Source organism: Dactylosporangium thailandense (genome assembly GCF_059739745.1).
Genome location: NZ_AP029195.1, coordinates 4,504,183 through 4,617,838, shown reverse-complemented (window position 1 = coordinate 4,617,838; position 113,656 = coordinate 4,504,183). Strand labels below are relative to the sequence as shown.

Here is a 113,656-nt window from a genome sequence, read left to right as displayed (position 1 = left end):
TGCACGACGGCGCTCACGTACGACATCGCGGCGCCCTTGGCGTCGGCTTCGGCCAAGTTGGCGAGGAACTTCACCGCATCGTCGGTGTAGTGCAGGACGCCGGCTTCGACCCCGCGAACGAAGTTGATCACATTGGGCTGCGTGAGATCGGCCGCCGTCAGTTCGCGGGACAGGCCGGTCGCCGCGTAGTACGTGGCCACCGTCGCGGCCAGGCCGGACGTGGACGAGTGCGGGTTGTCCTTGCCGAAGGAGAAGCGCCCCCACTCGGGATGGCCGTACCGGCCCCACCCCTGCGGATCGGACGCCAGCGCTAGCACGTCGCTCCACCCGAACTCGCGGTTCGGCCAGCCGAACGCCTCGGCCATCGGCTTCGGCATCGAGATGACCAACGGGCTCTGCGCGATCGACGGCACCTGCGTGCCGGCCGCCGGCAGCACCTGTCTGCCGCCGGCGGTCTCCCGGTGGCGGGCCAACTGGAGCCACAGCGATGCGGTGGGCGTCCACACCTGCGGTGGCGGCCCACCGTCGCGCTGCTCATCCCACCCGGAGACAAGCGCCTCCGCCGCCGCGCCGGACGTGAGCCGGTGCACGGTCACCGACGCGCACCGCTTGCCGCCGTACAGCGTGTCGGAGGCGTTGTACCGGCGCGCCAACTCAATCATCAGGTCGGCCTTCTCGGTCGACGAACTGACCTCGATGGGTTCACAGCCGGCTCGCTTGTCGGCGCCCGCCTCCCCCGGATCGTGACGGAGCACCACGTACGTCACCACGACGGCTATCAGACCGACGATCACCGCAATCACCAGCGGCATTCGCGTGCGTAGCCCCGCGACAACACCCATCGACGATCTCCTGTTCACCGGCAGAGCCCCGCATCGTAACCGACGGCCACAACACCGCCCGCTGGCCCGCCTCGTCGCTCTCGACGTGCTGCACGCCGCGCCGGCCGCCGACTCCGTCGGTGTCGCCGCGCGCCACGATCGAGCACCCAGATCCTCGGCGGCATCGGCTACACGGGAGGCTCCGGCGCACCAGTGCCTCAAGCGGGCGACCGCCAAGAATCTAGTCCGCGTGCTCGAAGCGACAGTGAAGGGCCTATCAGCGTGGCCACCAGCATCCGGCTAGTACCAGCCACACATGTCGAAAGTGCCTTCCGCGGCCGATGAGCGGAAGGCACTTCGCGTCGACCGGACGGTAGCAGGGGCTATCGGGAGGTGCCGCCGCTCGCAGCGGGGAGGGGGAGTTCCACGCGCAGGCTGGTGCCGGCCTGGCGAGGGCTGTGGAGAACGATTCGGCCGCCGAGTGCCTCGACGCGGTCCTTGAGCCCGGCCAGGCCGGAGCCGCCAGCGAAGTCGGCACCGCCGATGCCGTTGTCGCGGACCGCGATGCGCAGGACGGTGTCGGCGGTGTCGGCCTCGACGGTGACCGTGACGGCCGAGGCGCGCGCGTGCTTGGCGGTGTTGGTCAGTGCCTCGGCGACAACGTAGTACGCGCTGACTTCGGTCTGCTCGGGCAGTCGCCGCTTGGCGCGTATGTCGAGGTCGACCGGGATCGGTGAGCGGCGGGCGAGCACGCGCAGCGCGGCGCCTAGGCCTCCCTGGGTCAGGATGGCCGGGTGGATGCCACGCGCGATTTCGCGCAGCTCGTCCAGCACGCCGGCCGCCGCGGCGATGGCCCCGTCGAGCTGTGCGCCGAGCGCGGACGGCATGGCCTCCTGTGCCGCGCGCAGCTGCAGCATCAGGGCGACCAGCCGCTGCTGGGCGCCGTCGTGCAGGTCCCGCTCAATGCGCCGGCGGGTCTGGTCGGCCGTGGCGACGATCCGCCTGCGCGATGCGGTGAGCTCGGCCCGGCTTTCGGCATTGGCGATGGCTGTGGCGATGAGCTCGGTGAAGTCGGCCAGCTGCTGCTCGGTGCCCTGAGGCAGCCGTGCGCGCCGTGACCCTACTCGCATGGCGCCCCACACTCGGCCCTCGACCACGATTGGGCTCGCGACTGCCGAGCGGAGCCCGGCGGTGATGTCCTCGGGCGGGCCCGCCGATGTCGGATCGTTCGACAAGTCGTCAGCGTCGCGGCGAGCCGCGCGGCCGGTGGCCTGGACCAACCCCATGGCCGAATTGGGGTCGGGCCTGCCGCGTGAGCCTGGCTGGCGGCGGCCGAGGCCATGGCGTCCCATCACGGTCGTGTCCCCGTCCGGCTCGAACCGGACTATCGCTGTGCTGTCGGCGGCAAAGAGTGCGCCGACCTCGTCGGCGACCGCGGCGAAGACGAGGCCGGGCGCGGCTCCGCGAGCAACGAGTGTCGCCACGCGCCGCAGGGCGGTCTGTTCATTGGCGATCTGACGGTACTCGGCGTAGAGGTGGGCGTTGTCGAGGGAAACGGCGAGCTGGCCGGCGATGAGCTTGACGCCGTCAAGCCGTTCGGTGGTGAAGGCGCCACGGATGAGGCGGTTCTCGAGCAGCAGCACCGCCTGCAGCGTGCCGCGACTGAGGATGGGCACGGCGAGCAGCGAGCAGCGGGTGACGTCGGTGAAGTATGGATCACGGGCGAAGCGCTCGTCGCGGGTGGCGTCGCCCACGACGAGTGGCACACGCATCCGCTGGGCGTAGCGCAGCACGGACATCGGGACCGCGCGTTCGTGACCAATGCCGAGGTTCGCGCTGACCGGGATGGCGCCGCTGTCGCCGTCGGGCGCCGGCACCAGCCAGGCCTGCCGGTCGTCGCTCCACAAGAGCAGATGTACATCGGTCGCGCCGGTCATTGCGCTGAGGACGTGGGCGACACGCGAATGGAGCCCTTCAACGCTGGTCTCAGAGCTCAGTGCTTGCGACGCGGACAGGATGCCGAGCAGGTCGATCGTTCCGGTCGTGACAGTGGAGCGACGACGGGAACGATCGCGGCTCTGGCCGCCATATGGCCGCAGGGTGGGGTAGGCCCAGTCGAGTTGGTCGACCTTCGCGGTCGCGCCCCATGCGAGGTACTCCTGGCGGGCCTCGGCGAGCAGGTCGTAGCCTGCCTGCTCGAGGCCGTGGGCGAGGCAGAAGCGGGCCGCGCGTTCGGTGATCAAGGCCCGATGCCATGGACGCCGACGCCGGGCGACCTCACGCCGCGCGGCGTCGAAGCCGAGGGCGGCGGCGCGGAAGTCGCCGACCGCCCAGGCCCGCTCCGCATCGAGCAGCCGCACCAGGTGCTGGAAGTTCTCCGGCGCGTCCGCGGCGCGTGCGGCCAGCCACTGCGTCACCTCGTCCAGCTCGGACAGCAGACCACCGCGATCGTCACCGTGGCTGGCCCGAGCCTGACCGGCGAGGGCCAGTCCGCGCAGCACGCGTGCCAGGGCGCTCGCGTAAAGGCCTTGGTCAATAGCGGGTAGCAGCATCGCTGCTGTGGTGTGCCGCGTCAGGCTGGCCGGATCGTCGAGGAGGGCGGCGGCCAGCGCACTGGTGATGTGCACTTGGAGTAATGCCTGCGGGCTGCCGGTCGGCCGGTCTAGGGGGACTGCCGCACCGGCTGCGGGGGAATGTTCGCCGCGCAGCTCTCCGGCCAGCCATCGGTACGTCTCGAGCCACTGGACGGTCTGCTCGCTGCCGGTACGCTGCACGAATGCCAGCCCGGCCTCAAGCTGGGTGACGAAGTCTTCGAGTGATGGTGTGCATTCCAGCAGGCCCGACGCAGTTGGGTAGTAGGTGTATCCGGCGTTGGCCAAGTCGCCACCGGCGATCAGCTCTTCGCGGGCCTGCTGAGCTGCTTTGACACTGTTTTCGACCGGTTCGAACCAGCAGCTCAGCATCGCGAACATGGCGCGCGTCTGTGCGGTGTTTGGCTCGTAGCCGCGAGCTTCGCCCAGTGCGAGGAACCGCCGCAGCGTCCGGTACGCGGCGGAGTAGTCGCCGTGTACTGTCACCGGGGCGAAGCTGACGTGGCTCACCGCGCCGAGCAGCGTACGGGCGGCGCCGTGCTCGGACCAGAGCCGCAGCGCTTCCAGGCCCAGCCAGCCGGCCGTGGCGTGGTCGGCGGCAACGTAGGCAGACGGCAGGATTGCGTTGATCAGACGGCTCGCGGCGAGCACCGCCGGGTCGGCAATCTCCGGCCGAGTCAGCTCGTCGGCGTCGTCGGTATGGTCCAGCCACCGGTACAGCTCGCCGAGCCGGCGGTCGAGCTCGATTGGGAGCCGGTCCGCGGCCGGCACAGCAATACCCAGTTCACGCAGCGACTCCAGACCAAGCCCGATCGCTTCCACGAAGCGGTTTCGGTGGGTTAGGCTGCGCGCCTGCACCGCCGTGGCGTTCACACGGTCCAGGGCGGTGGTGCTCAGCCCCTCGATCGTGCGGTACTCGTCGTCCGCCTCGTCCAAGCGGCCCATGCTGTACAGTGCGGCGTGCCGCCCGGTGTGCACCTCGACGAGCGCGGCCGTCTCATCGGGTTCGATCAGCCGTAGTGCGGCGGTCAGCAGCGCGTTCACCAGCGCGTAGTTCCCGATCAGTCGTGCCTGATCGGCGGCGCGTTCCAGCAGCCCCACCACCATTTGCCGCTCCGCGGGGTCGTCTACCACGTCGACCACCGGCAGGTACTGCTCCGCCGCGACCGCGTACAACGCCGGTACCGCCGCCAGCCGCCGCGCCATCTCCAACCGCAGGGCACACAGCCGACGCGGGCCCAGCCCGCGCAGGATCATCTCGCGGATCCGGTCGTGGCGGAATCGCACTGCCGGACGTATGCCGGGCTCCAGCATCAGGACTCCGTCGTCGAGGGCGGGTGCCAGCCGCTGTTCCACCATGCCCGCCGGCTCTGCAGTGGCGGTCTGCAATACGTCCAGCTGGATCCGCCCGCCAAGACACGCCATCGCCTCGACCAGTTGCCGCGACATCGTGGGGACGGCGTCAATACGCGCCGCCGACGGGAGGCCAGTCTGGGTCCGGGCCAGGTGAGCGCGCACGGCCGCCGCTTCCCACCGCCAGCCAGCCGCCGTGGTGGTCAGCAGGCCGTCGTGTCGCAGCGCGTTGAGCAACTCCACGATCTCGTACGGGTTGCCGCACGTGTACGGGTTGATCACGTCGACCAGGCCCTCCGCCGTGGCCCGATCCACGCGGAGCATGTCGGCAACCATCGCGGCCGAGCCGGATTCCGGCAGGCTGAGCAGCCGTACATGGCGAACTCCGGGCTGTCGACGCCACCGGGACAGCGCCCCCGCCAGCGACTTGGCCGCGTCCGCGTCGTCCTCGCGGTACGCGCCCACCAGCAACAGGCCCTCGATCTGCTCCTCGCCGAACACGAGGTCGACAAAGCCGAGTGGCGTGCGCCCAGCCCACTGCAGGTCATCGACCAACATCACCACCGGCCGTTCCCGCGAAACAACCGCGCGCAACATGTCGGCAGCCGTTCGCTGTGCCCGAATCTGTGTGGTCAGCGGATCCCCCTCTTCGGGCGGGACCGCCAGCAGCGCCGCGAACTCCGGCAGCACCGCGCTCGCATGACCCGCGTTCGCGCCGAGCGCCTCCAGGATCCGTTCGCGGACCTTGTCGAGGTCGCCCTCCGGCTCGGCCAGCAACAGCCGACCCAACGCCCGAAACGCCTGATAGACCCCGTCAAACTCCAGATCCCGCCGATACTGGTCGAACTTGCCTGCCACGAACCAGCCGTCACTGTCCGTCACCACCGGCCGCAGCTGGTCAGCCAGCGCCGTCTTGCCCACCCCTGGCGCCCCGCTGACCAGCACCCCGCGGCACCGGCCCGCCCGTGCATCCTCGAACGCCGCACGCAGCGCCGCCACCTCGTCATCGCGGCCCACCAGCCGCGACGGCGGCAACAACCGCAGCGGGACATCATGCTCGCCGATCCGCAATGCAGCCGCCGCACGCGGATCCATGTCACGCAACCGCTCCAGGTCGTAGACCACACCGTCGGCCGTCTGGTACCGGCTGTCCGGCTCCTTCTCCAGCAGATGCATGACGATCTCGGACAATAGGCCCGGCACCGCCGGATTCACCTCGGCCGGTGGTACCGCCACGCGAGCCAGATGGTCATGCGTGAGCCGCAACGGATCCCCGAAACCGAACGGCGGCGCACCCGTCGCCAACTCGTACAGCGTCGCGCCCAGTGCGTACAAGTCGGCGCGCTCGTCCACCAACCGGCCGGTGCGCCCAGTCTGCTCCGGTGCCAGGTACGCCAACGTGCCGACGATCTCGGCGTGGTGCGTGAACTCGGGGCGAAGCTCCGCCGATGACGAGGCCAACGCGAAATCCACCAGGCACGGTGCACCGTCGCGAGAGATCAGGACGTTCGCCGGCGTGATGTCCCGGTGCAGCACCCCCCGCCGGTGCATCTCAGCCATTGCCCGGGCCAGCCCCACCGCGAGCCCGATCAGGTCGTCGACAGCCATGGGCTTAGCCAACGCGTCCAAGCCGGTGCCGCCGATGTCCTCCACCACGACCGCGCCTGGCCACCGCGGCGCCTCCACCAGCTGCGCAACGCCCGCGACACCGCGGAGCCACCCCAGGATCGCCAGCTCGTGCTGTACGCGCTGCTGTGCATCCGGTCCCAGCGGTTCCTTGCGGATGACGGTGTGTCCGGCAAGGAACACCCGAGTAACGCGCGTGCGTTCGCTCTCGTGCAATATTTCGGTCCGAGCGGGTGGAACCTGGCCGTGCGGAACCTCGCCGACGCCCATCCGACACCTCCGCGGACGGTCGGATTTCCTCTCATACCCTATCAAGGCCGACCTACGGGCGAAGGTGACTGTTTACGACGCCGCGCCCCAGCGCTCCGCGCGACACGAGGTCATCTCCAGCGTTTCCTCGCCGGGGTCGGCGCGATGGAGTTACGGTGCGGCGGTGAGCCGCAGGACGGTGCCGGCCAGGACGGTGACGGCCAGCGGCAGGCTCGCCTCGTCGACGTCGAACCGTGGGGTGTGGGTGGTGCCGGGCAGGTGTGAGCCGATGTGCAGGTAGGTGGCTTGGCCGCCGCGTTCCTGCACGCGGCGCATCATGGCGGCCGCGTCGTCGCTGGCTTCGTACGCCATGGTGTCGTGGACGGCGATGCCCGGCTGTTCGGCGGCCACTTCGCCGACGAGCGTGGCGAGTTCCCGGTCGCTGTCGGCGGCGGGGCTGCGGCCGACCATCTCGACGGTCGCGGTCACGTCGAACGCGTGCGCGATGCCTTCCACCAGTCTCTGCATCCCGGCCAGCAGGGCGTCGGCGTCCTCGTTGCGATCTGCCCGTACTTCGGCCAGGAGCAGGGCCTCGCCGGGCACCACGTTGCGGGCCCGGCCGGAGTCGATGCGTCCGATGTTGGTGAGTCCCGATCCGCCTGGGCGGCGTGGGATGGCGTGCGCGAGCAGGGCGATGGCGGAGGCGGCGTCCACGGCGGAGCGCCCGAGGTGCGGTGCCAGGCCGAAGTGGGCTTCGCGGCCGCGGATATGGATGTCGAATTTGGTGGTCGCGAGCAGGCCGTGCACTCCCGGGCAGAGGTGTCCCGTGCCGAACCAGGACCGGGCGGCGTTGTGCAGCCCGAGGAAGTAGTCGGTGTGGTCCAGCCAGCCGGCTTGGACGATGGCGTCGGCGCCGCGGGTGCCTTCTTCGGCCGGCTGAAAGATGAACTGCACGGCACCGCGCTGGGGTGCGCCCAGATCACGCAGCACGCGGGCGACGCCGGCGACGACGGCGGCATGTGCGTCATGGCCGCAGGCGTGCATGATCCCGGCGCGGGTGGACCGGTATCCGTTGGCGTGGGGTGCGTGAGCCGGGTCCGTCGATTCGTCGATGGGCAGTGCGTCGATGTCGGCCCGCACCGTGACGGTGGGGCCGGGCCGGCCGCTGTCCAGGGTGGTGATGAGTCCGGTACCGGCGCGCATCATTGCGAGGTCGGTGTTGCTGACGCCGGCTGCGCCGGCCGCATCTGCCGCGGCGGCGAGGACGCTGGCGTCGGGTACACCCAGGCGGGTCACGCCGCGGTACAGCTCGGCGCCGGCGATGATGTCGGTGATGCCGGCGCCGTGCAACTCGTCGCGCAGCCGGGCGGTGGCGTAGTACTCGCTCCAGCCCAGTTCCGGGTGCCGATGCAGGTCGCGCCGCAGCGCCCGCACGTGGGCAGTGGCGGCCTCGACGGCGGCGCCCAGGTCGTTGGCAGGGTTCATAGCCGGGGGAGTACCTGCTCACCGAAGAGCCGGGTGGCGGACAGTGCCAGGTCGTCGTCCAACCCGGGGAGCTGGATGCGGAGCAGGAGGTTGCTGGCGCCGAGCTTGTCCCGGATGGGCAGGCACTGCTCGTACACCTCGTCCGGGGATCCGACCAGGTATCGGGTGGCGGAGAATTCGCGGAAGTCGGCGTCGGTGCCGTCGGCCGGGAAATCGGCGTAAATGCGCGACGCCTGGTACTTGAGGGCGGCCAGGCCGTCGGTCCACGCGTCGTGGGAGTCGGCGGCGACGTATGCCTCGCGGCGGACGATGATCTCACCGTCGCCGGGGTCGCGCCCGAGGCGGCGAAGCTCGTCATGGTATGCCTCGCGCACGTCGAGCATCTCGGCGAAGCTCAGCGACGGGCCGATGACCAGCGCGTCGGCGAACCGGGCGGCCCGCCGGGCACCGGCCGGACTGATCGCGCCGTACCAGATGGGCGGCGCCGGTTGCCGCACCGGCCGGGGGGTGACGGTGATGCCGGAGAACTGGAAGTACCGGCCCTGGTGGCTCACGGTCGGCGTGGTGAAGACCTTCCGGATCACCTCGAGCGCCTCTTCGGAGCGGCTGACCCGCTGCCGGAACGGGATCTGCAGCGCCTCGAACTCCGCGGCGCTGTGTCCCATGCCGGCGCCGAGCACGGCTCGGCCGCGGGAGAGGTTGTCCAGGGTGAGGACGTCTTCGGCGATTTTGATCGGGTGCTGGAACGGGAGGATCACGATGTCGGTCCCGACGCGTAGGTTGCGGGTCCGTGCGGCGATGGCGCCGCAGAGCACGAACGGTGACGGTATCCAGCCCTCGGCCTTGAAGTGGTGCTCCGACACGACGGCGCTGTCATACCCGAGTTCGTCGGCGACCTCGGCTTGTGTGAGGGCGGCGTCGTAGAGGTCGGGCCAGCTGGACTGGTCCACGGCGGTGCACGAGAAGTGCAGGCCCACCTTCATGTGATCTCCTCGAGCCGGTCAACAGGTCATCTGATGTTCGGATGTCTGTGGTCAGAGGATAGGGCAGCCGCGCGCTAACATCAATCGTCCGGTGACGGTGGCCGGGCCTCCTGAGAAGAGGATCGATGGATATTCGCTCCACGCAGGTCGCCGACCTGGGTACGCGTGTCCGCCCCGCCCGTGAGCGCCTGGCGGACACGGTGGCGGGCGCGCTGACCGAGGACATCGCCACGGGGGTCATCCCGCCGGGGGTCCGGCTGCCGAACGAGCAGGAGCTCGCCAACCACTTCGGTGTGGGCAAGTCGGTCATCCGGGAAGCGATGAAGGTGGTCGCGATCCGCGGTCTCGTCACCGTGCAGCAGGGCACAGGCACCGTGGTGAACCCGCGCGGCCAGTGGAACCTCCACGACCCCGGCGTGGTTCGCGCGATGCGCTACCACCTGCATCCCGGGCAGCTGGTCGAGGTGCGCCGGTTGCTGGAGCCCGAGATGGCCCGGTTGGCCGCGTCCCGGGCGGAGGAGGGCGACCTGGCCCGGCTGCGCGACATCCTCGACCGGCAGGCGGAGATGCAGACCAAGCACGAGGTCGCGCTGTGGAGCCTGGAGTTTCACGAGGCGATCGCCGAGGCGACCCACAACCCGATCTACGGCATCCTGACCAGCGCCCTGCGCGCCTTGATGGTCATGAAGCTGGCCGACGGCAGTGCCCGGCCGGACTCGTCCATGAAGCCCGAGTGGACGGTGGACACCGACCACCGCAAAATCTACGAGGCGATCGAGAGTCGTGATCCACAGCGTGCTCACGACTACGCGCTGGCCCATCTGGACCAGCTGGGACCGCATTGGGAGTGGCTGTCCTCCGAGTCCGGCTGGGATGCCACGCCGGCCGCCGACTGACGGTTACGCCTGGTCCGGCGCTCGCCGCCGGCCGTGATCTCGCTCTTGACTCGCTCGGGGCATCCTCATAGCATCCGGTCATCAGATGACCGTATGACCTGTGGTCGACGGGCGTCAGCGACACTCTGGCGAGAGAGGCGCACCCCAAATGGTGATCAAGAGACGGCTCGCCGGTTACGCGGCCGTGCTGCTCGTGGTGGCCGGCCTAGCGGCCTGCGGTACCAAGGAGAAGGCAGGCTCGGGCGACAGCCGCGCCACCGAGACCATCAAGATCGCGCTGCACTTCAACGTGCCCCAGCCGTCCTGGATCGGTATCTACATGGCCCAGGAGAAGGGCCTCTACGCCGCCCAGGGCATCAAGCTGGATCTGCAGTACCTCAAGGGCTCGACCCTGGCCGTGCAGTCCACCGGCTCCGGGCAGAGCCAGATCGGCCTGGCCGCACCCGACTCGGTACTGGCCGGCAAGGACAAGAACCTGCCCGTCACCGTGGTGGCCAACCACATCCAGAACGACGCCACCGGCGTCATCCTCAAAGGCAAGGATCCGGTGAGCGGGCTCGACGCCTTACGGGGCAAGACCATCGCCACCGCTCAGGCCTCCGCCGAGGCGGGCCTGTTCGCGGCCCAGCTCAAGCAGCGCGGGCTCGCCGACAAGGTGACCGTGCTCAATGTCGATGCTCAGGCCAAGTGCACCTTGATGCTCAGCGGCAAGGCCGACGGCTGCACCGGATTCAGCTACGCGCAGTTCATTCAGATGCGGCTCAAGGGCGAGGACGTCCAGTTCATTCCGTTCAGCTCGCCGGATCGGCCGCTGCCCGGCGCGGTCATCATGGTCAACAACGACTACCTCGCGCAGCACGCGGACGTCGTCAAGCGCTTCCTGCAGGCGACCTTCCAGGGGTACCAGGCGGCGGAGAAGGACCAGGCCGGCTCGATCGCGCTCATCCAGAAGCTCGACACCACCGACCCTGCGGATCAGCTCGCCAAGGCCGTCCCGATCATCTTCCAGCTCAGCCACAGCGACCGTACCCGCGACAACGGCTGGGGTGCGATGACCGACGCGGTATGGCTCAATCTGGTCGAGGAGCTGGTGTCCGGTGGCGTGCTGAAGGCCGCGCCCGACCTCAAGGGGCTCTACACCAACGACTACCTGCCGGCCGACCGCTCATGGACGTGACCGCGGCGGGCGCGGCGCAGCTGTGCGGACGCCATCTCGGCGTGACGTACCAAGGCGTGGACGGCACCACGGTCGAGGCCCTGCACGACGTCTCGTTCACGGTGCCCGCCGACCGGTTCATCTCGTTGGTCGGACCGTCCGGCTGCGGCAAGACCACGCTCCTGAAGATCTTCGGTGACCTGCTGGAGCCGACCTCGGGGGAGCTGACGATCGCCGGTTCACGACCGGCCGAACTGCGTCGGCAGCGGCAGATCGGGCACATGTTCCAGGACGCCACGCTGTTGCCCTGGAAGACGATCGGCAACAACATCCGGCTGCTGAGCGCGGTCGCGGGCCGGCCCATCAACGGCGAACGGGTCGAGGAACTGGCGGAGATGGTGGGGCTGGGCGGGTTTCTCGACCGCTACCCGCACGAGCTCTCCGGCGGCATGCGTCAGCGTGCCGCCCTGGCCCGGGCGTACGCGCTGGACCCGCGCATCCTGCTCATGGACGAGCCGTTCGGGGCGCTGGACGAGATCACCCGGGAGCGGATGAACACCGAGCTGCTGCGCATCTGGGAGCGGCGCCGCCAAACGGTGGTCTTCGTGACGCACAGCATCGGCGAAGCGGTGTACCTGTCCGACACCATCTTCGTGATGGCGCCCCGGCCCGGCCGGGTCATCGCGCAGATCGATGTCGACCTGCCCCGGCCGCGCCGTGCCGACCTGCGCTTCGGCGGCGAGATGACCGAGTACGTGCGGATCGTGCACGAGCACCTGCTCGCCGGCATGACCGCGGCGGAGGGGTGACGGTGACCCGAAAACCATGGCTGCGGCGGCTGCTGCCGATCGCGTCGATCCTCGTCGTCCTCGTGCTCTGGCAGGTGCTCGTCACCGTCATGGACATCGACGAGTTTGTGCTGCCCGCTCCGTCGGCGATCGCCGCCGCGGTGGTCGACAACACCGGTACGCTCGCCGAGAACGCGCTGACCACGCTGGTGGAGCTCGGCATCGGGTACGCGCTCGGGGTGGCCGTCGGGCTGGTGCTCGCGGTCGCCATGACCGTGCTGCCGCTGTTCCGGCTGGCCGTGTACCCGCTGGTTGTGGCCTCCCAGACCATCCCGAAGATCGCCATCGCCCCGCTGCTGATCCTCTGGTTCGGCGTGGGCCTGATGCCCAAGGTGCTCGTCATCGCGCTGCTCGCCTTCTTCCCCGTGCTCATCAACACGGTGAGCGGGCTGGAAAGTGCCGACCGCGGCCAGCTCGAACTGCTGCGGTCGGTCAACGCGAGTGCCCGCCAGGTGTACCTGCACGTACGTCTGCCGGCGGCGGTACCGTTCCTGTTCGCCGGTCTGAAACTCGCCCTGACGGTCAGCGTCATCGGTGCCATCGTCGGCGAGTGGGTGGCCGCCAATGCCGGACTCGGATACCTGCTGATCGCGTTCAATGCCTCCCTGCAGACCCGGGAACTGTTCGCCACCCTGGTCGTGCTCGTCCTGATCAGCTCGGTCACCTTCCTGCTCATCAGCGTCGTCGAACGGCGGCTGTCCTGGGAGGCGCGACTGCGCAGCACCAGCGGCGGCGCGGTCAACGCCAAAGGTTCCGGGCGTGGCCAGCAGCGGACCGCGCCGCCGGACCCGCTGCGCGAGCAGATGTAGCCGAGCCTCCCCACCCGAAAGTCGAGAACCTTCGTGAGCTGCGACCCGACATGCCTGACGAATCAGGCGATGGCCGACGTCATCGTCGACCGCGAACTCGCCGACCTCACCGCCCGGCTGGTGGCGACCCCGAGCCAGTGCGGCATCGACGATGAGGGCCCCTGTGCCGAACTGGTCGCCGATACGCTGCGCGCCGCGGGCATCGAGGTCGACCTGCCCGAGATCGCCCCTGGGCGGCCCAACGTGGTAGCCCGGCTGCGCGGCACCGGCGACGGCCCCGCGTTGATGCTCAACGGCCACCTCGACACCACGCCGATGGATGCCAACTGGCCGAGCGGGCACACGGTACGCCAGGTGGGCGGGGTCATCGAGGGGCACGGCGCCCGCAACATGAAAGGCGGCCTCGCCGCGTTGACCTACGCCGCGGTGGCAGTCAAGCGGCTCGGCGTACCGCTGGCCGGCGACCTGTGGGTCACCGCCGTCATGGGCCATCACGACGGCGGCGTCGGCACCCGGGCCATGCTCGCCGACGGGCTGCGCACCGAGTACGCGATCATCCCCGAACCGACCGACCTGGGCATCCGTACCGTCCAGATCGGAAGCCTGGTGGTCGACGTGACCCTGCGCGGGCGCACCGGCCCGGCCGGCGGCGCCGACCTGTTCCGCCGCTACGCGACGCTCGACGACCTGCCCGTCGACGTGATCGAGGCACTGCCCGACGTGCTCCGCGCGATCGACCGGGTACGGCTCACCCACCGGCCCGACCCCGCCATGCCGGACATGCCACACGTGCAGGTACGGCAGGTCGTCGCCGGATACGGGCCGGCCCGGCTGCCGATGGCGTTCGCCCCCGACTCCGCCCTGCTGCGCCTCGGCGTCTCGACGGTCGCCGGGCAAGAGCCCGGGCAGATCACCGCCGACCTCGACGCCGTCCTCGATCCGGTGCGGCGCGCCCGCCCTGGGCTGGGCGTCACCGTCACCGCCCGCCCCGGCTACCGAGAGCCCCTGAACATCAGCCCACACAACGCGGTGGTGACCGCCCTGGCCGACGCACATCAGACGGTCGCCGGTACGGCGCCGCAGATCGGCGCCATCCTGCCCAACTCCTACTTCGGGTGCGACGGGCTCATCATGGCCGCGGCGGGCTGCGCCGCCGTCAGCTACGGGCCGGCCGGGCACGCATACCGGCGGGCCAACCGGGGCCGGGTGGCAACGGCCGACCTTCGCACCTGCGCGCAGAGCATCGCGCTGGCCGCCGTGCGGTTGTGCGGCGGCCAGGACGCGCGGTGACCCGGTACGACCTCGCCGTGCTCGGCGGCCTGGTGGTCACCCCGGCCGGTTGCCACCCGGGCAGCATCGCGATACGCGACGGCCGGATCGCCGCCCTGACCGCACCGGACGTCGAGCTGGACGCCGCTCGGGTGATCGACGCCACCGGCCACTGGGTACTGCCGGGCATGGTTGACATCCATGTCCACCTACGCGATCCGGGATACCCCGACAAGGAAGACTTCGGCACGGGTACCCGCGCCGCCGCTCACGGCGGCGTCACCACCATCGGGGACATGCCCAACAACCAGCCGCCGACCAGCACCGCCGCCAGGTACCGGCAGAAGCTGGAATCGGTGCGCGGCAAGGCACACGTCGACTTCGGCCTGTGGGCGGCCGGTGTCGACCCAGACGAGTTCGAGGCGTTCGCCGAGCTGGGCGCGCTGGGCCTCAAGGTGTACCTGGCCGGCCCGGCTCAGGGCGCGCAGTACTCCGACGACCTGATGGTCCGCGACGACGGTCACCTGCTTGCCGTGCTGTCCGGCGCGGCCCGCGTCGGCCTGCCGGTGGCGGTACACCTGGCCAATCCCGCGATCGAGAACAGGTGGCGAGCGGCATGGCGCGGCCGGTCCTTCGCCGAATTGGCCGACGCCGTCGCCGCCGAATCCCGCCTGGACAAGGTCGAGTCCGCGCAACGCGTCCTGCTGCTGGCCCGGGAGACCGGCGCGCACGTCCACCTGGTGCACATCTCGGCGGCGGCCCTCCCGCTGGTACGCCGGGCCAAGACGGACGGGGTACAGGTCACCGCCGAATCGTTTCTCCCGTTCATGTCCACCGAACTGATCGCGTCGACCGGTGTCCTAGGCTTCGACCGGTACCGTCGGCCCGACGAGGTCGACGCGCTGTGGCAGGCCATGCGCACCGGCCTGATCGACTCGCTGGCCACCGACCACGCGCCGCACACGCTCGCCGAGAAGCGCCGCGGCGAGCAGGTCCTGCTCGACTCCCCGTCCGGCTACCCCGAACTCGACACCGCCCTGCGGATGCTGCTCACCGAGGTCATCGACGGACGGCTGAGCCTGGCACGGCTGGTCGAGCTGGCCTGCGCGGCCCCCGCACGCATCGCCGGACTGTACGGACGCAAAGGAGTCATCCGGCCAGGCGCCGACGCGGACCTGATCCTCGTCAACCCGGACGCGGACGGGCGGATCACCGAGGAGACATTGCAGACCAAAGCCGGTTGGACCCCGTTCGCGGGCCGGCGGGTGCGCGGTGAACTGGCCGAGGTCATCCTTCGGGGGCACACCATCTGCACCGGCGACCGGGTCACGGCACACCCGGGCCAGGGCGAAGCACTGCGCCGCGGAAACCCACCGGCGTAGCATCCGGGCGCGTCGACCGCGACGTCCGCGAGCGCGGAATGTCCGGCGTTCGCGCGCACATCATCGCGGGGCACGACGGCGTCTCCGCGCCGAGTACTGCTGCCCGGCCTTGAATGAGCATCGACGGCCGCGGCAGTCGCAGCCAAGGCCGCTCGCCGCCGTCCTGTGTCGCAACGTCGCTGCTGAGCCAACTGCCGGCAGTGCGTCTGATCCTGTTCGGCGTCGCAGACCGGACAGGGACGCCCCCGCCGCAACTTCGTCGTTGTCCCCTCTTCCCATGCGCGATGACACATGGTTTCCTGTCATGAAACCTGTGTGTCATGACCATAGGCCCGCGCCGACGACGGTGAGGTACGAGTGTCGAAACAACGTCCTGATGTGACCGCTGAGGGCCCTGACGATGCGGTCGCGATGTTGGGTGCCCGCCTCCGGGAGGTTCGGTTGCGGCGGCGCGAAACACTCGATTCGCTGGCCGGCCGCTGCGGTCTGACCAAGAGCTTCCTGTCCAAGCTCGAGCGCGGGCACGCGTCGGTCTCGATGGGGGCCCTGCTGCGCATCTGCTCCGCGCTCGACGTCCAGTTGGCCGAGATCATGAACGGCCCGGAGGGCCGCCTGGTCCGCGCCGGTGCCCTCACCCAGGTAGCACTCGGTGGCGAAGGGCTGACCGAGTACCAGCTCACGCCGGCCGACGAGCACCGGCTCCAGGTCCTGCTCAGCGAGATCAGGCCCGGCGGGGGATCCGGCCAGGAGTACTACACGTTTCCGGTCGAAGTGGAGTTCGTCCACGTCATCAGGGGTCAGCTGACAGTCTCCCTGGAGGACGAGGTCTACAAGCTCTCGGCCGGTGACTCGCTGACGTTCGTCAGCGTGCCGCATGCCTTCCACAATCCCGGCCCCGACCCGGCGACCGTGCTGTGGGTGGTAACCCCGGCGCTTCCCACCAACCAACCAAGGAAATCCTCATGACCGCAACCGCGCAACGACGCCTGGGCTTTGCCGTCGGCTACGACCCGTCCGCGTCGGTGGCAGCCATGGCCACGCTGATGCAGCGGGCCGAACAACACGGCTTCGACATGGGCTTCTTCTCCGAGACCTTCTACACCAACCGGGACTCCGTCTCCGCCATCGCGTCGTTCGCCGGGGCGACCGGCCGGATGGCGCTCGGCACCACACAGGTGGTACGGCTGCGCAGCCCGCTGGTGATGGCACAGACCGCCGCCACCCTGGACGAGCTCACCGGAGGACGGTTCGTCCTCGTGGTCGGTGCCTGCACGGACAAGCACGCCGCTCGCAACGGCCTGCCGCCGCAGAAGCCGTCGGTGGTCCTGCGTGAGTACGTGGAGTGTGTCAGGCAGCTGCTCACGGGCAAGCCGGCCACCTTTCACGGCCAGTTCGTCAACCTTGACGGCGTCGGCCTGAACTGGACCCCGTCGCGGAGCGACATCCCGATCTGGATCGCCGGCGCCAGCCCGCTGGGCCTGCGCATCTCGGGCGAGATCGGGGACGGGGTCCTGCTCGACGCCGGGACGTCACCGGAGTACAGCGCCAACGCACTGGCCATCGTCCGGGAGGCACGGGCGGCCGCCGGCCGCAGCATGGACGGGTTCAGCGTCGCGCAGCTCATCAACACCTCGATCGAGGAGACGAAGGCCGCGGCGTTGGACGCGGTGCGCTGGGAGATCGCGTCCAAGTTCAAGTATCCGTCCACGGCGCGCGGGAAGGTCCTTGTCGGCGAGCCGAACATCAGCGCCGACGCGCCGGCCGAACTCTCCGCCATCTTCCACGAGCAGGGGTACGACGCGCTGCTGGCGGCGCTTCCGGACTCCTATGTGGACGCGCTGACGGCTTCGGGTCCCGTCGCGGAGGTCAGGCGGCGGCTGGAGCGTTACCGCGCCGCCGGCGTGGACGTGCCACTGGTGCGGGCCGCCTCCACCGCACAGGTGGACAGGCTGTTGGCCGCGGCCGGTGACCTGACCGCGGACACGCATGCCCCGGAGGTCCCAGATGTCCAGTGACGGCAAGCTGTGGGGCGGCCGCTTCGTCGACGGCCCCGCGCCGGAGCTCACCGCCTTGTCTCGCTCCGAACCACGCTACTTCGACCTGCTGCCGTACGACGTCGCGGGATCCCGGGCGCATGTCGAAGGGCTCCGCCGGCTCGGACTGCTCACGGACGACGAGGCCGGGCGGATCGTCGCGGAACTCGACACCATCGTCGCCGATCACCGCGCCGGCACGCTCGCGCCGACGCCGGCGGACGAGGACGTGCACGGATTCGTCGAACGCGTCCTGGCGCAACGGCTGGGTGCGCTGGCGGGCAAGGTCCGGGCGGGACGCTCCCGAAACGACCAGGCGGCCAACAACCTGCGGCTCTACCTCCGCGATCAGGCGCGGGTGGTGCACGGTCACCTGCTGGACGTCGCCGAGACGCTTGTCGACCAGGCGCGCAGGCACCTGCACACCCTGGCCCCCGGCTTCACCCACCTGCAACCGGCGCAGCCGATCGCCTTCGGGCACCTGCTGGCTGCCCATGCCCAGAGCCTGTTCCGCGACGCCGGCCGGATCCGCGACTGGGACGCGCGAGTCGCGTTCTCCCCGCTGGGTGCCGCCGCGCTCGGCGGTTCCCCGATCGTCCCGCACCCGGAGCACGCGGCCCGGCAGCTCGGCTACTCCGGCGTGTGCGCCAACTCCATCGACGCCGTGTCCGCCCGCGACCACGTGGCCGAGTTCCTGTTCGTGGCGTCGATGACCGGTGTCCACCTGTCCCGGTTGGCGGACGAGATCTGCATGTGGGTCTCCGACCAGTTCCGATGGGCGCGGCTGCACGACTCGTACTCCACCGGCAGCTCCATCATGCCGCAGAAGAAGAACCCGGACATCGCCGAACTCACCCGGGGCAAGGCCGGCCGGCTGATGGGCAACCTCACCGGCCTGCTGGGTGCGTTGAAGGGTCTTCCGCTGGCGTACAACAGAGACCTCGCGGAGGACAAGCGCGCCGCGATGGACAGCGTGGACACCCTGTTGCTGACGCTGCCGGCGATGGCCGGGCTGATCCGCACCCTCGAGTTCGACGCCGACCGGATGCGCCGTGACGCGTCGGCCCGGTTCACGCTCGCCACCGAGGTCGCGGACTGGCTGGCGCTGCGCGGCGTCCCGTTCAGCGAAGCGCACGAGATCACGGGCCGCCTGGTGCGGCTGTGTGAGGAGCGGGGGTGCGACCTCCCGGACCTGGATCCGGAGGCCCTGCGAGGCGTCGACTCCCGGCTCGGGCCGGACGTTCTCGCCATCCTCGACATCGAGTCGGCCGTGGCCAGACGCACCGCTCCGGGTGCGACCGCACCGCAGCGGGTCGCTGAGCAACTCGAGGCGCTCGCCGCGGAGGTGTCGCAGGCCCGTGGCTGGGCGACACGGTACACCGGTCCGCGGACATGACCGCGGACACGTGGCCGGGCGGTGCCAGGTCGTGCGTCGCCCTCGCCTTCGACCTCGACGGCCCAACCGGCGTCGGCATGATCGACGGGAGCATCTGGCGGTCGCCGCGACACTTCAGCCTGGGCGGGTACGACGCGTACCGTGCGCTGCCCCGGGTGCTCGATCTGTTGGAGCGCTTCGGGATCCCGGCCACCTTCTTCGTCCCGGCGGCGGTGGTCGAGCTGTGGCCGGACGCCTGCCGCGGCATCGTCGAGCGGGGGCACGAGGTGGCCCACCACGGCTACCAGCACGAGTGCTACTGGGACCTGACGCCGGACGAGCAGCACGAGGTGCTGACCCGCTCGCAGGCGGTGTTCCGCAAGCACTTCGGCGCGGCGGCGGTGGGATTCCGGACCCCGTCGGGTGACTGGCACCCACAGACGCCGCGGCTGCTGCTGGAGCACGGCATCTTCTACTCCAGTTCGATGCGCGACGACGAGCGCCCGTACCGGCACACCGTCGACGGCGAGATCGCGGAGCTGATCGAGATCCCGGCGCGGGTCGACCTCGACGACTACGCCTACTTCGCCTATCACCGGGACCCTGACTTCCCGCGCGGCCAGGACCGCATCGCCAGTTACCGGCTGACGCTGGACAACTGGCGGCGCGAGTTCGACGGGCACCACCGCGCCGGAGCCTGCCTGACGACCATCTGGCATCCGAAGGTGTCGGCCACTGCCGGACGTGCGATCGTCCTGGAACGACTGCTGGAGCACATGACGGCGTGCGGCGACGTCTGGTTCGCGCGTTGCCGCGAGGTGGCTGAGTGGTGCCTTGCCCGGCCCGAAACCGGGCGGCCACCGGTCGCCGGGGGCGTGTCATGAGCGCCGAACGCGCGGCCACCGCGCCCGCGGGCCATGAGGACGGCCGGCCGCGATGGCCCACGGGAATGTCGTGCGCGGCGCTGGTCACGGTGAACTTCGACGCCGAGACCCCGCTGCTGGCGCAGGACCCGGCGATGGCCCACCGGCAGAAGACCCTCTCCGTCATGCGCTACGGAGCGACCCGCGGGTCCCGGCGCATCCTGGACGTGCTCGACGGTGCGGGCATTCCGGCCGCCTGGTTCGTGCCGGCAGCGGCGGCCGCCGGTCATCCGTCGGTCGTGCGGGACGTGGCGCGGGCGGGCCATTCGGTCGGGCTGCGCGGCGACGCCTTCGAGCGGCTCGACCGGTTGGACGCCGAGTCCAGGGTCGGGACGCTCAACCGCGCCGCCGAGACGCTGTCGGCGATCACCGGCACGCCCGCGCGCGGCTTCCGCCTGCCGACGGGCGAGTGGCCGCTGCCGCTCGCCGCCGAACTGGTGAACGCCGGCATCACCTGGTCGTCCTCGTGGTTCGGCGACGACACACCGTTCGTGCTGCCCGCCGGTGACGGCCGGTCGCTGGTCGAGCTTCCGATCAGCCACGCGCTCGACGACCGTGCGGCGTTCTTCTGGAACGTCAACCCGCCCTTCCCCGCCGGGCAGTCGAGGATCGCGCCGTACGGCGAGGTCCTGGACAACTGGCTCCTGGAGTTCGAGGGCTGCCGCCGTGAAGGACTCCTGTTCGTCCTGCAACTGCATCCCGAGATCTGCGGCACCCCAGGGCGGGTCCAGCTCGTCGAGGACGTGCTGTCCGCCCTCGTCAGCTCGGGGGACGTGTGGCTTCCCACCGCCGACCGGATGGCCGCCTGGTGGGCCGATCATCACCCGCGCAACCCGGCCGGACATCCGGCCGACGTCTTCTTCAGCAACGTCGTCACCACCCCCACATCTGAGAAGTACGGATCCCCGAAAGAGGCTTGACATGCCAGTCCGCCACCACGTGCGCCGGTCCCGTCCGCTCGCCTGCGCCGCGCTGCTCGTCACGGCCGCCCTGACGGTCTCGGCCTGCGGCGACGACTCCGCCGGCACCTCCGGTACCTCCGGCGCCCCGAGCGCCGCGGCAACACAGACCATCCAGGTCACCCTGCCCGACGACATCCGCTCCAAGGGCGTGTTGCGCGTCGGCACGAGCTTCAACTTCCCCCCGATGAACTTCAAGAACGACAAGAACGAGTACGACGGCATCGAGCCGGCGCTGATGGACGCCCTCGGCCAGAAGCTCGGCCTGAAGATCGAACGCGTGGAGTCGAACTTCGCCGGACTGCTGCCGGGTCTGAAAGCCGACCGGTTCGACATCGTCACCTCCGGCATGAACGACACCGCCGAACGCCAGAAGGAGGTCGACTTCGTCGACTACCTGGACAGCGGCTTGTCGGTGCTGGTGAAGAAGGGCAACCCGCGCGGCATCGACGGACCGGGCGACCTGTGCGGCGCGACCGTCGGCGAGACCGTCGGCAGCGTGTACATCCAACAGCTCGAAGGCTTCTCCGCCACCTGCAAGTCAGAGGGCAAGCAACCCATCCAGGTCCAGACGCTGCCCACCGGGTCCGAGGTCGCCCAGGCGATCGTGACCGGCCGGATCGACGCGACCTTCGCCAACCACGTCGCCAACCTCTACTTCGCCAAGCAGACCGGCGGGCAGCTGGCGGTGACGGGGGAGCGGCTGAACGCCGCCCCGATGGGCATCGCCGTGTCCAAAGGCGACACCGTGCTGGTCGATGCGCTCCGGGCCGGCCTGACCGCCATGATCCAGGATGGCACGTACGAGCGCATCCTCAAGGAGTGGGGGGTCGCCGACGCCGGCCTGAAGACGATCACCGTGAACGGGAAGGCAGCCTGACCGTGGTGCTGAAAACCCTTCGGTACCGCCGCGCCAGACCTGCCGGACTGGATGAGGTCGTAGTGCCCCAGCGGCACCTGTCGCGGTGGGTCCTGGCCGCCGTCCTCCTGCTGTTCGTCGTGATGATCGGCGAGGGCCTGGTGACCAACCCGGCGATGCGCTGGGACGTGGTCAGGGAGTACCTGTTCTCGGAACCGGTACTGGAAGGCCTGCTGATGACGTTGCGGATCACCGTCGTCGCCATGGCGATCGGCATCGTGCTCGGTGCCTTCCTCGCCATCATGCGGCTGTCGGCCAATCCGGTGCTCGTCGCGGTGAGCATCGGCTACTCGGCGCTCTTCCGCAGCATCCCCGTCCTCGTCCAGTTGCTGTTCTGGTTCTTCCTGTCGGCGATTCTGCCGACCATCGGCGTGGGCATCCCGTTCGGCCCGGTCTTCGCCGAGGCCGAGACCAACTCGCTGATCACCCGATTCGGGGCGGCCCTGCTCGGCCTTGGGCTGGCGGAGGCGGCGTACATGTCGGAGATCATCCGAGCCGGCATCCTCAGCGTCCCTCGTGGACAGTCCGAGGCGGCCGCGGCCCTGGGTATGTCCCGCGGCAAGGCGCTGCGCCGGATCATCCTGCCCCAGGCGATGCGGATCATCGTCCCGCCGACCGGCAACCAGGCGATCTCCATGCTGAAAATGACCTCACTGGTCATCGCGATCTCGCTGCCCGACCTGCTGACCTCGGTGCAGATCATCTACGCCCGGAACTTCCTGCAGATACCGCTGCTCACCGTGGCGTGCATCTGGTACCTGCTGATGACTGGCGTGCTCAGCCTCGGCCAGTTCTATCTCGAACGGCGCTTCGGCAAGGGAGCCACAAGATGACAGGAGAACCGCTGGTCCGCGCCCAAGGGGTCACCAAGTGCTTTGGTTCCGTGCAGGCGCTGCGCGGGGTCGACCTGGAGGTCTTCCGCGGCGAGGTGGTGTGCCTGATCGGCCCGTCGGGCTCGGGCAAGAGCACGCTGCTGCGCTGCGTGAACCATCTGGAGAAGGTCGACGCCGGTCGGTTGACCGTGGATGGCGAACTGGTCGGCTACCGCCGGACGAGAGGCAAGCTCTACGAGCTTCGCGAGAAGGAGATCTGCCGCCGGCGCGCCGACATCGGCATGGTCTTCCAGAACTTCAACCTGTTTCCCCATCTCACCGTCCTGGAGAACCTGATCGAGGCGCCGCTGCGGGTCCGCCGGGAACCCAGGGCACAGGCGGTCGACCGCGCCCGCGCCCTGCTCGCACGGGTGGGCCTGGCCGAAAAGGCGGACGCCCACCCGGCACAGCTCTCCGGCGGGCAGCAGCAGCGGGTCGCGATCGCGCGCGCACTCGCCATGCGACCGGCGCTGATGCTCTTCGACGAACCGACCTCGGCGCTGGACCCCGAACTGGTCGGTGAGGTGCTGGACGTGATGCGCGGGCTGGCCGAGGAGGGCATGACCATGCTCGTGGTCACCCACGAGATGGGCTTCGCCCGGCAGTCCGCCGACCGGGTCGTGTTCATGGCGGACGGTGCCGTGGTCGAGTCCGGCCCGCCCCACGAGCTGTTCGGCTCGCCGAAGCATCCCCGCACACGTGCATTCCTGTCCAAGGTACTGGCGTGAGCCGGTGCCGTTGCCGCTCCGCGGTCCACTGAAAGGCGATGACTTCGTTGCCCCACATCTCGAAGACCGGCCCGGCCGGCACCACCGAAGGCGATCGCGCCGTGCCCACCGGCCCGGTGGACGCGAGTCGGGTGCCCAGGTTCGCCGGGCCGGCCACCTTCGCCCGCCTTCCCCGGCTGGACCAGGTCACCCGCTACGACGTCGCCGTGGTCGGCGTGCCGTTCGACACCGGTGTGTCCTACCGGCCCGGCGCCCGGTTCGGCCCGGCACACGTCCGGGAGAGCTCCCGGCTGCTCCGGCCGTACAACCCGGTGCTCGACATCGAACCGTTCGCGGCCATGCAGGTGGTCGACGCCGGAGACATCGCGTGCAGCCCATTCGTGATCCAGGAGGCGATCACGGACATCGAACGGGGCGCCGACGCCTTGCTCGACACGCACAGCCGGCTGGTGACCATCGGCGGTGACCACACGATCGCGCTGCCGCTGCTGCGGTCGGTGGCCCGCCGGTACGGGCCGGTCGCGGTGGTGCACTTCGACGCCCACCTGGACACGTGGGACACCTACTTCGGCGCGGCGTACACGCACGGCACCCCGTTTCGCCGCGCCTCCGAGGAGGGCCTGATCGACCGGGAAGCCAGCGTGCACGTCGGCGTCCGCGGCCCGCTGTACGGGCCGGACGACCTCACCGACGACCGGCGCCTCGGGTTCGCCGCGGTGACCTGCCCGGACATCGCCACCGACGGTGTGGCCGGTGCGATCGAGCGGATCCACGCCCGGATCGGGGACCGGCCGGTGTACGTCTCGGTGGACATCGACGTGCTGGACCCGGCACACGCTCCGGGCACCGGCACGCCCGAGCCCGGCGGCCTGACGAGTCGTGAGCTGCTCGCCGTCCTGCGGTCGCTGCGGGACGTCAACATTGTCTCGGCGGACGTCGTCGAGGTGGCACCGGCGTACGACCATGCTCAGCTGACCGGGTTCGCCGGTGCCCACGTCGCGTACGAACTGCTGTGCGCGATGGCCTCGGGCGGGTCGGTGCGGGGCCGCGGCTGAGCCCGCGGTCCTACAGGTCGACGCCGGTCAGCACCATGACCCGCTCGTAGGTGTAGTCGGTCATCGCGAAGCGCGCACCTTCGCGTCCGACGCCGGAGTCCTTGACCCCGCCGTAGGGCATCTGATCGGCACGGTAGGACGGCACGTCGCCGATGACGACGCCGCCGACCTCGAGCTCGCGGTGGGCCCGGAACGCCAGCTGGATGTCGTGGGTGAAGACCCCGCCTGGAGGCCGAACCTGGACTCGACTACCGGGGCACCCACCGCGATCGCCGGGGCGACCTTGTGCGCGACCAGGTTCAGCGGAAAGTTGAAGGGGGAGACGGCGAGGACGGGACCTTTGGGGACCCGGCGGACATAGGCGAGCCGGCCCTCGGCGCCGGCGTCCGTGTCGAGCCGCATCACCTCGCCCGACCAGACGCGGGTGGCTTCCGCGGCCGTGCGGAACACCGAGATCGCGCGGCCGACCTCGGCGCGGGCCCAGAACAGTGGCTTGCCGCTCTCTGCCGTGATCAGCCGGGCGAACTCCTCGGCCCGCTCGGCGACGGCTCGGCCGACCTCGGCCAGCGCGTCGGCGCGGGTGTGGATCGGCAGCGCGGCGGCCTCGTGGCGGACGGCGGCGGCACCAGCGACCGCCCGCTCCATTTGGTCGTCGGTGGCGTGGCTCGTCGTCGCGATGAGGTGGTTGTCGTACGGGCTGCGGAGCTCGGACGTCGTCTCGCCGTGGACGGCAGCTCCGGCGACCCACAGCGGCATCAAGTCGGTCATGGCTGCCAAGCTAGGCAGGGCCGCCGCCGTGATCATCGCTGGTCATGGTGGCGGGGAACCGTCCGTCCGTTTGGCCGGAGTGGACAGCCTCCCCTGCCGGACGGTGATGGCCAACCAGAGCTCCATCCGGGCCTCTGCGGTGCCGAGGTCGCGCCCGAGCAGCGCCTCCGCCTTCTGCACCCGGTACCGCAGGGTGTGCCGGTGGATGTGGAGGGCGGCCGCCGCGGGGTCGTACTGACCGTGATGCGCGAGCCAGACGCCCAGGGACGTCACCAGGTCGATCCCGGTGATCCGGCAGTACTCGTCGACCGGGCCCAGCAGGCTGTCCGTGTAGGCCGACAAGACGGACAGGTCCATCAGGTCGACCACGCTCGTGCCGCGGAGCTGCTCGTAGTCGAGGACCGCCGGCACCAGGTGCCGGGCCCCGGCCGCGGCGTCCCGGGCCTGGCGGATCGCTTGCGCCACCTCCGACGTGGCGTGTGCGCGGCTCGTGCCGGCTGCGACGGACCGGTCGCCGGGAACGGTTCGCATCAGGAGGTCCTGGTCGGCGCGGGTGGCCGTCACGGCGATCAGATCACCGTCGAGGACGGCCGCGAGCACGTGGTCGCCGAGCCCGGCCAGCAGCTCGAACAGCAGTTCGTCGACGGCTGCCGGCTCGCCGGTCAGTGCGGTGACCCAGAGCGGCCGGCGGGTCAGCAGTGCTCCGCCGAGCCCCGTGAGCACGTCCTCGGTGAGGTCGACGCCGTCGAGCAGTAGTCGCAGCAGTGCCGCCGACCTGAGCGCGGCCCGCTCGGCCCTCGCCTGCTCCAGATCGAAGGACAGCAGTGCGGTCGCGACGTTGACCAGGGAGCGGTCCGTGGTGCCCGGTGCCCGGTCGAGCGCCACGACGAGGAACTCGCGGCCGCCCGAGGAGAGGGCCAGCGGATGTACGACCACATGCGCTTCACCCTCGACCAGCGCCAGGGCGGCGGGCCGTCGTCCGCGCAGCCTGCTCAGCTCGCCGGTGACCGTGGCGGCCAGCGCCTGCGCGGATGGCGGCGAGCAGTGCCGGGTCTGCCCGTTGCGGTCCAGGAGCGCCACGCGCCCTCGCAGCAGCGCGGCGAGGCGGTTGACGACCCCGGGCGCGCGGCCGGTGACCGCCGCCCGGGTCAACGCCTGCTGCCCGGTGAATCCGCGGGTCACGTCGGCGTAGAGCTCCGCGGCGAGCAGGTCGGAGACCGCCTTGCTGACGGCGATGAACGGCGTCGGCTGGTCGACCTCGATGAGCGGCAGGCCCCGCTCGCGGGCGACCCGGACGAGCGTCGCCGGTACCGCCTCGGTGACGAGTCCGACGCCGTAGCCGAGTCCGACGATGCCGGCGTCGAGGAGCCGGTCGATGTAGGCGGTGATCCGTGCCTTGCCCCGTGGCAGGCGAAGGCCGGTGGTCAGCAGCAGCTCGCCGCCCTGCAGGTATGGCGTGGGGTCGTCGAGCTCGCTGGTCGCCACCCACCGGATCGGCACCGCGAGTGCGGCCGCGTCCGGACCGGCGTCGCTCAGCAGCCGCAGCCCGAGGTGCGGATTCGCCAGCAACGCACCGAGAGTCGCGGGCACTGGCACCTCCACCGGCTCTGGGTACTTGTCCGTACTGTACAGGTGCCCGGACACGTCTTGTACGGATCGGCGAACGCTGCCGATGAGCGGCCGGCCTACGGTGGCATCATGTCAACGTCGATCGCCGGGGGGCCCGAGCTGCCCCAGGTCCGCCGCCTCGTCACCGAGATCCCCGGTCCGGTGTCACGCGAGCGCTTCGCCCGTCGTCAACGGTTCGTCGCTGGTGGTGTCGGTACCACGCTGCCGGTGTTCATCGAGGCGGCCGGCGGCGGCGTGCTGCGCGACGTGGACGGCAACTCGCTGATCGACCTCGCCTCGGGCATCGCCGTCACCGGCGTCGGCAACGCGGCCCCGGCGGTCGCCGCGCGGGTCGCCGACCAGGTGCGGGCGTTCACCCACACCTGCTTCATGGTCACGCCGTACGACGGCTACGTCGATGTCTGCGAAGAGCTTGCCCGGCTGACCCCCGGCGATCATGCGAAGAAGTCCGTCCTGCTCAGCTCGGGGGCGGAGGCGGTCGAGAACGCCGTCAAGATTGCCCGGGCGCACACGGGCCGGCGCGCTGTTGTCGTCTTCGACCACGCCTACCACGGCCGTACCAATCTCACCATGGCGATGACCGCGAAGGACATGCCGTACAAGCAGGGGTTCGGTCCGTTCGCCGGAGAGGTCTACCGGGCGCCGATGTCCTACCCGTTCCGTGAGCTCACCGCCGTGGACGGGGCCGCCGCGGCCGACCGGGCCATCGACGCGATCGGCAAGCAGGTCGGCGCGGCGAACGTCGCGTGTGTCGTGATCGAGCCGATCCTCGGTGAGGGCGGATTCGTCGTGCCGGCCAAGGGATTCCTGCCCCGGCTCGCCGAATGGGCACGGAACAACGGCGTGGTCTTCGTCGCCGACGAGATCCAGACCGGCTTCTGCCGCACCGGCGACTGGTTCGCCAGTGACCACGAGGGTGTCGTTCCGGATCTGCTCACCACGGCGAAGGGCATCGCGGGCGGCCTGCCGCTCGCCGCGGTGACCGGCCGCGCCGAGATCATGGACGCGGTGCACTCCGGCGGGCTGGGCGGGACGTACGGCGGCAACCCGGTCGCCTGCGCCGCCGCGCTCGGCGCCATCGAGCTCATGCGGAGCCTGGATTTGAACGCTGCGGCCCGGCGCGTCGGCGAGCTGATGTTCAACAGGCTGCAAGGGCTGGCCGAGCACCACCCGGCGATCGGCGACATCCGTGGACGGGGCGCGATGGTCGCCGTCGAACTCGTCACCGCGGACGGGCACACGCCCGACCCCGGGCGGGCGGCCGCGGTCTCGGCGTTCTGCCATGCACAAGGCGTGCTCACCCTGACGTGCGGCACCGACGGCAACGTCCTGCGCTTCCTGCCTCCGCTGGTGATCCCGGAGCAGCTGCTCTGCGAAGGGCTGGACGTGCTCGCCGACGCCTTCGTGGCGACGGCGTGACGCTCGACATGGAGGCGAACGCAGTGACGAATCCCGAAATCCGGACGGTCGCCGTCCTCGGTGGCACCGGTCCACAGGGGCGTGGTCTCGCGCGCCGGTTCGCCGCGGCCGGCCTGCGGGTGGTCCTGGGCAGCCGCGACGTTGATCGCGCGCAGGCCGCCGCGGGGGAACTCGAGGCCGCGACGGGCGGACGCGTGGAGGGCACGGGCAATCTCGCGGCGGCGCGCCTCGGCGAGGTCGTCATCGTGGCGGTGCCGTGGGAGGCACATGCGGAGCTCCTCACCGAGCTGGCGCCCGCCCTGGCGGGAAAGCTGGTTGTGGATTGCGTCAACCCGCTCGGATTCGACGGCAAAGGTGCGTTCGCGCTCCGTGTGCCGGAAGGCTCCGCGGCCGAGCAGGCCGCCGCCCTGCTGCCCGAGAGCCGGGTCGTCGCGGCGTTCCACCACGTCAGCGCGGTGTTGCTGGACGACCCTGCGGTCGAGTTCATCGACAGTGACGTGCTGGTGCTCGGTGAGGACCGCGACGCCGTGGAACTCGTCCAGCAACTCGTGGCCACGATCCCCGGCATGCGTGGCGTCTACGGTGGCCGGCTGCGCAATGCGCACCAGGTCGAGGCCTTCACCGCCAATCTCATCAGTATCAACCGTCGCTACAAGGCACACTCCGGCCTGCGCGTGACCGACATCTGAGGCACGGTAGCTCGACACTGCGGAGCACCGGACGTCCCGCTGGTGGACGGCCGGGGCGGACCTGACACCGTTCGCACGGGAGCACTTTTCGTTCATGAACCCGGACTTCAACTCCTTGAAGACTCCCACCCTGGTCGTCGTCGGCGATGATGACCAGTCGGCGCTCTCCACGCGCGGACCGGACTGGTTCACCGCGACCCCGGCCGACGCGCGGTAGGCGCAGTCTCAGCTCGACCGATCTGGATCGAGCCGCAAAGTCGTGGCCACGGCCGCGGCAGTAATCATGGAGCGGGCGCCACCGTGGCCGTACTTGGTGCGGTAGGCGTTGTCGACGTCGGCGGTCAGCTGGGACGACGCGTCGCCGATGTGCTCAACGGCGACGTTGGATTCCAGGCCCGGCACGCGGATGCGGGCCCTACGCGAACGCAGAGCCGCGCCGAACCAGCCGGTGTCGCGTCGGTACCAGGTCCGCACGTACGCCTGCCCACCGGCGCACACGATCCAGATCGGCAGCCACGGCCGCAGGCTCCCGTCTGCGCGCCGGACGGCGATGTGCAGCTCCCGCGCCGCGTCTAGGAAACGCAGACTTTGCGGGTACCACTCGGCGGTCATCGTTGTCCGACCTCCTCGGCAGACACCATCGATACATCGGCGGTAAGCCGGTCACCAGGGGACTTCCCCGCTGTCGTCGAAGAGCCCACCGGTTGGCCCGTCGTCTGGCAGCGTGGCGAGCCGAATGGCGATCTTGGCGCCTTCTGCGGGCGTGCTGGTTCCCTGGAAGCCGTTGAGGTCGGTCGCGACGTAGCCGGGGCAGGCGTTGTTGATTTTGATGTTGGTGTTGCTCAGCTCCTTGGCGTACTGGATAGCGACCGCGTTGAGGAACGTCTTCGACGGTGAGTACGCCCCGCTGATTCCGCCGAGGTCGACGCCCGGCGTGGTCTGCAAGGTCAAAGAAGCGACGTGGCTGGACTGGTTGACGATCCGCGGGTGCTTCGAGCGGCGCAGCAGCGGCAGCATCGCGTTGATGACCCGGATGACGCCGATCACGTTGGTCTCCACCACCGCCCGCATACTCTCCGGCGTAACGGTCGAGGGTTCCTCCGGCCATGCCCCGGCGACGCCGGCGTTGTTGACCAGCACGTCGAGCCGCCCGCCACGCTCCTCGATCAGTTCGGCGGCGGCCACAACGCTCGCGTCGTCGGTCACGTCCAGGGATACCCCGAAGGCGTCGACGCCGGCCGCACGCAGCTTCGCCACAGCGTCCTCCCGGCGCTGCTCGTCCCGGGCCCCGACGCCGACGCTCCAGCCCAGCGCGCCGAGCCCGGCCGCGATCTCGTATCCGATTCCCTTGTTCGCGCCGGTGACCAGCGCAATCGTCTGTTGGCTCATGCCGTTGATCGTGACCGGGCACTGGCGGAGCACCAACACCGTCTGAGTCACGCAACGATACCCAGCTGATATCGGTCGGGCGGTAGTTTGGCTAGGTGGAGACCCGAGAGTTGCGGTACTTCGTTGCGGTCGCCGAGGAGTTGCACTTCGGCCGGGCGGCCCAGCGCCTGGGTATCGCCCAGCCGCCGCTGTCGCGGACGATCACTCAGCTCGAGCAACGACTCGGGGTCCCATTGCTGGAACGCACCAGCCGCAAAGTCACACTCACCGAAGCCGGATCGGTGCTGCTGGCCGAAGGCCGGGCGATCCTCGGCGCGCTGGCCGCGGCCGAGCGGCGCACCCAGCGTGCCGCGACGAGTCAGCCCTCGCTCGTCCTGGCCACCAAGGCCGGCGCCTCCGGCGAACTGCTGGCGAAGTTGCTCGACGCGTACGCCACCGAGCCGGGTGCCGTCGCCGTCGACCTGCTGCTCTGCGAATCCCAGCCCCAGCAAATGCTGCATGCCGGCCAGGCCGACGTGGCACTGCTACATCAACCCTTCGACTCGACAGCCGAACTCGACACCGAAATCCTGAACACCGAGGGACAGGTCGCCATCCTTCCCGCCTCACATCCGCTCGCCGGCAGATCCCACGTCCGGACGGCGGATGTCAGTTCACTGCCGGACCTCCCACTTGCCCGCTGGCCCGGCCCCGACGGCACCTATCCCGAAGGCCCCGGAGCCGAAGTACGCAACCAGACCCAGCTCTTCCAGCTGATCGCGCTTGGCCGCACTACCGTGATCATGCCCGAATCCTGCCGCGCCAATGTGCTCGAAGGCCTGACCGTCGTGCCGGTTCTTGACGCGCCGACCGTGACGACAGTCATCGCCTGGCCGCCACACAGCCGCTCTCGAGCACTCGCCGACCTCGTCCGGGTAGCCACACACCTCTAGTGTCCTGAGTCGTTCATTCGCGCCTATCTGTATCGGGTTCGGATGCCGAGTCCGGTCGCTGGTGCTGTGGTGTTGTCCGATGCTGAGCGCGCGCAGTCGATGGCGTGGGCCCGCGGGTCGCGGACGGCGAATGGGTTGGCGATGCGGTCGCGGATCGTCCTGGCGGCGGCTGACGGGTTGGGCAACACAGCGATCGCGCACGAGCGTGGGGTTGCGCTGTCCAGCGCTCGTACGTGGCGGGGCCGGTTTCTGCGGGACCGCCTCGACGGGCTGCTGGACGAGCCGCGGCCAGGCCGGCCGCGCACGGTGTCCGACGAGGACGTCGAAGCGGTGATCACCCGGACGGTGGAAACAACGCCGCCGGTTGCAACGCACTGCTCGACAACGCCTCGACCCACAAGACCCAGGTCATCGAACGCTGGCTCGCCGCACATCCCCGCTCTACGCTGCACTTCACCCCGACCGGCGCATCATGGCTCGACCTCGTCGAACGCTGGTTCGGGGAACTGACCACCAAGAAACTGCAACGCGGCACCCACCGCAGCGTCCGCGAACTCACACCGACATCCGCGCCTGGATTCAGACGTGGAACGACAACCCCCGTCCCTACGTCCGGACCGAGACCGCGGACCAAATCCTCGAATCAATCGCGCGCTCCTGCAGGCGAATTAACGACTCGGGACACTGCGGTAGCAGATGAGGGCGCAGGCGATGGTGGTGAACGCGGCGAAGTGGGCGGCGTAGCGGTCGTAGCGGCGTACCAGGCGCCGGTAGCGCATCAGCCAGGACAGAGTGCGCTCGATGACCCAGCGGTGGCTGCCGAGGCGTTGTGAGGACTCGATCTTCTTGCGGGCGATCCGTACGGTGATGCCGCGTCGGCGGACCTCAGCCCGCAGCGCTTTGTGGTCGTAGGCTTTGTCGGCGTGCAGCTCGTCGGGTCGGCGGCGAGGGCGGCCGACCCGGCCGGAGACGGCGGGCATGCCGTCCAGCAGTGGCAGCAGCACCGCCGCGTCCGGGGTGTTCGCTGCGGAGATGGCGGTGGTGAGCGGCAGGCCGCCACGTTCGACCATGGCGTGGATCTTGCTGCCGGGCTTGCCGCGGTCGACCGGGCTCGGCCCGGTCAGATCGCCCCTTTTTCAGCCCGGACCTGGATGGAGTCGATCACCGCCCTCGACCAGTCCAGCACCTCCAGGGCCTGCAGCCGCTGCAGCACCGCCAGGTGCAGTGCCGGCCACAGCCCGGCCTTCGTCCACTCGGCGAAGCGGCGGTGCGCCGTAGCGCGGGTGACGCCGAACATCGCCTCCGGCAGCTTCCACCACGAGCACCCGGCCTGGGTCAGATAGCAGATCGCAGCCAGCACCGCCCGATCGTCCACCCGCCCGCCGACCACCACCCTGCGGCCGCACCGGCGGCGGCGGGATCAACGGGGCTGCGATCTCCCACAGAGCATCAGGACACCAACGCTCTACTTCGGACACGCCGAAGATTGAACATCAACGCTGACCGTTTGTCAGCCCCAAATGAGACGCGGTCTAAAGGCGCTGATTGGGTGAGCGTGTTCCGTCGTGCGTCCTTACGGACGTAACTTGCCCGTCAGGTTGTTGATGCTGACCCAGCGTACTCCGGCTTGGTCCAGCGCGGTCCGCACCGACGGGTCTCCGCCCGCGGCGGCTTCGTCGATGATTGCGACGTTGAGGCCTTCTCGCGCGGCGCCGAGTGCGGTCTGTGCGACGCAGCCGTAGCGTGCCAGCCCTGCAAGGTAGAGCCGGTGGATGCCTCTTCCTCGTAGGTAGTCGGCGAGTCCCGTTCGGGTGCTCTGGTCGTTCTCGAAGAAGGCGCCGTAGGAGTCGACGCCGGCACGGTAGCCTTTGCGGAACACGAGTTCCGCCTTGGTGAGGCGTAGACGCGGATCGAGTTCGGCGCCCTCGGTTCCCTGGACGCAGTGGTCTGGCCATACGCGTTGCTCTCCGTACGGGACGGTGATGACGTCGAGTGGCTGAACACCGTGGGTGGAGGCGAACGACACGTGGTTCGCGGGGTGCCAGTCGGTGACGACGACCACGTGTTCCGCGATTTCGGCCACGGCGTTGATCGGGTCGATGATGGCTTCCGCGCCCGGCACGGACATCGAGCCGGAGACGAAGTCGTTCTGGACGTCAACAACGATGAAGGCTGCGTCCGCACCGAACCGTTCGGTAGTCGATGTCATGTCTCTGGGTTGCCTTTCGGGGAGGGGGTGGACGCCGGTGGCCGGCGCCCACCTCAGGTGTGTCATGGGCCGACGGTGACCTTGGTCAGGTCTACGTACCAGGACTTCGGATCGACGAAGCCGTGCACGGTGGGGGCAAGCACCCGCGGGTTGAGGTCGTGGACGATGTACAGCCACTGCGCCTGGTCGGTCAGGATGTGTGCCGCTTGGGCGTAGAGGTCGAAGCGCTTGGTGTCGTCGAACGTCGCCCGGGCCTGGGTGAACAGGGCTTCAGCCTGTGGGTCGTGCAGTCCGGAGAGGTTTTGGGGCGCCGCTCCGAGGAGCATGTTCCAGTAGCCCTCCTGCTGGAAGCCGAGGCTGATGTTGACCAGGTCGGCCCCTTGGGGGAACTTCCCGGCGACGAAGTCGGCGCCCATCGAGGCCCACTCGACTGGGACGAGCTTCACGTTGATACCGAGGGTGGCGAGCTGTTGCTGCAGTGCCTCGTTCATCGGTCCGGGAACCATGTTGCCGCTGCCGCTCGTCGGGTAGACGAGCGTGACGTCCAGCCCGTTGGGGTGGCCCGCTTCCGCGAGCAGTGTTTTCGCCTTCGACGGGTCGTACCGATAGAGGTCGTTGTCCTTGCGGTAGGCGGCGTTGGCTGGGGCGACGCCCTGGGCGGCCGGTTCGGCGGTGCCGTGCAGTACGTTGTCGATGAGCGACTGGCGGTCCACGGCGTACTCGAGCGCCCTGCGGATGCGGACATCGCTGAAGGGTGCCTTGGTTGTGTTGAAGATCCAGGGCCAGTTGTGGTCGTAGCTGTTCATCGCCACCTGGTAGCCCGCGGCCTTGAGGCCGGGCACGTCGTCGGGCAGCGGGGTCTCGATCCAGTTCACCTCGCCGGCGCGTAGTGCGGCGGCGCGTGCTGTCGGGTCGGGGATCGGGCGCAGGATGAGGGTGTCGAGGTTGGGCCGGCCGGCCCAGTACTGGTCGTTCGCGACGAGCGTCAGGCTCTGCCCGGGTTGCAGGGAGGAGAACTTGAACGGGCCGGTGCCGACGGGGTGCGCGGCGAAGCCTTTGTTGCCGTCCTTCTTGATCTCGGCCGGGCTGCCGAACAGGACGCTCACGAGGTCGGAGGTGAGCGACGCCCACGGCCCCTTCGTGACGATTTTGATCGCCATGTTGTCGACCTTGTCGACCCTGTCGATGCCGGCGATGCCGAGGCCGGCTCGTGCGGCGAGTTCCGGGTAGTAGTACTCGAAGGTCTTGTCGGTGTAGCGGCGAAGGTTGAACACCGCCGCGTCCGCGTCGAATGGTGTGCCGTCGTGGAAGGTGACGCCCGTTCGCAGGTGGAAGGTCCAGCTGTGCGCCGCCTCGTCGATCTCCCAGGTGGTGGCGAGGTCGCCCACGATCTTCGGGTTCGTCTCCCCTTGCGAGAGATCGAAGGCGGTGAGGCTGTCGTAGAGTTGGCGTCCGACGAAGCGTGCGCCTTCGTAACCCTGGTTGCTGCTGAGCGTGGTGTCGAGCATGGGGATGTCGCTCGCTGTCATGGCGATGATGAGCGTTCCGCTGCTGTCGGTGGTCTGCGCGGTCGGGGTGCACGCGGTGAGCGTGCCCAGTAACCCGGCGGTCGCGATATAGGTGGTGAGGCGATACAGGGGTTTCATCGGTGCTCCGGAGGTGGCTAGCGGTGGAACGGTTCGGATGCGACTCCTGGCCGTCCGGGGATCGACTCGAGGAGGGTCGTGGTGTACGGGTGCGTCGGGTTGCGGTAGATGTCCGCCGCGGCGCCCCGTTCCACGATCTGGCCGCGATACATCACCAGCAGGTCATCACTCATGTGCTCGACGACGTCGAGGTCATGGGAGATGAACAGGTAGGCCAGACCGAGTTCGGTCTGCAGGCCGGACAGCAGGTTGAGCACCTGGGCCTGTACCGACTTGTCGAGTGCGGACACCGCTTCGTCGCAGACGACCAGACGCGGCTGCGTGACGAGCGCTCGCGCGATGGCCGCCCGCTGCAGCTGGCCGCCCGACAGCTCGTGCGGGTACGCGTCGAATCGCTCGGCGGTGAGCCCCACACGGTCGAGCATTGCGACGATGCGGCGGCGATGCTCCGCGCGCGGCACCTTGTGCACGGCAAGATTGAAGGCGATCGAGCGGCCGATCGTGAGCCGCGGGTTGAACGAGGTCTGGGGGTTCTGCGGCACCAGCTGGAGCCGACGGCGCAGCAGCCGGTGCTGTCGCGCGTCACGGACGACCTGGCCGTCGATGGAGATGGTCCCCGAATCGGCGGACAGCAGTCCGAGTACGATCTTGGCCGTCGTCGATTTGCCGCATCCGGACTCGCCGACGATGCCGAGGGTCTGGCCGGCGCAAACCTGGAAGGAAACGTCGTCGACGGCACGTACACCGTTCCCGTACGTTTTCACGAGCTTGTTCACCTCGACCAGCGCGGTCATGCGACAGCCCGCCGAAGGCGAGGGGATTGCGCGAGAACCGGGCACGCCGTCGCATGGGAACCGCTCACCACGGTAAGCGGCGGTTCCGCGTCCAGGCACGACTCCTGGGCGATTGGGCAGCGCGGGGCGAACGGGCAGCCTGTGATGGGCAAGTCGAGGGGCGGGGGCGCCCCGCCGATCGCCGCGAGACCGCCCTTCGGGATGTCCGGCGTCGGCATGGCGGCCAGCAGCGCGCGTGTGTACGGATGCCGCGGACTGTCCAGCACCTCCTGAGCCGTGCCCTGTTCGATGATCAGGCCCGCGTACATGACGGCCACGTCATCGCCGATCTCGCGGGCAACGCCCACATCATGGGTGACGAAGAGCATGGCCATCCCCAGCCGCTGCCGCAGGTCGCCGAACAGCCGCAGGATCTGAGCCTGGGTCGTCACGTCCAGCGCGGTCGTCGGCTCATCGGCCAGGAGGAGGGCCGGGCCGCAGCTCACCGCGATCGCGATCGCGACGCGCTGCCGCATCCCGCCCGAAAGCTCGTGCGGGAAGCTACGGGCGACGCGCTCGGGCTCGGAGATCCCGACCTGGACGAGCAGCTCCAGCGAGCGGCGCCGGGCCGCGCCACGGTTGGCTACGGCGTCATGCGTGAGGAGTACCTCTTCGATCTGGCGCCCGACCCGGCTCAGCGGATCGAGTGCACCGGCGGGATCCTGCGGTACCAGTGCGACCACGGCTCCTCGCGTGCGGCGCAGCTCGTCCGGCGATGCATCGAGCACCGACTGGCCGAGGATGCTGACCGATCCCCGGTAGCGGGCGGTGCGGCCGGCCAGCGCGTGCAGCGAGCGGAGGGTGACCGACTTGCCACTACCGCTCTCGCCGAGCAGCACCAGCGTGCGACCGCGCCGCGCACGCAGGCTGACGCCGCGGACCGCGTGCGCGACCCGTCCGCCGGACACGAACTCCGTCTTGAGGCGCTCGACGACAAGCACCTCCCGGTCTTCCCCGGTTGAGATCATCGGACGGCTCCCCGCACGTCGAGCAGCTCCCGTAGCGCGTCGCCGAGTACGTTGAACGCAATCGATACGATGAGGATCGCGAGCGCGGGCACCAGCAGCAGTGCCGGTTGCACGAAGAGCAGCGACTGCAGCTCACTCACCATCGCGCCCCATTCGGCCACCGGCGGCGCGACGCCGAGCCCGAGGAAACTCAGACCGGCCGCGAAGACGATCGAGAGACCGACGAGCGCCGTGCAGTAGACGAGCACGGCAGGGAGCACGTTCGGTAGGACATGGACGACGGCGATGCGCACGCGCGATGCTCCGCTTGCCCGTGCCGCCTCCATGAAATCCGCACTTCGCAAGCGTTTGACCTCCGTCTCGGTGACCCGCGCCACTGAAGGGACCAGCACCACCGCGAGCGCGATGACGGCGTTCGCGATGCCCGGCCCGAGCGCGGCCGCGATCGCGATCGCGAGCAGCACGGCGGGGAAGGCATAGAAGACGTCCAGCGCCCTCATGATCACAGCGTTGACATGGGGACCCGCCTGCCCGGCGACCACGCCCAGCACCAACCCCAGCACGCCGGCGACGGCGACCGGCACGACGCCGGCCAGCAGCGAGAGTCTGCCGCCGAAGAGCAGTCGGGTGAGGATGTCGCGCCCCTGGCCGTCGGTGCCGAAGAGGTGCCCGGGCGATCCCAGTGGCAGCAGCCGCTTCGTGATGTCTCCGGCGGTCGGTGAATACGGTGTGAGCCAAGGCGCGAGAACCGCGGCCGCCGCGACGAGCGCGATGATCGTGACCGCCGCGGCACCCGCGATCGACAGGCGACGCCGCCGGCGACGCCGTCCGGTGGGAGTATCGGCTGGGGATTCTGGGAGGGTCAGGTCGGTCATCCGCGCACCCTGGGGTCGACGATGGCCACCGCCGCATCGACGGCGATGTTGATGAGCACAAACGCGAGGGCGGAGATGAGGACCCCGCCCTGGATGACGGAGAGGTCGCGTTTCGCGATCGAGTCGAAAACGAGTCGACCAAGACCGGGCCAGGCGAAGATCGTCTCCACGAACACCACCCCGCCGAGCAGATAGCCGATCTGCAGCCCTGAGATGGTCAGGAACGGGGCGAGCGCGTTGCGCAGCAGGTGGCGTCGGATGCGACGTTCGGAGACCCCGCGCCACCGATAGGCGTCGACCCAGTCGGCCGACCGCAGCTCAATGAGCGAGGCGCGGAACATCCGTGCGATGACCCCGGCCGGTACCAGGGCGGCGGCCACTCCGGGCAGCACCAGGTGCCACAAGAGGTCACCCCAGCCTCCGCCGCGCGGAGAGTACATACCGGACACCGGGAACGCGTGGAGCCCCACGGCGAAGACGATGAGCAGGACAAGGGCGAGCGAATACTGCGGCGCCGACATCCCGAAGATCGAGAATCCCTCCGCGAGCGCCTTTCCTAACCTGCTCCTGCCGAAGGCTCCGTACGCGCCGAGCACGGCACCGGCGCCCACCGCGAGGATCGCCGCGAAGGCCGCCAGCCACAGCGTGTTCACGAACGCCATCGCCACCAGACCGAGCACCGCACCGTGCGTGGCGGTCGACATCCCCAGGTCACCGCGCAACGCGTTCCACAGCCAGGTGAGGTACTGCACGGGTGGCGGGCGGTCGAGTCCCAGCCGCGCTGTGAGCTCGGCCCGCGCCTGCGGCGTGCCGTTGGTACCGAGCAGGCTGGAGACCGGATCGCCCGGAATGAGCTTGACCGTGACGAACACGACGAGCGACACACCAAGCAGCGTTGGGACGGCGAACAGCAGCCGCCGCAGCAGATAACGGGTCACGAGTTTCCTGCCAGGAGCGTTCCGCTGCGGAAGGTGAAGGAGGCGCGTTCGGAGCGGTGACGCGTGAAGCTCAGCTGTGTCGCACGCCCGTCACGGTCATGGCCGACGCGCCGGATGTACAGCAGCGCGTCACCTTCCGGCACGTCGAGTGCCTCGGCTGTGGCGGCGTCGGCCTTGATCGCCTGGATGTGCACTTCAAAGCCGCGGTACTCGATACCCATCTGCCGCAAGTGCGCGCGCAGACCACCGGCGTACAGGCCCGGACGCACGCTCGTGGCCAGAGGACCGAGCAGATAGCTCGTGCCAGCGGTGGTGATCTCGCCGCTCACGTAGATGGCGTACTCGACGCAGACACACTCCGCTCCCGCAGGAGCGTCGAGGACGGAACACACCGTCGGCGGCGCCGTCATCGTCTCGCTCGATACGACATGAAGTCGCGTCAGACCCAGGTTCGGGGAGAGGTACTGGTCGTCGCTCTCGTCCGCGGGCGAGAGGCTGTAGCGCAGTTGCGTCGTCGCGACGAAGGTGCCGACACCTTGTCGACGCTCCACAACACGCTCATTCCGAAGCTGGTTGAGCACTTGCCGGATAACGGTACGGCTCGTGGAATACCGGGCCGCCAGATCCTGGTCCGACGGTAGAAAATTGTTGTCGAACGTGCGCATCGCCACATCTTCGTGCAGAAGATCGTGCACGCGTATTGAACGGCGCGCCGCGCTCAACTTGGCGGACAGATGCCATGCTGTGGAACTCACGGTGACGGACGCTAAGAGCCCTCTGTTTCGCATTTCCACCACGGTGGTTTCTCTGAAGTTACGCGAGCAACCTCCGTAGCCACATGCCCTCTGAACAGGCATTTCTCTCGCCTCAGCAGCAGATACGCGGCTATTCTGCGTCTTGTTCGGGCCACTGGAAGGCGGGCGCGCTTCCGGATTGGACGCATCTTCTGAGACTGGTTAGCCTGCGCGGGATGGAGCGCTTCGTCACGCGTTCCGAGGAGTCTTGTCGTGAATTTTGACCAGTTGCGCATGCGCCGTCGCGTCCGTCCTGTCGTATCCCGTCCGCACCGGGTACCGGCTGATGGGCTGGATCGGCAAAATATTCCATCCGCATCAGAAATAGGCGCAGGGGCAAATCCGGCACCAGGCTCATCGATGCGACGATTCGGGTCGCTCAGATCATCGACGGCACTGCTGATGGTGCTCGTGGCGGTGGTGATGGCGGGCAACGGCCTCGTTGTGCCCGCATTGCCCACCTACGGCGAGAAACTCTCGGCATCATCGACGCTCGTCGGCATGCTCGTGACGGTGTTCGGGGTCGTCCGGCTCGCCGCGAACTTCCCCGCGGGCGTGCTGTACCACCGGCTCGGCTCACGCAGGCTGCTGGTTGCCGGAAGTGCGCTCTTGCTGCTCGGGGCAGCGGGAGCGGCCTTGGCCGAACACGATCTCGTGCTGCTGCTCATCCTCCGCGGCGTCCAAGGGGCCGGGTCGGGCATATTCCTCACCACCGTGGGGGTCGTCGTCGCGCTGCGCACCGAAGCAGGGCGCCGCGGTCGGATGCTCGCCCGCTACCAGACGGCGGTGTTCTTCGGCGCCGGGGTCGGTCCCACGATCGGCGGGATACTCGCCAACGCCTGGGGCCTATCCGCGCCGTTCTGGGCCTACGCGGGGGCCGCGCTCCTCGCACTGGTCGTGGCCGCGATGTTTATCGACGGGGATCCGCCCGGGGACGAACTCGTCGAGACATCACACACGGGCTCCTCGGGCGTACTGCGGCACCCGCAATACGTCGCGAACCTGGCGATGTCGTTCAGCCTCGGCTTCGTGCGCACCGCCGCGTTGTGGCAACTGGTTCCACTCGTCGCCGCCCACCGGTTCGCCATGACGTTGAGTCTCGTCGGATTCGCCGTGACGGTGACGTCGATCGCCAACCTGGTCATGCTGCCCGCGGCCGGACGCGCCATCGACAGTCTCGGCTGGCGAGTCCCGCCCCTGGTGGCCGCCGCGGCACAGGCCGCGGCGTTGGTACTCGTAGCGCTCGGTACGAGCCCAACAGCGTTCTGGACCGGAATCACCGTGCTCGGCCTCGCCGGCGCCTTCATTGGGCCGGCCCTGTCAACGGCCATGGTGGAGACTGTCCCGGCACCCGCGCTGGGCTCGGCGACCGGACTGCAGCGCACCGTCGGAGACGCCGGCTTCGTTCTCGGCCCCATCGTCATCGGCGCCCTCACCGATGCCGGCGGCCTCAGCGAGGCCGGTGGAATGCTGCTCGTCGCGGCAACCGTCATCATCTCAGGCGCATGGTGGCTCCTGGCGGTTCGACATCTCCCAGCCGATCCGTCCAGCAGGTGACCGACCGAAGCGCCCGAGTGACGGGCCTCATGGTCGGGCAAGCGGCTCCAACGCGGTGCGAGCTGCGTTCTGTTGCTGATGCCCAGCTTCGGGAAGATCTTGTACAGATAGATCCCGACCGTGCGGTGCGACAGATGAATCCGGTCGGCGATCTCACGGTTGGTCATGCCGGAGGCGGCCAACCGGGCGATTTGCAGCTCCTGAGCGGTGAGTACCGCTCTGGCGTCCGGCGCGGCCGAGCGCCCCGCGTTCGGCGTGGCTCCCGGCAGGGCGGGAGCCACGCCGACGACGAGGCCCGCCGCCGCATCGAACGCGATCTGCACGACGGCGCGCAGCAACAGCTCATCGCACTCGGACTCCAGCTGTGCATGGTCGAAGCGTCGCTTCTCCCTGGCCTCGACCCGATCCGCCACCAGCTGTCACAGGCGGTGAACCACCTGACCGGCGTCTCCCAGGACCTGCAGGAGATCTCGCGGGGCATCCACCCGGCGATCCTGTCCAAGGGTGGCCTCGGCCCGGCCATCAAAGCCCTCCCCGCCGTAGCCCGACCCCCGTCGAGCTGGTGCATCAGCTGGGCCTGGCACACGATGCCGAAACGACTCCGCCCATGCCGTGACCGGCCCAGCCGAAGAGGCTGTCGCCTCTGATCAGTCCGCCGTTTGCGCGGTCATTAGCATCGATACCTGTCGCCTGATGTCCTCGGTGATCCGCTCTGCTGACGCGTTCGTCGCGAGCGGCGACGCCATGGCCAGGAACATGATGGCGGTGATGATGCGCGCCACGGCAGCGGCTCGGGCCGCGTCCAGCCGGCCGCGCCCGGACAAGCAGGAGACGATGGCCAGTTCGGTGCTGCGGCTGAGCCGCAACGCCTCGGCGTGGTGCGGCTCGGTCGGGTCACCGAACATCATTTCGCGTAGATAGCTCCGTCCGTTGGCTGCGTGCTCACGGTTGCACGCGACGATCTCCTCGACGATCGCCATCACCGCAGCGCAAGCATCCTCGGAGGCCCCAGCGGCCGTCGTACCGAGTTCCAGCGCCCGTGCGTAGCTCGCGTTCTGCGCCAGCAGCAGCAGCTCACCCTTGTTGCGCGCGTAGAGGAAAAGGGTGCCGGTTGCCACATCGGCACGGTCCGCGATCTGCTGCGTGGTGATCTCATGCTCGCCACGTTCGGCGAAAAGCTCCTGGGCCGCTTGCGTGATGCGCCGGAGCTTCTCTTGCTTGTTGCGCTCGCGCCTGCTGACGTCCTCGGCCACGTTCCGCTAACCCCCTCGTCGCACCGCCAACCCTTGATCGATCGCTCACCCAAACTATCCGCCTGTCGACGACGCCGGACTAGGGTTGCACCGCTGGCGTAACTGAGTACAGTCATTATTGAGCGCACTCAGAAAGGATGTCATGCCCCACAAAGACACCGTCGAGCGGTTCTGGAAGCAGGTCTTCCAGGACAGAGATCCGGCCGGCGCGGCCCGCGCCTACCTCGGCGAGCACTACGTGCAGCACAATCCGAACGCAATCGACGGCGAGCAGGGTCTGCTCGAGTTCGTCGGCGCGCTGACCCAACGCGATCCCGACTTCAAGGCCGAGCTGGTCCGTATCGTCGCCGACGGCGACCTCGTCGCGACCCACAGTCGCTTCGACTACTCCACGGCCACCTTGGCGGTCATGGACTTCTGGCGCCTGGACCGTGCCGGAAGGATTGTCGAGCACTGGGACGCCATCCAGCCAGTGCCGGCAGAGTCCCGCAACTCCAACGGAATGTTCTGAGGGCCCGGCCATGCCCTCACTCGCAGGTTCGGTCGTTCTCGTGACCGGCGCCAACGGTGGCCTCGGCACGTCCTTCGTCACTCAGGCCATATCCCGTGGCGCGACCAAGGTGTACGCCACCGCCCGGACGCCACGCGACTGGTCGGACGAGCGGATCGTCCCACTGGTCCTCGACATCACCTCTTCGTCCTCGGTCAAGGATGCGGCAGCAGCTGCACCCGACGTGACGGTGCTCGTCAACAATGCCGGTGCCCTCAACGGGTCGAGCCTGCTGGGCGATCTCGCGGCAGCACGGGAGCTGTTCGAGACGAATTTCTGGGGCGCCCTTCAGGTCACCAACGCCTGGCGCGGGAAGCTCGCGACCTCCGGCGGCACCGTTCTCAACGTGCTGTCCGTGCTCAGCTGGCTGGGTCACGGCGACGCTTACAGCGCGACGAAGGCTGCGTTGTGGTCGGCGACCAATACCCAGCGACTGACCCTCGCCCCCGAGGGAATCCATGTCGCATCTCTCCACCTCGGCTACGCGGACACACAGATGGCGACCGGAGCGCCCGGCCACAAGCTCGACCCCGAGGACGTCGTGCGCGCGGCGTACGACGGGCTCGAGTCCGACGCCTACGAGATCCTCGTCGACGACCTGAGCCGCCGGGTCAAGGCTGCCCTGTCCGAGCCCATCGAGAGCATGTATCCGGCACTCGGAGGCGTCCGCCATGACTGACCAGATGAAGGCCGTCATCCAGGACGTCCTCGGCGGGCCCGAGGTCCTCCACGTCGCCGACGTGCCTCGCCCCACCCCGTCGATCGGCGAAGTCCTCGTCAAGGTGAGCGCCGCAGGCGTGAACCCGGTCGACGCGATGAACCGCCAGTTCGGGCTCTTCGCAGGCCCACCGCCGTTCATCCTCGGCTTTGACGTCTCAGGCGTGGTCCACAGCGTCGGCGCCGGCGTGACGCTCTACCGACCCGGCGACGAGGTGTTCGGACTCCTTCCGTTCCCTAACGGAGCCGGGGCCTACGCCGAGTACGTCCTGGCGCCGACCCGCGCGCTTGTACCCAAGCCGTCGCGCCTGAGCCACGAGGAGGCGGCAGCACTGCCGCTCGCCGGGCTGACCGCCTGGCAAGCACTGGTCGATACCGCGAAGGCGACTGCCGGAAGCAGAGTCTTCATCACCGGCGCCGCCGGCGGCGTCGGCCACCTCGCCGTCCAGATAGCGCACGCCCGCGGCGCGCACGTCACCGCTCTCGCGAAGGCCGACGACGCTTCATACCTCAAGCGCCTGGGCGCCGACGTCGTCGTCGACTACGTCACCACCGACTTCACCGAGACTGTTCGCGACCTCGACATCGTGCTCGACGTGCTCGGCGGCGACGTGCTACGCCGCGCGATCGGTTGCGTCAAGCCCGGGGGCAGGGTCGTCACCACCCTGCCTCAGAGCCTGCCGGAGGCCACCCCGACGGCCGCCGAGGCTGGCGTGCGCCTCAGCGGGCTCTTCGTGGAAGCAGACCAGGTCGGCCTGCACGAGCTCGTCTCCCTGGTGGATGCCGGCCACCTGCGGCCGACCGTCGCCGCCACCCATCCGCTCGCCGACGCCGCCCACGCCCACTCTGAACCCCATCGACACGGAAAGGTCGTGCTGGTCCCGTGAACATTCCGTACCTCCAACTTCAGCACCCCTCGAAGCACATCGCTCGCCTCACCTACAACAACCCGCCCGTGAACCTGGTCGTCGGCGACACAGTCCGCTCCCTCGGCCAGGTCGTCGAGCGCCTGCTCGACGACACCGACCTGAAGGTCGTCATCCTCGACAGCGCCGTCCCCGACTTCTTCTACAACCACTTCGACCTGGCACACCTCGCCGACTTCCCCACCACCGATCTGGCCACCGCTCGCAACCCGTGGACCGACATCGTCGTGAAGCTGGCGAACGCACCGTTCATCACGGTCGGCTTGATCCGCGGACGGACCCGCGGCGGAGGCAACGAGCTCGCCCTCGCCCTGGACCTCAGATACGCCAGCCGCGAGAAAGCCAAGTTCGGACAACCCGAAGTCGGGGTCGGCATCGTCCCCGGAGGCGGCGGCACCGAGCGGCTACCCAGGACCATCGGACGCGACCGCGCCCTCGAGGCGATCCTCACCAGTAAGGACTACGACGCCGACACCGCTGAACGGTGGGGCTGGGTGACCAGGACCCTCGCCGACGACGACCTCGACGCGTTCGTGAACAGCATCGCCGGACGGATCGCCTCGTTCGACGCGCACGCTCTCGCCCAGGCCAAGACCATGATCAACCGCGCCTCCCTGCCGCCAGAGGCTGACCTCGTAGCCGCCTACCGCGAGTTCGAGGACAGCACCCGCCAACCCGGATACCGCGCTCGGGCTGAGGCCCCAACGCCGCCGCCGGAGCAGCAACTGCTCATCGAATATGACCTCGGCGACGTCATCGGCGCCGCCGCACAACGAGCCGCACAGGAGTGACCGCGCCACTGATTCGGTGAGCGACGGCTACACCCGGTGTGGCCGTGCAATGCGGGCCGCGAAAACTTGCGCCGGGCCTCGAGCGCCGCACCGGATCCCTCACCCCGACAAGGAAGCCGACAACGTCCTGCTGGATGCCACCGCCCCGAATGGCACCCCGCTCAACAGCGCGTCCGGGGCCGTGGTGTCGCTCATGGACCGCACGAACGTCGAGACCGTCATCGTCGCCGGCAAGGTCCGCAAACGGCGCGGCAAGCTGCCCGACGCCGACCTCGACAGCCTGCGCCGCGAGCTGGAAAACTCGCGCGATTACCTGTTCCGGGCGACAGGCATCCGCCGGGACCTGTTCGCCTACAGCTGACGGGCCGATCGGCGGCAAAGGACGCCTCCTGCGCCGCCGGCCTCAGCGCCTCCGGTCCACGCCGCCGACGAAGTCGAGCACCGTCGCGGCGAACGTTCGCGGGCCTCCTGGGCGACGAAGTGCCCGACGTCGGGGATCGTGATCGCGGTGACGTCGCGGGCCACCTGACGCATCGTGTGCTCGGTGAAGGGGGCATTGATGCCATCGACAGCGAGCACCGGGACGCTCAGCGGCCGCGACTCGGCGAGCGCCCGGATGTGCGCACAGTCCGCCAGGGCGGAGCGGTAGAGCCCCTCGGTGCTCCGCCAACCGCGGGGACGCGCGTAGGTGCGGGTGAACTCGTCGAGGTCGGTCTCGGTGACGGCCCCGTCACCACGGTCATCAGCGAGACCGCCCAGTCGAGCATGACGCATTCACGGCCTGCCAGAGAACAGCTCCGCAATCCCCGGGGAATCGCCACCCGCTGTGCCCATTGATGGCCGTTGTGGGGGCGTGCGGCCATGCCTGGCCGACGTGAGCCCCTGGTCGCGCGCGGATGCCAAACGTTTGCCCGCTACGAGACGCTGCTCTTTGTCCGCTGCCCGCGGCCGGGCCGGCGGGTCGCCGACGTGGCGCGGGTGCTGGTCGCACCCTCTGCCGCTCGCCGCGGCCGCGGTCGGCGTCGACGCGCTGGCCGAGTTCCTCGACCGCGGCCTCCGCCCTGGCCCGTGTGACCGGCGCGGGTGCACCCTGTTGGTACTACGCCGTACGGGCGGCGGCCGCGGCGACGGTTGCCAGGTCCTCGCCCGAGAAGCCGCCGCGGCTCAGCACCGCTAGCGATTTGTTCGTCGCCAGTGTGCGCAGCGCCAGCTCTGCCGCCTCCCGCTGACCGGCCCCCGCGGCCAGCAACGCCTGCTCCAGCATTGCTCGCAACCCGTTCACCATCGCACGGACCATCGCCTGGCTCTCCGTGTCGAGTGCCGGCAGCTGCGTGACCGATATCGTCAGCAGGCAGCCATCCGGAACCGTTGGATCGGCAATCCGGTTCATGGTGACCTGCAGGAAGGCGGCTACAGCCGCGCTCGGGTTCGGGTGGGGGCCGGACAGGGCCTGCTCGTACAGCGGGTGGTAGGTCTCCGCGTACCGCAGGAGGCTCTTGCGGAAGAGGGCACTCTTGTCGCCGAAGGTGCCGTAGAGCGACCCCCGGCCCAGGCCCGTGCCCTCGGTCAGGCGTTCGATCGAGGCATCCGAATACCCCCAGCGCCAGAAGACGTGCATTGCGCGTCGTAGAACCTCGTCGACGTCGAATTGCTTGCGGCCCGCCATGGTAGCCAGCCTACACGTCTTGTAACGATCGTTCCAAGACGTGTACGGTCGTCGGCATGAGAACTTGTACCGATCGTTCCAGGATGGTGATGGGCGCATGACGGCGTTGCGGTCGCTGCGGTTGCCCGACGGGTTCACCGACGTCTTCACCAGCCGGCTCGTGGACGTCAACGGGCTGCGGCTGCACGCGGTCACCGGCGGGGACGGCCCGCCGCTGCTCCTGGTCGGCGGGTGGCCGCAGACCTGGTACGCCTGGCGGGAGGTGATGCCCGCGCTCGCCCGCGAACACACCGTCGTGGCCGTCGACTCGCGCGGGGCCGGGCTCTCCGACAAGCCCGACCACGGGTACGACGCCGGCACGCTGGCCGCCGATCTGGCCGCGCTGATGACCGTGCTCGGGCACGACCGGTTCGACACGGTCGGCCACGACATCGGCACGTGGACCGCATACGCGCTGGCTGCCGATCATCCCGAACGGGTGGGCCGGCTCGCCGTCGTGGAAGCGATGATCCCCGGTCTCACCCCGTCCCCGCCGGTTTTCAGCCCGTCCGCGCTCAACCAGAAACTCTGGCAGTTCGGCTTCAACCGGCTCACCGGCCTCAACGAGGAACTGGTCCGGGGGCGGGAACGGCTCTTCTTCGGCTGGCAGTTCGCCACCAAGGCCGCCACCCCGACCACGATCCCCGCGTACGCCGTCGACGTCTACCTCGACGCGATCACCACGGATCCTGGCGCGCTGCGCTCTACCTTCGCGTACTACCGGGCCCTGGACGAGACGATCGCGCAGAACGAGCAGCGCAGCAAGACCCGGTTGACCCAGCCGGTGCTCGCCGTCGGCGGTGCGCTGTGGAGCGGCGCGTCTGCCGTCCAGACGATGCGGCTGGCGGCCGACGACGTCACGGGGGTCGTCCTCGACGCCTGCGGGCATTACCCCGCCGAGGAGCAGCCGGCGCGGTTCGCCGAGATCCTGCGGGACTTCCTGCGCGGCGAGGCGGCAGCAGGCGTGCCGCACAGCTGACACACCGCGGTGGGTGCCGATCGGACCTCGCCTGGACGGCCATGGCAGCCGCGGGCTGCCATGGCCGTCCAGCTGTGGCTCAGTGCAGCTCGAGCCGGGCGGTGAGCAGGTTCGGGTCGGTCTGGGAGTTGTATGCGGCACTCGGCACCCAGATCCGCCGGCCGTGCACCGCAACCGCGGTCGGACCCTGAAGACCATCCACAGCGGACAGCACGACGCTCGGCGCCCGGCCCGGCGCCACCAGCACGACGGTGTTCGGCTGATTCAGGGCGGCGAGCACCGTGTCGCCCGGGCCGATGAACGCGAAGTCGTCGATGCCCTCGAGTCCGGTTGCCGCGACGGCTGTGCGGCCCGCGCTGCCGTCGGGCCTCATCGGGATGCGTAGCAGGGTGCCGCGGTCGAGGTTGCTGACCCAGACCGAGCGGCCGTGAACCTTGACCCCGTTCGCGCCGAGGAAGCCGTCTGCCTGCAGGTCGGCTCCGGTGGCCCAGGTGCGGACGGCGCCGTCGGAAAGCCGGATCTCGTACACGACGCCGAGCGCACTGTCAGCGGCGTATGCCTTGGTGCCGCCCGCGTTGAGTGCCAGCCCGTTGGGCAGGCTCGCGGCGGGCAGGGCGGCGATCCGGTGCGGAGTGCGGCCGGGCTCGATGCGCCAGAGGCCGCTCAGCGTGGGGCTGCCCGCGGCGTACAGGGCATACAGGATCCCAGAGTCCGCGCGGGCGAGCCCGGTGGCGAGTGGGAAGTGCAGGACCGGAGTACTCAGGCCCTCGGCCGCGCTCGGGGCGGGCAGCGTGGCCAGCACGCGAATGCGGCCGGCGGTGTCGATGCGGGCGACCTGCCGGCTGGCGGCGAAGGTCACCACGACGTCGCCTCCGGCCTCGGCGATGATGTTCTCTGGCAGTTGGCCTTGCGTGAGGTCGAAGTGCACGCTGATCGCCGGGGCGGACAGCGGCGGCCCGGCGGCGTACACGGCCGCACCCGATCCGACGGAGCTGCCCGTGAACGTCACCGCGGCGGCGAGCACGGCTGACGTGATACGGACGATTCTGCGCATGCGTGAGATCCTTTCGGCAGTCGGTGTATTGCGGTGCGCCGCGTTCATGGCGCGACGGTGCTCGTGAGGACGGGCTCCCACCGGTCGATGGCCGGACGGCCGTCGCGGCGGGTGATTCGGGCCGCGCCGGAGCCGCGGAAATGGGCCGGCAGGATCAGGGACCGGCGCTCGGCCGCGTCGGCGAGCAGGCGTTCACGGCTGACGGCGGCTCGCGCCGGGTCCTCGCAGAAGCAGCTGGCGACGTGTGGCTGGGCGACCTGCAGCGGGCTGTGCAGCAGGTCACCGGCGAAGAGGGCGGACTCGTCCCCGCTGTGCAGGGCCACCACGGCGGAGCCGGGGGTATGCCCCGCGGCGAGGTGCAGGGTGAGCGAGTCGTCGATGCGGTGGCTGTCGCCCTCCCAGAGCCGCAGCTGTCCGGCGGCGGCCAGCGGCGCCACGCTGTCCTCGAAGGCGTTCTGGTTGCCGCGGCCGAAGCCGGGCGTGTGGGGACCCTGCGGGTCCCAGAAGTCGTGTTCGGTGCGGTGCACCAGATAGGTGGCGTTGGGGAACGTCGGCACCCAGGCTCGGCCGTCCAGGCGGGTGTTCCAGCCGACGTGGTCGAGGTGCAGGTGCGTGTTGACGACCACGTCGACGTCCTGCGGCGCGATGCCCAGCGCGGCGAGCCCGCCGAGGTAGTCGGTGTGGTGGCGCGACCAGACCGGCACGTACGGGCGCTCCTTGTCATTGCCCAGCCCGGTGTCGATGAGCACGACCCTGCCCTCGCTGCGCACCACCCACGTCTGCACCGCGGTCCGGACCTGCCCGTCCGGCCCCACGAACTCCGGTGTCAGCCAGTCACTCGCCTCCTGCCACACCGCCGGGTCCGAGCCGGGGAAGAACTCCGCGGTACTCAAGCCGACCGGCGCGGAGAACTCGACCAGCCGGGCCACCCGCGCCTCGCCGAGCTGCAATTCGTCCATCTCTCACTGCCTCCAATGCGGTCGCCGCGGTGCGCGGCGGCGGTACCGAGGCTGCCCGGACCGCCCGGTCGCGGCCACGCCCCGCCGTGGCTATCCCTGGCCGGGGTTGGCTGCCGGCGGCACGGTGCGCCACACTCGGGACGTGCGTGATCCAGGACCTCTCGGTGCCTTCCTGGCCAGCCGGCGAGCACAGGTCCAGCCCGCGGATGTCGGGCTGCCCACCTACGGTGAGCGCCGCCGGGTGCCCGGCTTGCGGCGCGAGGAGGTCGCCCAGCTGGCCGGCGTCGGATTCTCGTACTACTCCCGCCTGGAACAGGGGCAGTCCCTCAACGCCTCGCCCGAGGTCCTGGACGCGATTGCCCGCGCGCTGCGGTTCACCGACGTGGAGCGGCGGCACCTGCACACGCTCGGCCGGCCGCCCCGGCGCGAGGCGCCGCGCGGCCGCACCGCGCCGGAGCGGATCGCGCCCGAGACGCTACACCTGCTCGCCGCCATGGGCAGCGCGCCCGCCCTCGTCCTGGGCCGCCGCAACGACGTGCTGGCCTGGAACCCGTGCGGCCACGCGCTTTTCGCCGGTCACCTACCCGTCGAGGCCCCCGACCGAGCCGACACCCGCCCCAACATGACCCGGCTCGTGTTCCTCGACCCGTTGATGCGCGACCTGTACGCCGACTGGCCTGCCAAGGCCCGGGCGGTCGTCGGCAACCTTCGCCTGCTCGTGGGCAGCGATCCCCACGACCCGGCCCTGCACGAGCTCGTCGGCGCACTGTCCATCGAAAGTGCCGAGTTCGCCCAGCTGTGGGCGGACCACCGGGTCCGCGACTGCGACATCGCCAGCTACACCATGCGCCACCCGCACGTCGGCCCGCTGACCGTCACCCAGCAGTCCCTGCCCGTCCCGCTCGCGCCGAGCCAGCGACTCATCGTGGCGACCGCGCCGACCGGCAGCGACGCCGCCGTGAGCCTGACACTGCTCGCGCACCTGGTATCGACCGAGCCGGGCGCGCCGACCTCCGCGACCTCGACGGCAACACGGTCACCGTCAGCCGCCGAACTGCGCGCGCTGGGCCGCTGACTCGGATCGCTGGAACGTTGGCACGGCTTGGAACACACATGGCCGCCGGCCCGACCGGCTCGGGCTCGGACGCGTGGGGCATCAACCCGGAGCACCGCCGTCGCGGCGGCCGCGTCCTTGATCGCGGCGATGACGGTCGCGACCCCGGCCCGGGCCGGCCTGGTTCTGCCGCCCCGTGACTGGTGCAGTGCGAGCACGGTGGACCAGATCTGGTACGAGATCACCGTCTCGGCACGCAGGCGTTCACGACCTTCGACAGTATCGAGGTGGGCACTGTTCGGTGTGACGAGGACGTGCCCGCGGGCACGCTGCGGTTCAAGGCGCGCCTGCAGCTGGGCTGCTGATCCTCGCGGCCGTCCGGTGATGGTCACGGCCGCCGGGGGAGCCTAGACTGCTAGGTTGTGGAACCGGGCGAAAAGGACGCTGATCTGACCCGCCGCGAGGACCTCGTCACGGCGCGGGAGCGAGTCGCCGACGAACGCGAGGCGCGCGCCGACGAGCGTGACGCCGCCGCGGACCAGCGCGACATCGAGCTCGAAGGCCGGCACACCCAGGCCGCGGTCCACGAGGGCGAGCTGGAACGGCGGGGCGCCCTGGCCGACGAACGCGACCGGCACCTCGACGAGCGGGAGCGGCGGGCCGACCGGCGAGCCGCCCTGGCCGACCTGCGGGAACGGGACGCGAACGAGCGTGACCGGGAGACCGACCAGCGCGCCAACGACGCGGAGGTGCGGCCGGACCCCGGTGGTCGCGGCTAGGCCGGTGGCGCGTCACCGGGGCGGACGAGACCGCTCTGATAGGCGAGCACGACGAGCTGGGCGCGGTCGCGCACGTCGAGCTTGGCCATCGCCCGGTTGACGTGGGTCTTCGCCGTCAGCGGGGAGAGGTAGAGCCGGTCGGCGATCTCGTCGTTCGACAGCCCGTGCGCCACGAGCACCAGCACCTCGCGTTCGCGGTCGGTGAGCACGTCGATGGGCCCGGCGGGTGGCAGCGGCGGAAGGTCGGGGTGGCGCAGGAACCGTGTGATCAGCGACTGCGTGGCGATGGGGGAGAGGAGGGCCTCGCCCGCGGCGACGGTACGCACGGCGCGGACGAGGTCGTCGGGCTCGACGTTCTTGCCGAGGAAGCCGCTGGCGCCGAGCCGGAGCGCGCGCACGACGTTCTCCTCGTTCTCGAACGTGGTGAGGATCAGGATCCGGACGCCGGACAGCTGATGGTCGCCGGCGATGCGCCGGGTGGCCTCGAGCCCGTCCATCTCGGGCATGCGGATGTCCATGAGCACCACGTCGGCCCGGGTGCTCCGGGCGAGATCGACGGCCTCGAGGCCGTTGGTCGCCTCGCCGACGACGTCGATGCCGGGGTCGCCGTCGAGGATGAGCCGGAACCCGCCGCGGATGAGGGCCTGGTCGTCGGCGAGCACCACACGGATCGTCACGGCTGCGGCCTCGTCTTCGCGGCGGGCAGTTCGGCACGCACCCGGAACCGGCCGGTCGGCTCGTGCCGCGCGGTGAGCGTGCCGCCGGCGGCGGAGGCGCGTTCGCGCATGCCGAGCAGCCCGTAGCCACTGCCGGGCCGGTCCGGGCCGGTCGGGTTGTCGACCTCCAGGACGACCTTGTCGGGAGCGTAGGTGACGGTGAGGCACGCCGAGCCGGTGCCGTGCTTGTGGGCGTTGGTGAGGGCCTCCTGCAGGATCCGGTACGCCGCGAGGTCCACGACCGCGGGCAGTTCCCGGGCCTCGCCGTGCTGCCGGTGCTCGATGCGCAGGCCGGCGACGGCGACGGTGTCGAGCAGCGCGGTCAGCCGGGCGAGGCCGCGGGCCGGCTCGGTGCTGCCGGGCGCGTCGCCGGGGTCGCGCAGCACGCCGACGATCGAGGAGAGCTCCCGCATCACCGTGTCGGAGGCGTGCCGGATGTGCTCGAGCGCGCTGTCGGCGGCGCCGGGCTGCCGATGCAGGACGTGGCGGGCGGCGCCGGCCTGGACGTTGATGACGGCGATGTGGTGGCTGACCACGTCGTGCAGCTCGCGGGCGATCCGCATGCGCTCCTCGACGACGCGGCGGCGGGCCTCGTCCTCGCGGGTCTGCTCGGCCCGGCGGGCGCGCTCCTCGACGGCGGTGACGTAGGCGCGGCGGCTGCCGGTGGCGTCGCCGACCGCGGTGGCCATGCCGATCCAGGCGAGGACGCCGATGTTCTGCGGCGCCCACCAGCTGCCCGCCGAGGTCAGGACGGTGGCGAGGTAGAGCGACAGGGCGATGGCGGCTGCGATCAGCCACGTCCGCCGGCGCTCGAGGCGCGACGCCACGGTGTACACGGCGATCACCAGGGCGATCATCGGGACCGGCGGCTGCGGTCCGGACGTGACCGTGAACGCGAGCGTGGCGACGGCGGTGGCGAGCAGCACCGGCATCGGCCACACCCGCCGGAAGGTGATCGCGAGGCAGGCGAGGACCGCGGCGGCGACGCCCGCCGGCGCGACCGGACCCGCCAGGTGACGGTCGCCGTGGCTCGCCGTCGCGACCAGCGGCGGGCCGACCAGCAGCACGCCGAGGAGCAGGTCGAGCAGCTGCGGATGCCGCAGGGCGGCCCGGCGCAGCTGCCGCTGCACGACGGTGGAGTCCATGGCCTCGACGGTATGTGTCGGCCCGGGAGCCGGGCGTCGTCTGCCGGTGGTAGCGGATCGCCGCGGCTTACTGCGGACGCGGTAGCAGGGTAGCAATCCTCGTCTCCCGGAATCGGCCGATTCACGTCCTTGCACCGCTTCTGCCCGGAAATACCACGGATGCAGTAGCGGTGGCGGGCCGATGTCTGCGCCTGGAGGACGCGGCGGGTGGCCCGGGCGGGCGATGGTGATGCCTGCACCGTACACCTCCCGTTCATGTTTCGTTTCCCGCGGATTGGTTCTGCCATGCGACTGCCGTTCCGGCGTGGTGCCGCGCCACCGCTACCCGCTCCCGTCCGCGCCGCCCAGGACGACGGTCACCGCAACGACGACCACGACGGCCACGCGCTGCGGGCGCCGACCAGGCTGCACGCGTTCAACCGCTACGAGATCAAGTATCTGGTGCCGAGCTCGCGGATCCCGCGGCTGCGGCGGGAACTGGCGGCCCGCCTGGACCACGACAGCCACGGCACCGACGGCTCCTACGGGGTCTGGAGTGTCTACTACGACAGTCGTGACCTGCGGTTCTACTGGGAGAAGATCGAGGGGCTGCGATTCCGGCGCAAGCTGCGGGTGCGCCACTACGGCGACCGGTTCAGCGTCGACGGCGACACCCCCGTGCACATCGAGATCAAACAGCGGGTCAACCGGGTCACCCAGAAGCGGCGGGTCGCGCTGCCGTACCGGCTCGCCCGCGACCTGTGCGACCGGCGGCAGCCGGTCGAGCACGCCCCGGCCCAGCGAGCCTTCCTGGAGGAGGTGCTCGAGCTGCTCTCGCGGCTGGACCTGCGAGCGGTGGCGATGACCGGCTACCAGCGGGAGGCGTTCGTCGGCCGCGACGCCGACACGGGGCTGCGCGTCACCATGGACCACCGCGTCCGCGGCCGCGACCGTGACTTCCACTTCGCCGCCGACGCCGAGAACCGGCTCGTCGTGCCGGCCGGGCTGTCGGTCGTCGAGTTCAAGGCCGACGAGCGCGTCCCGTACTGGCTCACCGACCTCGCCGCCGAGCTGAACCTGTCGGTGGTGCGGGTCTCCAAGTACTGCCAGGCCGTCGAGGCCTTCGGACGAGCCCCCCGCTCCATCTTCCACATCCCCGACGAAATCCCCGCCGAACACCCCGACGACCTGAAGGTGTAGCCCCGATGCCGTTCAACGTTCAGGACCTTTCCGGCACCTTCAGCGTCGGCGACATCGCCATCGCCCTGTCGCTGTCGTTCGTGCTCAGCGCCATGATCGGCTGGGTCTACCGGTTCACCCACCGCAACGTGTCCTACAGCCAGTCCTACGTGCAGACCCTCGTCATCCTCGGCATGCTCGTCGCGCTCATCATGCTCATCGTCGGCTCCAACATCGCCCGCGCGTTCGCGCTGGTCGGGGCGCTGTCGGTGGTGCGCTTCCGCAATGCCGTGAAGGAGACCCGCGACGTCGGGTTCATCTTCCTGGTCATGGGCATCGGCATGGCGGCCGGCACCCGCTTCTACACGCTGGCCGTCGTCGCCGCGGTCGCGATCAGCCTCGTGATCCTGGTGATGTACCGCTTCAGCTGGTTCGCCGCCAGCGTCCAGCGGCAGATCGTCAAGGTCCAGATCCCGCCGGACTTCGGCACCGGCGGCACCTCCACCGAGGCCATCCAGGACGTGCTCATCGCCCACACCAGCGAGTTCGAGCTGGTCAGCATCGAGTCGATCCGCGGCGGCGCCCTCACCGAGCTGATGTACACCGTGCGCCTGAAGAAGGGCCACGAACCGGGGCAGCTCATCGCGGCGCTCGGCGAGCGCACCGGCGGGCAGCGGGTGACGGTGCTGACCGGCTACGACCAGACGGACCTGTGATGCTGCGGCGGCTGCGGTACCGCATCCCGGTGCGGGTGCGCCACTACTGGAAGCTCCTGGCCGTCTGCGCCGCGGTCGTCGCCGTCCTCGCCACGGTGCTCAGCACCGTGCGGGTGGCGCCGCTGGTCACGAGCACCAGCGACGAGAACGGTGACCAGGTCACCCAGAACGTGCGCGGCACCCGGGACCTGTTCGACGCCACCGTGGCCCACAGCATGACGATCACCTTCCGCGACGCCGACTACCAGCGGTTGCTCGACTCCTTCTGGAACGAGGGCGAGAAGGAGTTCCTCGAGGCCGACCTGACCATCGACGGCACCGTCGTCGCCGGCGTCGGCATCCGGCTCAAGGGCAACTCCACGCTGGCCGGGCTGACGCGCGGCGGAGCATCCCGGCCCGGCGGATTCGGGGCCGGCGGCCGTGGACCGGGCGGCCAGGCACCGGGCGGCGGCGACCCGGGCGGCGGCGGTCCGGGTGGTGGCGGTCCGGCCGGTGGCGGTCCGGGCGGCTTCGGCCCGGGCGGCGGCGGTCCGGGCGGCGGCGGCCGGGGCGGCTTCGGCGCGGCGCTCAAGGCCGAGGAGCCCGAGACGCTGCCGTGGCTGATCCGGTTCGACGAGTTCGTGTCGGGGCGCCGCTACCAGGGACACCGCGAGATCGCCGTGCGCGTGGGCGGCATGGGCGGCGGCACCACCGTGCTCAACGAGGCGGTATCGCTCAGCCTGCTGGCCGGCGCCGGGCAGACCGCGCAGCGGTACGCGTACACCAGCTTCACCGTCAACGGCCGCCCGACCACGGCCCGGCTCGTCGTGGAGCATCCCGACGAGCACTTCGCCGAGGCGGTCGGCGGCTCCGGTGTGCTCTACAAGAGCCTGGCCACCAGCCAGTTCACCGACCAGGGCGACGACCCGACCAGCTACGCCGACGACTTCAAGCAGATCACCAAGAAGGGCAGCCAGGACCTCCAGCCCGTCATCGACCTCGTGCGCTGGGTCAACACCGCCGACGACCAGCAGTTCGACGCGAAGCTCGGCGAGCGCCTCGACGTGGAGTCCTTCGCCCGGTACACCGCGGCGCAGAACCTGCTGCTCAACTCCGACGACATGGCCGGACCGGGCCGCAACTACTACCTGTGGTACGACCTGCGGACCAAGCGGTTCACGGTCATCGGCTGGGACTACAACCTCGCGTTCTCCGGCCGCGCCGACCAGGACCCGGCCGCGTCGGTCAGCATGGGCGGCATGTTCGCCGGAGGCGCCGACGGCATGCCACCGGCGGGATTCCAGCCCCCGGACGGCTTCCAGCCGCCGGCCGGGATGCGGCCCCAGGGCGGCGGCGGCTTCGGCGGACTCGGCGGCAACAAGCTCAAGGAGCGCTTCCTGGCCAGCGCCGCCTTCAAGCCGGTGTACCAGAAGGCCTACCGCGAGCTCTACCAGAAGATGTACGGCAGCGGCGCCGCCCTGGCCGCCGTGGACACCATCAGCGGGGTGCTGGCCACCGCCGGCGGCTACGACCGGCAGAAGACCGACGCCGACGCCGACGAGCTGCGAACCCTGATCCGGCAGCGCACCGAGTACCTCGCGGGCACCGACCCCATCCGGCAACCTTGACCACGGCCGAGAAACTTGCAGCGTTCGCGGGCGCGCCGCGAGCCGGTGACCGGCCGACTTGCCGGCGCGGTCATCGCGCGGCGCCGGGATGCGGTGACGGGACCTCGGCGGGCCGGTAGCGTCCGCGGCGGGTAGTGCTGCCGTCGCGATCCAGGGATGTGGATGCAGATGGTCTTCGGCGCGAGGCGCGTAGTCGAGGCGAAGCTGCCGCACCTGCTGCTCTGCGTCCTGCTGCTGGGCATCGCCGACTCCATGATCGGGCCGTACCTGGTGCTGTTCGGCGCCGACCGGGCGCGCCTGTCCCCGCTCCAGGTCGGGGTGTTCCTCTCCGTCATCGCCGTCAGCGGGCTGTTCGTGACGTCGTGGCTCGGCCGCCGGTACGACCGCGGTGCCGGCCGGTGGCCGGCGGTGGTCGCCGTGCTGGCGCCGGCCGCCGGGTACCTCGCGCTGAGCACGACCACCACGTACGTCCTGCTGCTGCTCATCGGCGCGGGACTGCTCAGCGCCGGCCTGGCCGCCTTCTCGCAGGTGTTCGCGCTGGCCCGCACCCACCTGGACCGGGCCTCCGGCGACGCGTCGCGCCGCGGGACCCTGGCGCTGCGCTCTGCGTTCTCGCTGGCCTGGGCCGTCGGCCCGATCCTCGGGGCGGCGGCGCTGGCGTGGCGGGGGTACGGCGGCCTGCTGCAGCTGACATCCCTGGCGTTCGCGGTGACCGCGGCCCCGCTGCTGCTCCTGGGCCCGACGCCGGTCACATCCCGGACCGAGCCGCAGTCGCGGGCCGCATCGCGGTTGCGGCGGCCGGTGCTGATGGTGGCGGCGAGTTTCGCGCTGTTCAACACCGCGATGTGCGCCGGCTCGGTCGCGCTGCCGCTGTACATCACGCGCACGTTGGCCCGGCCCGATCAGGACGTGGGGCTGCTGGCCAGCGTGTGCGCACTGGTGGAGATCCCGGCGGCGCTGGGCCTGATGCTGCTGCCGGCCCGGGTGCGCCAGCAGCGGGTACTCCTGCTGGGCATGCTGCTGTTCGTGCTGTACTTCGCCCTGGTCCCCGTCAGCTCCAGCCTGCCGCTGCTGCTCGCCGCCCAGGTGGCCCGCGGCGTGGCCATCGCCGCGGTCAACGCGCTCGGCATCACGTACATCCAGGACCTGATGCCCGAGGCCACCGGCCGCGCGACCGCGCTGTTCGGCAACGCGTTCATCACCGCGTCGCTGATCTCCGGAATCGTCGCGGGCGCGGCCGCACAGGCGCTCGGATACCGGGCGGCGCTGCTGCTGTGCGCGCTGATCAGCGCCGCGGGCTGCCTGCTGCTGATCAGCGCCCGGCCGGCGCCGCGCGAGGTCGCCCCCGCGGCCGACGCGCCCGACATCGGCGCCAGCCCGTGGCAGGCTTGACGGCGTGACCACCGCCGAGCACGAACTGCGCTGGGCCGGCCAGCGGGTCGACGCGATCGCGCCCGGGAGCCTGCCCGGCCTCGCCCGCCTGAGCAACCTCGTCCGCAGCGTGCGCACGCCCGAGTTCGAGGGCGTCACGTTCCACGAGGTGCTGACCAAGAGCGCCCTCAACCACGTCCCGGCGACGAGCGCGATGCTGCCGGGGGAGTGGACGATCAACCCGTACCGCGGCTGCACCCACGCCTGCGCGTACTGCTTCGCCCGCCCCAGCCACGAACACCTCGGCCTCGGCCTCGGCGCCGACTTCGACCGCCAGATCGTCGTCAAGGTGAACCTCGCCGAGGTCCTGCGGCGCGAGCTCGCGACCAAGCGGGTCCTGCCCGACCGGGTCGCGTTCGGCACCAACACCGACCCCTACCAGCGCGCCGAGGGCCGCTACGCGCTGATGCCCCCGGTCATCGACGCGCTCACCGGCGCCCGGGTGCCGTTCTCGATCCTCACCAAGGGCACCGTGATCCGCCGCGACCTCGACCGCCTCGCCGCCGCGGCCCGGCACGTGAACGTCGAGCTGGGCCTGTCGATCCCGTTCGTGGACGAGACGCTGCAGCGCACCCTCGAGCCCGGCGCCCCGTCGACGGCCGCGCGGCTGGACACCCTGCGGGCCATGCGCGCCGCCGGCTTCGCGCCGACCGTGTTCCTCGCGCCGATCCTGCCGCACCTCACCGACGGCCAGGAGCAGCTCGACACCACGATCGGCGCGCTCGCCGAGGCCGGCGCCGCGCACATCCTGCCGACCCCGCTCTATCTCATCCGGGGCGTGAAGGAGCTGTTCTTCACCTGGCTTCGGCGGTGGTACCCGGAGCAGGTGCCCGCCTACGCGGAGCTGTACGACTCCGGATCCCGTCTCCCGCGCGCCTATCGCGACGCCGTCCGCGCCCGCGTGGACCGGGCCCTGCGCCGCCACGGCCTGCCGATCCCCGACGACACCACCGAGGACAAGTTCGCGCTGCTCGGCAAGCGCCGCCCCGAGCCCGGGCCGAGCCAGCCGACCCTCTTCTGATGTCGGCCCGCTCATCCGGCCCGGACCGCGACGAGCGCGGCGGCGAGGGCCCGGACCTGGCGCAGGCCGACCCACTCGCCGGGTCAGCGCGAGGACGTGAGATCGCCTCGCCGCGTCGGCACCGCAGTCCGAGTCGTCGTCCGCGTCGGAGGGGTCAGGCCCGCCGCAGTCCGGGCCGATCCGGATCGCTGAGATACGACGCCACCGTCGATGCGGGCGACGAGGTGGACAGGATCGTGTTCACGGCCCGGAAGTCGGCGCGCAGCTGGTTCGGCGTCAGCTCGACCGTGACGTATCCGCGGCCGTTGCCCTCGAACCGCAGGTGAGGCGTTGCGGGCACGGGGTCGAACTTGGCGGTCACCGTCTCGTCCACACCGATCGTTCCGGACGACGTGATCGACGTGGTCGTGAACTCGACCCCGAGGGTCTCGGACGCCGGGTTGGAGAAGTCCCGCTTGAGATCGGCCGCCCTGTTCTTGTGGATGTCGCCGGAAAGCACCACCGGGTGGCACTTCGGGTTCGAGGCCATGCCCCGCAGGATGTTCTCGCGGGCGGCACGGTAGCCGTCCCACTTGTCCTCCGGGTGGGCGATGTCCGGGTCGGCGAAGAACGGCACCTGCTGCGCCAGAACGTTCCAGGAGGTGCTGGAGTGCTGCAGATCCTGCAGCAACCAGCGTTCCTGCCGCGAGCCGAGGATTGTGCGGCTGGGGTCGTACGCCTCGGGCGAACCGGCGTCGGTGACCTGGTCGCTTCGGTACTGGCGGGTGTCCAGGACGTTGAAGGTGGCCAGTTTCCCCCAGGACAGCCGGCGGTACAACTGGATGTCGGCCCCGTTCGGCCGCTGCGCCGATCGTAGGGGCATGTGCTCCCAGTAGGACTTGTATGCGGCCGCCTTGCGCAGGCGGAACTCCTCGACCGTCGCGTCGGCGCCCTGCCCGGTCTCCGGGATGTCACCGGCGTAGTTGCCCGAGACCTCGTGGTCGTCGAACGTGACCACGAACGGCGCGCTCGCGTGGATGGCCCGCATGTCCGGGTCCATGCGAACCTGGGCGATACGCACGCGATAGTCGGGCAGCGCCATGCACTCGCCGATGGGCAGATGCTGACGTCCGACCGGCCCGGGTCCGTTGTCCTTCTCGTAGAAGTAGTCGCCGAGATGGAACACCAGGTCCGGCTCGTAGCGCAGCATGTCCTGGTAGGCCGTGTAGTAGCCGTCCGTGAAGCGCTGGCAACAGGCCACGGCGAACCTCACCCGCGCCGACCGGGAGCCCGGGACCGGCGCGGTGCGGGTGCGCCCGGCGGGGCTGATCTGACCGCCGGCGCGGAACCGGTAGAAGTACTCCCGCTCAGCGCGCAGGCCACGCACGTCCACGTGCACCGAGTGCGCGTCCTCGGCCCTCGCCAGTTGCGTCCCGCGGTGCACGATCTTGCGGAACCGTTCGTCCTCCGCGACTTCCCACTCCACCGGGAACGCTTCGGACGGCATGCCGCCGGTGCCGTCGAGCCGCAGCGGCTCGGGTGCCAGGCGGGTCCAGATCACGACGGCCTCGGGCAACGGGTCACCCGACGCGACGCCCAGCGCGAACGCCCCCTCGGGCAGCTTCGGCGCGGGCCGGTGGGACGCCTGGGCGGGTGCGGCGACCGCGATGCCCAGAGCGGTCGTGGCACTGGCCGCGAGGAGTGTCCGCCGCGTCAATCCGCTCGGGTGCGTCTCGGCCGCGGTGTTGTCGCTGTCGGTCATGCTGATCCCTTCTCGTTCTCGTTCGTGCGGTTGCTTGTTCGCGCCGTCGGCGGGCAGGTCGAGGCCTTGTGGTGAGGTGGGTTGCCGGCTCGGGTGCCGCGACTCGCCGCGATGACCGGCGGTGGTCGGTGTGGGTGCGGTCCGGCCGCGGGCACCGCCCGGTCCGGCCGTCCGGCCGGCGAGCGCGCTGCGGTCGCCGCGCAGACGAGGACCGGATGTGGTTGGTTCCGGCCCCGGGTGTGCGGCACGCCATCGATGGCGGCGTCGATCAAGTGGATCGATCTAGTCACTACTAGAACAACGTTTCGCTGGCGTGTCAAGGAGTGCGCCTGTCTTGTGGGGCGGGCCCCGGCCGGCGGGGACGGTGAACCGCGGCCACCCGCCGAACGTGTCGTCGGTGTCCACAATGTCGTAGCAAGGCAGTTGCAACTCCGCGTGAACTGCGGGCATCGAGCAAGATCCTGATGCGTGTGAGGCGCGCCGGCGCCCGAGGCGTCCGGCCCGCGCCGACGCGGGCATCCGTAGATCGATCCGCATCGCCCGACTTCCCGATCTAGTCGACCGTATTCACCGGGGACGGGCTCGCACCACGTTGTCACAAAGTTCTTGACACGTGCTGGAAACACTGTTGTAGTGCGAGTAGATCGATCTACTAGTCAGCCGCCGCGGGCACTGCGACCGCCACCCTGGTCGACCCACGGCCCCGCCGGACGCGGCCCACACCAACCAGGGCCGCTCCGCCGCACCCCCGGCACAGCCATGCACCCCAGCCCGATTCCCGTCCCCTGACAAAGGGAGCCCCCATGCAGCAGAGCGAGCGCGCCGACATCCCCCAGCGGATGCGGGCCGTCGTCTCGTACGGCCCCGAGGACTACCGGCTCACCGACCTTCCCGTGCCCCGGCCCGGCCCGGGTGAAGCATTGCTGCGCGTCGCCGCGGTCGGCATCTGCGCCAGCGACCTCAAGTGCTACCACGGCGCGGCGAAGTTCTGGGGCGACGAGAGCCGCCCGGCCTGGGCCGAGACCGACGTGGTCCCCGGCCACGAGTTCGTCGGCGACATCGTCGCGCTGGACGACGAGGGCCGCGCCCGCTGGGGCGTCGACGTCGGTGACCGGGTCGTCGCCGAGCAGATCCTGCCGTGTGGGGCATGCCGCTACTGCGAGCGCGGTCAGTACTGGATGTGCGCCGTGCATGACATCTTCGGCTTCAAACGGGCCGCGATGGGCGCGATGGCCGAATACGTTCTCCTGCCGGCCCGCTCGCTGGTGCACCCGATCTCCGCCAGCGTCCCGCCCGCGCATGCCGCGTTCGCCGAACCGCTGTCCTGTGCCCTGCACGCGGTCGAGCGCGCCGGCATCACCTTCGACGACGTGGTCGTGGTCGCCGGGTGCGGGCCGATCGGGCTGGGCATGGTCGCCGGCGCCGTGGCGAAGAACCCGGCCAAGGTCATCGCGCTGGACATGGCCGACGACAAGCTGGCGCTGGCCCGGGCGTGCGGCGCCGACCTCACGCTCAACATCAGCCGCGACGACGTCCTCGGCACGGTCCGCGAGCTCACCGACGGCTACGGCGCCGACGTCTACCTCGAGGGCACAGGGCACCCGTCGGCGGTGCTGCAGGGCCTCAACCTGCTGCGCAAGCTCGGCACCTACGTCGAGTACAGCGTCTTCGGCTCCGACGTGACCGTCGACTGGAGCATCATCAGCGACGACAAGGAGCTCAACGTGCTCGGCGCGCACCTCGGGCCGCACTGCTGGCCGGCGGCGATCCGCATGATCGAGTCGGGCCGCCTGCCGCTGGAGCGCATCTGCACCCACCAGCTTCCCCTCGACCGCTTCCAAGAGGGCCTCGACCTGGTGGCCGACGGCTCTGCCTCGATCAAGGTGTCCCTCCTTCCCGCCTGAGCGCTCTCCCTCACCAGGAGCTTCCATGGACCGTCCCCTTATCGCGCCGATCTCCCGCCGCACCCTGCTCGGCGGCGCCTTCGCCGCCGCTACCGGCCTGCTGGCCGCCTGCAGCGATTCCCCCACCCCCAGCGGCAGTACCGGCGCGACCACCTTGCGCATCGGCACGCCGAGCGACGTGCTGCTCGGCAGCATCCAGCGGTTCCAGGCGCACAATCAGCCGCTGCGCCGCACCATTTTCGACTACCTCGTCGACAAGAACCCCGACGGTTCCTACCGTGCCGCGCTGGCGACGAAGTGGGAGTGGAACGCGCAGAACACGTCGCTGGTGCTGAAGCTGCGCGACGACGTCACCTTCCACACCGGGCGGGCGTTCGGCGCCGACGACGTGGTCGCCTCGATCAAACAGGCGACCGCCGAGGGTTCGGGCGTGCAGGCCGCGCAGCTGCTCAAGCGGGCCTCCGGCGTCAACAAGACCGGCCCGCACGAGGTCACCGTGACCTTCGACAAGCCCTTCACCGGCTACCTCGACGCCCTGGCCATGTTGCCGATCATCGACAGCGAGACGTTCGCTCAGCTCAAGGACGGCAAGCAGGTCGTCGGCACCGGGCCGTTCAAGTGGCAGTCGTGGACGCCGGGCAGCAAATTCGATCTGGTCCGCTACGACAACTGCTGGCGCGGCAAGGCCAACTTCGAGACGCTGGCGTTCAGCATCATCCCGGACGCGCAGGCGACGCTGGCCGCGATGCGCTCGGGCAGCCTCGACCTCGCGCTGCGGATGATCGCCCGCGACGCCGACTCGCTCAAGAGCGACAGCCGGTTCGCGGTGAGCAGCACCGTGGGCTACGAGATGTACGTCGGCGTGAACGTGAAGGTCAAGCCGTTCGACGACATCAGGGTCCGGCAGGCGGTCGCCTACTCACTGGACCGTGCCCGCATCGCCGATCAGGTCTACAAGGGCTTCGCGACGCCGAGCTCGGTGCCGTGGGACGAGAGCACGCCCGGCATCACCAAGCAGCAGATCGCCAGCTACGGCTACGACGTGGCCAAGGCCAAGGCGCTGTTGCAGGAGGCCGGGGCGGTCGGCACCGAGGTGTCGATCTCGGCGCTGGCCGCGGAGCCGACCTACAAGTCGATCCAGGACATCGTGCAGTACGGGCTCGACCAGATCGGCTTCAAGGTCAAACCGGTCAGCTACGACGCCGCCCAGTTCCCGCAGCACGTGCAGGCCGGCGACTTCCCCGGCCTGTGGATCACCGACGTCGCGCTGACCTCGATGGGCCAGCTCACCTCGCTGCTGACCGCCAACCCGCTGACGGTCGGCAAGAACACCTCGAACTTCGCCGCCCCCGAGTACGCCACGCTGGTGGAGGCGGTGACCTCGGCGCAGAACGACGAGCAACGGGCCGCCAACAGTACGAAGCTGACCGACTACCTGCTGCAGCAGGCGTTCCACAACAGCATCGCCCAGGCCAAGACGCCGATGGTCGGCGTCAAGGGCCTCACCGGCGTGAGCGCCGACCTGACCCTGGCGATCGACCTCACCCAGGCGAAGTTGTCGGCATGACCCGGTACGTCATCACCCGGCTGTTCGGCGCGTTCGCGGTGCTGGTGGTCGTGTCCGTCGTGGTGTTCAGCCTGCTGCACCTGGCACCCGGCGACCCGGCCGTCATCATCGCCGGCGCCGACGCGGACCAGGCCACGGTGGATCGGATCCGATCCGACCTGGGACTGGACCGGTCGCTGACGGCTCAGTACTTCGACTGGGTGCGCCAGCTGTGCACCGGCCACCTCGGCACCTCGTACACGCTGGGGCAGCCGATCAGCAGCCTGATCGCCCAGCGGCTGCCCGGCACGCTGCAGCTGACGGTGGCCGCGACGCTCGTGATGACGGTGTTCGGCCTGTTGACCGGGGTGGTGCTGGCCACCACCCGGTCACGGGTCCTGCGGTGGGTGATCGACCAGCTGTCGACGCTGTCGCTGGCGCTGCCACCGTTCGTCAGCGGGGTGGTGCTCATCTTCTTCTTCGCGGTGCTGTGGCGGGTGCTACCCAGCGGCGGCGACGCGTCGCTGCTGGATACGCCGGCCAGCTCGATCCGCCGGTTGATCCTTCCCGCCGTCGCGATGGCGCTGCCGGCGATCCCGGTCGTCGCGCGGCTGCTCGCCACAGAGATCCGGCGCAACCTCGATCAGGAGTACGTGCTGACGGCCCTGGCCAAGGGCGCCGGCCGCCGCCGGATCACCTGGCGGCACGTGCTGCCCAACAGCCTCGGCCCGGCGGTCCTGGAGCTGGCGATCCGCATCGGGCACCTCCTGGGCGGCGCGGTCGTCGCCGAGGCGATCTTCGCCCGGGCCGGACTGGGCAGCCTGCTCGTGCAGGCGGTCCAGACGCGCGACTACCGCCTCGCCCAGGTGCTGCTGCTGCTCGCGATCGCCGCGGCCATCGTCATCCAGCTCCTGTCGGAGCTGCTCATCGCCCGGATGGACCCGCGCGTCCGGTTGGGAGGCAAGGCATGAGCCCATCCCCGGAGCCGCAAGGGCAGCTCGACACGCCGACAGACACGCCAGGCCCCACATCGGATGCCCTCGCCGCGCACGACCCGGGTCCGGCCGGCGGAAGGGGCCGGCGCAGCCGCTACCTCGCCGCGCTGCGCACTCCCGGCGGGATCGTCGGGCTGTGCCTGGTGCTGCTCATCGTGCTGGCCAGCCTGGTCATGCCGTTGTTGCTGCCGTACGGGCCGTACCAGCAGGGACCGAACAGCCTGCTGTCCCCGGGCGGCGGACACCCGCTCGGCACCGACGAGGTCGGCCGCGACCTGCTCGCCCGCGTCGTCGCCGGCACCCGGCTCGACCTGCTGATCACGCTCATCGCGGTGCCCGTCGCGGCCGTGGCGGGCACGCTGCTCGGCCTGCTCAGCGTCGTCAACGGCTGGCTGGGCGCGTTCTTCCAGCGGGTGTTCGACGTGCTGCTGGGCGTGCCGGCCGTCATCCTCGGCGTCGCGGTCACCATCGCCGTCGCCCCCGGCACCGCCGCGGTCGTCATCGCGATCGTTCTGGTCGTGATGCCGGTCTTCGGCCGCCAGGCCCGCAGCTCGCTGCTGGGCCAGCTGCCGCTGGACTACGTCGCCGCCGCCGAGGTGCTCGGCTACCCGCGCCGCCGGGTGATGCTGCGGCACATCCTGCCCAACATCGTCGACGTCATCATCGTGCGCTTCGCGGTGGAGATGTCCCACGCGATCATGGTGGAGGGCGGCCTGAGCGTCGTCGGCCTGGGCATCCAGTCACCCGATGCCTCCCTCGGCTCAATGATCAAGTCGGGCAGCGGATACCTGCTCGAGCACCCGGCCTACGCCCTCGCTCCGGTCGTGGTCGTCGTGCTGCTGGTCGTCGGCTACACCCTGCTGTCCAACGCTCTGAACCAGGCGGTGCTGCGCAAATGACCCGAGCCGACCACCCGCCGACACCGGCCCGGCCGGTACAACCGGTCCTCGAGGTGTCCGGCCTGTCACTTCGCCTGCGCACGCCGGGCGGTGCCGTCCCGGTTGTCAAGGACGTGAGCTTCCAGGTCAATCCCGGCCAGATCCTGGGCGTCGTCGGTGAATCCGGCTCCGGCAAGTCGCTGACCGCACTGTCGGTCATGCGCATGCTGCCGGCCGCCGTCACCGTCGACGGCGGCGCCGTGCGCTACCTCGGCCAGGACCTGCTCACCATGCCCGAGCGGGAGATCACCGCCCTGCGCGGCGACCGGATCGGCATGGTGTTCCAGGACCCGATGGCCTATCTCAACCCGCTGCTCACCGTCGGCGCGCAGATCCGCGAGGTGCTGCGCCTGCACGGCATGGGCCGCAAGGCCGCCGCCGCCCGCGCCGTGGAGTTGCTCGACCTGGTCGGCGTGCGCGACCCGGGCAAGCGCGCCGAGGACTATCCGCACCAGTTCTCCGGAGGCATGCGCCAGCGGGTCGTCATCGCGATGGCGGTCGCCAACAACCCGACCCTGCTCATCGCCGACGAGCCCACCACCGCCCTCGACGTCACCGTGCAGGCCGGCATCCTTGAACTGCTCGGCCGGCTGCGTGCCGAGCTCGGCACCGCACTGCTGCTCATCACCCACGACATCGGCGTCGTCGAGGACGTCTGCGACTCGATCATGGTGATGTACGCCGGCCGTGCCGTCGAGCAGGGTGCCGCCGCGACGGTGCTCGGCGACCCCCGCCACCCGTACACACGGGAGCTGATGCGCTCGACCCCGCGCCTCGACGTGCCGGTGCTGCGGCGGTTGCCGGCCATCCCCGGCCAGCCACCGGACGTGACCCGGCGGCCGGGCGGCTGCCCCTTCCACCCGCGCTGCCCGCTGGCGTTCGACCGGTGCCGTGAGCAGATGCCGCCCGAGCAGGACACCGGCGCCGGGCACCGCGCCGCGTGCTGGCTGTCGATCGAGCCGCTGCCCGCACCGGCGGTGAGCACCGCGCAGGTCCGCGAGGTCCGGCACGACGACGAGCGCGCCCCGATCCTCGAGATCGCGGACGCCCGCATCACCTACGGGCGGCCGTCGCCGCTGCGGCGCAAGCCGCCGCGGATCATCGTCGACGGCGTATCGCTCAAGGCCTACCCGGGGCGGACCCTCGGCCTGGTCGGCGAGTCCGGCTCCGGCAAGTCGACCCTCGCCCGCACGATCGTCGGGCTCGTGCCGCTGCTGTCCGGGCGGATCAGCATCGACGGAATGCAGTGGACCGACCGGGACCGCCGCGCCGAGCTGCGCCGCACGGTGCAGATGGTGTTCCAGGACCCCTACCAGTCACTCAACCCACGGCAGACGATCGAGACCCTGCTGACCGAGCCGCTGACCGTGCACCGGCTGGTGCCGCGGGCCGGCCGGGCACGCCGGGTCGCCGAGCTGATGTCGCTGGTCGGCCTGCCCCAGAGCCTGCTGGAGCGCTACCCCTACCAGCTCTCCGGCGGGCAGCGGCAGCGGGTCGGCATCGCCCGGGCCCTCGCGGTCGAGCCGCGGCTCATCGTCGCCGACGAGCCGGTCTCCGCCCTCGACGTGTCGGTGCAGGCGCAGATCATCAACCTGCTGGCCGACCTGCGCGACGAGTTCGGACTGTCCTATGTGGTCATCGCCCACGACCTGAGCGTCGTGCGGCACCTGTGCGAGGACGTGGCGGTGATGCAGGGCGGGGTGATCGTCGAGCAGGGACCGGCCGAGCGGGTGTTCGCCGACCCGCAGCACGAGTACACCAGGGCGCTGCTGGCCGCATCGCCCGGATCCAGGGAACAGGTGGTGTCATGACTCAGCAGCGCATCGGCCGCACCCCGGCCGAGTCGCAGGAGCGCTGGCCGGATCTGGCCGGTGGCAGCCGGGCCGCCGGCTCGCCCAACGTCGTGGTCATCCTGCTCGACGACGTCGGCTTCGCACAGTACGGCTGCTTCGGCTCCACCATCCAGACCCCGGCGATCGACCGCCTGGCGCGTGAGGGCCTGCGCTACGTCAACTTCCACACCACGGCCGTCTGCTCACCCACGCGGGCGTCGTTGCTGACCGGGCGCAACTGCCACTCGGTCGGGTTCGGGCACGTGACGGAGCGGCTGGCCGGCTACCCCGGCTACTCGATGCGGCTGCCGGACAGCGCCGCGACGGTCGCGGAGATCCTGCGCGGCAACGGCTACACGACCTGGGCGGTCGGCAAGTGGCACCTCACCCCGTCCTACGAGACCGGCCCGCAGGGCCCGTTCGAGCGCTGGCCGCTGGGCCGCGGGTTCGACCGGTTCTACGGCTTCCTCGGCGGCTCGACGGACCAGTACGCGCCGGAGCTCGTGCGGGACAACACGCCGGCCGGCCCGCCGCGCACCGCCGCGGAGGGCTACCACCTCAGCGCCGACCTGGTCGACGAAAGCATCCGGCAGATCCGCGATCTGCGGGCCGTGGCACCGGACAGGCCCTTCATGCTCTATCTGGCCACCGGCTGCGGGCACGCGCCGCACCAGGCGCCCGCCGAATGGATCGAGCGCTACCGCGGCGCCTTCGACGCCGGCTGGGACGCCGAACGGGACCGGGTCCTGGCCCGCCAGATCGAGCTGGGCGTGATGCCCCCGGGCACACGACTGGGGACGTCCAATCCCGGAGTACCGGCATGGACCGATCTCACCGGCGAGCAACGCCGGCTGGCCAGCCGGATGATGGAGGTGTACGCCGGCTTCGTCAGCTACACCGACGCGCAGATCGGCCGCCTGCTCGACGCGCTGGAGGCCACCGGCGATCTCGACGACACGGTCGTGATGCTCTGCTCGGACAACGGCGCCAGCGGCGAGGGTGGCCCGGAGGGCAGCGTCGACGAAGGGCTCTACCTCAACGACCGGCCGCAGCGCACCGAGGACGGGCTGGCGCACATCGACGAGCTCGGCGGGCCTCGCCTCTACAACCATTACCCGTGGGGCTGGGCACAGGCCGGCAACACGCCGTTCCGGTGGTACAAGCAGTTCACGCACGCCGGCGGGATCACCAACGGCCTGCTGGTGCGCTACCCGGGCGGCGGTGTGCCCGCCGGGGGCATCCGGCGGCAGTACCACCACGTCATCGACATCACCCCGACCCTGCTGGACCTCACCGGGATAGCACCGCCGACGACGGTGCGGGGCGTACCCCAGCAGCCGATGCACGGCGTCAGCATGCGGTACTCCTTCGCCGACGCCGACGCGCCGGGGCACCGCCACACCCAGCACTACGAGATGTGGGGCAACCGCGGGATCTGGCAGGACGGCTGGATGGCGGTGTGCCGGCTGCAGCCCGACGGCGCGGGCGCCTTCCCGCCCCAGCGCCCGCCGGCGACCCTCGACGAGCTGCGCTGGGAGCTGTACGACCATCGCAGCGACCCGTCCGAGTGTGATGATCTCGCCGAGCGCGAACCGGCCCGGCTGCGAGCCATGACGGAACTGTGGTGGGCCGCGGCCGGCCGCTACGACGTGCTGCCCGTCGACAACCGGGCCCGCGCCGAGCGCTGGCCCGCCGATCCGCCCGCACCGGCGGGATCGGACCCGGCGCGAGCCCGCTTCCACGGCCCCGGCGGCCCCTACGAGCGCGGCGTCGCCCCGCGGGTGGCGGGCCGGTCGTTCCGGATGTACGCCGAGGTCACCGTCGGCGACGCGACGGCACCCGACGGGAACCCGCGCGGGGTGCTCTACGCGGTCGGCGGCGGACACGGCGGCTACTGCTGGTACCTGCAGGACGGGCAGGTCCGCTTCGAGGTGGCCCAGTCCTCGGTGCAGACCGAGACGGTCACCGCCCCATGCGTCGTGGCACCGGGCCGGCACCGGCTGGAGGTGGCCGTCGACGCGGCGGCCGACCTGTCCGCGCGGATCATGTTCACCGTCGACGGCGTGGCCGTGGGCGGCGGCAGCGTGTCGCGCCTGCTGAAGCGGGTGCCGATCGGCTCGGGCCGCACCTACGTCGGCCACGTCACCAGCGCCCCCGTCAGCGGCGCGTTCACCCCGCCCAACCCGTTCACCGGTGAGCTGCACGAACTGGTGGTGCTGCCCGGCCCGCCCGCCGGGGCCGCACCGGCCGTGCGGCGCGAGACCGCCGACGCCGAGATGAGGGAACAGTGAGCACGAGCGGCTTCCCCGGCCGGATCGGCCGTACGGTCGGCGATGCCACCCCGTGGTGGCCCCCGGCGCGCACCGGGCCACGGCGGCCCAACGTGGTGCTCGTCGTGCTCGACGACGTCGGATTCGCCCAGCTCGGCTGCTACGGCTCGGCCATCCGTACCCCGCGGATGGACGCCCTGGCCGGCGGCGGCGTGCGCTACACCAACTTCCACGTCGCCGCGCTGTGCTCGCCGACGAGGGCGAGCCTGCTCACCGGCCGCAACCACCACACGGTCGGCATGGGATTCCTGGCGGCGTTCGACACCGGCTTCCCCGGCTATCGCGCCGAGGTGACGCCGCGGGCGGCCACCCTCGCAGAGGTGCTGCGCGACAGCGGGTACGGCACCTACGCCGCCGGGAAGTGGCACCTGGCCCCGCCGACGCAGCTCACCGCGGCCGGCCCGTTCGACCAGTGGCCGACCGGGCGCGGGTTCGACCGCTACTACGGGTTCCTCTGGGGCGAGGACGACCAGTTCGAGCCGGAGCTGTGGTCCGACCAGCACCGCGTCGACGTGCCCGACGACCCCGACTACCACCTCAGCGCCGACCTGGTCGCGAAGGCGACCGGGTTCGTCGCCGACCACGTGACCGGCCGCCCCGACGACCCGTTCTTCCTGTACCTCGCGTTCGGCGCCTGCCACGCGCCGCACCAGGCGCCGCCGGCGTTCCTCGATCGATACCGGGGCGCGTTCGACCAAGGCTGGGACGCCGAGCGCGAGGCAGTCCTCGCCCGGCAGGTCGAGCTGGGCGTGGTACCGCCCCAGACCGAGCTGCCGCCACGCAACCCGGACGTGCGTGCCTGGGCGGACCTGTCGGGCGACGAGCGGCGCCTCTACGCCCGGATGCAGGAGGTGTTCGCCGGGTTCATGGAACACACCGACGAGCAGATCGGGGTGCTGGTGGACTTCCTCGGCCGGCACGGGCTGCTCGACGACACGCTGCTGCTGGTCGTGTCGGACAACGGGGCCAGCGGTGAGGGCGGCCGGCACGGCACCGCCAACGAGTACCGCTACTTCCTCGGCCTCGGCGATTCCCTCGATGACGGGCTCGCCGCGATCGACGACCTCGGCGGCCCGGCCGCGCACAACCACTATCCGTCGGGCTGGGCGCAGGCCGGGAACACGCCGCTGCGCTACTACAAGAAACACACCTACGGCGGCGGGGTGCGGGTGCCGCTCATCGCCCACTGGCCGCGCGGCATCGACCCGGCGGTGCCGCTGCGCGGGCAGTTCCACCACGCGGTGGACATCCTGCCGACGATCACCGCGCTCGCCGGAGCGGAGATGCCCGCCAGCTACCGCGGTCACGAGCAGATCCCGGTGCACGGCACCTCGATGGCGTACACCTTCACCGACCCGGCGGCCGCCTCCACCCGCACGACGCAGTACTTCGAGACCGCCGGCTTCCGCGGGATCTACCGCGACGGCTGGAAGGCCGTCGCCGACCACACGCCCGGCACCGCCTACGACGACGACCGGTGGGAGCTGTTCGACCTGACCACCGACGTGTCCGAGGCGCACGACCTCGCCGCCCGCCACCCCGGCCTGCTGCGTGAGCTGGTCGAGGAGTGGGACCGCCAAGCCGAGCGGTACGGCGTGCTGCCCCTCGACGACCGGATGGGCACCCGGGTCGCCGGGATGGACCCGGCCGCGGACCGGCTGCGCTACCGCATGCTGCCGGGTACCCGGATCATGAACAGCGTGGCCGGCCCCACCTTCGCCGGGCGCTCGTTTCGCATCGACGCGGTCCTGACCGGGCCGCCGGCCGACGGGGTGCTGCTGGCCTACGGCCGGCGGGCCCACGGGTTCTCCTTCTACGTACGCGACGGCCGGCCGGTGTTCGCGCTGAACCTGGCCGGGGACCGTACCGTCGTGCGCTCGGCGGACCCGCTGCCGGCGCACGCGCGCCGGATCGGCCTGCTGGTGCAGGACGGGCCCGCCGGGGTCCACGCCGAGCTCAGCGCCGACGGCGTCCCGCTGATCCGCGCAGCCCTGCCCCGGCTGCTGCCCGGCGGGATGGGCACCCTGTCGCTGCAGTGCGGGCACAACGCCCCGTCGGCGGTCACCGACGACTACACCGGGCCGTTCCGCTACGCGGGCGACCTGCTGCACGTCGACGTCGAGCTGCAGCCGCCGTCGGTCGACACCCGGGACACCGACTGGCTCGCGGAGGTGGCGACGCAGTGAACGGACCCAACATCGTGTTCATCCTCATCGACGACATGGGCTGGGCCGACCTCGGCTGCTACGGCAGCTCGTTCTACGAGACGCCGCGGCTGGATCGGCTCGCCGAGCAGGGCGCGTTGTTCACGGACGCGTACGCGGCCGCGCCGGTCTGCTCGCCGACCCGCGCGAGCATTCTCACCGGCCGGTACCCGGCCCGGGTCGGGGTCACCCAGTACATCGGCGGCCACGGCGTGGGCAAGCTCGCCGACGTGCCGTACCACCAGTTCCTGCCCACCAACGAGCTGTCGCTGGCCCGGGCGCTGCGGGCGGGCGGGTACCGGACCTGGCACGTCGGCAAGTGGCACCTCGGGCCGCGGCGGACCTGGCCCGACCAGCACGGCTTCGACGTCAACATCGGCGGCTGCGAGTGGGGGCACCCGAAGAGCTGGTTCAGCCCGTACGGCAACCCGACCCTGCCCGACGGCCCCGAGGGGGAGTACCTCACCGACCGGCTCACCGACGAGGCGATCCGGCTCATCGAGACCGCCGGGGACGCGCCGTTCTTCCTCAACCTGTGGCATTACGCGGTACACGTGCCGATCCACGCCCCGGCCGAGCTGATCGCCAAGTACGAGCGCAAGGCCGCGGATCTGGGTCTGGACGCGCTGGACCCGTTCGAGCCCGGGGAGCGGTTCCCGGCCTGGCACCAGCGCGCCGCCCGGGTCCACCGGCGGGTCGTGCAGTCCGATCCGGCGTACGCGGCGATGGTGGAGAACCTCGACACCAACATCGGCCGGCTGCTCGACGCGCTGGAGGCGGCGGGCAAGGCCGACAACACGATCGTGGTGTTCACCTCCGACAACGGCGGGCTGTCCACCGCGGAGGGCTCGCCGACGAGCAACCTGCCGCTGTCGGAGGGCAAGGGCTGGGTCGCGGAGGGCGGCGTCCGTGAGCCGCTGATCGTGCGCTGGCCCGGCGTCGTCGAGCCGGGCCGGCGGATCGCGGCACCGGTCACCAGCCCCGACTTCTACCCGACGCTGCTGGCCGCGGCCGGCCTGCCGCCGCGGCCGGCCCAGCACGTCGACGGCGCCGACGTCACGCCGCTGCTGCGCGGCGAGCCGTTCGAACGCGGCCCCGTCTACTGGCACTACCCGCACTACAGCAACCAGGGCGGCCGCCCCGCGGCAGCGGTCCGCGACGGCCGGTGGAAGCTCGTCCACGAGTTCGAGGGCGACCCCGACACGCTGTTCGACATCGTCGCCGACCCCGGCGAACACCGCGATCTCGCCGCGGAGCACCCCGGCGTGGCCGCGGCGCTGCGGGAACGGCTGCTGTCGTGGATCGCCGAGGTGGGCGGGCTCGTGCCGCCGCCGAACCCGCAGCCGGAGCCGTTCAGCGACCTCGCCGGGTACTTCCTCGGCGGCCAGGTCGCCGAACCCGGCGCCGACGTGGCCTGGACGGCCGGGAAGGACCAGCCATGCTCGTGATCGGTGTGGACATCGGCACGTCCAGCACCAAGGGCGTGCTCGTGACCCCGGACGGCGACGTGCTGGCCACCGCCACCCGCGCGCACGGCATGTCGATGCCCCGGCCGGGCTGGGCCGAGATGGACGCCGAAGACGTGTGGTGGGGCGACGTCGTGGCGGTCACCCGCGAGCTGACCGAGGCCGCCGGGGACCGGCCGGTGGCCGCCGTCTGCGTCAGCGGGGTCGGCCCGTGCCTACTGCTGACCGATGCCGAGCTGCGCCCGGTCCGCCCGGCGATCCTCTACGGCATCGACATGCGCGCCACCGCGGAGATCGAGCAGCTGACCGAGCACTTCGGCGCCGAGGCGATCCTCGCCCGCGGGATGACCGAGCTGACCACCCAGGCCGTCGGCCCCAAGCTGGCATGGGTGCGCCGGCACGAGCCGGAGGCCTGGCAGCGCGCCCGGCGCTGGTTCAGCTCCAACTCCTACGTGGTGGCGAAGCTCACCGGCGCGTACGTGCTGGACCACCACACCGCCAGCCAGTGCGACCCGCTCTACGACATGCACCGCGCGCAGTGGGCGGACGACTGGCTCGCCGAGGTGGCCCCGGGCCTGCCCGCACCGCGGCTGGCGTGGCCCGGCGAGGTCGTCGGACACGTCCTGCCGGCCGCCGCGGCGGCCACCGGCCTGGCCCCGGGCACCCCGGTCTGCGCCGGCACCGTCGACGCCTGGGCCGAGGCGCTCAGCGCCGGAGTACGCCGGCCCGGCGACCGTATGCTGATGTACGGCTCGACGATGTTCTTCGTCCACATGCTCGCCACGCCGGCCGCGCATCCGGGCATGTGGAACACCGCCGGGGTGTACCCCGGCACGTGGAGCACCGCTGCCGGCATGAGCACCTCCGGCACGCTGACCGACTGGGTGCGCCGGCTGACCGGCGGCGCAGCCTTCGAGGAGCTGGTGGCGGCGGCCCGCACCGTGCCGCCCGGCTCCGACGGGCTCGTGCTGCTGCCCTACTTCGCGGGCGAACGGACGCCGATCTTCGACCCGCGCGCCCGGGGCGTCGTGGCCGGGCTCACCCTCAACCACGGCCCGGGGCACCTGTTCCGGGCCGCCTACGAGGGCATCGCGTACGGCATCCGGCAGATCCTGGACCTGCTCGACGCGACCGCCGGCCCGGCCGGGCGCACGGTCGCCGTCGGCGGGGGCACGCAGGGCGGCCTGTGGACCCAGATCGTCAGCGACGTGAGCGGGCGCGAACAGGTCGTCCCGGCCCAGGCGATCGGCGCCAGCTACGGCGATGCCCAGCTCGCCGCGATCGGCGCCGGGCTGGCCCCGGCCGACGCCGACTGGGCGGTCGAAGGGCGCCGCGTGATCCCCGATCCGGCCAACCACGCGGTCTACGCCGAGCTGGCCGAGATCTACGACGGCCTGTACCCGGCCACCCGGGCCGCGGTGCACCGCCTGGCCGCGGTGCAGGAGGACGCCGGCCGCCGTGCGGATGCGCCGTGACCCGCCCGACGGCCCACGCCACGGCCCCTCGCACGGGCGGTCGAAGGGCCAGCGCACCGACCATTGCCGATGTAAGATGCCGCGCGAGATTGGAGCGTCCATCGTGAACAAGCGCGTCACCCTGGCCGACGTGGCCGCCCACGCCGGGGTCTCGCGCGCCACCGCGTCGCTGGTGATCCGTGACGCCGGGAACCTCAGCGACAGCACCCGCGAGCGGGTGCGGTCCTCGATGCGGGCGCTCGGCTACGTCTACCACCGTGGCGCGGCGTCGCTGCGGGCCAGCCAGACCAAGACCGTCGGGCTGATCCTGCCGGACCCGGCGTACGCGTTCATGGGCGAGATGGCGATCAGTCTCGAGTCGGCGCTGGCCGAGCGCGGCCTGCTGCTGCTCACGGCCAATGCGTTCGAGGACCCGCAGCGCCAGGACCGGCTGCTGCGGGCGCTCGTCGAGAACCGCGTCGACGGCCTCGTGGTGCTGCCCGCGCTCGGCACCGACGAAGCGTTCGCCGACCGGCTCGCCGCGACCGGCATCCCCACCGTGGTCACGATCCGGGCGGAGGCGGCCCATCGCACCACGTACGTCGGCATCGACAACGTCCGCGGTGGTGAGCTGGCCGGGGAGCACCTGCTCGCCCACGGTTGCCGGCAGTTCGTCTACCTGGGCGGCCTGGTCGGCCTGCGTCCGCGGCAGGACCGGATGACGGGCCTCAACGCGGCCCTGGCCCGGGTGCCCGGCGCGCGGCTGATCGCGCACCGCACCGGGCCCGCGCTGGGCCGCTGGGCCAGCGACGCGGCCGCCCGGCTGCTCGCCGAGGGCCCGATACCGGACGCGATCGTGTGCCACAACGACCCTGTCGCGTTCGGCGTCTACCGCGCCCTGCGCGATGTCGCGCCCGACCTGGTCGACCGGGTCCGGGTCGTCGCGTTCGACGACGTCGACGAGGCCGCGCTGTGGGAGCCGCCGATCTCGTCCGTGGCCGCCAACGGCCGCGAGGTCGGCCGGCGCACCGCCACCGCACTGCTGCGCCTGATGGACGACCCCCTGGCCGAGCCCGAGGTCGTCCTGCTGCAGCCCGAGCTCGTCGTGCGCCGCTCGTGCGGCTGCCCGGCCGCCTGACCGCACCCGCTTCAGCCCCACCGCCGCAGCGGCCGTCGGCACTGAAGTAGATCGATCCACTGACTCGAGAGGAACACCGACGTGTCGGACACCGCCCAGGAGCCCTTCGCCGGCCGCATCGGACGCACCTACCGCGACTCCGTGCCGTCGTGGCCGAACCGGCCGACGTCGACCGGGCGGCCCAACGTCGTGTTCGTCGTCCTCGACGACATGGGTTTCGGCAGCCTCGGCTGCTACGGCTCGGAGATCGACACGCCTGTGATGGACCGGCTCGCCGCCGAGGGTGTGCAGTTCACCAACTTCCACGCGACGGCGCTGTGCTCCCCGACCCGCGCGAGCCTGCTGACCGGGCGCAACCACCACGCCGTCGGGATGGCCTACCTGTCCCACGTCGACGACGGCTACCCGGGCTACCGCGGGCGGATCACCCACCGGGCCGCCACCCTCGCCGAGATGGTGCGCGAACACGGCTACAACACCTTCGCCGTCGGCAAGTGGCACCTCACCCCGATGGACGAGACGACCGCCGCCGGACCCTACGACCAGTGGCCGCTCGGCCGCGGCTTCGAGCGCTACTACGGGTTTCTGGAAGGCCTGACCGACCACTACTTTCCCGAGCTGTACAGCGACAACTCGCCGGTGCCCCCGCCGGACACCCGCGACGGGGAGTATCACCTCACCACCGACCTCATCGACCGATCCATCGGGCTCATCCGCGACCAGACCTCGATGACGCCCGAGAAGCCCTTCTTCCTGTACCTCGCCTTCGGCGCCACCCACACCCCGTTCCAGGCACCCGCCGACTTCGTGGCCAAGTACCACGGGCGCTACGACGAAGGCTGGGACGTCATCCGCCGCCGCCGCTACGAGCGGCAGCTCGAGACCGGCGTCATCCCGGCCGGCACCAAGCTGCCGGCGGCCAACGAAGGGGTGCCCGCCTGGGCGGACCTCGACCCGCAGGCGCAGCGCCTCTACGCCCGCTTCCAGGAGGTGTACGCCGGGTTCCTGGACCACACCGATCACGAACTCGGTCGGCTGGTGGCGTACCTCGAGGAGATCGGCCGGCTCGAGGACACCATCGTCGTGGTGGTGTCGGACAACGGCGCCAGCCAGGAGGGCGGCCCGCACGGCGTGCTCGATACCACGTCCTACGAGAACGGCCGCTTCCCGTCCCTGGCCGAGAACCTGGCCCGCATCGACGAGATCGACGGGCGCACCGCGCATGTCAACTACCCGCTCGGCTGGGCGCAGGCGGGCAACACGCCGCTCAAGCGGTACAAGCAGAACACCCACGCCGGGGGCATCCGCACCGCGATGATCGTGCGGCCGCCCCGCGCCCTGGCCGACCTGCCTCGCGGGGGCATCCGCGACCAGTTCCACCACGTCACCGACATCGTCCCCACCGTGCTGGACCTGATCGGCATCGAGCCGCCCGCCGCGCTCGGCGGCCTGCCGCAGCTGCCGATCGACGGGGTGAGCATGCGCCGCACCCTCACCGACCCGACGGCCGCGATCGACCCTCGCGCGCAGTACTTCGAGACCCTCGGTCACCGGGCCATCTGGAAGGACGGATGGAAGGCTGTCGCGTTCCACCGCCGCGGCGCGGACTACGACGAGGACCGCTGGGAGCTCTACCACCTGGAGCAGGACTTCTCCGAGAGCAGCGACCTGGCCGCCCAGATGCCGGACAAGCTGGCCGAACTCGTCGGCGCGTGGTGGGCCGAGGCCGAACGCAACAAGGTGCTGCCGCTGGACGACCGGGGCTTCGCCGAGCGGGCGACGGTCAACATCCGGCCCGACTCGCCACGCAACCGCAGCCGGTTCGTCTTCCACAACGGCATGCATCACATCGGCACGGGCGCCGCCCCCGTCGTGGCCGGTCACCCGTTCGAGATCAGCGCCGCGATCGAGCGTCCCGCCGGGGTCGGCGACGGCGTCCTGCTCGCCTTCGGCAGCGTCAACAGCGGCTTCGCCCTGCTGGTGCGCGACGGCCACCTGGAGTTCGACTTCAACCACTACGGCACGCATCACATCACCCGCACGCCTCAGCCGCTGCCGGCCGGAGGCAGCGCGGTGGCGGTCCGGGTCGAACCGACCGGGCGGGGGACGGCCTGCGACGTGACCCTGCTCGTCGACGCGGAGCCGGCAGCCTCCTCCCACCTGGCCGAAACCTTCGAGCACTTCGTGGCCTTCCAGGGGCTCGACGTCGGCGGCGACCGGCTGTCCCCGGTACGCGCGGGTGCCGACGGGCCGTTCCCGTTCACCGGCACGCTCCGGCAGGTCGTGATCGAACTGCTCGACGGCGGCCCCGGCCGCGGCCACGAGGTGAACGACTGACATGCCCACCGAGCTGAACGGATCCGACATGCAGCACCCCGACCCGCGGCTGGAGCCGGCGCCCTTCGGCGGCGTCGTCGCCGACACCGTCGCCGACTCGACCCCCTGGTGGGCCCCGGCCGTCCGGCCCGGCGACGGCGCGCCGAACATCGTGATGATCGTCCTCGACGATGTCGGATACGGCCAGATCGGCTGCTACGGCGCGGCGACCGACACACCGGCCATGAACGCCCTCGCCGCGCACGGGGCCCGGTTCGCCAACTTCCACGTCACCGGCCTGTGCTCGACCACCCGGTCGAGCCTGCTGACCGGGCGCAACCACCACGCGGTCGGGGTCGGGTTCCTGGCCGACTTCGACACCGGTTTCCCCGGCTACCGCGGCGCGGTCACCCCGCGCGCGGCGACCCTCGCCGAGATGCTGCGCGACGCCGGCTACGGCACCTACGCCGTCGGCAAGTGGCACCTGACCCCACCCGCGCACATGACCCCGGCCGGGCCGTTCCACCAGTGGCCGACCGGCCGCGGCTTCGACCGCTACTACGGTTTCCTCTGGGGCGAGGACGACCAGTGGGCGCCCGACCTGTGGCAGGACCAGCACCACGTCGAGCCGCCCCGCCGCGACGGCTACCACCTCAGCGAGGACCTCGTCGACCGGGCCCAGCGCTACGTCGCCGACCACGTCAGCGCCGCCCCCGACCGGCCCTTCTTCCTCTACCTGGCGTTCGGCGCCTGCCACGCGCCGCACCAGGCGCCCCGCGAATACCTCGAGCGCTACCGCGGCCGCTTCGACCACGGCTGGGACGTCGAGCGCGAGCACACCCTGCGGCGCCAGATCGCGCTCGGCGTCGTCCCGCCGGGCACCACCCTGCCACCGCCGAACGAGGGCGTGGCGAACTGGGCCGACCTGGACGACGACCAGCACCGGCTCTACGCCCGGATGCAGGAGGTCTTCGCCGGGTTCATGGAGCACACCGACGCGCAGATCGGCCGGCTCGTCGAATACCTGCGCGGCATCGGCGAGCTCGACAACACCCTGCTCGTCGTGCTGTCCGACAACGGCGCCAGCGGCGAGGGCGGCGCCGACGGCTCGGCCAACGAGTACCGCTACTTCCTCGGCCTGGCCGACCGGTTCGAGGACGCGCTGGAGCAGATCGACGAACTCGGCGGCCCGGCAACCCACAACCACTACCCGTCCGGATGGGCCCAGGCCGGCAACACCCCGCTGAAGCTGTACAAGAAGCACACGTTCGGCGGCGGCGTGCGCGCGCCGCTCATCGTGCACTGGCCCGGCCGGATCGCCGCGCCCGGCACGGTGCGCACCCAGTTCCACCACGTCATCGACATCCTGCCGACGGTGCTGCAGGCGGCCGGAGTGCGGGCGCCCACCTCCCACCGGGGCGTGCCGCAGCTCCCCGTGCACGGCACGTCGATGCTCTACACACTGGACGAGCCCGGCACCGCCGGTCAGCGCCGGCAGCAGTACTTCGAGACGGCCGGGCACCGCGGCATCTACCGCGACGGCTGGAAGGCCGTCACCACCCATCGTCCCGGCACCCCGTTCGACACCGACCGGTTCGAGCTGTACCGCCTCGACGAGGACTTCGCCGAACTGCACGACCTCGCCGCCGAACATCCGGCGATCGTCGCGGACCTCGTGGCAGCCTGGTGGGACGACGCACGGGCCTACGGCGTCCTGCCGCTCGACGACCGGATGCAGAGCCGGGTCGCGGTCAAGGACCCGGCCTGGGCGAGGACCCGGTACCGGCTGCTGCCGGGCGCGCGGCTGGCCAACGGACCGGCCGGCCCGGACTTCGCGGGGCGGCACTTCACCGTCACCGCACGCCTCGAACGGCACCGGCCCGGCGACGACGGCGTCCTGCTCGCCTACGGGCGGCGGGCCGCGGGGTTCAGCTTCTTCGTCGCCGACGGCCGGCTGAGCCTCGACCTCAACCTCGCCGGTCGGCACACCGTCGTGACCGCGCCCGAGCCGCTGGCCCTGGGACCGGCGGCCGTCGCCCTGACGCTCGCGGGCGACCACAGCGGGGCCGAGGCCGCGTTCACCGTCGACGGCGTGGAAGTGCACCGGGCTCCCGTTCCCGCCGTACTGCCGGCCGGTCTCGGCTGCCTGTCGCTGCAGTGCGGGCACAACTCGCCGTCGCCGGTGAGCCCGCACTACGAGCCGCCGTTCACCTTCGCCGGCACCCTGCACGAGGTGTTCATCGACCTCGGCCCGACGGTGACCGAACCGCACCCGGCCGCCGAGCGGCCGCTGGCGATGGACTGAGCGCCATGCCGGCCGAATCGGTCTCCGCGGCAACCCCGGGCGGGCGGGGCGAGGACGCGGAGGCTGTCGAGACCACCGCCGCGCCGGAGGTCGAGCGCGAGCCCGACTACCGTTTCACGCTCGCCAACGAGCGGACGGTGCTGGCCTGGCTGCGCACCTCACTCGCGCTCATGGCCGCGGGCGTCGCCGTCGTGCAGTTCGTGCCGCTGCTCGGCCGCCCGGCCGTGCGGGAGGCGACCGGGCTGGGCTTCACCGTCCTCAGCGTCGTCGTCGCGATCGCCGCCGTGCTGCGCTGGCGCACCGTGCAGCGTGCGATGCGCCGAGGCCGGCCGCTGCCCGGCTCGGCGGCCGTCTGGGTGGTGGCGGCCGGGCTGGCCGCCGCCGGGCTCGGGGTGTGCGTCATGATGCTGGCCGGGCCGTGAATGGCGCGCCTCGACCCCGGCCTGCAGGCCGAACGTACTGCGATCGCGTGGACCCGCACCGCCGCGTGCTGCCTGGCGAACGGGGTGCTGTTCGTTCCCCGCTACCTGCGCGACCGGACCGACCTGGCGGTCCTGTTGCTCGTCGGGGTGGCGTTCGCGCTCGCCGCCGTGACGTTCGTGACCGCCCGCCGGCGCCGGCGCGCCCTGACCCGGCCCGAGCGGCCCGGGCCGGTGTCGGCGCGGCCGCTGGTCACCGTGGCCGCCGGCAATGCCGTCTTCGGTGTGCTGTTCCTGCTGGACCTCCTGGCGCACCAGCCGTGACCGAGACCGTGCCGAAAGGGCAAGGATGACCAACAGCTGCTGCGCTCCCGGGCGGGTACCGCCGCCCGGCGCCGCCGAACCGTCCACCGGCCGATCCGCCGCCCCGGACGCCGGCCGCGGCACCGACGACGCCGCGATGGTGACGGTGCCCGCCGGGACCTTCCTCATGGGCGGCGACGACCCCGACGCGTTCCCCGCCGACGGGGAGGGCCCGATCCGGGAGGTGACGCTCTCGGCGTTCCGGATCGATACGACGGCCGTGAGCAACGCACGGTTCGCGGCCTTCGTCGCGGCGACCGGACACCGTACCGAGGCCGAGCAGTTCGGCTGGTCCTTCGTCTTCCATCGGCTGTTGCACCCGGCGGCACGGCCGCACGTCATGGACGCGACCGTGCCCGGGGCGCCGTGGTGGCTCGCGGTCGAGGGCGCTGACTGGCGCCGCCCCGACGGGCCCGGCTCCGACATCACCGACCGGCCGGACCACCCGGTGGTACACGTGTCGTGGCACGACGCCGTCGCCTTCGCCGCCTGGGCGGGCAAACGGCTGCCGACCGAGGCCGAGTGGGAGATGGCCGCCCGGGGCGGGCGCGAACGAGCCCGCTTCCCCTGGGGCGACGAGCTGGCACCCGGCGGGGTGCACCGGTGCAACACCTGGCAGGGCACGTTCCCCCGGCTGGACACCGCTGAGGACGGCTACGCCGGCACCGCACCGGTCGGCGCGTTCGAGGCCAACGGATTCGGCCTGTACAACACCTCGGGCAACGTCTGGGAGTGGTGCGCCGACTGGTTCAGCGCCGACTGGCACCGGGAAGCGACCCGCCAGACCCGCATCGACCCGAAGGGCCCGCCCTCGGGCGCGGCCCGTGCGATGCGCGGCGGCTCATACCTGTGCCACGTGAGCTACTGCAACCGCTACCGGGTGGCCGCCCGCACGAGCAGCACCCCGGACAGCTCGACCGGACACTGCGGCTTCCGCTGCGCCGCCGACGTGCCGTAGCGCGGCTACGGGGTGGTGCGGCGCCGGCGGGTGCGGACGACGAGGAGCAGGACGCCGGCGACGACCAGCAGGGCCAAGGTCATGAGCGCGATCGCCGTCACCGTGCCCGCGGTGTTCTGGCTCGTGTCCTGGTTCGCGGCGACCGGCGTCGGGCTCCCGGCCGCGGGCTCGGTGGCCGCGACGCTCGGGGCGGCGCTGTGGGCGGTGCCGGGGGCGGCGTTGGAGGTGGCGGCCGCCGGCTGCAGCATGAGCACCGGGGCCGGATGCTCGGGCTCCGGGTTGCCCGCCTCCGGGAGGTCGATCCAGCGGGTGACACTGCCGTCGCTGTACGTCTCCAGCGTCTTGAAGGCCAGCATGCGGGCCGCCGCCGGCAACTGTGCGATGCGGATCGTGTGCACCGCGTCGGCCCGGGGCTTCAGCGCGGGGCCGGAGATCGTGTAGCCCTCCGTCCCGGCGCTGAACGACCACCCCTGCGGGGCGTCGACCAGCTCCACGTCGCCCATCTCGATGCCGTCCGGCAGCGCGACCCGCTCGGCGCTGATGCCGGCCCGCGAGGATTCACCCTCGCTGGTGAACGTGATCGTCACATTCCGGGCGCTCACGTGCGGCTTGTCCGCGCTGACCTTCACGTGCGCGGACGCGGGGGCGGCCGGCAGCAGGGTGGCCATCAGGCCGGCCGCGATCGCCGCGCTGTACACGGCCAGGCGCCGCGGGCCACCGTTCGCCATGACGGCAACTCCTCAAGATTCAGAATCGAGCCCCGGTACCGTACTACTACCGTCACTCGAAGTTCGAGCCGGAGACGCCTTTCGGTCAGCCGCCTCCCGGGGGTGTCGCCATTCCCTCCAGCGTGCGTTGCGATGGGAGAGTACGGTGGTGACATATGCGGCATCGCGCATACGTCGAGGTTCCGGGTCACGAGAGGCCGCTTGCCATGAGCAGGAGCGACACCGAGCGTCATGACCACGAGCACGTCGGTGACCACGAGCTTGGTGGTCAGGAGCACGACGACCATGGGCACGATGACCATGGGCACGACGGGCATGGGCACGGTGGCCACGCTCACGGTGTGGCCGCGGATGCCGACCGGCGCTGGCTCACGCTCGCGCTCGGCCTGATCGGGGTCTTCATGGCCGGCGAGGTCGTCGTCGGCCTCCTCGCCCGGTCCCTTGCGCTGCTCTCCGACGCCGCGCACATGCTGACCGACGCCGGTGCCATCGTGCTCGCGCTCGTGGCCATGCGGCTGGCGGCGCGGCCGCCGAAAGGGGGGTACACCTTCGGCTTGAAGCGGGCCGAGATCCTCTCGGCGCAGGCCAACGGGCTCACCATGATCATCCTTGGCGGCTGGCTCGGCTTCGAGGCGATCCGCCGGCTCATGCACCCGCCCGAGGTCGCCGGCGGGCTCGTGCTCGTCACGGCGCTCGCCGGGATCGTGGTCAACCTCGCCGCGGCGTGGGCGATGTCACGGGCGAACCGGTCCAGCCTCAACGTCGAGGGCGCGTTCCAGCACATCCTCAACGACCTGTTCGCGTTCATCGCCACCGCGGCCGCCGGCCTCGTCATGGTGCTGACCGGCTTCACCCGGGCCGACCCCATCGCCACCCTCGTCGTCGTGGTGCTGATGTTCAAGGCCGGGATCGGGCTCATCCGCGCGTCCGGGCGCATCTTCCTCGAGGCGGCCCCGACCGGCATCGACCCGCCCGCGCTGGGGGCGCGGCTGGCGGCGGTCGGCGGCGTGGTCGAGGTCCATGACCTGCACGTCTGGGAGATCACCTCCGGCGAGCCGGCCCTGTCCGCCCACGTGCTCGTCACAGCGGGCCGCGACTGCCACGCCGTGCGCGCCGCCATCGAGACCATGCTGCGGCAGGAGTACCGCATCACGCACAGCACGCTCCAGGTCGACCACGCCGGCACCGGTCCCACCGTGTTCACCGGCCGCGAGGCGAGCCTCGGCGGCCCCCACTGCGAGGACTCGCACGGCGTCTCGTACCGCTCGCCGGCGGCCTCCTGACCCCGCGGCCGCGCCGGAACCCTGGACATCTCCCGCACGACCATGCCAACATCTAGGTTGTCTAGATGACTTGGAGGACGTGTGGTGAAGGCGCCCCTGTACGTGCGGATCGAGCGGGAGCTGCGCACGCGCCTGACCGGCGCCCGGCCCGGCGACGCGCTGCCGGCCGAAGCGGTGCTCGCGGAGGAGTTCGGCGTCGCGCGCATGACCATGCGGGCCGCGCTCAACGCGCTCGAGGCCGACGGGCTGATCGAGCGAATCCAGGGCCGGGGGACGTTCGTGCGGCAGCGGCCCGCACCCCGCGCCGCCGGCACCCTCATGAGCTTCCAGGACCAGGTCCGCAGCTGGGGCCGCACACCCTCGTCGCGGCTGGTCGAGGCCGAGGTCCGGGCCGCGTCCGGCGAGGAGGCGGCGGCGCTGGGACTCACCGCGGCCGCGCCCCGCGTGGTCTCGATCGTCCGCGTGCGGATGGCCGACGGGACGCCGCTCGCGGTGGAGTACGCCTGCTTCCCCGCCCACCTGACCGCGCTGCTCGACGCCGACCTCGAGGGCGGGTCTTTGCACCGCACGCTGCACCGTCTCGGGCTGCGCCCGACGCTGGGCTCCTCGACCCTGACGGCCCAGCCGGCCGGCCCCGACGGCGACCGGCTCCAGGTGCCCGAGGACGAGCCACTGCTCGTCGAGACCAGGCTCATCGTCGACCAGGAGGCGGCGCCGCTGGAGTACACGATCAGCCGTTATGTCGGCTCCCGCTATGCCCTGCGGGTCACGTTCGACGTGCAGGCACCCGCATGAACGTCGCCAAGATGATCGACCACTCGCTGCTGCGCCCCGAGCTGACCACCGCCGACGTCCGGCACGGCTGCGAGATCGCGGCCCGCCGCGAGGTCGCCTCGGTCTGCGTCCGCCCGTCGGACGTCCCGCTCGCCGTGACCGCCCTCGCCGGCACCGGCGTGCTCGTCGGCACCGTGGCCGGCTTCCCGCACGGCGACACCACGACCACCGTCAAGGCGGCCGAGACCCGGGCGCTCGTCGAGGCCGGCGCCGACGAGATCGACATGGTCCTGCACATCGGCCGGCTCCGCGACGGCGACACCGGCTACGTCCACGACGACATCGCCGCGGTCGTCGCCGCCGCCCAGGGCCGGATCGTGAAGGTCATCCTCGAGAACGCGTACCTGACCGACGAGGAGAAGGTCACCGGCTGCCGCCTCGCCGAGCGCGCCGGCGCCCACTTCGTGAAGACCAGCACCGGCTTCGCCCCCGGCGGCGCGACCCTGGCCGACATCCGGCTCATGCGGGCCACGGTGTCCCCGTCCATCGAGGTCAAGGCCGCCGGCGGCGTCCGCACCCTCGACACACTGCTGACCCTGCACGAGGCCGGCGCCACTCGCTTCGGCGCGACCGCCACCGAGACCATCCTCGACGACTTCGCCGCCCGCACATGACCTGGATCGCATCCGCGGCGACCCTGCGCGGCGACCGCGCCACCAACCAGGACCAGCTCGTCGTGGTCGACGGCGCCGCCGCGGTCCTCGACGGCGCCACCTCCTGGCTGCACACGTACGACGGGCCGGACCCCCGCGACGGCGGCTGGTACGCCCGCACCCTCGGCCAGGCCCTCACCGGACGCCTGCCCGGCCACGGCACACCACTCGCCGACATCCTCGCCGACGCGATCGCGCACGTCCGCGACACCCACGGCCTGCGGCCCGGCGAAAGCCCGTACAGCACCGCGACGATCGCCCGCTGGAACACCGAACGCGCGGACCTGCTCGTGCTCGGCGACAGCCCGGCCGTCATCCGCTGGACCTCCGGCCGCACCGAGCTCGTCGGCGACGACCGGCTGGCCGCCACCGCCCCCGCCGAGCGCGCCGCCTACCGCGAGCACCTCCGCGCGGGCCGCGGCTTCGACCCCGGCTTCGCCGCCCTCATCGCGTCCGTGCAGCGCACCGAACGGCGCAGCTTCAACCGGCCGCACGGCTTCTGGGTCGCCGAGGCCGAGCCCGCCGTGGCCCGGCACGCCGTCGAGCGCAGCTTCGCGATCGGCGACCTCGCCGCGCTGGTCCTCATGTCGGACGGGGCTGCCGCCGGGGTGTCCGATTACGAGCTGACCGACTGGGGCGGGCTGGTCGACGAGCTGCGGGACCACGGCGTGGGGGCCTGGCTGCGGCGGGTCCATGCGACCGAGGAGTCGGACTTGGACGGGTGGCGGTGGCCGCGCACGAAGCGGCACGACGACAAGACCGCCGTCGAGGTCGCCGCTTGCCCCACGGCCGGATGACTCACCGTGGTGCGGGCTCAGCCTGCCCAGGGTGATGGTCCCTGTCGGAGTACGGTGAGGGGGCTCGGGTCGGTGCCCGGCCAGATGTCGATCTGGTAGCTGAGATAGTCGCCTGGCTCCTCTGGGTCGGAGCCTGCGGGTGGAGCTGAGGGTACGTAGGAGACTCGCGCACGGTACCGGCCGGGCGTCACGGTCAGCGCGTGTTCGGGAGCGCCCGGCTGTGTGCAGCCCACGATTGATGCGACCCCGGTCGGGACATCGAGGTCGGCCTCCACGACGTGCTCGGCGTCGGCGATCAGTTGCGGCGGGCTGGTGTGCACCGCCAGAACCGTTGCGACGAGGTCCTCACGTGCTGTTCCCACCGAAATCGAATGCGGTTCCAGTCCGATCCGATGTACCTGGACAGCGTCGTGAGTCCAGCCACCTGCCGGACGATCGGGGTCCATCGCCGCGCCGGCGCGCATAACGCGGTCGTGAGCATCAGCATCCTGAACGTAGAACTGCGCGTACTCGGCGAACAAAACGATGTGCCGCAGTTCGATCACTGCCGCATCGTAGTACGGCGGCGACGTCCACAGTCCGGATCATTCGTGAGGGGCGAGCAGCGCCCGCAACCGCGTGTCGGCCCCTCGGCGGCGCATCGCGGCGTTCGCCGCGCCGAGCGCCCCGGCATGCCGGAACGGGATGCCGTCCCCGTCGCCGAGGCACCCATCGGCCTGTCTGGAAGCGGCATCGGACGGACACGCCGGCACCATAGCGAGGGCTGTGGCTCATTCGGCGTCGTGCATGACCAGGCCGAGCGCGTAGCGGGTGCCGCCGCGCACGACGCTCACGCCGTGGCGGACGGGGGCCGCGGTCCAGCCTCGGGCCGAGCGCACCGGGCGGTCGCGCGTGGTGAACGCCAGGCCGTGGCCCCGCACCAGGGGGACCGTCGTGCCGCGGGACTGGGCCCGCGGGCGCTGTTCGACCAGCATGAACTCGCCGCCGGTGTAGTCGGTGCCGTACTCGCTCAGGCCGATCACCACCTGCAGCGGGAAGACGAGATCGCCGTACAGGTCGCGGTGCAGGGCGTTCCAGTCGCCGGACTCGTAGCGCAACAGGATCGCGGTCGAGCGGCGTTGCCCGGCCTCGTGGCACATCGCGGTCCACTCGTCCAGGGTGTCGGGCCACGGGGCCGGGCGCCGCAGGCGGGCGGCCCAGTCGCGGGCGATCGGCAGCAGCTGCGGGTACAACTGCTGCCGTAGTTCTTCGATCAGCGCCGGGTAGGGGCGCCGGAAGTATTTGTAGCGGCCGGAGCCGAAGCGGTGGCGCGCCATGTCGACGGTCGAGCGGAAGTGTTCGTCGTGCTCGAACAGCGCGGCGAGCTCGCGGCAGTCGGCGTCCTCGAGCAGCCGGCCGATCGGCGCGCAGCCGACGTCGTCGAGGCCTGCGGAGATGGTCACGCCCCCATCGTGTCGCGGGCGGGGACCTGCTGGCTTGCGGGAATCGGACTTCGCATCGGATCCTGCATCGGGGCGGCGGGCTCGCGCAGGGTGCGCGCCACGAGCCAGCTCGCGACCGGCAGGACGATCAGCGGCGCCAGTGCGGCCTGCAAGGACGAGCGATCGGCGACGGTACCGATGAGCGGGCTCGCGACCCCGCCGACGCTCACCGCCAGGCCGAGCGTGACGCCGCTCGCGGTGCCGACGCGCGAGGGCAGGTAGTCCTGCGCGAGCGTGATCTGCAGCGAGAACGGGACGTACAGGCCCGCCGAGGCGAGCGCGACGAACACGAAGAAACACGGCCCGGGGACGACTACGACACCCGCGACGGCCACGGCGACCGTCAGGTACGACCATCGCAGCACCGCCACGCGGCTCCACCGGTTGGCCAGGCGGCTGCCCAGCACCGTGCCGACCGCGCCGCCGAGGTACAGCAGGAACAGCGCGACGCTGCCCGCCCAGGCGCCGCCGGATGTGCGTTGCTGCGCGTAGAGGGCGATGAACGCGCTCAGACCGACGAACACGATCGATCGCAGGATCACCACGAGGGACAGCCGGACGAACGCGGATCGGTCGTCGGTGCGCGAACGCGCGGCGCCGAGCGCGTCGGTCTGCGCGTTTCGGCGCAGGGCGCGCAGGACCGGCAGGCACAGCGCGCTCCCGGCGAGGGCGGGCACGAGCAGCAGCGGCGAGCGGTGCAGGCCGCCGGTGCCGACGACGGCCGCGGTCACCAGCGGCGCGACCGCGAAGCCGAGGTTGCCGCCGAGTGAGAAGGTGCCCATCGCCGTGTGGCTGCGGCCGCTCACGAGCCGGGCGATCCGCGCGGCCTCGGGGTGATAGGCGGCGACCCCGAGGCCGGAGACGGCCACGCAGGCGAGCGTGACGGGGTACGACCCGCTGAGGCCGGCGGCCGCGACGCCCAGGCCGCCGAGGAAGGTGCTCAGGGGCAGCAGCCAGGGCAGCGCCCACCGGTCGGTGAGCGCGCCGAACGCGGGCTGGGCCACCGAGGACAGCAGCGAGGCGGCGAGCACGATGCCCGACGCGGCCGCGTAGCCGTAGCCGCGCTCGGCGACGAAGGCGGGTACGAGCGCCGCCACCGTGCCCTGGTAGATGTCCACGCACGCATGCCCGAGCGCCAGCAGGAGCATCGACTTGTTTCGCGACATCCTCCGATGGTCGCGGCCCGGCCCCGTGTCCCGCTTCCGATAGACTGCCAAGCAATGACGAACATCCGCCACGTGCCCACGGCGCCGACCCGGGTCCAGGCGCTCCCGCGTGGCGGCGAGATCGACGCGCACCGGCACGACGAGAACCAGATCGCGTACGCGGCCCGGGGCACCCTCGCGATCACGACCGACCGGGGCTCGTGGATCGCCCCGGCGACGCGCGCGATCTGGGTGCCGGCCGGGACCGTCCACGCGCACCACGCGCACGGCGAGCTCGAGCTGCACCTGCTCGGCCTGCCCGCGACGGTCAACCCGCTGCGGCTGACCGAGCCGGGCGTGCTCGCCGTGGGGCCGCTGCTGCGGGAGCTCATCGTCGAGTACACGCGCCCGCCGCACGACGACACGCCGCAGCGGCGCCGGCTGCGCGCAGTGTTGCTCGACCAGTTGCGCGCGGCCCCGCAGCAACCCGTGCACCTTCCGACACCCGGCGACGCACGGCTGCGCGAGCTGTGCGCGATCCTGCGGGCGAATCCGGCCGACGATCGCACCCTGGCCGCGCTCGGCGGACAGGTCGGCGCGAGCGATCGCACCCTGACGCGGCTGTTCAAGGCCGACCTCGGGATGACGTTTCCGCAGTGGCGCACGCAGCTGCGGCTGTACCACGCCCTCGTCCTGCTGGCGGAGCACACCCCGGTCACGACCGTCGCGCACCGGTGCGGCTGGTCGTCGACGAGCGCGTTCATCGACGTGTTCCGCCAGGCCTTCGGGCACACCCCCGGCCGCCACAACCGCGAGCGGCCGGGGTCACCCTGACGGTCAGCCGCTCGCGAGCGGGTCTTCGCCGGGGCGGAACGGGCGGACCATCGCGTCCAGCAGTGAGTGCTCGTCGTCGTCGCCGCCGAGGTGCCACGTGAAAGCGCCGCGCAGGCCGTGCTCGGCGGCGAAGGCCGCGCGCTCCCCGATGGACTCGGCGTCCTCGTAGGAGACGAACGTGCGGGTCTGCGGGTGGTACAGCCACGGCGAGCGGGCCTCCGGGTGCCGGTGGCGCTCCCAGGCCGGATCGGGCAGCAGGTCCCGCGCGATGTCCCGGTAGTCGCCGACGTGCACGGCGCCGGCCTGCGGCTGGAACAGGCCCGGCGGCTCCGCGCGGAAGCCGCGGCCGTAGAACGGCACGCCCAGCACGAGTTTCTCCCGCGGCACGCCCTGGCTCTCGTAGTGGTCGACGGCGTCGGCCACCTCGGGCAGCGCGGCGTTGAAGGTCGCGATCGGCGAAAAGACGGTGCCGAAGTCATACGTCATGAGGCACACGAAATCGAGCAGCCCGGCGAACGCCTCGAGCTCGTAGCTCTCCGCCGGGTCGTAGGGGCCCGCGGACTGCAGGCGCCCCGCGGGCAGGGCGGCGGTCAGCAGCCGGTCGGGGCCGAGGCGGTCGCGCAGCTCCCGGGCGAGCAGGGTGGCGTTGCGCCGGTCCTCGGGGCGGTGGACGACCTCGGCCGGGCCGCCGGAGACCGGGAACTCCCAGTCCAGGTCCACGCCGTCGAAGCCGGCCGCCAGGGTCAGGCACTCGTCGGCGAACGTCGCCCGCGACGAGGCCGTGAGCGCTGCGTCCGAGAAGCCGTCCGCGGCCCAGCCGCCGACCGAGAGGATGACCTTCAGGTGCGGGTGGGCTTGGCGCAGGTACGCCAGGGCCGCGGGTGCGGCGGGCGGCAGGGTGAGGCGGCCGCGCTCGATGGTGGCGAAGGCGTAGAAGAGGTGCGTCAGGCGGTCGGCGGGGATCGCCTCGATCGGGCCCGAGTAGTAGTAGCCGCCCAGGACGGTACTCGTCGGCATGTGGTGCTCTCCCTGGTAGCGCGGGGTTTCCGTACGCCGACAGCGTACGGAAACCCCGCGCCGGCTCAGTTGACGGCGAAGACGGTCAGGACGGCGGCGTGGTCGGACGGCCAGGCGTTGCCCGCGGGGTTCGACTGGGACGGGGTGCCCTCCCACAGCGCGTCCGAGGACAGCACGGTCAGCGGGCCACGGTAGTGGACGAAGTCGATGCGGTCCTGCGGCTCGGGCTCGCCGGTGTGGGAGTCGTAGCCGTAGCCGCCGGCGAACGTCTTGTCCACCGGCGACCAGGTGTTGCCAGGGCTCAGGGCGGGGTTCGGGTGCGCCTGGCGGTACGAGTCGGTCATCCCGGCGCCGGCCGGGGCGGTCGACGTGGGCCACGGCACGTTGCCGTAGCCGCAGCGGGAGTTCCCGGCCGTCCAGTCCAGGTGGGACGGCGCGTTGAAGTCGCCGGTGAGCAGCACCGGGGTGGTCGCGGACGCGGCCAGGTCGGAGGCCATCGCGGAGATGACGCCGTTGATCTGGCCGGTGCGGCCGGAGGATGCCTCGCGGTCGAGGAGCTGCTGGACCGTGAGGTGGCCGAAGCAGGCGTCGTAGGGGCCGTACGGGGTGTACCCGAGGTGCGCGTTCCACAGCCGCAGCGAGCGGGCGCCGAGGTCGACGCGGGCCGCGACCGCCACGCCGGCGGTGGTGGGGGTCGTGGCGGTGATCGGGTAGCGGCTCAGCACCGCGACGTCGGCGTTCTGGTACGCCGACCAGCCGAGCGCGTTGGCGATCGACTGGGCCACGCCGTCCTGGTTCTCCTGGATGCCGACGACGTCGACGTCGCGTTCGAGCAGGAACTTCATGACCTTCTCGGGCCCGTTGTCCACGACGGTGGCGCCGTGCCACAGGTTCCAGCTCAGCACGCGCACCTGCGGGACGAGCGCGCCGGACTGCACCCGGATGGTGACGGTCGCGTTCGCGGTGCCGCCGCTGGTCGTGGCGCGGATGCCGACGGTCGCGGTGCCGGCCGCGGTCGGGGTGCCGGTGACCGCGCCCGTGCCGGAGACGTTCACCCAGGCCGGCCCGGAGGTCTTGGCGAAGGTCAGGCCCGCGGTGTTGCCCAGCACCAGCCCGCCGACGGTGGCCGAGTACGCGGTGCCGACCTTGGCGTTGCGCAGCGTGAACGCCGCGGTCGGGAAGTGCGGGGTGCCCGTGCCGGAGATGCGCAGCGGGACCGGTTGGGCGAGCCAGGTGTACCCGTCGTTGTAGAGGTAGTACACGATGTAGTCGCCGGGCAGGAGTCCGGTCGTGGGCAGCGATGCGGTGCCGCTCGCGCCGGCCGTGTAGGTCCACTGCTCACTCTGGCCGACGAAGACCTGGTTGACCGGGCCGTTGCCGGGGTTGTGATAGAGGCCGATCCAGTTCTTCGCGTTCGGTTTCGTGGTGGCGTACGACACCTGGATCGGACTTCCCGCGGGCACTGTCGTCGAGGCGAGTGTGAGGGATCCGGTGAGCTGGAGTTTGACGGGCTGGGCGAGCCAGGTGTACCCGTCGTTGTAGAGGAAGTACAGGACGTACGCGCCGGGGGCGAGTCCCGCGGTGGGCAGGGTGCCCGAGCCGCTGGCCGACGGGGCGTAGGCCCACTTCGTCGACTGCCCGACGTAGACCTGGTTGACCGGCCCGTTGCCGGGGTCGGAGTAGAGGCCGACCCAGTTCTTCGCGTTCGGGGTGGGCGTCGAGTACGTGAACCGGATGTCCTGGCCGGCCGGGACGGAGGCGGCGGCGAGGGTCCCGTCGGCCGCGGCGAACGCGGCGGACGGGGCGGGCACGACGGCGGCGAGCACCGCGAGCACGACGAGGAGGAGTCTTCGCACAGGATCTCCTGGGGATAGACGTTCGGCGATCACCTTGATCCTCGATGCCGTCTCGCCGCGGGCGCAATGCATGGCCAGCCAGACTGTCGATGAACTCTTCATGGGCGCGGCCGGTTGCCTACTGTCGGTTGATCGACTTCGAGCGGATCGCCGGGGCCTCGACCGACATCATGGTCGGCCATGTGGTTGTTGATTTCCCTCGGGGCGGTCGTGATCGGCACGATCGTCACCGTCAGTGGCATAAAGCGCATCAAGAGTTCCCGGAAGTTCCGCGCCCGGGCGGTCCGCGTCAACGGCATGGTGGTCGACAACATGTGGCGGCAGGTCGACGGCAGCGACGTCGCGATGCCGGTGTACGACTACCACACCCGCGAGGGGCACCCGATGCGCGCGACCGAGCAGGTCGGCACCAACCCGCCCCGCTACCGGCCCGGCACCCCGGTCGTCGTGCTCTACGACCCGGCCGAGCCGTACCGGGCCCAGCTGGAGGGCATGGCCGGCGCCACGAATGTGCTGCGCGGCGTGTTCGTCGTGATCGGCCCGCTGGTCGCCATCGTCGGCGTGGCCTCCCTGGCCATCAACCTGATGCTGTAACCCCTCCGGCTCCGGCAGTCCCGGCGGACGACCCGCCGGGACTGCCGACCGGCCGCACCTCGGGCCCGTAGCGCCGCACGCAGAAGTCCGAGATGCGGGTCGCGAACCTCCCCAGTTCCCGCGCGGCGTGGTGCACGGGGTTCCATGCCGCGAACAGGTGTATCCGCAGCAGTCCGGCATCGGAGCGCACCCGCAGCGGGACCAGGTCGAACCTCGGGTCGTCCGAGACGATCGCGACGCCGCGGCCCGCGGCGGCCAGGGCCTGCGCCACCTGCGCGTTCGTGCACTCCAGCACGGCGCCGTAGGTCAGGCCCGCCTCGTCGACGGCGCGGTCGAGGATGATGCGCGGGCGGTACTGCTCGGTCATGAGGACGAGCGGCCGGTCGACGAGCCGGTGCAGCGGGACCTCGGCCTGAGCCGTCCACGGGTCGTCGCCGCGCACGTACGCCCAGATCGGCAGCACCGCGAGCGGGATGCTCGCCAGCCCCCGCGGCGGCCGGTTGGTCACGATCGCGAGGTCCGCACCGGACTGCAGCGCGGCCAGGGCGCCGCGCGGGTCCAGCTCACGCACGATCGGTACGGGATCGTGGTGCTCCAACGTCGCCAGAAACGGGGCGAGCACGTCGGTCAGCGTCGTCGTCGGCACGGCCAGGCGCAGCACGTCGAGCCCTCCGGCCGCCAGGTGCGCGGCGGCGCGCTCGACCTCGTCCGCCTGCACGAGCAGGCCGCGCGCCCTGGCCAGGAACTCCTCGCCGGCCGGGGTCAGCCGAAGTCGCCGGCCGGCGCGTTCGAACAGCGACAGCCCGATCCGCCGCTCCAGCTCGCGCAGCTGCCGGGAGAGCACAGGCTGGGTGAGGTGGAGCGCCTGGGCCGCCTTCGTGACCGACCCCTGATCGACGGTGGCGACCAGGTAGGTCAGCAGGCGCAGATCAATGCTCACCAGACATGATTCTAGTGCCGAACAGGTGTTGGACGGCATGGTTGGTGGCAGCCCACTATCAAGGCCATGGGCGATCTTGAGCGAACCCGGGTGACCACCGCCTGCACCGACGATGTGACCGCCTACATCGAGATGCTGAACCCGGCCGCCGCCGGCGGTGGTGTGTTCGCCGTGGAGAACCCCGCGACCACGAAGACCATCGCCCATGTCGCGGACGGCACCGCCGTCGAGGCCGCCGCCGCCGCGCACGCCGCCGCGGCCCGATTCCCGGCCTGGGCCGCGCTTCCGCCTCGCACCCGCGGCGAGCTGCTGAGCCGGACCCGTGAGCTGATGCTCCGCGACGCCGAGCAGCTGACCGCGCTGATCTGCGCCGAGAACGGCAAATCACACGCCGACGCGCGAGCAGAGGTCGAATACGCGGCGGAGTTCTTCCGCTGGTACGCCGAGGAGGCGGTCCGCTCCGGTGGGGACTACGGGCCGTCGCCGGCCGGTGGCACCCGCACGATCGTCACCCACAAGCCGGTCGGCGTCGCCGCGCTGGTGACGCCCTGGAACTTCCCGGCCGCCATGGCCACGCGCAAGATCGCCCCCGCACTCGCCGCGGGCTGCACGGTGGTGCTGAAGCCAGCCGCCGAAACACCGCTCACCGCCCTGGCGATCGCGCGGTTGCTCGGGGAGGCCGGCGTGCCCGCCGGTGTCGTCAACGTCGTCGCGGGCCTGGACGCCGCCGGGATCGTGACCACCTGGCTTCGGCATCCCGACGTCCGCAAGCTCTCCTTCACCGGATCGACCGGCGTCGGGCGGACCCTGCTGCGGCAGGCGGCGGACCGGGTGCTGAACACGTCGATGGAGCTCGGCGGCAACGCACCGTTCATCGTCACCGCGACCGCCGATGTCGCGGCCGCCGTCGACGGAGCGATGATCGCCAAGTTCCGCAACGGCGGTCAAGCGTGCACGGCGGCGAACCGGTTCTACGTGCACGAGAGCGTCGCGGAGCGGTTCACCGCCGGCCTCGGGGCGCGGGTGGAGGCGCTCACCGTCGGCCCCGCGCAGTCGGGCGCCGACGTCGGGCCGCTGATCTCGAAGCGAGCCCTTGCCGGGGTCACCGACCTGGTGGAGCAGGCCCTCGCCGCCGGGGCACGGCTGGCGTACCGGTCGCGGCCGGCGACCGCCGAGGGATACTTCTACAGCCCGGCCGTCGTCACCGATGTCCCGGCCGACTCCCCGCTCGTGCGCGAAGAGATCTTCGGGCCGGTCGCGCCGATCGTGACCTGGAGCGATCCCGAGCAGCTCCTGGCGATGGTCAACGACACCGAGTACGGGCTCGCCGCCTACGTGTACGGCGAACTCGGCGATGCGCTGCGGCTCGCGGAGCGTATCGACGCCGGAATGGTCGGCATCAACCGCGGCCTCGTCTCCGATCCCGCGGCGCCGTTCGGCGGTGTCAAGCAGAGTGGCATCGGACGCGAAGGGGCTCGGGCCGGCATCGAGGAGTACCTGGAAACCCAGTACTTCAGCATCGCCTGGTGAAGCCCGGGGACCTCGCGCTGTGCCCGGCGCCGGGTCACGGGCTGGGCTCGACGCCGGCGATGGCGATGCGCAGCAGCCGGGTGGCCAGGTCCGCGTCGCCCTCGGCCTGGATGGCGATGCCGTTGGCCAGGGCGAGCAGGTCGTCGACGGCGATCCCGGGGCGCAGCCGTCCGGCCCCGGCCGCGACCGTCGCGAGCTCGGCGGCCACATCCGCGAGGACGCCGTGGCAGCCGCTGGTCGCGGCCCCGGTCGGCCGCAGCGACACGGCGAGCCCGCGAGTGGTGGCGGTGTAGCGGGTCAGCTCCTCCAGCCAGGCCGTCAGCCCGTCGCCGCCCGCGGTCGCGCCGAGTTCCCGGCCGCGGGCCGCCAGCCGCTCGACGCCCTCCAGGAAGACCTCGGTCAGCAGGGCCTCGCGGGATCGGAAGTGCCGGTGCAGGGTGGCCGAGCCGACGCCGGCCCGGCGGGCGATCTCCTCGAGCGAGGCGGCGGCGCCGTCGCGGGCGACGATCTCGGCGGCGGCGGCGAGCAGGCGTTCGCGGTTGCGGCGCCAGTCGGCGCGCTGCGGGGTCTGCTGGCTGCTCATCGCGCTTGATCCTAGCCGCCGCTCGACAAACGGGGTACCACCCCATATCGTCGTGCCAACGAAACGGGGCACCACCCCGTTTTCTGGCGAGAGGAGTACCCCATGACCGTGTTGGTGACGGGCGCGACCGGCAATCAGGGCGGCGCGGTCGCCCGTGCCCTGCTCGACGCCGGGTGGCCGGTCCGGGCGCTGGTGCGCGACCCGTCGTCGGAGGCGGCGCTGCGGCTGGCCGCGGCGGGCGCGACGCTGGCACGGGGCGATCTCGACGACCCCGCGTCCCTGGCGCCGGCCGCGGCCGGCGCGACCGCGGTGTTCTCGATCGAGACGGCCGACTACGCGAACCTGATGGCCGACCACGAGGTCCGGCGGGCCCGCAACCTGGTGACGGCGAGCCGGGCGGCCGGCATCGACCGGATCGTGCACACCTCGGTGTCGGGCGCCGGCAACGAGGACCCCGGGGCGTTCGACGAGGAGCGGTGGGGCGCCTTCCCGGCCCACTACTGGCGCAGCAAGATCGAGGCCGAGCGAGTGGTCCGCGAGGCCGGCTTCGGCGCCTGGACCATCCTGCGGCCGGCCGGCTTCATGGAGAACCTGCGGCCGCCGTCACTGTGGTTCGCGGGCTTCACGTCGAACCGGCTGACGGTCGTCAACGACCTCGACGCCGTCCGCCCGTGGGTCGCGGTCCGGGACATCGGCGCGGCCGCGCTCGCGGCGCTCGCGGACCCGGGGCGCTTCCACGAGGTCGTGCTGGAGCTCGCGGGCGACGAGGTGTCCCTGCGCCGCGCGGCCGAGATCCTCAACGCCGTCCGGGCGGAGCCGATCGAGCTGCCGGACAGCCCGGAGCAGGCGGTCGCCTGGGGCGTCCCGCCGGAGCTGGCGAAGTCGCAGCGGCGGATGGACACCTACCCGGCCCCGGCCCGCCCGGCGATGGCCGCGGCGCTCGGCATCGCGACGACGACCTTCGAGCGGTGGGCCCGCTCGCACTAGAGATCCCAGCGAACACTCAGCTCGCAGTCGTACCGTCAGGTCGCATACATCCGGCGTTCATGTGAATGGAGCGGAGCATGGCAGATACGGCAACGGAGCAGACCTGGATCACCGACGACGACACCTCGCCCGTGGCACGACTGCGCCGGGCCGAGCTCCGCGTCGCCCACCTGGAGGGCCAGGTCGAGGCGCTGCAGACCCAGATCGCCGCGCTGGAGGCGGCCGACGAGCACCACCGGGCCGAGCTGACCACCGCGCACACCGAGGCCGCCGAGGCGACGGCCACCGCCCGCGAGGCCCAGGCCCGCGCCGAGGAGCGCCGCCTGCTCATCGACGAGCTCCGGCGGCAGCTCGCCGCCGCTGCCCAGGCGAGCGAGGCGCCCGTCGCCCCGGACACCAAGGGGAGCTGGCTGAGCCGCCGACGCTGAGATCCGCCGCGCAGGCAACGCGGACGCGCCCGGGACACGTCAATCGTCGTGAGAGGAATGGAGGGCCGATGCGGAGCGATGCCGAGCCCGATCCGCCGGACGACGATGGCGACCAGGGCGCGACGGAGGAGCTGGAGCAGTGGGCGCGGCGCCTGCTTGCCACCTGCGATGCGGTGACGCTGCTGCGGTGCCTCGCCGAGGTCGACCCCGATCCGTTCGCCCGGGGCCCGCTCGTCAAGGTCCGCACCGTCCGGCGCGTGATCACCATGCCGGGCGGCCGGCTCGTGGCCCTGGAGTTCCCGGCGATCCGCCGCCGGCGCGAGTGAAGTCCGCCTGCCCGGGGTGGCCGAATCGGCCGTTCCGGGCACGCGCGACCGCCATAATCCGGTCATGCGGGTGCTCTTCGACGACACGGTCCGGGTCCACTACCGGCAGCTCTACGTCGAGAGCCGCGAACCCGGAACGATCAGCCCCAGCGACCCGTTCGAGGCTTTCAGCATGCACAACGGAATGTGCGGCGCCGACATCCCCGGGTTCCTGTTCCTCCACACCGGCAAACACAGCGGCTACATCGCACTCCGAATAGAACGGCACGACACCGAACCGCTGCCCGACGATGTCTGGGAAGACATCGTCGAGGCATCATTCCGCCCCGCCACGGCTACCGTGCAACTCATGCAGTGGGCGGGGGAACGACGGTGGCCGCTCGACCTCGAACAGCAGCACTACCGGGTCCGGTACCACGCTTACGGCATGGACTTCAGCGAGGAGGGCTTCGACGAACCTGAAGAACCCGACGAGCACTATCTGCTGCAATTCTGGCCCGCACACCCCGAGCCGGACCGAGTCGTGCGCCAGCAGTCGAACACGGCCGAGCACTTCAACACCGACATGCCATGGTCCCCGAGACGCGGCCGAGACTCAGGGTCCTAGACGGCAAGCGGACGCCCTCGGCTCACCAGTCGCGCCACTCACCGGCCGCCTCGTCGACGCCGCGGCGTTCCAGCAGGGCCTCGACGTCGATGCCGGCCTCGGCCAGGACGTCTTCGATGTACTCGCTCAGCTCCTCCCGGGTCATGGTCTCGATGTGCTCGCCGAACGCCAGGTCGACGTCGTTGAGCGCTAGCACGACCCGTTCGACCGCGGCCCACACCGTCTCGTCCGTCGGTGGATCCAGGCTCGCGACCTCCTGCTCGTACGCCTCCAGGGCCGCGTCCACCGCGGCGACGAACGCAGGCGGGAAGAACGTCAGCGCGTACGCCTCTTCTCGCGGCATCGTCCCGGCTGCGACCGCCTCCTCCTGCTCCGCCGTCTCTCGCCGCCACCGATGGGTCAAACGCTCGATCATGGCGACAGCGTAGGCAGCGACAATCGATCCAGGCGTGCGCGGGCCGGCATGGCGAGCCGGCGGCCACAGGCGCGCAGGCCGGCGGCACGGTTCGGGCTGGGAACCGCGTCCGGGGCGCGGGCCGGGAGGTCGATCAGCACTTCCTGCGGCAGGGCCGCGCCGATGCGGGCCGCCGCCTCGCTCGGCAGACGGAACAGGGCGGGCTCGATCTGTACGGCGATGGCGTCCGGGCCGATCACCGCCGAATGGGTCTTTCCGGCGACGCGGTCGGCAGGCGCGCCGCGCCGGGTGCCGGTCAGCGCGGCTTCGCGGGGCGCAGCAGCCGGCGTGCCAGGCGGACGCCCTGGCCGGCCGTCAGCTCCGGCAGGTACGCGTGCAGCACCGCCCGGCCGATCGACGGCAGTGCCGCGGGGTCGGCGTAGGCGAGGTACAGCGGGCGGTACTGCGGCTGGAACTTCGCCTTGAACGCGAGCAGCGCCCGGAACCCGTAGACCGGCTCGAGGCGAGTCGCGGCCCGGTCCAGCAGGTGCGGCAGGCCCGTCGGCGGGGGCGGTTCGCGGTGGGCCAGCGGGGCGCCCGACAGGCTGACGTACTCGGCGCCCTCGTCGCGGAACTGCTGCGCGGCCGTCGCGATCAGGAACTCCATCACGCCGTTGGCGCCGCCGGGAACCCTGCGCATGACGTCCAGGGTCCAGGCGATGACGGCGCCGTCGCGGTACACCGGGAGCCAGCTCGTGATGCCGTGCACCCGGCCCGTCGCGTCCACCGCGAGCAGGCAGCGGACCTCGTCGTCGGCGAGTTCGGCCACGCCGCCCAGGGTGAAGCGCATCTCGGGCAGGCCCTTGGCGCCGGCCCACTCGGCCGACACGGCGCGGATCTGGGCGGCGATGGCGGGCGGGGCCTCGCGGAAGCGGTGCCACTCGGCGCGCAGCCCGTCGCGGGCGGCCCGGTTCAGCGCGGTGCGCACGTCCTGCCACTGGCGGCCGCGGAAGGTCAGGGTCGGCAGGCCCAGGCGGGTCTCCTCGGCGACCTGGACCAGGCTCCAGCCGCGGCCGGCCAGCGTCAGCGCGGTGTCCGCGTCGATGCTGTAGAAGCACGGCTTCCAGCCCCGGGCGAGACAGTCGCGGCTGAACTGGTCCAGCGCCGCCGCCCGGGCGTCCGGGGCGCCGACGGGGCCGCCCAGGGTGAGCGCTACCGACGACCGCACGCGGTAGGCGATGGTGGTGCGGCCGTCGGCGCTGAACCAGTAGGTGTTGCCGGGCCACGTGAGCATGTAGGACATCGCGTCGCCGCCGTGCTGGACGAGCAGCCGCCGGGCCCGGGCCGCGTCGGTGCCGCCCTCCGGGGTCCGGTCGCCGGCGTAGGTCCGCGCGATGCCGGTCAGCACCGCGAGCCAGGCGGCGGTGCCGGCCCAGCCGAGGAGCACCGCCGCGGCCGGCGTGCGGGCCACGAACGCCGGCGGGACGGCGTCGAGGTACCCCACCGGGAGCAACCGGGTCGGAAGGTCCAGCAGCAGTCCGGTGAAGGACGGGACGGGCTCGAAGTCGTACCGCAGCAGCCACCCGCCCCCGAGGTAGACCCCGCACGCGAGGAGGGGCCCACCGGCGCCGAACAGCCACGCCGCCCGCACCCGGCGGGGGTCCGAGCGCGCGGGGAAGTGCCGGCGCAGCGCGACGAGCAGCCCGGCGACGAGCAGCGGCAGGGTCACCGACGCGACGACGGCCACGGCCTCGGCCGCGTCGTCGAACGGGGCCCCGGGCGCGAGCAGCCGCGGCACCAGGTCGAAGGCGAGCGCCCCGGCCAGCGCGAGCACGAGGTTCGTGGCGACGGCCAGCCACAGCCCGAGCCGGCGCCCGCGGCGCAGCCCCTCGGCGGCGAGCAGGAGCAGCCCGGCGGGCAGGACGGACAGCAGCAGCGGGCCGAGCCCGTCGGCGCGCAGCTGGGCCACGAGCGAGCGGCACTGCGCGCTGAGCTCCGGGTCGGTGCACGCGGCCTGCAGGTCGGCGGGATCGGGCGGTGTCGCCAGCACGACGTACCGCAGCACGGCAAGCGGCCCCTCGGCGTGCGTGGCGAGCGTGGCCATGAGCGGGCCGACGGCGCACGCGGCGACCACGAGCGCGAGCAGCGTGCGGATCTCCGGCGCGCTGGGCGGCTCGGGCCGTGGACCCGTCCGGCGTCCCCGCAGCAGCGGGCCGATCGCCAGCCCGGCCCCGGCACCGAGCAGCGCGGCGTAGTCGGCGGGGCGGCCGGCGTACAGCGGCATCATGCACACGGGCACGAGCAGCAGCCGGATCCGCCGCCGCCACAACGGGTGCAGCACAGCGCTGCCGGCGAGGACCAGCCCCAGCACCGCGGGCAGCGGCCCGATCGCCCCCGCGGACCCGGGGAACCACCAGCCGGCGACGGCGAGCTGCAGCGCGACGAGCACCAGGGCGGCCCGCGGGGAGCCGAGCCGCCGTTCGATCGGCAGGCCGAGCGCCACCACGGCCACGACCGAGGCCAGCGCGGTGGCGGCCGGCATGGGCCAGAACGGGATGGTCGCGAGCACCAGCAGGCCGACCGGCACGCGGCGCAGGCGGCGCGTCATCGGGGCGCCTCCGTGGCAAGGCCGAGGCGTGCGGCCAGGATCGGCAGCGCCACCACCAGGCCGGTGCCCCAGACCGTCCAGCTGTGGTTGCCGGGCAGCTCCCACCACTCGACCCGCATCCCGGCAGCCTCGCAGGCGGCCCGCACGACCTTCGCCTGCGGCTCGTACTCGGCGTCGTCCCGCCCGGCCACGAGCAGCGCCACGGTGCCGGGGAAGCGCTGCGCGGCCATGATGTCGCGCGGGTTGACCCGGGCGAAGGCGGCCGCGTCGCCCCCGAACGCCGCGGCGACCGTCGACCGGCGATCCCCCAGCGTCGGCTCGGACTGCCCGGAGATGTCCAGCAGCGTGGGGAAGCGGTCGGGCCGGCGCACGCCGAGCTGCAGCGCGCACGTGCCGCCGTAGGAGTATCCGCCGACCGCCCAGCGCCGCGGGTCCGGGTCGACGTCGAGGTGCGCCCGCAGCCAGTCCGGGACGTCCTCGGCGAGGTAGGTCTCGACGTTGCCGAGTCGCGAGTCCAGGCACAGCGGGTTGGCGGTCAGCGCGCCGAGGGCGTCGGGCATGACGACGATCGGGGCGAGGCCGTCGTGCCGCGCGGCGAACTCGTCCATCACCTTCTCGACGTGGCCGCCGTCGATCCAGTCGCGGGGGGCGCCGGGCTGGCCGGCGATCAGCACGAGGACGGGCAGCTGGGGGCGGGGCTCGGACCAGTACGACGGCGGCAGATAAATCCATGCGGGCCGTGCCGCGAATCCGGATCGCGAGCCGGGGATCGGCGCGGTCATCAGCCGGCCCGTCGCGCCCAGATCCGCCGGGCGCCGCCACACCGGGGCCAGGCCGCGGGCGGGATCGGGGACGACCAGGCGGGGCGCGGCGGTGGTGTCGCCGAGGCCGACGGTGTTCGCGGGGCGCATCCCGAGGGCGGCGCGGAGGCTGTCGTACTGCCCGAACATCGCATTGATCTCCGACAGGCACCCGATCAGCGCGACCGCGGCGGCCACCGCGCTCAGCAGCCGCCGGCGCCCGCGCGCGCCGGGCCATCCGAGCGCGAACAGGGCGAGCCCGGCCAGCCCGCACCCGGCCCAGACGAGCACCATCGGCGGGAGGCGGTCCGGGAACGGCCGCCACACCCGGTCCACCAGGTGGCCTCCGGCCGCGGCCAGGGTCGCGGCGGCCGCGCAGCCGACCAGGGCCCGCCCGGGCCGGTGCCGCGCGACGCCGTGCAGCAGCAGGCCCAGGCTCGCGATCGCCGCCGCCGAGACCGCGAACGGCACCGGCCCGTGCAGCAGCGGCCAGTCCAGCGGCCGGCTCATCGGGCCCGCTCGCGCGGCGCCGACCGCCCCGGGTGCGCGGGCCTCGGCGCGTGGCAGTGCCAGGTCGTCCGCCGGCCCGGGGGAGCGGCCCGGTGCGACGGCCGCGCCGGGCCCGGCGAGCGGCGCTGGCACGGCGGCGTCGTGTAGTCGGTGCGCACCACGGCGGGCCCGGGCCGGACGGTGGCCGCCGTGGCGAGGTCGATGGCCGCGCCGAATGCGACCACCGCGCCGAGCAGCGCCGCCACCGTCCGAGTCCGCACGTCGTTTCCCCCAATGCGACGAGTACCCGCCTTAAGGACGTTGTGGCGGCCGCAAAGGTTCCCTCGGCCGGGCCGGCGCTACTCGAAGCGCAGGCCCTCGGGGCGCATCAGGCGGAACAGCGGCGGCAGGCTCGCCGCCGTGACCAGCAGGACCAGGGCCGCCGCGATGCCCGTGACGCCGGCGATGCTCGGCCAGTCGAGCCGGACCGGCTCGGAGACGATCTTCAGCAGGACCGCGCCGACGGCGATGCCCAGGGTGGCGGCGATCAGCAGGCCGAGCGCGACCGGTACCGCGGTCTGCCAGAGGATCGACAGGCCGATGGTGCCGCGGCGGGTGCCGAACGCGACGAGGGCGGCCAGGGTGCGGCGGCGGTCGCGGAGTTGCTCGATGGTGGCGACGAGCAGGCTGAGGCCGACGAGCAGCAGCACCACGGCGGTGCCCGCGTAGAGGCCGCGCTGGATGCTGGAGAAGGTCGCGTCGGTGCGCGTGGCGCGCAGGATGGACACGTCGGTCACGGGGTCGATGCGGGCGGCGGCGTTGCGGATCAGCTCGTCGGCGTCCGGGGCATTGGTGTCGTACCGGACGAAGGTCACGAACCGCTGGACGCGCCCGGCCGCCGGGGCGCGCGACGGGGTGAGCAGCAGGCCGGCGTGCTCCTGGCCGCTCGGGTCGGCGCGCACGGTGGCGGGCCGCACCGGGCCGGGAACGGTCCACGGCTCGGCGTCGTCGCCGAGGGTGATCCTCTGGCCGCCGAGGCTCGTCAGCTCGGGCGGCGTGTCCCCCACGGTCGCGGGGCTGATCGAGCCGATGCCGAAGACGTCGCCGTCGGCGCAGGAGGGCAGGTCGGCGAGCAGGCGCAGGGTGTCGCAGTCGGCGACGACGACCTCGAAGGAGTTGTCGCCGAGCTCGCCGAAGCCGCCGCGCAGGGTGTGGGAGCCGGAGACGATCGGCGTGGCGCGGACGGTGGCGTCGATGTCGGCGGCGGTGCGGGCGTGCGAGCCGTCGGTCGTGTAGGTGAGGAGCATGGCCTGGGCCCGGGCGACGTCGTAGTCGGTGCCTCTGGTGTACCCGTGCTGGGCGGCGGCGAAGAGCATCTGCAGCGCGATGGCGCCGGCCGCGGTGACCGCGATCGCGTTGACGGCCCGCACGGCGCTGTCGCCGGAGAGCTGGAGCCGGCGCAGGGCGAGCTGCCAGGCGAGAGAGCCGCCGCCGAGGCGGTGCACGATGCGGTCGAAGACCCAGGGCAGCAGCGTGGAGACGCCGATGAGCAGCAGGATGACGCCGCCGCTGACCTGCCACACGTTGAACGTCGCGGCCTTGGTGCCGAAGAGCGGGGCGAGCAGGGCCAGGCCGATGAGGGGCAGCAGGAGCCGCCACCAGACCCGGCGCCGGGTGCGGCTGGTGGCGCGGCGCACGACGCCGAGCGGTTCGACGACGACGCGGCGCAGCGCGAAGACGGTCATGAGGAGGGCGGCGAGCGGTACACCCGCGGCAATGAGCGCGGCCATGATCGGGCCCGGGGTGATGTCGGATCCGTAGACGCTCAGGCTGGCGACCTCGAACCGCTCCGCGAACGGGCGCGCGGCGACGAACAGCACGGCGCCGAGCAGCACCCCGAGCACGGCGCTGACGACGGCCTCGCCGGCCGCGATCCGGCGGGTCATCCAGGTGTCGGCGCCGACGAGCCGGACCGCGGCGAGGCGCCGGTCGCGGTGCTCGCCGCCGAAGCGGGTGGCCGCCGCGACGAACATGGCCACGGGCAGCAGCAGCGCGACGAGCACGACGACGGTGAGCAGCAGCAGGAAGGCGTCGAGCCGCTTGTTGGGCGAGTCGGAGCCGTAGTGGGTGACCCGCATGACGCGGGGCTGGCCCTCGGCGAGCGAGTCGCGGGTGCCGTAGAAGTAGAGCTCGTTCGGGCCGGAGAGGCCTTCCTTGCCGATGGTGCCGGCGATGGGCTGCGGGAACCGCTCGCGCAGCAGCCGGCCGTCCGGCGACTCGAGCAGGGTCTTCAGGGCGGGGGAGACGACGATCTGCCCGTCGGCGGGCCACGCGGTCACGCCGGGCGGCAGGATCGGGCGGTCGCCCTCGGCCTTGACGAAGCGGCCCTGGACGGACTTGTCGCGGTAGGAGCTGAACACCGGCTCGGACAGGATGCTCGTGGCGCTCGCGGCCGGTGTGTCGCCGTAGTGCATGTCGTCGCGGCCGTCGGTGCGGTGGTGGCGGCCGTCGAGGATGCCGGGCAGCGAGGCGGCCAGGAGCAGCACGGCCACGCCGAGCGCGACCCCGGCGGCGGTGAGCGCGGTGCGGATCAGGCCCTCGCGGCCGCCGCTGAGGGCGAGGCGGGCGCCGAGGCCGAGCTGGCTGAGCTGCCGCCTCATCGGGCGCGCTCCAGGTCCAGGGCGCGGCCGTCGCGGACGACGATCTCGCGGTCGGAGTAGGCGGCGACGCGGGGTTCGTGGGTGACGAGGACGACGGCGGCGCCGGTGTCGCGGGCGGCTTCGGTGAACAGGCGCATGACGCGTTCGCCGTTGAGGGAGTCCAGGGCGCCGGTGGGTTCGTCGGCGAAGACGACGCGGGCGCCGGTGACGAGGGCGCGGGCGACGGCGACGCGCTGGCCCTGGCCGCCGGAGACCTCGCCGGGGCGTTTGGCGGTGACGTCGTCGATTTCGAGGCGGTGCAGCCAGTCGCGGGCGCGTTGTTCGGCGTCGCGGCGGCGCACGCCGTCGAGGCGCAGGGGCAGGGCGACGTTTTCGAGGCAGGTGAGCTCGGGGACGAGCTGGCCGAACTGGAAGACGAAGCCGAACTCGCCGCGGCGCAGGGCGCTGCGGCGGGTGTCGGACAGGGCGGAGAGTTCCTGGTCGCGGTAGCGGACCCGGCCGGCGTCGGGGCGGATGATCCCGGCGAGGCAGTGCAGCATCGTGGACTTGCCCGAGCCGGACGGGCCCATCACGGCGACGATCTCCCCGGCCGCGACCGACATCGAGGCCCCGGCGAGCGCGGCGGTGGACCCGAACGACTTGTGCAGGTCCTCGGCGGACAGCAGCGGGGTCATCGGCGGACATCCTTGGCGAGGTCGTCGAGGCGGGCGGTGGTGAGCTCCAGCCAGCGGAGGTCGGCCTCGAGGTGGAACAGGGCGTGGTCGCAGATGAGCTGGTCGGAGAGGTCTCCGACGGCCTTGCGGCGGGTGAGCTCGCGCATCAGCCGCAGGTGCTCGGCCCGCTGGGTGTCCAGGACGTCGGCGGCGGGCCGGCCGGTGGACAGGGCGAGGACGACCTTCATGTACAGCGTGCTCTGCAGGTATGGCTCGGGCTTCTCGGGCTGGGCGAGCCAGCGTTCGACGTCGGCGACTCCGGCATCGGTGATGGCGTAGCGCTTGCGGTCGGGGCCCTCGCCGGACTCGACGGAGTCGACGGTGACCAGGCCGTGCTTGAGCAGCCGGGACAGGGTCGCGTAGACCTGGCCGTAGGCGAGGGGCCGGTCGGCGCCGAAGCGCTCGTCGTAGGCCCGCTTCAGGTCGTACCCGTGGCGGGGGCGGGTCTCGAGCAGCCCGAGGAACGCTTGACCGATGGACATGCCAGCGACTCTACACGACCGGTATACATCATGTGTATACCGGTCGTGTAGAGAGCCTGAGCTGGGATGGTGCGGAGATTGAGGGAATCCGGGCCTTCGCGAAGCCGGAGTATTCCCTCCCACTTTAATGTATAGCAATATGGGGGGATTGCGGCAAGAGCCGGGTTGTGCTGCAGAATCGGCGACCGTGCGTGTTGTGGCTTTTCACGAAGTAGACGAGACCCAGGTCAAGGCGGTCGGCGGCAAGGGCGCGAACCTGGGCGCGCTGTCGCGGCTCGAGGGCGTCAGCGTCCCGGACGGCTTCTGCGTGACGACGGACGCCTTCCGGCAGGTCGTGGCCGGCGCGATCGACGATCTCCTCGATCGGCTGGCGCGCCTGGACCCGGACGACCGGGTTGCGGTCCGCGCGCTCAGCGCCCAGATCCGCCGGACCGTCGAGGAGATCGCCATCCCGGACGACCTCGCGGCCGAGATCACCGGCGCGCTCGCCCGGCTCGGCGAGCGGGACGCCTACGCGGTGCGCTCCAGCGCGACGGCCGAGGACCTGCCGACGGCCTCGTTCGCCGGCCAGCAGGACAGCTACCTCAACGTCGTCGGGCCGGCCGAGGTCCTGCGGCACGTGAGCCGGTGCTGGGCATCGCTGTTCACCGAGCGGGCCGTGACGTACCGCCGGCGCCACGGCATCGATGACCGGGCGGTCAGCATGGCCGTGGTCGTGCAGCGGATGGTCGACCCGCGCGCGTCCGGCGTGATGTTCACCGCCGACCCGGTCACGTCCAACCGGACGGTCACCTCCGTGGAGGCGATCGCCGGCCTCGGCGAGGCGCTGGTCTCCGGCCTGGCGAACCCGGACACCTTCACGGTGCGCGACTGCGAGATCGTCGCCAAGCCGGTCGGCGCGCTGCTCACCGACGCCGAGGTGCTGCGGCTCGCCCGGCTCGGCCGGCGGATCGAGGCGCACTTCGGCCGCCCGCAGGACATCGAGTGGTGCCTGGCCGGCGACGACTTCCGCATCGTGCAGAGCCGGCCGATCACCACGCTGTTCCCGATCCCCGAGCGCGGTGACGACGAGCACCGCGTCTACCTCTCGGTCGGCCACCAGCAGATGATGACCGACGCCATGAAGCCCCTCGGGATCTCGTTCTGGCAGATGACGACCCCGGCCCCGATGGCGGTGGCCGGCGGCCGTCTGTTCGTCGACGTCACGCAGCGCCTGGCCGTACCGTCGACTCGGGAAGCCCTCCTGGACCTCATGGGGAAGTCGGATCTGCTCACCGCCGACGCGGTGCGCACGCTCCTCGAGCGCGACGGCTTCATCCGGCCGCTCCCCGACGAGGGCCCGCTCAGGCCGCTGGCCGGCGGTGCGCTCGAGCCGATCGAGACCGACCCGGCCGTCGTCACCGAGCTGATTGGGCGCGGCGAGGCCTCGGTCGCCGCCGCGGAGCGCGAGATCCGCACGAAGTCCGGCGAGGCGCTGCTCGACTTCATCCGCGCGGACATGCAGGAGCTGCGGCGCCTGCTGTTCGACCAGGAGAGCCGCCGGGTGTACCTGCCGGCGATGGAGGCCACCTGGTGGCTCAACGAGCGGCTGGAGGAGTGGCTCGGCGAGAAGAACGCCGCCGACACGCTCGCGCAGTCCGTGCCGCACAACGTGACCTCCGAGATGGGGCTGGCGCTGCTCGACGTCGCCGACGCGATCCGCCCGCACCCGGACGTGGTGGAGCGGCTGCGGCACGTGGACGATGACGGCTTCCTGGAGGAGCTGCCCGGGCCCGCGCGCGAAGCCGTCGAGGGCTGGCTGCGCAAGTACGGCATGCGCTGCGTCGGCGAGATCGACATCACGCGCCCGCGCTGGAGTGAGCGCCCCTCCACGCTCGTGCCGCTGATCCTCGGCAACATCAGGAACTTCGAGCCGGGAGCGGGTGCGCGGCGCTTCGAGGCGGGCCGGCAGGCGGCCTGGAACAAGGAGCGGGAGATCCTGGCGCGCCTGCGGGAGCTGCCGGACGGCGAGCACAAGGCCGCCGAGACGAAAGAGCGGATCGACCGGGTCCGGACCTTCATCGGCTACCGGGAGTACCCGAAGTACGGCATGATCAGCCGCTACTTCGTCTACAAGCGGGCCCTGCTGGAGGAGGCGGAGCGCCTCGTGCGGGCCGGGGTCCTGCGCGAGCGGGAGGACATCTACTACCTCACCTTCGACGAGCTCGGCGAGGTCGTGCGCACGAACCGCGCGGACGACTCGCTCATCGCCGCGCGGCGGGAGGAGTTCCGGTGGTACGAAACGCTCACGCCGCCGCGGGTGCTCACCTCGGACGGGGAGGGCATCACCGGGTCGTACCGGCGCGACGATCTGCCACCCGGCTCGCTGGCCGGCCTGCCCGTCTCCGCCGGGACCGTCGAGGGGCGGGCCCGCGTCGTGCTGGACATGGCCCAGGCCGACCTCGAACCGGGCGACATCCTCGTCACGGCGCACACGGACCCGAGCTGGACGCCGCTCTTCGTGGCCGTCGCCGGGCTGGTGACGGAGGTCGGCGGGCTGATGACGCACGGCGCGGTGATCGCGCGGGAGTACGGGCTGCCGGCCGTCGTCGGCGTGGTGGACGCGACCCGGCTGATCGCCGACGGGCAGCGGATTCGCGTGCACGGCACCGAGGGGTATGTCGAAGTGCTGCCGTAGATGGCACGCTTGGCTGATGGGGCAGCCGGAGGACGAGATGCTGGCGAAAAGACTCGGCCGCGTCAGCATCGGCGGGCGGATCGCCGCCGCGTTCCTCGACAATGACATCAGCGAGTTCGACCGCGAAGTGCCGCTGCGTTTCGACCTTGCCCTGGAACGCATCCGCACTGTGCTCGCCCCGCTGTCCCAGTTCGGGCCTGCGGAAGTGGTGGGAGCGGGACCGGATCGAGTGAGGCTGCGCAGGCACACCGGAGGCGGGACCGGGAACCTGAATCCGGTGGTGGTCACCGTCGTCGCGGCTCGCAGCGGCGAGCACAGCACCGCCGTGCACGTGCGGGCGGTCGCGAAGGAGGGGCTGATCAAGCAGCGTGCGGCTCACAAGACCGCCGAGCGCATCGCGGCGCTGCTGGACATCGCGCGCTGATCGCGCCGCAGTCCGCGCGGTTGACGAGCCGGGGTGGCTCTGCTTGCGTATACCGATGGCGATCAAGAATGTGTTCGTGGGGCGTGCCGGGAACGTCCGCTCCGGGTGGAAGGTCGCAGGCTTCCTCGGATCGTCCGTCGCGTCGGTGATGCTCGCCGCGGTGCTCACCGGCCTGTTCGCCCCGGCCTGGGCGCTGCGGGACGGCCAGCCGTGGCTGGTGGTGACGATCAGCGCCGTCCTGATCGCCGGGGTGTGGGCGCTGTGTCTGCGGCTCGAGGGGTGGCGCTGGGCTGACGTGGGCCCGGTGCCCAGTTGGAGGCGCCTCGGGCAGTTCGTCGCCGGCCTGGCCGGTGGGGTCGCGCTCGTCGGCGGCCTGGCGTGGCTGCTGATGCTCGGCGGAGTCCTGTACTGGCAGTCGAACCCGTCGTTCACCACCCCGCTCATGGCGTCGGGCACCGCCTACTTCGTGGCCGCCGTCCTGGTCGAGGAGCTGATCTTCCGCGGCTACGCGCTGCGGCGGCTCGCCGAGGGCATCGGCGCGGTCAAGGCCGTCGTGGTCCTCGCGGCGGTCTTCGGCGGCTACCACCTGCTCAGCATCGGCTCGAGCCCGGCCGTGAAGCACGGCGGCGCCGAGCTGCTCTGGACCGCCGCCGGGCCGCTGATCGGCGCCGTCGTCTTCGGGTTCGCCGCGCTGCGAACCGGGAGCATCGCCCTTCCGCTCGGCCTGCACCTCGGCTGGAACTGGACCCAGTGGCAGTTTTTCACGCTGCCCGGCGACGACAACCCGATCGGGCTGTGGACGCCGCTGATCTCGGCGCACTACGCCGGAAACCCGGTGCCGTTCCGGATCGGGTACCTGGTGGCGATGAGCCTGGCACTGGTGGCCATCGCGCTGCTGACCCGCCGCGCCCGCGACCGGGGGCCGGTGACGCTCGCCGCCGTATGATGCGCGCCGTGAAGCGGTCGGTTGGAGCCTGCGTTCTGCTCGTCCTGCTCGCCGGGTGCGCCGCGCCCCCGATGGCGCCGGGCGGTGTGCCGGGGGCGCCGACCACCGGCGTGCCCAGCGTCGCGCCGGTCGCGGTGTCGGCCGATCCGGCGGCGTGCACGGCACCGCAGCCGGCGCGGGCCGACCCGTTCCCCTTCAACCGGGACGCCGCCCGGCGCGACGCCGTGCTCGGGGTCGGCGGCACGTACCTCGGCGGCGTCGAGTCGTTCGAGAACCTCGACGCCACCAAGCTCGGCTGGCTGATCGCCGAGCGGTACGCCGACCCGTACGACACCCAGAACGCGGCCCCGTCGGTCTGGGAGATCTTCCGGTTCCTGTGCGCGCATCCGAAGGTCCGCGCCGCCGGCTACGTCGTGAGCATCGAGCGGGACGACTACCGGACGTCGATCGAGGACATTTACGCGTCGGCCCCCGACGCCACGCTCAAGGCCGACGCCCGGGCGTTCTGCGCCGAGGCGGACGAGTCGACGTTCGACGGCCGCCTCGAGTGCTTCTGGGACTGAAGGTTTCCACGCACAAACGTTTCGTCCAACGCATGCTGATCGGAGCCATCAACAGATGACCAACCCCGTCATCGCCGGATTCCACCCCGATCCCAGCGTCTGCCGGGTGGGGGAGGACTACTACCTCGCCTGCTCCAGCTTCGAGTACTTCCCGGGCGTACCCATCTTCCACAGCCGGGATCTCGTGCACTGGACCCAGATCGGCAACGCGCTCGACCGCCCGAGCCAGCTGGACCTCCCGGCCGGCACCGCGTCGTCGGGCGGCATCTACGCCCCGACGCTGCGCCACCACGACGGCCGGTTCTGGCTCATCACCACGAACGTCAGCGGCGGCGGCAACCTGCTCGTCACCGCCACCGACCCGGCCGGCCCCTGGTCCGAGCCGATCCCGCTGCCCGGTGTCGTCGGCATCGACCCCGACCTCGCCTGGGACGACGACGGCGCCTGCTGGTGCACGGTCGCCGGGGTGTCGCAGGTCCGCATCGATCCGCACACCGGGCAATGCCTCGGCGAGCCGCGCCGGATCTGGTCCGGCACGCCGGGCGCCAAGGCCCCGGAAGCGCCGCATCTGTACCGCATCGGCGACTTCTGGTACCTGCTGCTCGCCGAGGGCGGCACCGAGCGCGGCCACGCCGTGTCCATCGCCCGCGGCCCCAGCCCGGCGGGACCGTTCGAGCCGTGCCCGCAGAACCCGATCCTGACCCACCGCGGCACCGACCGCCCGATCCAGAACACCGGGCACGCCGACCTGGTCCAGGCGCCGGACGGCTCCTGGTGGATGGTGCTGCTCGGCGTCCGGCCGTACGGCGGCACACCCGGCTGGCACGTG

General features: G+C 71.4%; 104 protein-coding genes and 4 pseudogenes (2 of these 108 running past the window's edge). 66 read left to right on the top strand and 42 right to left on the bottom strand.

Translation table 11 applies throughout. From position 1 onward, the window contains the following. The 4 genes from AC6JBM_RS19880 to AC6JBM_RS19865 all read right to left on the bottom strand — a co-directional run. Window positions 1-842, bottom strand: the 5' portion of a protein-coding gene (locus AC6JBM_RS19880) for a substrate-binding domain-containing protein (RefSeq protein WP_497985082.1). The gene continues 961 nt to the left of window position 1, outside the view; 842 of the gene's 1,803 nt are visible here — the first part of the coding sequence; it begins with the start codon at window positions 840-842; the stop codon falls past the left edge of the window. Window positions 843-1,204: 362 nt separating this feature from the next. After that, window positions 1,205-6,661, bottom strand: coding sequence for an AAA family ATPase (locus AC6JBM_RS19875; RefSeq protein WP_497985081.1), 5,457 nt, complete (start codon window positions 6,659-6,661; stop codon window positions 1,205-1,207). A gap of 150 nt (window positions 6,662-6,811) precedes the next feature. Then, on the bottom strand, window positions 6,812-8,125 hold the full coding sequence (locus AC6JBM_RS19870; protein ID WP_497985080.1) for an amidohydrolase: 1,314 nt from the start codon (window positions 8,123-8,125) through the stop codon (window positions 6,812-6,814). Further along, on the bottom strand, window positions 8,122-9,108 hold the full coding sequence (locus AC6JBM_RS19865) for an LLM class flavin-dependent oxidoreductase (protein ID WP_497985079.1): 987 nt from the start codon (window positions 9,106-9,108) through the stop codon (window positions 8,122-8,124). The genes AC6JBM_RS19870 and AC6JBM_RS19865 overlap by 4 nt, the downstream gene beginning before the upstream one ends. 125 nt (window positions 9,109-9,233) lie before the next feature. Here AC6JBM_RS19865 and AC6JBM_RS19860 point away from each other — a divergent pair, with 125 nt between their 5' ends. The 15 genes from AC6JBM_RS19860 (at window position 9,234) to speB (ending at window position 24,332) form a co-directional block, all read left to right on the top strand. After that, window positions 9,234-10,004 carry a FadR/GntR family transcriptional regulator gene (locus tag AC6JBM_RS19860; protein ID WP_497985078.1) on the top strand — a complete coding sequence of 257 codons (771 nt, stop codon included), beginning with the start codon at window positions 9,234-9,236 and terminating at the stop codon, window positions 10,002-10,004. 148 nt (window positions 10,005-10,152) lie between these two features. After that, window positions 10,153-11,181 (top strand): ABC transporter substrate-binding protein, encoded by a 1,029-nt coding sequence (locus AC6JBM_RS19855; protein WP_497985077.1) that lies wholly within the window; start codon window positions 10,153-10,155, stop codon window positions 11,179-11,181. Next, window positions 11,172-11,969, top strand: coding sequence for an ABC transporter ATP-binding protein (locus AC6JBM_RS19850; RefSeq protein ID WP_497985076.1), 798 nt, complete (start codon window positions 11,172-11,174; stop codon window positions 11,967-11,969). The genes AC6JBM_RS19855 and AC6JBM_RS19850 overlap by 10 nt, the downstream gene beginning before the upstream one ends. A gap of 2 nt (window positions 11,970-11,971) precedes the next feature. Next, complete coding sequence (locus AC6JBM_RS19845; RefSeq protein WP_497985075.1) at window positions 11,972-12,817, top strand: ABC transporter permease; 846 nt, start codon at window positions 11,972-11,974, stop codon at window positions 12,815-12,817. A gap of 69 nt (window positions 12,818-12,886) precedes the next feature. Beyond that, window positions 12,887-14,107, top strand: coding sequence for a M20 family metallopeptidase (locus AC6JBM_RS19840; RefSeq protein ID WP_497985074.1), 1,221 nt, complete (start codon window positions 12,887-12,889; stop codon window positions 14,105-14,107). Beyond that, the gene (locus AC6JBM_RS19835; RefSeq protein ID WP_497985073.1) at window positions 14,104-15,468 is read left to right on the top strand and encodes a dihydroorotase; all 1,365 of its coding nucleotides are present in this window, start codon (window positions 14,104-14,106) and stop codon (window positions 15,466-15,468) included. Before AC6JBM_RS19840 ends, AC6JBM_RS19835 begins: the two co-directional genes overlap by 4 nt. Before the next feature lie 378 nt (window positions 15,469-15,846). Continuing rightward, on the top strand, window positions 15,847-16,434 hold the full coding sequence (locus AC6JBM_RS19830) for a helix-turn-helix domain-containing protein (protein WP_497985072.1): 588 nt from the start codon (window positions 15,847-15,849) through the stop codon (window positions 16,432-16,434). Next, window positions 16,431-17,483 carry an LLM class flavin-dependent oxidoreductase gene (locus AC6JBM_RS19825; protein ID WP_497985071.1) on the top strand — a complete coding sequence of 351 codons (1,053 nt, stop codon included), beginning with the start codon at window positions 16,431-16,433 and terminating at the stop codon, window positions 17,481-17,483. Before AC6JBM_RS19830 ends, AC6JBM_RS19825 begins: the two co-directional genes overlap by 4 nt. Further along, window positions 17,473-18,897, top strand: coding sequence for an argininosuccinate lyase (gene argH, locus AC6JBM_RS19820; RefSeq protein WP_497985070.1), 1,425 nt, complete (start codon window positions 17,473-17,475; stop codon window positions 18,895-18,897). The genes AC6JBM_RS19825 and argH overlap by 11 nt, the downstream gene beginning before the upstream one ends. Further along, on the top strand, window positions 18,894-19,760 hold the full coding sequence (locus tag AC6JBM_RS19815) for a polysaccharide deacetylase family protein (RefSeq protein ID WP_497985069.1): 867 nt from the start codon (window positions 18,894-18,896) through the stop codon (window positions 19,758-19,760). Before argH ends, AC6JBM_RS19815 begins: the two co-directional genes overlap by 4 nt. Then, window positions 19,757-20,719: a polysaccharide deacetylase family protein gene (locus AC6JBM_RS19810; RefSeq protein WP_497985068.1), complete on the top strand. Its 963-nt coding sequence runs from the start codon at window positions 19,757-19,759 to the stop codon at window positions 20,717-20,719. Before AC6JBM_RS19815 ends, AC6JBM_RS19810 begins: the two co-directional genes overlap by 4 nt. A 1-nt stretch (window position 20,720) precedes the next feature. Then, on the top strand, window positions 20,721-21,638 hold the full coding sequence (locus AC6JBM_RS19805) for an ABC transporter substrate-binding protein (protein ID WP_497985067.1): 918 nt from the start codon (window positions 20,721-20,723) through the stop codon (window positions 21,636-21,638). Further along, window positions 21,581-22,510, top strand: coding sequence for an amino acid ABC transporter permease (locus AC6JBM_RS19800; protein WP_497985066.1), 930 nt, complete (start codon window positions 21,581-21,583; stop codon window positions 22,508-22,510). The genes AC6JBM_RS19805 and AC6JBM_RS19800 overlap by 58 nt, the downstream gene beginning before the upstream one ends. Next, window positions 22,507-23,277 carry an amino acid ABC transporter ATP-binding protein gene (locus AC6JBM_RS19795; RefSeq protein ID WP_497985065.1) on the top strand — a complete coding sequence of 257 codons (771 nt, stop codon included), beginning with the start codon at window positions 22,507-22,509 and terminating at the stop codon, window positions 23,275-23,277. The genes AC6JBM_RS19800 and AC6JBM_RS19795 overlap by 4 nt, the downstream gene beginning before the upstream one ends. 38 nt (window positions 23,278-23,315) lie before the next feature. Further along, window positions 23,316-24,332, top strand: coding sequence for an agmatinase (gene speB / locus AC6JBM_RS19790; RefSeq protein WP_497985064.1), 1,017 nt, complete (start codon window positions 23,316-23,318; stop codon window positions 24,330-24,332). A 10-nt stretch (window positions 24,333-24,342) separates the two neighbouring features. Here the strand turns inward: speB and AC6JBM_RS19785 are convergent, their stop codons facing one another. The 3 genes and pseudogenes from AC6JBM_RS19785 to AC6JBM_RS19775 form a co-directional block, all read right to left on the bottom strand. After that, window positions 24,343-24,531: an aldehyde dehydrogenase family protein gene (locus tag AC6JBM_RS19785; protein ID WP_497986494.1), complete on the bottom strand. Its 189-nt coding sequence runs from the start codon at window positions 24,529-24,531 to the stop codon at window positions 24,343-24,345. Between the two features lie 47 nt (window positions 24,532-24,578). After that, window positions 24,579-25,088 (bottom strand): annotated as a pseudogene (locus tag AC6JBM_RS19780) (aldehyde dehydrogenase family protein); the annotation flags it as partial. 54 nt (window positions 25,089-25,142) lie between these two features. Next, window positions 25,143-26,690 carry a PucR family transcriptional regulator gene (locus AC6JBM_RS19775; RefSeq protein WP_497985063.1) on the bottom strand — a complete coding sequence of 516 codons (1,548 nt, stop codon included), beginning with the start codon at window positions 26,688-26,690 and terminating at the stop codon, window positions 25,143-25,145. Between the two features lie 108 nt (window positions 26,691-26,798). Between AC6JBM_RS19775 and gabT the strand changes: the two genes are divergently transcribed. The 3 genes from gabT to AC6JBM_RS19760 all read left to right on the top strand — a co-directional run bounded on the left by gabT (window position 26,799) and on the right by AC6JBM_RS19760 (window position 29,054). Further along, window positions 26,799-28,148: a 4-aminobutyrate--2-oxoglutarate transaminase gene (gene gabT, locus AC6JBM_RS19770; RefSeq protein ID WP_497985062.1), complete on the top strand. Its 1,350-nt coding sequence runs from the start codon at window positions 26,799-26,801 to the stop codon at window positions 28,146-28,148. 8 nt (window positions 28,149-28,156) lie between these two features. Further along, entirely contained in the window at window positions 28,157-28,837 is a 681-nt protein-coding gene (gene npdG / locus AC6JBM_RS19765; protein WP_497986493.1) for an NADPH-dependent F420 reductase, read from the top strand. Window positions 28,838-28,931: 94 nt separating this feature from the next. Continuing rightward, window positions 28,932-29,054: a hypothetical protein gene (locus AC6JBM_RS19760; RefSeq protein WP_497985061.1), complete on the top strand. Its 123-nt coding sequence runs from the start codon at window positions 28,932-28,934 to the stop codon at window positions 29,052-29,054. A gap of 8 nt (window positions 29,055-29,062) precedes the next feature. On the opposite strand, the gene AC6JBM_RS19755 is transcribed toward AC6JBM_RS19760, so the two are convergent. Continuing rightward, the gene (locus AC6JBM_RS19755; RefSeq protein WP_497985060.1) at window positions 29,063-29,449 is read right to left on the bottom strand and encodes a DUF2255 family protein; all 387 of its coding nucleotides are present in this window, start codon (window positions 29,447-29,449) and stop codon (window positions 29,063-29,065) included. Window positions 29,450-29,500: 51 nt separating this feature from the next. Further along, window positions 29,501-30,226, bottom strand: a complete 726-nt coding sequence (locus AC6JBM_RS19750) for an SDR family oxidoreductase (RefSeq protein WP_497985059.1) — start codon at window positions 30,224-30,226, stop codon at window positions 29,501-29,503. A gap of 95 nt (window positions 30,227-30,321) precedes the next feature. On the opposite strand from AC6JBM_RS19750, the gene AC6JBM_RS19745 reads away from it, so the two are divergent. Both AC6JBM_RS19745 and AC6JBM_RS19740 read left to right on the top strand, forming a co-directional pair. Further along, window positions 30,322-31,158 (top strand): LysR family transcriptional regulator, encoded by an 837-nt coding sequence (locus tag AC6JBM_RS19745; RefSeq protein ID WP_497985058.1) that lies wholly within the window; start codon window positions 30,322-30,324, stop codon window positions 31,156-31,158. Between the two features lie 42 nt (window positions 31,159-31,200). Further along, window positions 31,201-31,858, top strand: a pseudogene (locus AC6JBM_RS19740) (transposase). Here the strand turns inward: AC6JBM_RS19740 and AC6JBM_RS19735 are convergent. The 8 genes and pseudogenes from AC6JBM_RS19735 to AC6JBM_RS19700 all read right to left on the bottom strand — a co-directional run bounded on the left by AC6JBM_RS19735 (window position 31,827) and on the right by AC6JBM_RS19700 (window position 39,382). Then, window positions 31,827-32,603, bottom strand: a pseudogene (locus AC6JBM_RS19735) (IS5 family transposase). The pseudogenes AC6JBM_RS19740 and AC6JBM_RS19735 overlap by 32 nt on opposite strands. A gap of 128 nt (window positions 32,604-32,731) precedes the next feature. Continuing rightward, a complete protein-coding gene (locus AC6JBM_RS19730; protein ID WP_497985057.1) occupies window positions 32,732-33,367 on the bottom strand; it encodes an isochorismatase family protein in 636 nt (211 codons plus the stop codon). Window positions 33,368-33,429: 62 nt separating this feature from the next. Continuing rightward, window positions 33,430-34,875, bottom strand: a complete 1,446-nt coding sequence (locus AC6JBM_RS19725) for an ABC transporter substrate-binding protein (RefSeq protein WP_497985056.1) — start codon at window positions 34,873-34,875, stop codon at window positions 33,430-33,432. 155 nt (window positions 34,876-35,030) lie between these two features. Beyond that, window positions 35,031-35,807: an ATP-binding cassette domain-containing protein gene (locus AC6JBM_RS19720; RefSeq protein ID WP_497985055.1), complete on the bottom strand. Its 777-nt coding sequence runs from the start codon at window positions 35,805-35,807 to the stop codon at window positions 35,031-35,033. Beyond that, complete coding sequence (locus AC6JBM_RS19715) at window positions 35,804-36,814, bottom strand: ABC transporter ATP-binding protein (RefSeq protein WP_497985054.1); 1,011 nt, start codon at window positions 36,812-36,814, stop codon at window positions 35,804-35,806. Before AC6JBM_RS19715 ends, AC6JBM_RS19720 begins: the two co-directional genes overlap by 4 nt. Continuing rightward, window positions 36,811-37,689 carry an ABC transporter permease gene (locus AC6JBM_RS19710; protein ID WP_497985053.1) on the bottom strand — a complete coding sequence of 293 codons (879 nt, stop codon included), beginning with the start codon at window positions 37,687-37,689 and terminating at the stop codon, window positions 36,811-36,813. The genes AC6JBM_RS19715 and AC6JBM_RS19710 overlap by 4 nt, the downstream gene beginning before the upstream one ends. Next, window positions 37,686-38,627 carry an ABC transporter permease gene (locus AC6JBM_RS19705; protein ID WP_497985052.1) on the bottom strand — a complete coding sequence of 314 codons (942 nt, stop codon included), beginning with the start codon at window positions 38,625-38,627 and terminating at the stop codon, window positions 37,686-37,688. Before AC6JBM_RS19705 ends, AC6JBM_RS19710 begins: the two co-directional genes overlap by 4 nt. Beyond that, window positions 38,624-39,382, bottom strand: a complete 759-nt coding sequence (locus tag AC6JBM_RS19700; RefSeq protein ID WP_497985051.1) for a GntR family transcriptional regulator — start codon at window positions 39,380-39,382, stop codon at window positions 38,624-38,626. Before AC6JBM_RS19700 ends, AC6JBM_RS19705 begins: the two co-directional genes overlap by 4 nt. Window positions 39,383-39,823: 441 nt before the next feature. Here AC6JBM_RS19700 and AC6JBM_RS19695 point away from each other — a divergent pair, with 441 nt between their 5' ends. Continuing rightward, a complete protein-coding gene (locus AC6JBM_RS19695; RefSeq protein WP_497985050.1) occupies window positions 39,824-40,978 on the top strand; it encodes an MFS transporter in 1,155 nt (384 codons plus the stop codon). A 116-nt stretch (window positions 40,979-41,094) separates the two neighbouring features. On the opposite strand, the pseudogene AC6JBM_RS19690 reads toward AC6JBM_RS19695, so the two are convergent. Next, window positions 41,095-41,145 (bottom strand): annotated as a pseudogene (locus AC6JBM_RS19690) (hypothetical protein); the annotation flags it as partial. 24 nt (window positions 41,146-41,169) lie between these two features. On the opposite strand from AC6JBM_RS19690, the gene AC6JBM_RS19685 reads away from it, so the two are divergent. Beyond that, entirely contained in the window at window positions 41,170-41,625 is a 456-nt protein-coding gene (locus AC6JBM_RS19685) for a histidine kinase (RefSeq protein WP_497986492.1), read from the top strand. Here AC6JBM_RS19685 and AC6JBM_RS19680 read toward each other — a convergent pair whose 3' ends face one another. Beyond that, complete coding sequence (locus AC6JBM_RS19680; protein WP_497985049.1) at window positions 41,626-42,231, bottom strand: TetR/AcrR family transcriptional regulator; 606 nt, start codon at window positions 42,229-42,231, stop codon at window positions 41,626-41,628. A 118-nt stretch (window positions 42,232-42,349) separates the two neighbouring features. Between AC6JBM_RS19680 and AC6JBM_RS19675 the strand changes: the two genes are divergently transcribed. From AC6JBM_RS19675 to AC6JBM_RS19655, 5 genes are read left to right on the top strand one after another with little or no spacing between them, the layout of a single operon-like run. After that, window positions 42,350-42,742: a nuclear transport factor 2 family protein gene (locus AC6JBM_RS19675; protein ID WP_497985048.1), complete on the top strand. Its 393-nt coding sequence runs from the start codon at window positions 42,350-42,352 to the stop codon at window positions 42,740-42,742. 40 nt (window positions 42,743-42,782) lie between these two features. Then, the gene (locus AC6JBM_RS19670) at window positions 42,783-43,460 is read left to right on the top strand and encodes an SDR family oxidoreductase (RefSeq protein ID WP_497985047.1); all 678 of its coding nucleotides are present in this window, start codon (window positions 42,783-42,785) and stop codon (window positions 43,458-43,460) included. Continuing rightward, window positions 43,453-44,385, top strand: a complete 933-nt coding sequence (locus AC6JBM_RS19665; protein WP_497985046.1) for an NADP-dependent oxidoreductase — start codon at window positions 43,453-43,455, stop codon at window positions 44,383-44,385. Before AC6JBM_RS19670 ends, AC6JBM_RS19665 begins: the two co-directional genes overlap by 8 nt. Next, window positions 44,382-45,215 (top strand): enoyl-CoA hydratase/isomerase family protein, encoded by an 834-nt coding sequence (locus tag AC6JBM_RS19660; protein ID WP_497985045.1) that lies wholly within the window; start codon window positions 44,382-44,384, stop codon window positions 45,213-45,215. The genes AC6JBM_RS19665 and AC6JBM_RS19660 overlap by 4 nt, the downstream gene beginning before the upstream one ends. Before the next feature lie 16 nt (window positions 45,216-45,231). Next, on the top strand, window positions 45,232-45,576 hold the full coding sequence (locus AC6JBM_RS19655) for a hypothetical protein (RefSeq protein WP_497985044.1): 345 nt from the start codon (window positions 45,232-45,234) through the stop codon (window positions 45,574-45,576). Here AC6JBM_RS19655 and AC6JBM_RS19650 read toward each other — a convergent pair. Then, window positions 45,567-45,989 carry an alpha/beta fold hydrolase gene (locus AC6JBM_RS19650; protein ID WP_497985043.1) on the bottom strand — a complete coding sequence of 141 codons (423 nt, stop codon included), beginning with the start codon at window positions 45,987-45,989 and terminating at the stop codon, window positions 45,567-45,569. The genes AC6JBM_RS19655 and AC6JBM_RS19650 overlap by 10 nt on opposite strands. 325 nt (window positions 45,990-46,314) lie before the next feature. Beyond that, window positions 46,315-46,881, bottom strand: a complete 567-nt coding sequence (locus tag AC6JBM_RS19645) for a TetR/AcrR family transcriptional regulator (RefSeq protein ID WP_497985042.1) — start codon at window positions 46,879-46,881, stop codon at window positions 46,315-46,317. 97 nt (window positions 46,882-46,978) lie between these two features. On the opposite strand from AC6JBM_RS19645, the gene AC6JBM_RS19640 reads away from it, so the two are divergent. After that, window positions 46,979-47,899, top strand: a complete 921-nt coding sequence (locus AC6JBM_RS19640) for an alpha/beta fold hydrolase (RefSeq protein ID WP_497985041.1) — start codon at window positions 46,979-46,981, stop codon at window positions 47,897-47,899. A 79-nt stretch (window positions 47,900-47,978) separates the two neighbouring features. On the opposite strand, the gene AC6JBM_RS19635 is transcribed toward AC6JBM_RS19640, so the two are convergent. Both AC6JBM_RS19635 and AC6JBM_RS19630 read right to left on the bottom strand, forming a co-directional pair. Continuing rightward, a complete protein-coding gene (locus AC6JBM_RS19635) occupies window positions 47,979-48,953 on the bottom strand; it encodes an SMP-30/gluconolactonase/LRE family protein (RefSeq protein WP_497985040.1) in 975 nt (324 codons plus the stop codon). Between the two features lie 44 nt (window positions 48,954-48,997). Continuing rightward, window positions 48,998-49,912 carry an MBL fold metallo-hydrolase gene (locus AC6JBM_RS19630; protein WP_497985039.1) on the bottom strand — a complete coding sequence of 305 codons (915 nt, stop codon included), beginning with the start codon at window positions 49,910-49,912 and terminating at the stop codon, window positions 48,998-49,000. 142 nt (window positions 49,913-50,054) lie between these two features. Here AC6JBM_RS19630 and AC6JBM_RS19625 point away from each other — a divergent pair, with 142 nt between their 5' ends. Next, window positions 50,055-50,987 carry a helix-turn-helix domain-containing protein gene (locus tag AC6JBM_RS19625; RefSeq protein ID WP_497985038.1) on the top strand — a complete coding sequence of 311 codons (933 nt, stop codon included), beginning with the start codon at window positions 50,055-50,057 and terminating at the stop codon, window positions 50,985-50,987. Window positions 50,988-51,388: 401 nt separating this feature from the next. Continuing rightward, complete coding sequence (locus AC6JBM_RS19620; protein ID WP_497985037.1) at window positions 51,389-51,745, top strand: hypothetical protein; 357 nt, start codon at window positions 51,389-51,391, stop codon at window positions 51,743-51,745. Here AC6JBM_RS19620 and AC6JBM_RS19615 read toward each other — a convergent pair. Both AC6JBM_RS19615 and AC6JBM_RS19610 read right to left on the bottom strand, forming a co-directional pair. Further along, window positions 51,742-52,422, bottom strand: coding sequence for a response regulator (locus tag AC6JBM_RS19615; protein WP_497985036.1), 681 nt, complete (start codon window positions 52,420-52,422; stop codon window positions 51,742-51,744). The two genes, AC6JBM_RS19620 and AC6JBM_RS19615, sit on opposite strands and share 4 nt — an antisense overlap. Next, window positions 52,419-53,606: a sensor histidine kinase gene (locus AC6JBM_RS19610; protein WP_497985035.1), complete on the bottom strand. Its 1,188-nt coding sequence runs from the start codon at window positions 53,604-53,606 to the stop codon at window positions 52,419-52,421. The genes AC6JBM_RS19615 and AC6JBM_RS19610 overlap by 4 nt, the downstream gene beginning before the upstream one ends. A gap of 285 nt (window positions 53,607-53,891) precedes the next feature. Between AC6JBM_RS19610 and AC6JBM_RS19605 the strand changes: the two genes are divergently transcribed. The 5 genes from AC6JBM_RS19605 (at window position 53,892) to AC6JBM_RS19585 (ending at window position 59,539) form a co-directional block, all read left to right on the top strand. Then, complete coding sequence (locus AC6JBM_RS19605) at window positions 53,892-54,785, top strand: polyphosphate polymerase domain-containing protein (RefSeq protein ID WP_497985034.1); 894 nt, start codon at window positions 53,892-53,894, stop codon at window positions 54,783-54,785. Between the two features lie 5 nt (window positions 54,786-54,790). Then, window positions 54,791-55,480, top strand: coding sequence for a DUF4956 domain-containing protein (locus AC6JBM_RS19600; RefSeq protein WP_497985033.1), 690 nt, complete (start codon window positions 54,791-54,793; stop codon window positions 55,478-55,480). Further along, complete coding sequence (locus tag AC6JBM_RS19595) at window positions 55,480-57,087, top strand: CotH kinase family protein (protein ID WP_497985032.1); 1,608 nt, start codon at window positions 55,480-55,482, stop codon at window positions 57,085-57,087. Before AC6JBM_RS19600 ends, AC6JBM_RS19595 begins: the two co-directional genes overlap by 1 nt. A gap of 162 nt (window positions 57,088-57,249) precedes the next feature. Then, window positions 57,250-58,479, top strand: coding sequence for an MFS transporter (locus tag AC6JBM_RS19590; protein ID WP_497985031.1), 1,230 nt, complete (start codon window positions 57,250-57,252; stop codon window positions 58,477-58,479). 4 nt (window positions 58,480-58,483) lie between these two features. Further along, on the top strand, window positions 58,484-59,539 hold the full coding sequence (locus tag AC6JBM_RS19585; protein ID WP_497985030.1) for a radical SAM protein: 1,056 nt from the start codon (window positions 58,484-58,486) through the stop codon (window positions 59,537-59,539). A gap of 154 nt (window positions 59,540-59,693) precedes the next feature. Here AC6JBM_RS19585 and AC6JBM_RS19580 read toward each other — a convergent pair whose 3' ends face one another. Beyond that, window positions 59,694-61,280, bottom strand: coding sequence for an alkaline phosphatase D family protein (locus AC6JBM_RS19580; RefSeq protein WP_497985029.1), 1,587 nt, complete (start codon window positions 61,278-61,280; stop codon window positions 59,694-59,696). Between the two features lie 803 nt (window positions 61,281-62,083). On the opposite strand from AC6JBM_RS19580, the gene AC6JBM_RS19575 reads away from it, so the two are divergent. The 15 genes from AC6JBM_RS19575 to AC6JBM_RS19505 all read left to right on the top strand — a co-directional run bounded on the left by AC6JBM_RS19575 (window position 62,084) and on the right by AC6JBM_RS19505 (window position 83,448). Next, window positions 62,084-63,184, top strand: coding sequence for an alcohol dehydrogenase catalytic domain-containing protein (locus AC6JBM_RS19575; protein WP_497985028.1), 1,101 nt, complete (start codon window positions 62,084-62,086; stop codon window positions 63,182-63,184). A gap of 25 nt (window positions 63,185-63,209) precedes the next feature. Next, window positions 63,210-64,751 (top strand): ABC transporter substrate-binding protein, encoded by a 1,542-nt coding sequence (locus AC6JBM_RS19570; protein ID WP_497985027.1) that lies wholly within the window; start codon window positions 63,210-63,212, stop codon window positions 64,749-64,751. Beyond that, window positions 64,748-65,701, top strand: a complete 954-nt coding sequence (locus tag AC6JBM_RS19565) for an ABC transporter permease (protein ID WP_350623447.1) — start codon at window positions 64,748-64,750, stop codon at window positions 65,699-65,701. Before AC6JBM_RS19570 ends, AC6JBM_RS19565 begins: the two co-directional genes overlap by 4 nt. Further along, window positions 65,698-66,624 carry an ABC transporter permease gene (locus tag AC6JBM_RS19560; protein ID WP_497985026.1) on the top strand — a complete coding sequence of 309 codons (927 nt, stop codon included), beginning with the start codon at window positions 65,698-65,700 and terminating at the stop codon, window positions 66,622-66,624. The genes AC6JBM_RS19565 and AC6JBM_RS19560 overlap by 4 nt, the downstream gene beginning before the upstream one ends. After that, window positions 66,621-68,474: an ABC transporter ATP-binding protein gene (locus AC6JBM_RS19555; RefSeq protein ID WP_497985025.1), complete on the top strand. Its 1,854-nt coding sequence runs from the start codon at window positions 66,621-66,623 to the stop codon at window positions 68,472-68,474. Before AC6JBM_RS19560 ends, AC6JBM_RS19555 begins: the two co-directional genes overlap by 4 nt. After that, complete coding sequence (locus tag AC6JBM_RS19550) at window positions 68,471-70,786, top strand: sulfatase-like hydrolase/transferase (RefSeq protein WP_497985024.1); 2,316 nt, start codon at window positions 68,471-68,473, stop codon at window positions 70,784-70,786. The genes AC6JBM_RS19555 and AC6JBM_RS19550 overlap by 4 nt, the downstream gene beginning before the upstream one ends. Then, window positions 70,783-73,011, top strand: coding sequence for an arylsulfatase (locus tag AC6JBM_RS19545; RefSeq protein ID WP_497985023.1), 2,229 nt, complete (start codon window positions 70,783-70,785; stop codon window positions 73,009-73,011). Before AC6JBM_RS19550 ends, AC6JBM_RS19545 begins: the two co-directional genes overlap by 4 nt. Next, window positions 73,008-74,477, top strand: coding sequence for a sulfatase (locus AC6JBM_RS19540; RefSeq protein ID WP_497985022.1), 1,470 nt, complete (start codon window positions 73,008-73,010; stop codon window positions 74,475-74,477). Before AC6JBM_RS19545 ends, AC6JBM_RS19540 begins: the two co-directional genes overlap by 4 nt. After that, window positions 74,468-75,970 carry an FGGY-family carbohydrate kinase gene (locus AC6JBM_RS19535; protein ID WP_497985021.1) on the top strand — a complete coding sequence of 501 codons (1,503 nt, stop codon included), beginning with the start codon at window positions 74,468-74,470 and terminating at the stop codon, window positions 75,968-75,970. Before AC6JBM_RS19540 ends, AC6JBM_RS19535 begins: the two co-directional genes overlap by 10 nt. A 103-nt stretch (window positions 75,971-76,073) precedes the next feature. Continuing rightward, a complete protein-coding gene (locus AC6JBM_RS19530) occupies window positions 76,074-77,087 on the top strand; it encodes a LacI family DNA-binding transcriptional regulator (RefSeq protein ID WP_497985020.1) in 1,014 nt (337 codons plus the stop codon). Between the two features lie 81 nt (window positions 77,088-77,168). Beyond that, window positions 77,169-79,424, top strand: a complete 2,256-nt coding sequence (locus AC6JBM_RS19525) for an arylsulfatase (protein WP_497985019.1) — start codon at window positions 77,169-77,171, stop codon at window positions 79,422-79,424. A gap of 1 nt (window position 79,425) precedes the next feature. Continuing rightward, window positions 79,426-81,708, top strand: a complete 2,283-nt coding sequence (locus AC6JBM_RS19520) for an arylsulfatase (protein ID WP_497985018.1) — start codon at window positions 79,426-79,428, stop codon at window positions 81,706-81,708. A 5-nt stretch (window positions 81,709-81,713) separates the two neighbouring features. Then, a complete protein-coding gene (locus AC6JBM_RS19515) occupies window positions 81,714-82,130 on the top strand; it encodes a YidH family protein (RefSeq protein WP_497985017.1) in 417 nt (138 codons plus the stop codon). Beyond that, complete coding sequence (locus AC6JBM_RS19510; RefSeq protein ID WP_497985016.1) at window positions 82,131-82,451, top strand: DUF202 domain-containing protein; 321 nt, start codon at window positions 82,131-82,133, stop codon at window positions 82,449-82,451. It abuts the gene before it with no gap. Between the two features lie 25 nt (window positions 82,452-82,476). After that, window positions 82,477-83,448: a formylglycine-generating enzyme family protein gene (locus AC6JBM_RS19505; RefSeq protein WP_497985015.1), complete on the top strand. Its 972-nt coding sequence runs from the start codon at window positions 82,477-82,479 to the stop codon at window positions 83,446-83,448. 5 nt (window positions 83,449-83,453) lie between these two features. Here AC6JBM_RS19505 and AC6JBM_RS19500 read toward each other — a convergent pair whose 3' ends face one another. Next, window positions 83,454-84,176 carry a DUF1775 domain-containing protein gene (locus AC6JBM_RS19500; protein ID WP_497985014.1) on the bottom strand — a complete coding sequence of 241 codons (723 nt, stop codon included), beginning with the start codon at window positions 84,174-84,176 and terminating at the stop codon, window positions 83,454-83,456. Window positions 84,177-84,517: 341 nt separating this feature from the next. Between AC6JBM_RS19500 and AC6JBM_RS19495 the strand changes: the two genes are divergently transcribed. The 4 genes from AC6JBM_RS19495 (at window position 84,518) to AC6JBM_RS19480 (ending at window position 87,743) form a co-directional block, all read left to right on the top strand. Continuing rightward, window positions 84,518-85,459, top strand: a complete 942-nt coding sequence (locus AC6JBM_RS19495; RefSeq protein ID WP_497985013.1) for a cation diffusion facilitator family transporter — start codon at window positions 84,518-84,520, stop codon at window positions 85,457-85,459. Between the two features lie 84 nt (window positions 85,460-85,543). Further along, a complete protein-coding gene (locus AC6JBM_RS19490) occupies window positions 85,544-86,254 on the top strand; it encodes a GntR family transcriptional regulator (RefSeq protein ID WP_497985012.1) in 711 nt (236 codons plus the stop codon). Continuing rightward, window positions 86,251-86,907 carry a deoxyribose-phosphate aldolase gene (gene deoC / locus AC6JBM_RS19485; protein WP_497985011.1) on the top strand — a complete coding sequence of 219 codons (657 nt, stop codon included), beginning with the start codon at window positions 86,251-86,253 and terminating at the stop codon, window positions 86,905-86,907. Before AC6JBM_RS19490 ends, deoC begins: the two co-directional genes overlap by 4 nt. Beyond that, on the top strand, window positions 86,904-87,743 hold the full coding sequence (locus AC6JBM_RS19480) for a hypothetical protein (protein WP_497985010.1): 840 nt from the start codon (window positions 86,904-86,906) through the stop codon (window positions 87,741-87,743). The genes deoC and AC6JBM_RS19480 overlap by 4 nt, the downstream gene beginning before the upstream one ends. A gap of 17 nt (window positions 87,744-87,760) precedes the next feature. Here the strand turns inward: AC6JBM_RS19480 and AC6JBM_RS19475 are convergent, their stop codons facing one another. From AC6JBM_RS19475 to AC6JBM_RS19465, 3 genes are all read right to left on the bottom strand, one after another. Continuing rightward, window positions 87,761-88,288 carry a hypothetical protein gene (locus AC6JBM_RS19475; RefSeq protein ID WP_497985009.1) on the bottom strand — a complete coding sequence of 176 codons (528 nt, stop codon included), beginning with the start codon at window positions 88,286-88,288 and terminating at the stop codon, window positions 87,761-87,763. 225 nt (window positions 88,289-88,513) lie between these two features. Next, window positions 88,514-89,185, bottom strand: coding sequence for a 2OG-Fe(II) oxygenase (locus AC6JBM_RS19470; protein WP_497985008.1), 672 nt, complete (start codon window positions 89,183-89,185; stop codon window positions 88,514-88,516). Beyond that, window positions 89,182-90,390, bottom strand: a complete 1,209-nt coding sequence (locus AC6JBM_RS19465; protein WP_497985007.1) for an MFS transporter — start codon at window positions 90,388-90,390, stop codon at window positions 89,182-89,184. The genes AC6JBM_RS19470 and AC6JBM_RS19465 overlap by 4 nt, the downstream gene beginning before the upstream one ends. Window positions 90,391-90,444: 54 nt before the next feature. Here AC6JBM_RS19465 and AC6JBM_RS19460 point away from each other — a divergent pair, with 54 nt between their 5' ends. Next, window positions 90,445-91,203, top strand: a complete 759-nt coding sequence (locus tag AC6JBM_RS19460; RefSeq protein WP_497985006.1) for an AraC family transcriptional regulator — start codon at window positions 90,445-90,447, stop codon at window positions 91,201-91,203. A 3-nt stretch (window positions 91,204-91,206) separates the two neighbouring features. Here AC6JBM_RS19460 and AC6JBM_RS19455 read toward each other — a convergent pair whose 3' ends face one another. Further along, entirely contained in the window at window positions 91,207-92,220 is a 1,014-nt protein-coding gene (locus tag AC6JBM_RS19455; RefSeq protein WP_497985005.1) for a glycoside hydrolase family 18 protein, read from the bottom strand. A gap of 65 nt (window positions 92,221-92,285) precedes the next feature. After that, on the bottom strand, window positions 92,286-94,076 hold the full coding sequence (locus AC6JBM_RS19450) for an endonuclease/exonuclease/phosphatase family protein (protein WP_497985004.1): 1,791 nt from the start codon (window positions 94,074-94,076) through the stop codon (window positions 92,286-92,288). A 180-nt stretch (window positions 94,077-94,256) separates the two neighbouring features. Here AC6JBM_RS19450 and AC6JBM_RS19445 point away from each other — a divergent pair, with 180 nt between their 5' ends. Then, complete coding sequence (locus tag AC6JBM_RS19445) at window positions 94,257-94,670, top strand: DUF3592 domain-containing protein (RefSeq protein WP_497985003.1); 414 nt, start codon at window positions 94,257-94,259, stop codon at window positions 94,668-94,670. Here the strand turns inward: AC6JBM_RS19445 and AC6JBM_RS19440 are convergent. Then, window positions 94,654-95,610 carry a LysR family transcriptional regulator gene (locus AC6JBM_RS19440; RefSeq protein ID WP_497985002.1) on the bottom strand — a complete coding sequence of 319 codons (957 nt, stop codon included), beginning with the start codon at window positions 95,608-95,610 and terminating at the stop codon, window positions 94,654-94,656. The two genes, AC6JBM_RS19445 and AC6JBM_RS19440, sit on opposite strands and share 17 nt — an antisense overlap. Window positions 95,611-95,676: 66 nt before the next feature. Between AC6JBM_RS19440 and AC6JBM_RS19435 the strand changes: the two genes are divergently transcribed. After that, window positions 95,677-97,140 (top strand): NAD-dependent succinate-semialdehyde dehydrogenase, encoded by a 1,464-nt coding sequence (locus AC6JBM_RS19435; protein WP_497985001.1) that lies wholly within the window; start codon window positions 95,677-95,679, stop codon window positions 97,138-97,140. A gap of 34 nt (window positions 97,141-97,174) precedes the next feature. On the opposite strand, the gene AC6JBM_RS19430 is transcribed toward AC6JBM_RS19435, so the two are convergent. Continuing rightward, entirely contained in the window at window positions 97,175-97,723 is a 549-nt protein-coding gene (locus AC6JBM_RS19430) for a TetR/AcrR family transcriptional regulator (protein ID WP_497985000.1), read from the bottom strand. Window positions 97,724-97,825: 102 nt separating this feature from the next. On the opposite strand from AC6JBM_RS19430, the gene AC6JBM_RS19425 reads away from it, so the two are divergent. From AC6JBM_RS19425 to AC6JBM_RS19410, 4 genes are all read left to right on the top strand, one after another. Beyond that, the gene (locus AC6JBM_RS19425) at window positions 97,826-98,710 is read left to right on the top strand and encodes an NmrA family NAD(P)-binding protein (protein ID WP_497984999.1); all 885 of its coding nucleotides are present in this window, start codon (window positions 97,826-97,828) and stop codon (window positions 98,708-98,710) included. 77 nt (window positions 98,711-98,787) lie between these two features. Then, window positions 98,788-99,138, top strand: a complete 351-nt coding sequence (locus AC6JBM_RS19420) for a hypothetical protein (protein ID WP_497984998.1) — start codon at window positions 98,788-98,790, stop codon at window positions 99,136-99,138. Between the two features lie 68 nt (window positions 99,139-99,206). After that, window positions 99,207-99,464: a hypothetical protein gene (locus tag AC6JBM_RS19415; protein ID WP_497984997.1), complete on the top strand. Its 258-nt coding sequence runs from the start codon at window positions 99,207-99,209 to the stop codon at window positions 99,462-99,464. A gap of 64 nt (window positions 99,465-99,528) precedes the next feature. Beyond that, window positions 99,529-100,071 (top strand): hypothetical protein, encoded by a 543-nt coding sequence (locus AC6JBM_RS19410; RefSeq protein ID WP_497984996.1) that lies wholly within the window; start codon window positions 99,529-99,531, stop codon window positions 100,069-100,071. A gap of 22 nt (window positions 100,072-100,093) precedes the next feature. Here AC6JBM_RS19410 and AC6JBM_RS19405 read toward each other — a convergent pair whose 3' ends face one another. The 8 genes from AC6JBM_RS19405 to AC6JBM_RS19370 all read right to left on the bottom strand — a co-directional run bounded on the left by AC6JBM_RS19405 (window position 100,094) and on the right by AC6JBM_RS19370 (window position 108,217). Then, window positions 100,094-100,486: a DUF5713 family protein gene (locus AC6JBM_RS19405; protein ID WP_497984995.1), complete on the bottom strand. Its 393-nt coding sequence runs from the start codon at window positions 100,484-100,486 to the stop codon at window positions 100,094-100,096. Then, complete coding sequence (locus AC6JBM_RS19400) at window positions 100,483-100,725, bottom strand: hypothetical protein (RefSeq protein WP_497984994.1); 243 nt, start codon at window positions 100,723-100,725, stop codon at window positions 100,483-100,485. Before AC6JBM_RS19400 ends, AC6JBM_RS19405 begins: the two co-directional genes overlap by 4 nt. A gap of 56 nt (window positions 100,726-100,781) precedes the next feature. Further along, entirely contained in the window at window positions 100,782-103,073 is a 2,292-nt protein-coding gene (locus AC6JBM_RS19395; RefSeq protein ID WP_497984993.1) for a phosphatidylglycerol lysyltransferase domain-containing protein, read from the bottom strand. Further along, complete coding sequence (locus AC6JBM_RS19390) at window positions 103,070-104,383, bottom strand: alpha/beta hydrolase (protein WP_497984992.1); 1,314 nt, start codon at window positions 104,381-104,383, stop codon at window positions 103,070-103,072. The genes AC6JBM_RS19395 and AC6JBM_RS19390 overlap by 4 nt, the downstream gene beginning before the upstream one ends. Next, window positions 104,380-104,643, bottom strand: a complete 264-nt coding sequence (locus AC6JBM_RS19385; protein WP_497984991.1) for a hypothetical protein — start codon at window positions 104,641-104,643, stop codon at window positions 104,380-104,382. The genes AC6JBM_RS19390 and AC6JBM_RS19385 overlap by 4 nt, the downstream gene beginning before the upstream one ends. Window positions 104,644-104,721: 78 nt before the next feature. Continuing rightward, window positions 104,722-107,022, bottom strand: a complete 2,301-nt coding sequence (locus AC6JBM_RS19380; RefSeq protein ID WP_497984990.1) for an ABC transporter permease — start codon at window positions 107,020-107,022, stop codon at window positions 104,722-104,724. Continuing rightward, window positions 107,019-107,696 carry an ABC transporter ATP-binding protein gene (locus tag AC6JBM_RS19375; protein WP_497984989.1) on the bottom strand — a complete coding sequence of 226 codons (678 nt, stop codon included), beginning with the start codon at window positions 107,694-107,696 and terminating at the stop codon, window positions 107,019-107,021. The genes AC6JBM_RS19380 and AC6JBM_RS19375 overlap by 4 nt, the downstream gene beginning before the upstream one ends. After that, window positions 107,693-108,217: a PadR family transcriptional regulator gene (locus AC6JBM_RS19370; RefSeq protein WP_497984988.1), complete on the bottom strand. Its 525-nt coding sequence runs from the start codon at window positions 108,215-108,217 to the stop codon at window positions 107,693-107,695. The genes AC6JBM_RS19375 and AC6JBM_RS19370 overlap by 4 nt, the downstream gene beginning before the upstream one ends. A 127-nt stretch (window positions 108,218-108,344) precedes the next feature. Here AC6JBM_RS19370 and rph point away from each other — a divergent pair, with 127 nt between their 5' ends. The 5 genes in view from rph to AC6JBM_RS19345 are tightly spaced (at most 55 nt apart) and all read left to right on the top strand, a layout consistent with a single transcriptional unit that may run on beyond the window. After that, window positions 108,345-110,894, top strand: a complete 2,550-nt coding sequence (rph, locus tag AC6JBM_RS19365; RefSeq protein WP_497984987.1) for a rifamycin-inactivating phosphotransferase — start codon at window positions 108,345-108,347, stop codon at window positions 110,892-110,894. A 16-nt stretch (window positions 110,895-110,910) separates the two neighbouring features. Further along, on the top strand, window positions 110,911-111,318 hold the full coding sequence (locus tag AC6JBM_RS19360; protein ID WP_497984986.1) for a hypothetical protein: 408 nt from the start codon (window positions 110,911-110,913) through the stop codon (window positions 111,316-111,318). Window positions 111,319-111,373: 55 nt separating this feature from the next. After that, window positions 111,374-112,264, top strand: coding sequence for a CPBP family intramembrane glutamic endopeptidase (locus AC6JBM_RS19355; protein WP_497984985.1), 891 nt, complete (start codon window positions 111,374-111,376; stop codon window positions 112,262-112,264). 8 nt (window positions 112,265-112,272) lie between these two features. Next, complete coding sequence (locus tag AC6JBM_RS19350) at window positions 112,273-112,827, top strand: hypothetical protein (protein WP_497984984.1); 555 nt, start codon at window positions 112,273-112,275, stop codon at window positions 112,825-112,827. 55 nt (window positions 112,828-112,882) lie between these two features. Then, window positions 112,883-113,656 carry the 5' portion of a glycoside hydrolase family 43 protein gene (locus tag AC6JBM_RS19345; protein WP_497984983.1) on the top strand. The gene runs 714 nt beyond the window's last position, so only the first 774 of its 1,488 coding nucleotides appear in the window; it begins with the start codon at window positions 112,883-112,885; the stop codon falls past the right edge of the window.

Coding starts and splice junctions, on each gene's coding strand:
- AC6JBM_RS19875 (WP_497985081.1), bottom strand. CDS start 6,661: ATGGGCGTCGGCGAGGTTCCGCACGGCCAGGTTCCACCCGCTCGGACC.
- AC6JBM_RS19870 (WP_497985080.1), bottom strand. CDS start 8,125: ATGAACCCTGCCAACGACCTGGGCGCCGCCGTCGAGGCCGCCACTGCC.
- AC6JBM_RS19865 (WP_497985079.1), bottom strand. CDS start 9,108: ATGAAGGTGGGCCTGCACTTCTCGTGCACCGCCGTGGACCAGTCCAGC.
- AC6JBM_RS19860 (WP_497985078.1), top strand. CDS start 9,234: ATGGATATTCGCTCCACGCAGGTCGCCGACCTGGGTACGCGTGTCCGC.
- AC6JBM_RS19855 (WP_497985077.1), top strand. CDS start 10,153: ATGGTGATCAAGAGACGGCTCGCCGGTTACGCGGCCGTGCTGCTCGTG.
- AC6JBM_RS19850 (WP_497985076.1), top strand. CDS start 11,172: ATGGACGTGACCGCGGCGGGCGCGGCGCAGCTGTGCGGACGCCATCTC.
- AC6JBM_RS19840 (WP_497985074.1), top strand. CDS start 12,887: ATGGCCGACGTCATCGTCGACCGCGAACTCGCCGACCTCACCGCCCGG.
- AC6JBM_RS19825 (WP_497985071.1), top strand. CDS start 16,431: ATGACCGCAACCGCGCAACGACGCCTGGGCTTTGCCGTCGGCTACGAC.
- argH (WP_497985070.1), top strand. CDS start 17,473: ATGTCCAGTGACGGCAAGCTGTGGGGCGGCCGCTTCGTCGACGGCCCC.
- AC6JBM_RS19815 (WP_497985069.1), top strand. CDS start 18,894: ATGACCGCGGACACGTGGCCGGGCGGTGCCAGGTCGTGCGTCGCCCTC.
- AC6JBM_RS19810 (WP_497985068.1), top strand. CDS start 19,757: ATGAGCGCCGAACGCGCGGCCACCGCGCCCGCGGGCCATGAGGACGGC.
- AC6JBM_RS19805 (WP_497985067.1), top strand. CDS start 20,721: ATGCCAGTCCGCCACCACGTGCGCCGGTCCCGTCCGCTCGCCTGCGCC.
- AC6JBM_RS19795 (WP_497985065.1), top strand. CDS start 22,507: ATGACAGGAGAACCGCTGGTCCGCGCCCAAGGGGTCACCAAGTGCTTT.
- speB (WP_497985064.1), top strand. CDS start 23,316: ATGACTTCGTTGCCCCACATCTCGAAGACCGGCCCGGCCGGCACCACC.
- gabT (WP_497985062.1), top strand. CDS start 26,799: ATGTCAACGTCGATCGCCGGGGGGCCCGAGCTGCCCCAGGTCCGCCGC.
- npdG (WP_497986493.1), top strand. CDS start 28,157: ATGGAGGCGAACGCAGTGACGAATCCCGAAATCCGGACGGTCGCCGTC.
- AC6JBM_RS19760 (WP_497985061.1), top strand. CDS start 28,932: ATGAACCCGGACTTCAACTCCTTGAAGACTCCCACCCTGGTCGTCGTC.
- AC6JBM_RS19755 (WP_497985060.1), bottom strand. CDS start 29,449: ATGACCGCCGAGTGGTACCCGCAAAGTCTGCGTTTCCTAGACGCGGCG.
- AC6JBM_RS19750 (WP_497985059.1), bottom strand. CDS start 30,226: ATGAGCCAACAGACGATTGCGCTGGTCACCGGCGCGAACAAGGGAATC.
- AC6JBM_RS19730 (WP_497985057.1), bottom strand. CDS start 33,367: ATGACATCGACTACCGAACGGTTCGGTGCGGACGCAGCCTTCATCGTT.
- AC6JBM_RS19725 (WP_497985056.1), bottom strand. CDS start 34,875: ATGCTCGACACCACGCTCAGCAGCAACCAGGGTTACGAAGGCGCACGC.
- AC6JBM_RS19720 (WP_497985055.1), bottom strand. CDS start 35,807: ATGACCGCGCTGGTCGAGGTGAACAAGCTCGTGAAAACGTACGGGAAC.
- AC6JBM_RS19715 (WP_497985054.1), bottom strand. CDS start 36,814: ATGATCTCAACCGGGGAAGACCGGGAGGTGCTTGTCGTCGAGCGCCTC.
- AC6JBM_RS19710 (WP_497985053.1), bottom strand. CDS start 37,689: ATGACCGACCTGACCCTCCCAGAATCCCCAGCCGATACTCCCACCGGA.
- AC6JBM_RS19695 (WP_497985050.1), top strand. CDS start 39,824: ATGGTGCTCGTGGCGGTGGTGATGGCGGGCAACGGCCTCGTTGTGCCC.
- AC6JBM_RS19665 (WP_497985046.1), top strand. CDS start 43,453: ATGACTGACCAGATGAAGGCCGTCATCCAGGACGTCCTCGGCGGGCCC.
- AC6JBM_RS19650 (WP_497985043.1), bottom strand. CDS start 45,989: ATGCGTCATGCTCGACTGGGCGGTCTCGCTGATGACCGTGGTGACGGG.
- AC6JBM_RS19645 (WP_497985042.1), bottom strand. CDS start 46,881: ATGGCGGGCCGCAAGCAATTCGACGTCGACGAGGTTCTACGACGCGCA.
- AC6JBM_RS19640 (WP_497985041.1), top strand. CDS start 46,979: ATGACGGCGTTGCGGTCGCTGCGGTTGCCCGACGGGTTCACCGACGTC.
- AC6JBM_RS19635 (WP_497985040.1), bottom strand. CDS start 48,953: ATGCGCAGAATCGTCCGTATCACGTCAGCCGTGCTCGCCGCCGCGGTG.
- AC6JBM_RS19630 (WP_497985039.1), bottom strand. CDS start 49,912: ATGGACGAATTGCAGCTCGGCGAGGCGCGGGTGGCCCGGCTGGTCGAG.
- AC6JBM_RS19610 (WP_497985035.1), bottom strand. CDS start 53,606: ATGGACTCCACCGTCGTGCAGCGGCAGCTGCGCCGGGCCGCCCTGCGG.
- AC6JBM_RS19605 (WP_497985034.1), top strand. CDS start 53,892: ATGCGACTGCCGTTCCGGCGTGGTGCCGCGCCACCGCTACCCGCTCCC.
- AC6JBM_RS19600 (WP_497985033.1), top strand. CDS start 54,791: ATGCCGTTCAACGTTCAGGACCTTTCCGGCACCTTCAGCGTCGGCGAC.
- AC6JBM_RS19595 (WP_497985032.1), top strand. CDS start 55,480: ATGCTGCGGCGGCTGCGGTACCGCATCCCGGTGCGGGTGCGCCACTAC.
- AC6JBM_RS19590 (WP_497985031.1), top strand. CDS start 57,250: ATGCAGATGGTCTTCGGCGCGAGGCGCGTAGTCGAGGCGAAGCTGCCG.
- AC6JBM_RS19580 (WP_497985029.1), bottom strand. CDS start 61,280: ATGACCGACAGCGACAACACCGCGGCCGAGACGCACCCGAGCGGATTG.
- AC6JBM_RS19575 (WP_497985028.1), top strand. CDS start 62,084: ATGCAGCAGAGCGAGCGCGCCGACATCCCCCAGCGGATGCGGGCCGTC.
- AC6JBM_RS19570 (WP_497985027.1), top strand. CDS start 63,210: ATGGACCGTCCCCTTATCGCGCCGATCTCCCGCCGCACCCTGCTCGGC.
- AC6JBM_RS19565 (WP_350623447.1), top strand. CDS start 64,748: ATGACCCGGTACGTCATCACCCGGCTGTTCGGCGCGTTCGCGGTGCTG.
- AC6JBM_RS19560 (WP_497985026.1), top strand. CDS start 65,698: ATGAGCCCATCCCCGGAGCCGCAAGGGCAGCTCGACACGCCGACAGAC.
- AC6JBM_RS19555 (WP_497985025.1), top strand. CDS start 66,621: ATGACCCGAGCCGACCACCCGCCGACACCGGCCCGGCCGGTACAACCG.
- AC6JBM_RS19550 (WP_497985024.1), top strand. CDS start 68,471: ATGACTCAGCAGCGCATCGGCCGCACCCCGGCCGAGTCGCAGGAGCGC.
- AC6JBM_RS19535 (WP_497985021.1), top strand. CDS start 74,468: ATGCTCGTGATCGGTGTGGACATCGGCACGTCCAGCACCAAGGGCGTG.
- AC6JBM_RS19520 (WP_497985018.1), top strand. CDS start 79,426: ATGCCCACCGAGCTGAACGGATCCGACATGCAGCACCCCGACCCGCGG.
- AC6JBM_RS19515 (WP_497985017.1), top strand. CDS start 81,714: ATGCCGGCCGAATCGGTCTCCGCGGCAACCCCGGGCGGGCGGGGCGAG.
- AC6JBM_RS19510 (WP_497985016.1), top strand. CDS start 82,131: ATGGCGCGCCTCGACCCCGGCCTGCAGGCCGAACGTACTGCGATCGCG.
- AC6JBM_RS19505 (WP_497985015.1), top strand. CDS start 82,477: ATGACCAACAGCTGCTGCGCTCCCGGGCGGGTACCGCCGCCCGGCGCC.
- AC6JBM_RS19500 (WP_497985014.1), bottom strand. CDS start 84,176: ATGGCGAACGGTGGCCCGCGGCGCCTGGCCGTGTACAGCGCGGCGATC.
- deoC (WP_497985011.1), top strand. CDS start 86,251: ATGAACGTCGCCAAGATGATCGACCACTCGCTGCTGCGCCCCGAGCTG.
- AC6JBM_RS19480 (WP_497985010.1), top strand. CDS start 86,904: ATGACCTGGATCGCATCCGCGGCGACCCTGCGCGGCGACCGCGCCACC.
- AC6JBM_RS19465 (WP_497985007.1), bottom strand. CDS start 90,390: ATGTCGCGAAACAAGTCGATGCTCCTGCTGGCGCTCGGGCATGCGTGC.
- AC6JBM_RS19460 (WP_497985006.1), top strand. CDS start 90,445: ATGACGAACATCCGCCACGTGCCCACGGCGCCGACCCGGGTCCAGGCG.
- AC6JBM_RS19455 (WP_497985005.1), bottom strand. CDS start 92,220: ATGCCGACGAGTACCGTCCTGGGCGGCTACTACTACTCGGGCCCGATC.
- AC6JBM_RS19445 (WP_497985003.1), top strand. CDS start 94,257: ATGTGGTTGTTGATTTCCCTCGGGGCGGTCGTGATCGGCACGATCGTC.
- AC6JBM_RS19435 (WP_497985001.1), top strand. CDS start 95,677: ATGGGCGATCTTGAGCGAACCCGGGTGACCACCGCCTGCACCGACGAT.
- AC6JBM_RS19430 (WP_497985000.1), bottom strand. CDS start 97,723: ATGAGCAGCCAGCAGACCCCGCAGCGCGCCGACTGGCGCCGCAACCGC.
- AC6JBM_RS19425 (WP_497984999.1), top strand. CDS start 97,826: ATGACCGTGTTGGTGACGGGCGCGACCGGCAATCAGGGCGGCGCGGTC.
- AC6JBM_RS19420 (WP_497984998.1), top strand. CDS start 98,788: ATGGCAGATACGGCAACGGAGCAGACCTGGATCACCGACGACGACACC.
- AC6JBM_RS19415 (WP_497984997.1), top strand. CDS start 99,207: ATGCGGAGCGATGCCGAGCCCGATCCGCCGGACGACGATGGCGACCAG.
- AC6JBM_RS19410 (WP_497984996.1), top strand. CDS start 99,529: ATGCGGGTGCTCTTCGACGACACGGTCCGGGTCCACTACCGGCAGCTC.
- AC6JBM_RS19405 (WP_497984995.1), bottom strand. CDS start 100,486: ATGATCGAGCGTTTGACCCATCGGTGGCGGCGAGAGACGGCGGAGCAG.
- AC6JBM_RS19395 (WP_497984993.1), bottom strand. CDS start 103,073: ATGACGCGCCGCCTGCGCCGCGTGCCGGTCGGCCTGCTGGTGCTCGCG.
- AC6JBM_RS19390 (WP_497984992.1), bottom strand. CDS start 104,383: ATGAGCCGGCCGCTGGACTGGCCGCTGCTGCACGGGCCGGTGCCGTTC.
- AC6JBM_RS19380 (WP_497984990.1), bottom strand. CDS start 107,022: ATGAGGCGGCAGCTCAGCCAGCTCGGCCTCGGCGCCCGCCTCGCCCTC.
- AC6JBM_RS19375 (WP_497984989.1), bottom strand. CDS start 107,696: ATGACCCCGCTGCTGTCCGCCGAGGACCTGCACAAGTCGTTCGGGTCC.
- AC6JBM_RS19370 (WP_497984988.1), bottom strand. CDS start 108,217: ATGTCCATCGGTCAAGCGTTCCTCGGGCTGCTCGAGACCCGCCCCCGC.
- rph (WP_497984987.1), top strand. CDS start 108,345: ATGTATAGCAATATGGGGGGATTGCGGCAAGAGCCGGGTTGTGCTGCA.
- AC6JBM_RS19360 (WP_497984986.1), top strand. CDS start 110,911: ATGGGGCAGCCGGAGGACGAGATGCTGGCGAAAAGACTCGGCCGCGTC.
- AC6JBM_RS19355 (WP_497984985.1), top strand. CDS start 111,374: ATGGCGATCAAGAATGTGTTCGTGGGGCGTGCCGGGAACGTCCGCTCC.